Genomic DNA, 111,387 nt, shown 5'->3' on the forward strand with positions numbered 1-111,387 from the left:
GAACAGCTCCTCCGCCTATCTCGATTCCACCGATCAGTTGCTGGAGGCACTGCGCAACAGTCTGATCATCGCCACCTCGACCACCACGATCTCGACGGTGATTGGCACCAGTGCGGCGATTGCGCTGGCGCGGTTCCGGTTTCGGATGCGCGGGTTTTATCGCGGGCTGATGATGATGCCGATGACGATGCCGGACATCGTGCTTGGGATCGGGTTGCTGATCTTTTTTGTCAGCGCGGGCGCAAAGCTCGGGCTCACCACGATCATCATTGGCCACTGCACGTTTCTGACCTCTTATGTCTTTATCATCGTGCAGGCGCGGATGGCGGGGCTTGATCCGGCACTTGAGGAGGCCTCGGCCGATCTGGGGGCAAATGAGTGGCTGACCTTTCGCAAGGTGCTGTTGCCACAGTTGATGCCGGGGATCGCGGGGGGCGCCATGCTCGCCTTCATCATCTCGATGGATGATCTGGTCATCACCTATTTCATCTCGGGCACCGATAGCACCACCTTGCCGGTCTTTATCTTCTCGATGGTGCGGCGTGGGGTGAAGCCTGAGATCAACGCCATCGCAACCCTCATCATACTGGTTTCGATCATTATTGCGGCAGTCGGCCTATGGCTGCGCGCCCGTAGGAAAGACTAATGCAAGACAAGACTTCTGATAAACCACGCGCCCGTGATCTGGGGCTGCCGTTGCCGGGCACGCCGGGGGTTTTTAACGCGATCACCGATGTGCCGGGGGTTGCTGTCGGGTTCAGGACGCTGACCGATCCTGTGCGGCGGATGCGCACCGGGGTGACGGCGATTGTGCCCCGGCAGGATGCGGATGACCCGCAACCGGTCTGGGCCGGGCAGTATGCACTCAATGGGAATGGCGAGATGACCGGGACCCATTGGATCAATGATGCGGGGTATTTCCTCGGGCCGATCTGCATCACCAACACCCATGGTGTGGGCATGGTGCACCATGGCGCGACGCGCTGGATGATCGACCGCTACCCCACCCATTTCAGGCAGGGGCACGCCTGGGCCATGCCGGTGGTGGCCGAGACTTATGATGGCGTGTTGAACGACATCAACGCGCTGCATGTCAGCGCTGCCGATGCTGTCAAAGCACTGGAAACCGCGCGGTTTGGCCCCGTTGCCGAAGGCTCTGTCGGGGGTGGCAATGGGATGATTTGCTACGAATATAAGGGCGGTACAGGCACGTCCTCGCGGCTGGTTCAGATTGGCGACAAGACCTACACTGTGGCAGCACTTGTGCAGGCCAACCACGGGCTGCGTCCTTGGCTTAACATCTGCGGCGAGCCGGTGGGGCAGGCGTGGGACGAGAACCGGCTGCTGGATGCGGAAACCGGCTCGATCATCGTGATCCTTGCAACCGATGCGCCGCTTGGCCCCCTTGCGCTGCGGCATCTGGCCAAACGCGCGGCGATCGGGATTGGCCGGGGTGGCACGCCGGGGGGGAATAATTCGGGCGATATCTTCCTTGCGTTCTCGGTCGCCAATCCGCAGCCGATGCCGCAATCTGCGGGCCCCGAGACCACGAGGGTGGAACTCAACGGGGAATACATCGACCCGCTCTATCTGGCGGCGGTGGAGGCGGTGGAGGAATCCGTCCTGAACGCCATGGTGGCGGGGGAGGATGTCCCGACCGTAAAGCCCCCGAACAAGACCTGCAGCGCGCTCCCTGTGGAGCGGTTGCGCGCGCATTTCTCCCCGAGGCAGGACGCAGCGCAATAGAGTTGCGATAGATACAGGCAAGAGAAAAGGCGGCGCATTCCCTGCGCCGCCTTTTGATTGTGTATCAATGCCTTACTGCGGATCAGGCGTCGCGCTCCATGATCCATTCGACCTCTGGCGCGGCGACAAAGCGCCATTTGCGCAAGGGGCCTGCCATGACGTTGAGGTAATACATCTCAAACCCGTAGGGCGCGCCGCAGGGGTGGTGGCCGCGCGGCACCAAGACCACATCGCCATCCGCGACCGCCATGGTTTCATCCAGCTGCCCGTCATCGGTATAGACGCGCTGGATGCCAAAGCCGCTGGCCGGGTTCAGGCGGTGATAATAGGTCTCCTCCAGATAGGTGATCCGGGGGAAGTCATCCTCGTCGTGGCGGTGGCTGGGGAAGGACGACCAATGGCCGGCAGGGGTGAAGACCTCGGTGACCAGCAGGCTGTCGCAATAATCCTCGTTTTCCATCGCGATATTGTTGATGTAGCGGGTGTTGGTGCCCTTGCCGCGCTCTGTGAGGGTGATGCCCTCGGGGCCGATCCGGCGCGCCGCATGGCCGCCCTTGCCCGGTGCGGAGCAGACCGCGATGGTGCAATCGGTGGTGGCCTCGGCCTGCCAGTCGCTGCCATTGGGCATATAAAGACAATGGGGCGGGGTTTTCTCAAACACCGACATGCGCGCGCCCAACTCGCCCCAGTCCTGGCCTGCGCCGGTCAGGTTGGCTTTGCCTTCCACCATCACGAGGATCACCTCGCGGTCGCCGGTGACGTCCGCCACCCTCTCGCCCGCGCGCAGACGGTGCAGGGCGAAGCCCACGTAGCGCCAGCCTGCACTTTCGGGGGTGATGCGGTGCACCTCGCCATGGGTGCCAAAGGGTTTTCGCAGCAGATCGCTCATGGGTCTTGCCTCCTGTTGTTGGGGTGCGGGGATTAACCCGCAACCTCTAGCCCATAGCGCGCGCAGAGGTCGCGAATGGTCTGATAGCCCAGTTTTGAGGCCGCATAGGGCGCAACCTTGGCGGGGTCTTGCTCGGCCTCGACCACGATCCAGCCCTGATAGCCCATCTTGGCCAGACGTTCGGTCACGGCCGCAAAATCGATGGACCCTTCGGCATCCCCCGGCACGGTAAAGGCCCCGGCGATCACCGCATCCAGAAAGGACCAGCTCTCAGTGCGGGCTTGCGCGGCGATATTGGCGCGCAGATCCTTATAGTGGACGTGGTGGATGCGGTCGCCCCATTTGTCGAGCGTGCCCAGCAGATCGCCGCCGCCAAAGACCAGATGGCCGGTGTCATAAAGCAACGTCACCTCGGGGCTGCTGGCCTCCATTAGCCAGTCGATATCCTCCTGATCCTCGATGAAGGCGCCCATGTGGTGGTGATAGGCGAGAGGCAGGCCCTTGTCGGTCATCCACTTGGCCAGTTCAGAGAGCTTGGCCGCATAGGCGCGCACCTCGTCCCGCGCAAGCTTGGGGCGGTTGTTCACCGGGGTCGTGCGGTCGCCCTGCACGGTGTTGGAGCATTCCGCATAGACCAGACAGGGCGCGCCCAAAGCGGCGAATTGTGCGACCTGCTCTGCGATGGCGGCCTTTTCGGTCTCGACGTCATTCACCAACAGGTTGCCCGAGCACCAGCCTCCACAAAGCGAAATATCGTATTCGTTCAGATACTTGCGCAGACCTTCGGTGTCCTGGGGCATGCGGCGGCCACGTTCGACCCCGGTATAGCCGATCTCGCGCGCTTCGCTCAGGGCCTGTTCCATCGTGTAGGCGGCGGTGAGGTCGGGCAGGTCGTCGTTCTGCCATGCGATGGGGGAGATGCCGATCTTGACGCTCATGGGCGGTGTCTTTCGTTGAGGGCGCATGTCCGCGCCTGATCCAAAATTGGGGCCTTTCCGGCGCGCGGGAGGACGCACCCCGGAAAGGCAGGCCACGGGCGTCAGTTGAGCGCGCGGGCCTTGATCTGTTTTTCATATTCGGCGCGTTTGGCGCGCACCTCGGCCCGCTCGGACACTTCGGGCACCGCCACGTCCCACCAATGGCCGCCATCGGGCGTCGAGGGGTAGGGGTCGGTGTCGATCACCACCACAAACGGCCCTTTGGCGGATTTGGCGCGGCTCAGGGCCTCTTCCAGTTCCGCGATGCTGCTGACATGAACGGCCGCCGCCCCCATGGACGCGGCATGGGCGGCAAAGTCGATGTTGGACGGCGTCACGTGATGGGCATGGTCGAGGAGGTTGTTAAACTCTGCCCCGCCGGTGCCCATTTGCAGCCGGTTGATGCAGCCGTAGCCGCGATTGTCGGTGATCACCACGGTCATGTCGATGCCCAGCATCGCCGCCGTCGCCAGTTCCGAGTTGGCCATCATATAGCTGCCGTCGCCGATCATGCAGATCACATCGCGGTCTGGCTGCGCCATCTTGATGCCCATGGCGCCGGCGATCTCATACCCCATGCAGGAATAGCCGTATTCCATGTGATAGGCACCGGGGCGCGGGGCTTTCCACAGCTTATGCAGCTCACCCGGCATGGTGCCCGCCGCGCACATCACCACCGTGTCGGGACCAGAGGCCCGTTGCACCGCGCCGATCACCTGCTGGTCAGTCGGCAGTTGGATGTCCTCGCGCGGGGCGGCGGTGAGCGGGTCAACGGCGCTGAACCACGCCTCCTTGAGGGTGGCGGAGGGGGCGGCGAATTGCAGATCGCCAAGCGCCGCGTCCAGCAGCTCCAGCCCGACGCGGGCATCGCAGCAGAGCGGCTCAGCGCCATGTTTCATTGCGTCATAGGCAGCAACATTGAGGGAAACGAGCGTGCGAGCCGGGTTCTGGAACAGGTTCCACGAGCCGGTGGTGAAATCCTGAAATCTTGTGCCAACACCGAGAACCAGATCGGCCCCGGCGCAGATCTCATTGGCAGAGCCCGCACCGGTCACGCCTACGGGGCCGAGGTTCAGCGGGTGATCCCATGCAAGGGCGGATTTGCCCGCCTGGCTTTCGACAACCGGGATCTGATGCGCCTCGGCAAAACTTTGCAGCGCGGCGCAGGCGTCCGCGTAATGCACGCCCCCCCCGGCCACGATCACTGGAGATTTTGCGGCTTTCAGCAGGTCGGCCACCCGCGCCAGCTCGCCCTCATCGGGGCGGGGACGGCGGGTTTGCCAGACGCGCGGCGCAAAGAAGGCCTCGGGCCAGTCATAGGCCTCGGCCTGCACGTCCTGACAGAAGGACAGGCAGACCGGACCGCAGTCTGCCGGATCGGTCATGGTGCGAAAGGCGCGCGGCAGGGCGGTCAGCAGCTGTTCAGGGCGCGTGATGCGGTCGAAATAGCGCGTGACCGGTTTGAAGCAATCATTGGCGCTGGTGGTGCCATCGCCGAAATCCTCGATCTGCTGCAACACCGGGTCGGGGCCCCGGTTGGCAAAGACATCGCCGGGGATCAGCAACAGCGGCAGCCGGTTCACATGCGCCAGCGCCGCCGCCGTCACCATATTGGTGGCACCGGGGCCGATGGAGGAGGTGACCGCCATCGCTCGTTTGCGCGCGGACTGCTTGGCATAGGCAATCGCTGCATGGGCCATGGTTTGCTCGTTATGGCCGCGATAGGTGCGAAATTCGTCGCGCGCGCCATGTAACGCCTCGCCCAGACCGGCCACATTGCCATGGCCAAAGATCGCCCAGATCCCGGCTAGGAAGGGTTCGCCCTCCTCGTTCAGTTGTGCGGCGATATATTTCACCATCGCCTGCGCTGCAGTTAGCCGGATCGTGCTCATTGTGCCGCCTCCATCGTGCGTGCGCGTGCCTGCGCCCAGATATCGCAAAGCCGGGCGTAATTTTCTGTCATGCGCGCCACGGCGCTGTCGTCGTCAATGCGGCCTGCAAACCAGTCGCGGGCCACATCGCCAAAGATCGTCCGCCCCACGGCAAACCCCTTGACCAGCGGGAAGCGCACGGCGAGGGCAAAGCTCTCGCGCAGCTGGTCCTCCGGGGCGTCCAGACCGAGCACCACGATACCACGGGTGCGTTTGTCGTTGCGCTCGATCGCATCGCAGCTTGCGGCCCATGCGGCCTCGGAGCGGAAGGGTTCAAGCTTCCACCAATCAGGGTAGATGCCCGCATCGTAAACGCGCTGGATGACATCTGGCGTGGTTTTATCGTCAAAGGGGCCGACCTTGGAGGGGATCACCTCCAGCAGGAATTCAAGCCCGTTGCGGCGGCAGGACTGGAACACGCGCGTAATGGTGGCGATCTGGTCGGCCCACATCGCGTCATCATCGTCGGGATGCGGGAAGCACAGGCATTTGACCACATGTTCGCCGGGCCATTCCTTCAGCCCGCCCGCATCCTCGCCCACCTGCGGTTCCAGCCGCAAGGGGCGCGAGCCGGGCCATTCCACCGGGCGGCCGATCCACAGACCCTGACCCGCTGCCGCATAGAGCGCGCGCGCGCCAAGGCGACCGTCGCAGAGGATGCCGTGACCGGGGCGGCCAGCGGCCTGTGTAACAGCGGCCCTGAGGCAGAGCTCCTTGAACGCGCCGATGCGCTCGGGCGTGGCGCCGTCCATCTCTTCCATCTGCATGCGGTGATCAAAGGCAAAGACCCGCAGATCGTCCCAGTCACGCTTGCGGGTGGTGGACCAGTGGATCTGCTCCAGTGCTGTGTCGTTGCGCAGGGCTTTCTCCACCACGCCGCGCTGGAGGAAGAATTGCAACTCTTCCCAGCTGGGGTAGGCGGGGGTGCAGCCATGACGGCTGACGGCAAAGGCCCCGCAGGCATTGGCGTATTTGAGCGAGGTGGGCCAGTCTTCACCGTCGAGCCAGCCCTTTAAAAGACCGGACATGAAGCCATCGCCCGCGCCAAGCACATTAAAGACCTCGATGGGAAAGCCGGGGCCGCTTTGGCCCGCGTCCAGCCTGTCCGGGATCGCGCCGGTGAAGGCCACCGCGCCATCGGCACCGCGCTTGCACACCAGCGTCGCCCCCGAGACCGCGCGCACGGCGCGCAGCGCTGCGACCGTGTCGGTGGTGCCGCCTGCGATGTGGAATTCCTCTTCAGTGCCGACGATCAGGTCAAACAGATGCAGGGTGGATTGCAGTTTTTCCGTCACCGCTGCTGAGGCAATAAAGCGGTTTTCGCCGTCGCCGTGACCGGAGAGCCCCCAGAGGTTGGGGCGGAAATCAATGTCCAGCGCGGTCTGCGCGCCGTGTTTGCGCGCGAAGTCCAGCGCTTTCAGCACCGCCGCCTCGGTCCGCGGGTTCGACAGGTGGGTGCCGGTGGCGACCACGGCGCGGGCGCGGGCAATGAAGCCTTCGTCCACGTCCTGCGCGCTCAGCGCCATATCGGCGCAATTCTCGCGGTAGAAAATCAGCGGGAACTGGTCCTCATCGCGAATGCCGAGCAGCACAAGGGCCGTCAGTCGTTCCGGGTCGGTGAGGACGCCGGTGACGTCGACGCCCTCCTTCACCAGTTCCTCGCGCAGGAAACGGCCCATATGCTCGTCCCCGACCTTGGTCATCAGCGCCGAACGCAAGCCCAGACGCGCGGTGCCCGTCGCCATATTGGTCGGGGAGCCACCGACGTATTTCTCGAAACTGCGCATGTCCTCCAGACGGCCACCGACCTGCGCGCCATAAAGGTCAACGGACGCGCGCCCGATGGTGATGAGGTCCAGATCCTTGGTCATTACACAGTGCCCCCAAGCGAGCCTTCGAGCTGGGCCATTTCCTGACCACCCGCCATGAGATCCTGCAGCTCTTCCGGTGTGATCTGGCCGCGCTGTGCGGTGCCCAGCGTCTTGCCGCGATTGAGCACGGTGAACCGGTCGCCCACGGCCAGCGCGTGGCGCACGTTGTGACTGATGAACACCACGCCGACGCCTTGTTTGCGCACCCGGTCGATGGTGGCGAGCACATTCGAGGTCTGCCGCACGCCAAGCGCCGAGGTGGGCTCATCCAGGATCAGCACCCGCGCGCCGAAATAGACCGCGCGCGCAATGGCAACTGTCTGGCGTTCACCACCTGAGAGCGTGCCGACCGCCTGATCGGGGCCGCGCAGGTTGATGCCCATCTTGCGCATCTCCTCCACGGTGGTCTGGTTCATCATCTCGATGTCCATGCGGCGGAAGGGCTTGGAACCCTTGAGCGGCTCGCGCCCCATGAAGAAATTGCGCGTCACACTCATCAGCGGGATCATGGCAAGATCCTGAAACACCGTGGCAATCCCGGCCTCCATCGCATCACGCGGGCTGTCGAAATTCATCGGTTGCCCGTCGATGGTGATTGCGCCCTTGGTGGGTTTGTGCACGCCCGACATGGTCTTGATAAAGGTCGATTTGCCCGCGCCATTGTCGCCAAGCAGACAGTGGCATTCGCCCGGTTTCACATCAAAGCTGACACCGGCAAGCGCGATGATATTGCCGAAATGCTTCTCGATGTTCTGCATTTCGATGATCGGCTTGGCCGCGTCCTGCGGGCTGCCGTGGTGAAAGGTCGTGTCTTCGGTCATCTGCTGGGTCATCTCAGCGTTCCCCCGTCACGCGCTTGCGGATGTAGTTGTTGAACAGAACCGCGATCAACAGCATGCCGCCAAGGAAGATCTGGAACCAGTCCTGATCGAAGTCTGTATAAGTGAGGCCGATGGTGACCATGCCAAAGATGATCGCGCCAAAGAATGCGCCGATGGCGGAGCCGTAGCCGCCTGTCAGCAGGCAGCCGCCGATCACTGCGGCGATGATGGCCTCGAACTCTTTCATGAAGCCGCGGCGGGCGTCGGTCGAGCCTGCATCCATCACGGTGATGATCGCAACCAGCGCGCCGCAGAGCGCCGTCACCATAAAGAGCGAGATCTTCACCTTGCGCACCGGCACACCGGAATTGGAGGCCGCGTTGCGATCGCCGCCCGAGGCAAAGATCCAATTGCCCTGCGGGGTGCGCAGCAGCACATAGGTCGCCACCAGCGCCAGCGCGATGAACCAGAGGATTTCAACCGGGACGCCGGGCACTTTTGGGGTGCCGTTCTTGAAGGTGTCGATCAGGCCGATCTGGGCAAGCCAGGCAAAGATCGGGCCGAATGCGTCGCCAGAAAACATAGGCGCAAGCCAGTCGCCCTCGATCGCATCGCGCACGCCGCGCAGCTGGGTGGAGCCGCCAGAGGCCAGTTTCAGCCCCACCAGCGACGCGCCGCGCAGGATGAACAGGAAGGCCAGTGTCACAATAAAGGAGGGCAGGCCGGTTTTCAGAACGATCACGCCATTGACCGCGCCAAGCCCAGCCGCCACCGCCAATGTCAGCGGGATCGCGAGGATCAGGGGCAGGCCAAGGGTGACGACGCAGGCGCCAAAGATCAGACCCGCAAAGGCCACCATAGAGCCGATGGAGAGGTCGAATTCACCGCCGATCATCAGCATCGCCGCACCGATGGCGAGGATGCCGAGCTGCGCCGCAGGGGTCATGAAGTTCATGATGCCCGAGAGCGTGAACATGGTGCTGTCGGCAGTGATCAAAAAGAATGTGGTGACAAGAATGACACCGGCGATGGCCCCAAGCTCCGGGCGCTTCATCAGCCGCGCGCCAAAGCCTTCTTGTTTCAGGCGTTCGTCGGTGACGGTTTGGGCCGTGTCGGCCATGGCGTGATCCTCCCTTGGGGACAAAGAAGGGCCGTGGCGCGGCGTTTGCACCACGGCCCCAAATGCGATTTAGCGTTTTAAGTGCGTGACTTAGCGGATGCCTTCAGCACTCAGCTCGACCACCTGGGCAGCTTTGTCCTGGGTGATCAGGTTGGGGCCGGAGGGAACGTTGCCGCCGGGGATCAGGCCGTAGTTGGCATTGAGCGCCAGGAACGAGACCGGCAGATAGCCTTGCAGGAATTGCTGCTGGTCGATGGCAAAGGCCGCTTCGCCTTTTGATACACTCTCAAGGAAGCTTGCCGACAGGTCAAAGGTCGCCACATTCACCTCGCCGGTGCGGCCAACGGCTGCGACGGCGCGCACGGAGGGCTCACCCACCAAGGAGGCACCAAGGCCCATCACGGTGTCGATGTCAGGGTTGGATTCCAGCGCCGCTTTGACCTTGGCTTCGACTTCGGCAGGGTCGTTCTGGGTCGGGATCACCTCGACAGAGCCGCCGAACCCGTCAGAAAAGCCCTGACAGCGCAGGTCGAGCGCCACGTTGCCCACTTCTTGGTTGACGCAGATGCCGACCGTGCCACCCATGGAGGCGAGCTTTTCACCGGCGGCCTTGCCTGCGGTGTATTCGTCCTGGCCTACGTGCAGCAGTGCGCCGAGATCCTTGGAGACGTCAGAGCCGGAGTTCATCGAGATGACTGGAATGCCAGCCTCGACCGCGCGGCGGATCGAGGGCGACAGCGCGTCGGCGTCGGGGATGGAGACCACCAGCCCGTCGGGTTCCTGATTGACGGCGGCGTCGATCAGCTGGCTCATCTGCACCATGTCAAAGGTCTCGGGCGAGCGGAAATCGACATTCGCGCCTGTGTCCTTGGCGGCCTTTTCCACGCCGTTTTTCACCACGGACCAGAATGGATCGTTGGCCTGACCATGGGCGACCACGATGATGTCCTGCGCCATGGCGGGGGCTGCGACGGCCATCCCGGCGACAACAGCTGCGGTTTTCAAGAAGTTTTTCAATTTGTCCTCCCTTAGACAAAGCCCGGTATCCCGGATTGTAGGCGCCTCGGCTCGCTGAAGGCTGAGGTGCTCCTTATGACCGGCCTCCCACCGGTCAGCGCGAAACGGTGTCGAATCGTGCTATGGAACATTTATTCCGTTTTGACGCGAGCCTGTCAAGATTCGCGTCGTTGCGAGCCGACCAGCACTGAAAGGGCGGTGGTGAGCGTGATGGAGGCGTTGAGTGCGCGAAAGCCTGCGACCTCATGTTCGTGTACGATGAGCTCCTCGCGGGCGAATTCAAACAGCGGGCATTTTTCGGAATCGCTCAGCCCGTAGACCGGAACGCCACGCTCGGCGGCCTCTCTGGCCTGCTGGATCACGTCCTCGGAGAAGGGCGCGAAGGTCACTGCAAACAGCGCATCATCGGGCGTCATCAGGGGAGGGCTGTCAAGGTGGCCAACGTCGGTATGCAAGAGAGCGGGTACATCCATCTTGCCAAGGAGATAGGACATATTGCTGACCACGGCAAAGGCGCGGCGCATACCCAATAGATGCAGAATGCGCGCCTGCGCCAAGCCGCTTGCGACACTGTTAAGTCCCTCATTTGCAACAGAATTTCCCAAGGATAGCAGTGATTTATGGCCCGCCTCGGCAAATTCTCCCAACAGCTGACCACTGCCCTGCGCCACATCGGGGCGCACCTGGGCAAGGCGCTGTTCATAGTCGGGGCGAAAGGACGTGTACTGCACCCGAAACAGCCCCTGCATTTCGGAATAGCCGCTAAAGCCAATGGCCTGACAGAACCGGATGTAGACCGAAGGCGCAACGCCCGATGCCTTGGCCATATCAGAGACCGTAGAGACCGCCACAAGATGCAGGTGACGACGGGTGAAGGATGCACATTGCTTCAGCCGCTTGGGCAGCTCATCCTGCATCTGGTCCAGCCGCTCGATGGTCTGGGTGATGTTGGTCGGGGGTGTGGCGATACCCTCGTTCTCACTCATTCAACGTCCTCTCTCTTGACAGGTTCACTGTAATCGCTCATCACCGAAAATGGAATGAAAATTCCATATGGGAGGTTTTTGTGACTCTGGGTCTTGGTTTGATCGGAACCGGCTTCATGGGCAAGGCGCATGCGCTGGCCTATGGCTCTGCCGCGGCGGTATTTGGGGATCTGGCGCCGGTGCGTCTGGCGCAATTGTGCGACACGCCCGTACAGAAGGCGCGCGATCTGGGGGCTCAGTTCGGGTTTGCCGCCGCCACCGATGACTGGCGCGCCCTGATCGCCAACCCGGAGGTCGATATTGTCTCCATCACCACACCCAATGCGTTGCATAAGGAGATGGCGCTGGCGGCGATTGCGGCCGGGAAACATGTGCATTGCGAAAAGCCACTGGCGCTGACGCTGGAGGATGCGCAGGAGATGGAAGCCGCGGCGCGTGCCGCCGGGGTGCGCACAAAGGTAGGGTATAACTACATTCATAATCCCGCAGTCAGCCATGCCCGCGCATTGATTGCCGAAGGGATGATCGGAAAGCCCGTGCATTTCCGGGGCTGGGTGGATGAGGATTATCAGGCCGACCCGGACCTGCCGTGGACATGGCGCGCCACCCGTGCGGATGCGGGGCTTGGTACGCTGGGCGATCTGGGCTGTCATCTGGTGTCGATGTCGCATGTGCTGATGGGCGAGATCGAGAGCCTGATTGCCGATACGCAGATCATCCATGAAACCCGCCCCCTGCCCGATGGAAGCGGCCGCGCAGCGGTGGAGAACGAAGACACCGCCTCGGCCATCATCCGCTATCGCAACGGGGCGCAGGGCACGCTTTGCACCTCGCGTTCGGCCTGGGGACGTAAGAACAAGCTCGACTGGGAGGTGCATGGCACCAAGGGTATGATTACCTTCAGTCAGGAGCGGCTGAATGAACTGAAGCTCTACGTCAACGAAGGCCCGCGCGCGCAGCAGGGGTTCCGCACCATTCTGACGGGGCCGGAGCATGCACCCTATGGGGCGTTCTGCCCGGCACCGGGGCATCAACTGGGCTTTGGCGATCTGAAAACCGTCGAGGTCGCGGGGTTTCTGCGTGCCATTGCGGCTGGCGAGGAGAGCTTTCCCAATTTCACCGACGCGCTGGAGTTTGAGCGCGTCATCCACGCTATCGACACTTCGGCCCGTGAGGGCCGCCGCGTCACCCTGTGACGCCAGCACAAAAGGAATACGCCTATGAAAGTCGCATTGTTTGGCGCGGGCCGCATCGGCAAGGTCCATGCCGCCTCCATCAAGATGGATCCGCGCTCGGAGCTGGTTGCAGTTACTGACGTTATGGCCGAGGTCGCCGAGGCGCTTGCGCAGGAGCATGGCATCGCGGTGCGCACACCGGAAGAGATCTTTGCCGATGCGAGCATTGACGCGATCCTGATTGCCTCCTCGACCAACACGCATTCCGACCTGATCGAGGCGGGCGTGAAGGCGGGCAAAGCGATCTTTTGCGAAAAGCCCATTGATCTGTCGCTGGAGCGCGCGCTTCAGGTTCGCCAGATTGCCGCCAGCCACGACAAGCCGATGATGATGGGCTTCAACCGCCGCTTTGACCCGAACTTTGCCGCCGTCAAGGCCGCGCTGGACGCGGGCGAGGTCGGCAAGGGCGAGATGCTGGCGGTGACCTCCTATGACCCTGCGCCGCCGCCGGTGAGCTATATCAAGGTTTCTGGCGGTCTGTACCGGGACATGATGATCCATGATTTCGACATGTGTTCGTTCCTGTTTGGGATGCCGGTGAGCGTGATGGCGCATGGGTCGTGCCTTGTCGATCCGGAGATCGGCGCGGCGGGCGATGTCGACACCGCCGTTGTGGTGCTGACCTATGCGGACGGGCGCATCGCCACCATCCGCAATTCGCGCCGCGCGCCCTACGGCTATGACCAGCGGGTGGAGGTTCTGGGCTCCGAGGGTACGCTGGCCGCCGAGAATGAGGTTGAAAACACCGTGGTGAAATCGACCACCGCCGGGGTGCAGTCGGCCAAGCCCGTCTATTTCTTCCTTGAACGCTACATGCGCGCCTATGCGATCGAGTGGTCTGCCTTTGTCGATGCGGTGGTTGCGGGCGCGCCGGTGCCCGCATCGATACAGGACGGCGTCAATGCGCTGGCGCTGGCCGAGGCGGCGAACCGTTCGCTGGCCGAGGGGCGTCCGGTGGCGATTACTTCCGATCTGATCGGAGGCTGATCCATGGCGTTTACCCTTGCCGCCTGCGCCGAGATGCTCTGGCAGGACAAACCGATCGAGTGGCGCTGCGCGCAGCTGCACGAGATGGGGTTTCAGGTTGGGCTGTGGAACTGGCCCGACCATGATCTGAAGAAGCTGGAGGCCTCTGGCGCGGTGTTCTCGATCATGAATGGCTACCTTGAGGGGCGGCTGTCGGATGATGCGGGCGCAGATATGCTGCTGGCCTCGGCACGGGAAACGGCGCTGGTGGGCAAGCGGCTGGGCGTAGCGCGGCTGAACCTGCATGGCACCGGGCTGGGTGAAGGCGGACGGCCAAAGCTGGCCGAAGTGGCGACGCCGCTGAAATGGGTCAAGGCCATCGACACGCTGCACCGGATCTGTGATCTGGCCGAAGAGCTGGACGTGCAGTTCACGTTGGAGAACCTGAACCTGCCGGTGGACCACGCGGGCGTGCCTTTCGCACGGGCCGAAGAGACGCTGGCCTTGGTCTCGGCGGTGAACCGGCCTCAGTTGCGCCTGAACCTCGACCTCTATCATGCGCAGATTGGCGAGGGGAACCTGATCGAGCTGTGTCAGGCCTGCCTGCCGTGGATCGGAGAGATTCAGGTCGCCGATGTGCCGGGGCGGTGCGAGCCGGGCACGGGCGAGATCAACTACGCCGGGGTTGCGCGCGCCTTGCAGAACATGGGCTATGACGGCCCGGTGGCGATGGAGGCCTTTGCGGCGGGCGATGAACTGGCGGCGCTGGATGCGTTTCGCGCGGCCTTTACACTAGCTTAGCGCATCAATCCTGCGGGAACAAAAAACGCGCCCTCTTGGGGCGCGTTTTCGTATTCAGCCATGATGAGGCGGATCAGACGCCAGCGTCGACGATTGCCTTGGCGAGGATCGGCACGGTCTGTGCGTTGAGGCCTGCGATATTGAGGCGGCTGTCACCGACCATGTAGATGCCTGCATCCACACGCATTTTCTCCACCAGCTCCGGCGTGGTGCCAAGCAGAGAGAACATGCCGCGGTGCTCTGCGATAAAGCCGAAACGGTCAGATCCGGTCAGGCGCTGCAACTCGTCCGCGAGCTGCTGACGCAGGGCGAGCATGCCCAAACGGGTTTCTTCCAGTTCCTTCTGCCAGTCCGCGCGCAATTCAGGATCGTTCAGGATCGTGGTCACAACGCGCGCGCCGTGATCGGGCGGGAAGGAGTAGTTCTGACGGTTCAGATAGGCGAGTGTCTTTTGGTTCAGACCTTCTGCATCGCCCTGCTGGCTGATCGCCATCAACAGGCCGGTGCGTTCGCGGTAGATGCCGAAGTTCTTGGAGCAGCTTGCCGCAATCAGGCATTCCGGCACCGAGGAGGCCACGAGGCGCACGCCAGCGGCGTCTTCTTCCAGACCGTCGCCAAAGCCCTGATAGGCGATGTCGATCATCGGGATCAGGCCGCGCTCGTTGAGCAATTCAACCACGGCTTTCCACTGGGTGAGGTTCAGGTTGGCACCCGTCGGGTTGTGGCAGCAGCCGTGCAGCAGCACCACGTCGCCTTCTTTTGCGCCTTTGAGATCCTCGATCATACCGTCGAAGTTCACGGCACGAGTCTCTGCGTCAAAGTAGCGGTAAACCACGGTCTCGATGCCGACGTATTTCAGGATCGACACGTGGTTCGGCCATGTGGGATCGGACACAAAGACGCGCGCATTGGGGTTGGCCATCTTGATGAGTTCAAAGGCCTGACGCACCGCGCCGGTGCCGCCGGGGGTGGCGACGGCGGCGATTTTGCTGCGCTCGACTGCTGTATCGAGGATCAGACCGATCATTGCGTCGGCATAGGCGGGATCGCCTGCGAGGCCGGTGTAGGCCTTGGTGGCTTGCTCGTCGATGATGCGCTGTTCTGCGGCCTTTACGGCGCGCATCACCGGGGTCACACCCTCGGCGTTCTTGTAGACACCTACACCCAGATCGACCTTCTGGTCCCGCGGATCATCGCGGTACATCTGCATCAGCGCCAGAATCTTGTCGGCAGGCTGGGGTTTCAGGTTCTCGAACATGTCTTAGTTGTCTCCGGTTGCAACGGGAAGAGTGGGGAAGGCGCCCCATTCGCTCCATGAGCCGTCATAGAGCGCGTGATCGTGCTTGCCCATGCGCTCCATGGCGAGGCTGAGCACGGCGGCGGTGACGCCCGATCCGCAAGAGGTAATGGCAGGCTTCGTGAGGTCAACACCAGCGCTTTCAAAGATGGAGCGCAAGGTGTCCGGGTCTTTCATGGTGCCGTCGTCATTGAGCAATGTGGTGAAGGGCACATTCTTAGAGCCGGGAATATGGCCTGCGCGCATACCGGGCCGGGGTTCGGGGGCTTCGCCGCGGAACCGGTCCGCCGCGCGGGCGTCGATAATTTCGTGATCGCCGAGTTTGGCGGCAGAGGACACTTGTGTCACATCGCGCACCAGCTGGTTTTGTACCCGCACCGTCATGTGGCGGTCGCGGATCACCGGCGGCAGATCCTCCAGCGGGCGGCCCTCTGCGGTCCATTTTGGCAGACCGCCATCCAGTACGGCCACATTGACCTGACCCATCAGGCGGAAGAGCCACCAGACACGGGCGGCGGAAAACAGGCCCGCGCCATCATAGACCACCACCTGATGCCCGTCGCCGACGCCCATGGCGCGCAGGCGGGACATGAATTTTTCAACCGGGGGGGCCATATGCGGCAGATCGGAGCGATGATCAGAGATATCGTCGATATCAAAGAAGCGCGCGCCGGGGATGTGCCCCGCGTCATACTCTGCCTTAGCATCGCGTTCCATCTGCGGCAGATACCAAGACGCATCGAGAATCCGCAAATCGGGGTCCTTTAGATGCGCGGCCAGCCAGTCGGTGGAAACCAGGGTTTTCGGATCGTCCATACTCAACGCCTCCCGGGACTTGCGTTGGCAAAATGCCTACTACCCGCGCCCCGGTCGTGCAAGGCCGCTTGCCATGCTTTCACGCAGGCGGCCCCGGTTGTGCGATGAAATACCGGTTTTGCGCCGTGTTTACCCCACAACGCGCAGGGCAGGTGCGCCGCGCAGCCGTTGCCGCGCGCCCGAAGGAAAGCGATCTGCAAATGACAGACCGGCGCGGATGAGGTCGGGGTCCATTTGCCCGTGGGTCAGGGCCTCGACCGCGTCGCGCGCCTTGGCGGTATTGTCGCGGCGCATGTGGTGCAGCATGGCGATAAACTGCGCTTCATCGGCGCTGAGCAAGTCGCGGGTATCCAGATCAAGCGGATCATTGGAGCTGAAATCGCCGCTTCTGAGTTCAAGCACCTCGCGCACCACGGGCCACAAGGTATGGGCAACCGCCAGACCATGTGCCTCGCCCCAGTTTTCAGCCGCAATGATAAAGGCGCGGTGCCACGCTTGACTGCCCGGCGCGTTGGCCGCCGTAACAAAGTGGCGCATGATCGACACCAGCCGGGTCTCAAACGGATCAAAGCCAAAAGCCACCAGCGGGGCCTGCGCCAGTTCGGGAGTGAGAGGAACCTGAAGTGTCATAATCTGCGCCTTTTACCTGTCCGCCCGCAGCGGTCGCATCAGGGATGCGGTCGGGCTGTTCACATTCTGACCGGGCAAAAAAGGCTGGGCGCTATTTCCTTAGTTATTTTGTCGGATATTGGCAAGAGGCAAAAAAAACACCGCAGGGCAAGAGGCTCTGCGGTGCATCTTCGGCGTCAGACGGTGCTGAGGCGAGCGGGGTGCCCTCTCAGTAGCGCGGATCGTCGCTGTCGTCGTCTTCGTCCTCATCGCTGCTGGCGGGGAGGTTGAAGAAGCTGTCGGCGTCGACGATTTCGTCTTCTTTTTTGTCCTCGTCATCGGAGGAGCCAAGCGTAAAGGTCTCAAGCCCCTCAATGGCGGTAGGGATCTTGGGCTCTGCGTCCATTTCCAGCGATTGTTCGGTGGAGACCAGTTTGCGGCGCTCGTCGTCGCTCATCACGCCACCTTCGGCAGCGCGTTTCTTGGCGGCTTTTTGCACGGCGGCATCCAGTTCGGACTGTTTACACAGGCCAAGGGCCACCGGGTCAATCGGCTCCATGTTGGCGATGTTCCAGTGGGTGCGCTCGCGGATCGACTGAATGGTCGGCTTGGTGGTGCCCACCAGCTTGGCGATTTGGGCATCGGCCAGCTCGGGGTGGAATTTCACCAGCCAGAGAATCGAGTTCGGGCGGTCCTGGCGTTTGGACAGCGGGGTGTAGCGCGGGCCACGGCGCTTTTCTTCGCCTGCGGCTGCGGCGTTGAACTTCAGCTTCAGCTTATGCAGCGGGTTGTTTTCCGCTGTGTTGATCTCGTCCTGCGTCAGCTGGTTGTTGGCAATCGGGTCAAAGCCCTTCACGCCAGCAGCCACATCGCCATCTGCGATGCCCTGAATTTCAAGCTCGTGCATGCCAACGAAATCGGCGATCTGCTTGAAGCTGATCGTGGTATTGTCCACCAGCCACACGGCGGTCGCCTTGGCCATCAACGGTTTTGCCATGTGCTTTACTCCTTCGAAACACGTCTGCCCCCGACGGTGTGACCGGACAACCTGCGGATAAACCTCTCCCGTCGCCTTAGATCGGCTTCCCCGGAGCTTCGGGGCGGGTTTCCGTTGTCGGGGAACTTCAGGTCTATATAGTCGCCTCGAAACCATAAGGAAAGAGGCGAATGCGGGGAGTTTTGTTCACAATATTAGCGGCTGCGGGGCTCTTGGGTGGTGTGGCGCAGGCCGAAGGTGAGCGAGCGGGTGAGTTTGACTATTACGTGCTGGCGTTGAGTTGGTCGCCCAATTGGTGCGCGATTGAGGGCGACGCCAAGAGATCAGAGCAATGCGATGAGCGGTATGATTACGGCTGGACGTTGCACGGGCTGTGGCCGCAGTTTCATCGCGGCTGGCCCAGCTATTGCCGCACCAAAGAGGCGCCGCCGCGCCGGCGTCAGACCAGCGAGATGAGCGATATCATGGGCACATCGGGGCTGGCGTGGCATCAGTGGAAGAAACACGGAACCTGCAGCGGTCTGTCGGCGCAGGGCTATTTCGACCTATCGCGTGAAGCCTACGCAAAAATCACCCGCCCTGAGGTGTTCCGCCGTCTCGACAAGGCGGTGAAACTGCCTGCCTCCGTTGTGGAAGAGGCGTTCCTGAAGGCCAATCCAACACTTACGGCCGACAGTCTTACGATCACCTGTCGCGATGGGTTCATACAAGAAGCGCGGGTCTGTCTGTCGCGTGATCTGGAGCCGGTGCCCTGCGGACGGGATGTTATCAAGGACTGCACCTTGCCCAACGCGGTGTTCGAGCCGGTGCGCTAACACGCTGAAGACAATGAAAAACGCGGCCCCGAAGAGCCGCGTTTTTTGGTCTTTATCGGGCTGAGGGTCAGCTGGCTTTGAACTCCGGGTAGGCGTCCATGCCAAGCTCCGCCATGTCGAGGCCGTTGATCTCGTCTTCTTCGGTCACGCGGATGCCCATGGTGGATTTCAGGATCATCCAGACCACGCCGGAGACCACGAAGGTAAAGGCACCGATGGCTGCAAAGCCGATGATCTGGGTCACAAAGGACGTGTCGGCGGTATAGAAGGGAACCGCAAAGGTGCCCCAGAAACCGGCCAGAAGGTGAACCGGGATCGCACCCACCACATCGTCGATCTGCATCTTGTCGAGCATCGGCACGGCGAAGACCACGATCACACCACCCACGGCACCAATCCACAGCGCGCCAAACAGCGTCGGATCAAGCGGACCTGCGGTGATGGAGACCAGACCGGCCAGCGCGCCGTTCAGGATCATGGTCAGGTCAGGCTTTTTGAACAGCAGTTGCGTCAGCAGCAGCGCGGTGACGGCCCCCGCCGCAGCGGCCATATTGGTGTTGGCAAAGATACGGGACACATCAGTCACATCGCCTACGGTGCCCATCGCCAGTTGCGAGCCACCGTTAAAGCCGAACCAGCCGAGCCACAGGATGAATGTCCCCAACGTGGCCAGAGCAAGGTTGGAACCGGGCATCGGAACGGTGCGGCCATCTTTGTATTTGCCAATCCGCGGACCGAGGATCAGGGCACCGGCGAGGGCGGCAAAACCACCAGCGGCATGCACCAGAGTAGAGCCTGCAAAGTCAGAAAAGCCCATCTCGGAGAGGAAGCCGCCGCCCCACTGCCAAGACGCCTCGATCGGATAGATCACACCGGTGAGGATCGCGACAAAGATCAGGAAGGGCCAGAGCTTGATCCGCTCGGCCAATGTGCCAGACACAATAGATGCGGTGGTTGCGCAGAACATCAGCTGAAAGAAGAAGTCAGACCCGGCGGAGGCATAATCAAGCGCTGCAGCATCCGCGCCAAGGCCCACAGGCTCCAGCGAGGTGACCGCAAAGAGCGGGCCGAGTACGCCCGGAACAATCCAGCCTTCGCCCGGATACATCAGGTTAAAGCCGATCAGCCAGTACATGATTGCGGCAATGGAGAAGAGCGCCACGTTCTTGGTGAGCTGCATGGTCACGTTTTTGGAGCGCACGAGGCCTGCTTCGAGCATGGCAAAGCCTGCGGCCATCCAGAAGACCAGAAATCCGCCGATCAGGAACAGGAGCGTGGTGAAGATATAGGGGGTGATGTCTGGTGTCTCTGCTGCGGCGTCCTGCGCGAAGGCCAGACCCGGCAGGGTCGCCAGCGCCGTGGCGGCGAGTGTCACTGTCAGTTTCTTCATTTTATTTGGCTTTCCTTTGCGAAAGGCGCGTTAGAGCGCGTCTTGATTGGTTTCGCCGGTGCGCACACGCACGGCTTGGCCGACATCCAGAACGAAGATCTTGCCATCGCCGATCTTGCCGGTGCGGGCGGTCTGGGTGATGGTCTCGACGACCTGATCTGCGAGGTCGGAGGGCACCACGATTTCGAGCTTCACCTTGGGGACGAAGTTCACCTCGTATTCGGCCCCGCGGTAGATCTCGGTGTGACCCGCCTGCGCGCCAAAGCCCTTGATTTCGGTTACCATCAAACCTGACACCCCAAGAGCGGTCAGCGCCTCGCGGACCTCTTCGAGTTTGAAGGGTTTGATGGCTGCAATGATCAATTTCATCTCGTCACCCTTTCCCGGGCCCTGCGCCCGCTGTTTGCAGGTGCAGAAGATCGCTCCTCTCGAGTCGTGGGAACGCGGGACTGGGGTCAAGACGCCTGCTTTATGGGCTTCGGCTGAATAATTTCGCTGAAAAAAGGAGCTTTGCTTGTTATTTAGGCGCGATTTAGATGGGGTTTGGCGGAAAACCGCCTCTCTACATCCTGAGCCAGAGCCGCTATTCTGTGCAAAACAGGCAGGGCGTAAGTCCGCCAAGACCTAAGAGACGAGCAGTCAGAACAGGATTTTCAGTATGACGCAGGGGCGCAATTCCGGGCGCGGAACTTCTGGTCGCGGGCGTGGCCCGCTGGTTGCGGAAAAACGCAACGTGGGCGGGGCAACACGCAAACCGGCAAAAAAGGCAACAAAGACGCGCACACCGCGCAAGGCCAAGCGCGGCTGGAGCCTGTTTGGACGCCGCAAGACAAAGCGTGCCGCGCCCCGCAAGCGCGGCCTCATTGGCTGGCTCTTGATGCCGTTTCAGATCGTGTTGCGCGTTGTCTGGGCGGTGAGCTGGCGTATGGGGGTTGTTGGCGGCATCTTCTTGGCGGGCGCGGTGGCCTATCATTATTCCAAGCTGCCCGAGTATCAGGCGCTGCTGGATGGCCGTCATCAAGGCTCGGTGACGCTTTTGGACCGCGAGGGCAAAACATTTGCGTGGCGCGGCGATCAGTTCGGCGGCGTGGTGACGGCGGATACGGTCTCTCCCCATCTGAAAAACGCGATTGTCGCCACCGAGGATAAACGGTTCTACCGCCACTTTGGGATCTCGCCACGCGGTATTGCCAGTGCGGTGCGTATCAACCTGAGCGAAGGTCGCGGGCCCTTGTCGGGTCACGGCGGGTCAACGATCACCCAGCAGACTGCCAAGCTGATGTGTCTGGGTGTGCAATATGACCCCACCGTCTGGGAGAGCGAAGCCGCTTATGAGAGCGATTGCCGCCAGTCTTCGCTGTGGCGCAAGGCCAAGGAAGCCATCTTTGCGATGGCAATGGAGGCCAAATACACCAAGAACGAGGTCCTCTCGATCTATATGAACCGCGCCTATATGGGCGGCGGGGCCCATGGTGTAGAGGCCGCGTCTCAGCGCTATTTCGGCAAATCCGCAAATCAGGTGAACCCGCCTGAGGCCGCGATGCTGGCGGGTCTGCTGACCGCACCTTCGACGCTGGCACCGACCAATAACATCGAGCGGTCGCGCAATCGCGCCGCCACGGTGCTGCGCCTGATGGAAGAACAGGGCTATCTGAGCGAACAAGAGCGCCAGATGGCGGCGGCCAACCCAGCAGAACTCAGCGAGGCGGCAGCAGCGCGGGCCGGTGGTTATTTCGCGGATTGGATCATGGACACGGTGCCAAGCTACCTTGGCGATCAAACCACAGAGGATGTGGTGATCCGCACCACGCTTGATCAGCGCCTGCAGCAGGCGGCTGAAGATGCGGTGACCTTTGTGTTTGAAAACAAGGTGCGTGAGGGCTCCAAGGCACAGGCGGCCGTGGTTGTAATGAGCGCCGATGGCGCGGTGCGGGCCATGGTGGGGGGGCGCAAAGTGCGGGCCTCTGGGGTGTTCAACCGCGCGACACAGGCGAAACGTCAGACCGGATCGGCGTTTAAACCCTTTGTCTATGCGGCTGCGCTGGAGCTTGGCTATTCGCCATATGACCGGGTTTTGGACGCAGAATACTGCATCGATATTCCGGGATCTGGCCCGTGGTGCCCGCAAAACTACACCCGCAAGCACTATGGCGAGATCACACTGGCCCGTGCGTTGCGCGATTCTCTCAACATTCCGGCGGTCAAAGTCTCTGAGGCCGTGGGGCGCGACAAGGTGCGTCTGGTTGCTGGAGAGTTCGGCATCGACAGCGATCTGGCCGATGGGCCGTCGCTGGCGCTGGGGGCGTCCGAGAGCACCCTGTTGGAAATGACGGGCGCCTATGCGGGCATTCTGAACGGTGGCTCATCGGTGACGCCTTACGGTGTGGATGCGCTGACCTTGGTGGGCGATTCAGAGCCTTTGATGGGTGCTTCTGGCGGGATGGGAGAACGGGTGATCCGCCCCGTCGCCGCACAAGAGCTGATCTGGATGATGGAAAAAGTTATCTCAGAAGGCACTGGACGCCGCGCGCAGATTCCCGGCTGGCAGGCGGCTGGTAAATCCGGCACCACATCGGCAGCGAAAGATGCATGGTTCATTGGCTTCACTGCCGATTACGTCGCCGGGGTCTGGATGGGCTATGATGACAACACGCCGCTGACCGGTGTGACCGGTGGTGGTCTGCCCGCAGAGATCTGGCGCGAAACCATGGTGCGTGTCCACAAAGGGTTGGAGCCGCAACCGCTTCCGATGAAAGCACCAGAGCCAATCGCTGTGCCAGAGCCGCAACCCCAGCCGCAACGCCGCAATGGTGGCGGCGGTCTTGGCCGCGAGATTGAACGCACACTCAATGGCGTGTTGCAGGATATTTTTGGCAACTGATGCTCAGGTTTGTGTCGCCCGGTGCGTCTCTGCGCATCGGGCGTCATGTTTTGTGCCTAGATAGCCCCGGATGATCAGCTCTCCACTCAGGCCAGTGAGATCAGCAACTCACAAATCGCATCGGGGTTATAGCGGTCGGTATGGTCCCTGCGGGCGAGGGGCAGCGCAAGACAGGGGATGCCGTGATCCTGTGTGACGCGGTCGCGCTCCGATGCAGCGACACTCGCGTCGCAGATCACATGGGTCAAAAACGCGCTATTGGGCACATCACAAGCGTCTCTGTGCAACGGCTCCAGCAAGGCTGCGACCTGATCGCTGAGGCTCATGGCGTGACATTCTGGGTCAGTGCCAAGGCTTGGAATATAGACCTTTGGCACGGTGCGCGCGGCAATGGCCCGGCCCACGCCTTGGGGTAGAAGATTGCATATGACGCTGGAATAGAGACTACCGGGGGGATAGCAGATCAGCTCTGAGCTGGCGATCAGCTTCTGGTTCCGGTCGGGCAGCTGCACAGCATCGGCGGGCAATTCCGCCGTGCCGTCCGAGAGGAAGAGGCGCGCGATACGGGTGCCGAGCGGCGCGCTCTCCTTGCCTGTCATCTGGCGCTGACCGAAGACGCGCCGCCCGTCCTGAAGCTCCGCGCCGATCTGCAGGTTTACATCCGCAATCGGGCGCACGGTGCCGCGCACATCCACCATCTTGGACATCAAAAACAGCACCGGCTCCAGCACTCGGTCGTGATCCAGATAGCCCCCGGCGAGGATCAGGTTGCCGATGCTGGCGTTGCGATAGTCCAGATCCTCGGGTGCGGCTCTTTCAAAATGGCGCAGATTGCCGACGATCAACTGCCGCATCGGTTTCGACAGCGCCTTGAGCAGCGGGTGAGATCCCTCAAACAGGCTGGCGACCTCTTGCATCAGATCCTTCTGGCTGCCGTCTTTTGGTAAGCGGTGTGAAAACAGCCGGTAAATATCGGGCTGTCCCAGTTCCGTCTCATCCGCCAGCGCCATCAGGCGGCTGCGCAAATCGCCCACCGCGGGCATACCAAAGGCCTCGCGCAGCACCTGCGAGGAGCCGCCACTGTCAAAGGGCGTGATCAGATGCACCGAGTTATGGGTGTATTGTTTGAGTTTGCGCGAAATCTCATTCAGGGCGCTGCCACCGGAAAAGAACAGCAAGCGCGGCCCCAGATTGGGGGCGGCACGAGACCGGGCAATGCGCAGCGTATCGGGAAGGGTGGCGTGGCGTAGAATCGCGATGTCGGACATGGTCATCCATTGATGCAGCTCTTCTGGACCATGCCACCCCTTTATCCAAAACGCCACCGTGCGCGGCGGATGATGGGTCGTTAGCCCGGCTGATGCTGGTCCGGATGCGCAGCGGCAAAGGCTGGATGATCCGCGCAGGTGGCCTCGATCCGTTCTAGGCGAGGGAAGGGGCTGAGGTCGACCTCCCAGCGCCGCGCATTATAAAGTTGCGGCATCAGGCAGATGTCAGCCAGCCCGGGGCGATCACCGGTGCAATAGGGGGCCTCATCCCAGCGAGTGAGCAGCGCATCAAATGCCGCAAGCCCGGGACCAATAAACTGGCGCATCCAGTCGCCCATCTGCAAACTGCCGCCGCTTTGCGCAACGCCGAAACGGGCAACAGAGAGGTTGCAGACCGGATGCAGATCAACCGCGATAGACTGTGCCAGAGCCTCGACATGGGCGCGCTCGGATGGGGCGCTGGGCAACAAGCCAAGGTCGCGGGTTGTGTTCAGGTAGGTGAGACAGGCCAGAGACTGCGTAAACCGATGCCCGTCGATTTCCAGCACCGGCACAAACCCCTGAGGATTAAGCGCCAGATGATCCGGCGACCGCTGATCGCCCGCCACCAGATCAACGACGCGGCTCTCGTAAGCGATCCCTGCAAGGTTCAGCGCGATGCGCAGACGGTAGCTGGCCGAGGAGCGCCAGTAATCATAAAGCACCGCCTCAGTCATCGCGCAGCCCTCGTTTTGCCTCTGTTAGAGCCTGTTTCAAAACCTGTGAGTCGCCAATGTGGTTGGCCAGAAGCAGGATCAACCGGGCATTCAGCGCATCGCTTTGGGCCTTGGTCAGCCCCTCATGCGCAGCCAGCAGCAGGGCGTAACTGTCATCAGGTTTCGCAAGGTTCGGGGTCAGGGTCAGGGCATCGGTCATATGGGTCACTCCTTACCGATGGCGCGGCGCAGGGCGGCGCGGAAATGGGGCGCGTCAAAGCGGTCCATCCGGGTGGCGACATGCTGATCCGGTCGGATCAGATAAACGGCGCAAGTGGCGTCACCTAGGTAACGCTCGGCTAATGCCGTGTGGGTTTCAGTGGTGAGCGCCAAAGACGAGACGGTCACGCCGGCCTCCTCGAACCCGTCGGGCACCTCTGCATTGATTGACAGCAAGGTGAACCCGCCGCCGAGCTGCGCCAACAGATAGCCCGCGTCCAGCGGCACATCGGGGCAGGGTGCACCGGGACGGGTGCGGGCAGGGCCACCGGGCAGCTGATCGGCAGAATTGAGCCGGGAGCCGTCATAGACAGAGGGCACCGAGAGGCGGCCCGAGTTCACCAGCGGGCGGGCAAAGCCGTGATGTTCAGAGAGATCCAGCACCGCATCGCGGAAGATGCGCGACATCTCTGATTTGGGCGTAATGAAGTCGGTCGAGCGGGAGGAGTTGAGGATATTCTCATCCGCCGCCGCCAGCCGCTCGGTATCGTAGGTATCCAGAAGGCTCTGATCCGCGTCTCCGTCCAGCACCAGTTTCAGTTTCCAGATCAGATTGTCAGTGTCTTGCAGGCCGGAATTTGCCCCGCGTGCGCCAAAGGGCGAAACCTGATGCGCGCTATCCCCGGCAAAGATCACCCGCCCGTGGCGAAATTTTTCCATCCGGCGGCACTGGAACGTGTAGATGGAGACCCACTCCAGCTCGAACTGAACGTCGTCGCCCAGCATCGCCTTGAGGCGCGGGATCACGTTCTCGGGCTTTTTCTCGGCCTCTTTGTCGATGTCCCAGCCCAGTTGCAAGTCGATGCGCCAGACGCCATCGGGCTGTTTGTGCAGCAGCGCCGACTGACCTTTGTTGAAGGGCGGATCGAACCAGAACCAGCGTTCGGTCGGGAAATCCGCATCCATGACCACATCGGCAATGAGGAAGTTGTCCTCAAACACCCGACCCACAAAATCGAGCCCCATCTGCGCGCGAATGGGCGACCCCGCTCCGTCACAGGCAATGAGCCACTCGGTTTCCAGTGTGTAGGCCCCGTCCGGGGTCTCCACCGTCAGCGCGGCATAATCGCCGTGGTCCGAGACATTCGTGACGCGGTTCTTGCCGCGCATTTCAATCGGCGCGCCCTCAGCCTGCAGGGCGCGGACGCGGTCAACGAGATATTCCTCGATGTAGTATTGTTGCAGGTTCACAAAGGCCGGAAACTGGTGGCCATCTTCGGGCAGAAGGTTGAAGTCATAGACCTTGCGATCGCCAAAAAACACCTTGCCGACGTTCCATTCCTCTCCCTTGTTCGCCATCGCATGGCCAACGCCAAGGCGGTCCGCGATTTCCAGCGTGCGCTTGGCAAAACAGATCGCACGAGAGCCAAAGCTCACTTTGTCATTGTCGTCCAGTACCACGACCGGAACGCCGGATTGTGCAAGGTCGATGGCGGCGGCAAGGCCCACGGGACCTGCGCCCACCACAACCACCTTGTGGCGCGCAGGCGGATGCGCGTCCTGATCCGCATGACGCGCATAGGGGTATAGCGGCACCTCGAAAATCTTGTTCATCCGGTTTCCTCCCTCCGGGCAAGCAGGCACGGGTCCGGTCCCGCGACTTGGGGACCGGTGCAGGGGCGGACGAAGCCGCCGATGCGTTCAAAATAGGCTCTAAATCAGGTGTTAGAGCCGAAAATCAGGACTGCAGCGCCTCCCACATCTCCAGATCGCGCTGGGCGGTCCAGATGCGGGGGGTGTCGATGCCACGGGCCTCGTCATAGGCGCGGGCGACGTTGAACGGCAGGCAGTGTTCGTAGATCGCGTAGTCTTTGAACTTGGGATCACAGGCCTCGCGCACCGCGTCCCATGCTTCCTTGAGGGAACCACCACGGGCGGCAACCTTGGCTGCGGGGCGATAGGTGCTCTCGACAAAATCGCGGGTGTTTTCAATGGCGGCGTTGACCATGTCCTTGCCGACCAGCGCGTCGCCACGACCGGGGGCGATGGCGTCCACATCATAGGCTTTGATATTGTCGAGCGTGTTGCCCCAGTCGCCAAAATGCCCGTCGCCGCAGTAGCAGGCGGAGTGGTATTCGACGATGTCGCCGGTGAACATGACGTTCTGATCCGGCACATGGATCACCGCATCCCCTGCGGTATGGGCGCGGCCCAGATGTTTGATGTCGATGCGGCGATTGCCGAGGTAGACGGTCATACTGTCCGAGAATGTTGTGGTCGGCCATGTGAGGCCGGGGATGCTCTCATGGCCCTCGAACAGGCGTGGGAAGCGCTGGAATTCGCTGTCCCAGTCCTCCTGGCCGCGTTCCACGACCATGGCGCGCGCGGTGTCGGACATGATGATGTTCTGGGCACCAAAGGCCGAGGCCCCGAGCACACGCACCGCGTGGTAGTGGGTGAGCACCACATGGCTGATCGGTTTGTCGGTGACAGAGCGCACACATTCTATCACCTTGTTGGCCAGACGCGGGGTTGCCTGCGCCTCAACAATCATCACCGAGTCATCCCCGATGATGACGCCCGAATTCGGGTCACCCTCGGCGGTGAAGGCATAAAGGCCCTCGCCCACTTCGGTGAAGGAGATCTTCTTTTCGCTCATGTCGCCTTGGGATGCGAATGCCTTGGCCATGGTTGCGTATCCTTTTTGTCTGTTCCGCCGGAGGTCAGGTTGGGATGCCTCCGGCGGAGGTATTTATGAAAAGATGAAGGCGTCAGCGTGCGAAAGGATCGCTAAGCGCGGGGAGGACCGTGCCAGTGCAGTCGCCAAACCCGATGGTGTAGCCATCGCCTTTGGCTGCGCCCTTCAGCGTGAGCATGTCGCCGTCTTCGATAAAGCTGCGGGTGTCGCCCGAGGGCAGCGTGAGTGGCTCCTTGCCGCCCCAGCTGAGCTCAAGGAGCGAGCCACGTTCGTCCTTGTTAGGACCTGATATGGTGCCGGATCCCAGCAGATCGCCCGCGTTCATCGGACAGCCCGAGGTGGTGTGATGCGCCAATTGCTGCGCGGCGGAATAATACATTTCCTTGTAGTTGGTGCGTGCGATGGTGGCCTCTTCGCCACCCTCAGGACGCAGGCTCACGGCAAGGTCGATGTCATAGAGCATCGGGCCGTAGTCCTTCAGGTGATCCAGAAGCTCTACTTCGCGTGCAGGTGTGTCGCAGCGGAAAGGCTCTAATGCGGCTTTGGTGACGATCCACGGGCTGATGGTGGTGGCAGTCGCTTTGGCCTGAAAAGGGCCGAGCGGCTGGTATTCCCAAGCCTGGATATCGCGGGCGGACCAGTCGTTCAGCAGCACATAGCCAAAGATGTGATCATCCGCTTCCTGCACCGTGATCGGCCCATCCGATGGCGTGCCAACAATAGCGCCCATTTCCAGCTCGATATCAAATCGTGCGCAAGGTGCCCAACGGGGCGCGTCATCATTTGGCCCCTTGAGCTGGCCCCAAGGGCGCCGCACATCGGTGCCGGACACCACGACAGAGGACGCACGACCGTTGTATCCGATCGGGATGTGCAGCCAGTTTGGCGGCAGCGCGTTCTCCGCGCCGCGGAACATGGTGCCGACATTGGTGGCGTGGTGACGCCCGGCATAGAAATCGGTGTATTCCGACACCATAAAGGGCATGTGCATCTCGGCATCCGCCATCGGCACAAGGCAGGCTTCGACTTTCTTTTGCTCTTCTGCGCCCTCTTGCAAAAGCGCGATCAGGCGATTGCGAAGCGTGGCCCAGACCGCAGGACCTTCTTCCATAAACTCGTTCCAGAAGGACAACTCGAACAGCGCTTCCTCGCCCATATCAACCAGTCCAGCCGCTTCTGCCGCCTGCAGGTCGAGGATCATGTCACCAATCGCCACGCCACAGCGCGGATCGCTGTCGGTGGTCGAAAACACACCATAGGGAAGGTTATTCAGCGGAAAAGGGTGGTCAGCGGAATTGGCCGACGTCACCCAGGATTTTTTCAAAGGCATGCGCGTTCCTTTTTGGTGGTGAGGGCCCTGTCGGCCCTCCTTCAGCTTTTCATAAATATCTCGGGGGGTGAATGCGGCCCCGATTGGGGGCCGCAGAGGGGGCAGCGCCCCCGCCCCTTACTTCTTACCGGGTGTTCCGTCGAATTTCTTTTCCAGATCGCTCCAGCAGTCGATGTATTCATCCTGAAGCGGGGCCTCATTGGCGGCGAACTCCGTCAGATGCTGAGGAAAGCGGGTTTCAAACATGAAGGACATAGTGTTCTCCAGCTTCTCCGGCCCGAGGTTGGAATTCGACGCGCCCTCAAAGGCCTCCCGGTCGGGACCATGCGGCAGCATCATGTTGTGAAGGCTCACGCCACCGGGGACAAAGCCCTGGGGCTTGGCATCATACTGGCCGTAGATGTTGCCCATCAGCTCCGACATGATGTTCTTATGATACCACGGCGGGCGGAAGGTGTTCTCGGCCACCATCCAGCGTTCGCGGAACAGCACAAAATCGATATTGGCGGTTCCCGGCTGGCCCGAGGGCGCGGTCAGCACGGTAAAGATCGACGGGTCAGGATGGTCGAACAAGATCGCGCCCACCGGGCAATAGGTGCGCAGATCGTATTTATAGGGCGCGTAGTTGCCGTGCCAGGCCACCACATCCAGCGGGCTCTGGCCGATCTTGGTCTCATGGAACTGGCCACACCATTTCACGGTCAGTGTCGAGGGCACCTCGCGATCTTCGTAGGCCGCCACGGGGGCCTTGAAATCCCGCGGGTTGGCCATGCAGTTTGCACCGATCGGACCACGGCCGGGCAGATCGAATTTCTGACCGTAGTTTTCGCAGACAAAGCCGCGCGCCGGGCCATCCAGCACTTCGACACGGTACACCAGACCACGCGGGAGGATGGCGATCTCCTTGGGCTCAATGTCGATGATGCCGAGTTCGGTGGCAAAGCGCAGGCGGCCTTCTTGCGGGACCACCAGAAGCTCCGAGTCGGCGGAGAAGAAATATTCATTCTTCATCGACTCGGTCACAAGGTAGATATGGGTCGCCATGCCGACCTGGGTGTTCACATCCCCCGCCGTCGTCATGGTGCGCATCCCCGTGAGCCAGGTCAGCCCCTGATCCGAATGCGGCACCGGGTCCCAGCGGTATTGGCCGAGCGAAATCACATCCTCTGGAATATGCGGCGCGCTCTTCCAGTAAGGCAGGTCGATTTTCTCGTAGCGGTGTGAATGTTTGACGCTGGGGCGAATGCGATAGCACCAGGTACGTTCGGGGCGTTCTGCGGTAAAGGCGGTGCCGGAAAGCTGTTCGCCATAGAGCCCATATTCGCATTTCTGCGGGCTGTTCATGCCTTGGGGCAGGGCGCCGGGCAGGGCTTCGGTTTCAAAATCATTCCCAAATCCGGGCATGTAACCCTCATGGGTGCCCTGATTGGACGGGGCTTGAATCATCTGGTCAGGCAAAGCGTGACGGGTCATTTTAGCCAACCTCCTCTTGCATTTCCCTCTCGGTAATAGTTGATTTTGTAACTAACAAGAGATGCGGAGCGCGCGTATGGACAAAAATGATGATTTTATAGTGCAGGATTTCCTGCCGTTTCTCCTGAATCGGGCGGCAGAGGATTCCTCGCTGGAGTTTCAAAAGCTCTACAAGGGGCGCTACGGCATGCTGCGAACCGAATGGCGGGTGTTGTTCCATCTCGGCATGTACAATCGCATGACCGCGCGGGACATCAGTCAGCGGGCTAAGATCCACAAGACTAAGATCAGCCGCGCTGTCGCAAAATTGGCGGAACGCCGCTGGGTCAGTCGCAGCCGGGATGAGTCTGATCGCAGGGCAGAGCACCTTGAGTTGACGGCGGCGGGGCGCGGCGTCTACGACGATCTGCGCAAGCAGGCGCGGGCGTATGACCAGAAACTGACCAAGGGGTTTTCGGCTGGCGATGTGGCGCTCTTGCGCCGTATGTTACGGCAGTTGGCCAGCATGGAATGCCCGGTCGATCTTGAGATATGACCCGCCATGAGGAGGATGGGGCAATTCACGCCGCCACCGAAGATCTAAAGAACTGGCTCACCCGTCAGGGGCTGAAGTCCCGCGGACGTGAAGAACTGTTGCGCGCTTTTTGCGAACGATTGGTCAACCACGGGGTGCCTCTGCTGCGGATGCAGCTGGCGCAGCGCGCGCTGCACCCTGAGTTTGGGGGCATTGGTTTTACCTGGACCCGCAAGGATGGGATGAACGCCGAATACTTTGGCCGCGTCGATCACAAAGAATCGCATCATGAGTGGCTGCAAAGCCCGTTTCATGCGCTTCTCACCTCGGGCGAGGCTGAGATGCACAGTGTGTTCAGCGCGCAGGATGTGTCGCGTTTTCCGATATTCGCCCGCCTCAAGGCGATGGGCGCAACGAGTTACTTTGCCCATTGGCAGCCGTTGGGACCTGCAAGCGATACCGCCTATGAGCCTGAACGCCCTGATGCCGAGGGCCTTGTGGTGTCCTGGAGTTTTGACGGCGCGCCCGAAGATGCCGCGCCCTATCTGGACATCATTCGGGGGGTATTTGACACGCTGGCGCTTGTGCTTGCAGGCGCGGGGAACCGCGAAATGGGGCGCGCGCTGTTGCAAGTCTATCTGGGCCGGGATGCCGGCGCGCGCGTGCTGTCCGGCGAAATCGCGCGCGGATCGTCTCAACATATCGATGCGGTGATCTGCCTGTTCGACCTGCGCGGCTTTACGGCACTCTCTGAGGCTCTGCCGGGCGAGGCGATGGTCGATTTGCTGAACGACTATTTCGGCCATGTGGTGGAGCTGATCCAGTCGCATGGCGGCAATATCCTGAAGTTCATGGGCGATGCGGTCATGGCGATGTTCAACCTTGGCACGCTGCAGGAGGATGCGCAGGCCGCATTGCGCGCCGTCGCGGAACTGGGGCCTCGGATGAAAGCGGTCAATGCCGCCCGCGCCGCAGAAGGCCTGCCGCTGGCCGAATATACCATGGCCCTACATGCGGGCGAGATTCTCTATGGCAATATCGGTGCGCCCAACCGGCTGGATTTCACCGTGATCGGCCCGGCCGTGAACCTGACCGCGCGGATTGCGGACATGCATCGCACGGTGGAGCGCTCGATCATCCTCTCGGAAGACGTGCGCAATGCGGCAGGACCTGACGGAGAGGGTCTGATTTCAGTCGGGCGTTACATGTTGCGTGGGGTAGTAGAGCCGGTGGAGCTTTTTACGCTGTATCAACCGGAGGTGTGAGGCGCCAACCAAGCCCCGCACATCTTTGCAGGATTTCACAAACGCTGTCGGTCGAAGAGGGTTCCACCCGTAACCGGGTGGACCCGCGCGCCGGGCCAAAGGCCCGGCGCGCGCCCTTCGCCGATCCCGATCTGGCACACCGAAGGTGGGTCAGGGCAGGGAGCGGAACCCCTTGGCGCCCTTACGCTGACCGTTAGATCAGATGTCGATCTCGACTTCGGGCAAGTCCAGCGCCTTCATCATATCGCGCAGCTCCTGACGTGCGGCGATATTCGAGATGTTGAGTTGTTTGACGCCCACATCCTTCAGATCCAGCAAGGTCAGGCCGCGCGGGAAGAGTTCGCGGAAGATCACGCGCTCAGAAAAGCCTGGTGCGACGCGAAAGCCGATCCGCTTGGAGAGCATATTGATCGCGCGCTCCATCTTTTCCTTGTTGACCATGCGCTGAGTGCCGACCCGGTTGCGGATCACGATCCAGTCGATGGGGGGCAAACCCGCCTGCGCGCGCAACTGGCGCGCGTTCCAGACCATTTCGGAGTAAACCGAGGGGCCTTTGATTTTCTCGCCCTTCTCATCCGTATGCGCCAGCAGGTCAAAATCCACGAAACTGTCATTGAGCGGCGTGATCAATGTGTCGGCCAGCGAATGCGCCACTTGGCTCAGCCGGGTATGCGAGCCGGGACAGTCGATCAGGATGAAGTCGTATTCCGGCTCCAGTTCGGAGATTGCCGCAGAGAGACGCAAATCATAGATGTTCTCGCCGGGCTGCAACGTGTCTGCGTCGATCTCCGGAAGCTCGTGCAGCGACACCATCGGTAGGTCGAGGTTAGATGCTGCAATAAATCCGAGCCGGTTTTCCAAGTAGCGACCAAGCGAGCGTTGCCGCAAATCCAGATCCAGACCTGCCACCTTGTAACCCATACGTGCCAATGTTGTGGCCACATGCATGGAGACGGTGGATTTCCCTGCGCCGCCCTTTTCGTTTCCGACGACAATGATATGCGCCATCTTACGGATCCCTTTAAACCTGCGCTGCTTTTGCTGCCGCGCCTTGTGCTTTGGGTGGACTATAAGCGCCAGTCGAATCAATGGGAAGCGGCCAAAAGGCCCAAGTTAGAGCCTATTTTCCGTGAGGCCGTGGCGGAATGGCCATTCAGGAGTTTATTGTGTTCAAATGAAGAACGCCGCCCGAAAAGGGGCGGCGTTCGACAGGAAATCCGATGTGGATAAGTCCGTGGAAGGATTGGATTAGAAACCCAGACCTTCGTATTTTTTCTTGAACTTGGACACGCGGCCGCCGGTGTCCATCAGGCGGGAGGAGCCGCCGGTCCACGCGGGGTGCGCGGAGGGGTCGATGTCCAGTGCCAGCTGGTCGCCTTCGCTGCCCCAGGTGGAGCGCATTTTGACGATGGTGCCGTCGGTCATTTTGACGTCGATGAAGTGGTAGTCGGGATGGATGTCTTTTTTCATGAGACCACTCCTTACGCTTTGGCTTTGTAGTTTGCGTCTTCAGCGATACGGGCGGATTTGCCGCGACGCGAACGCAGATAGTAGAGTTTCGCACGACGTACACGACCGCGACGAACAACTTCGATAGAGTCGATGTTGGTGGAGTGCAGCGGGAACACACGCTCCACGCCTTCGCCGAAGGAAATCTTGCGAACGGTGAAGGAACCAGCGATGCCGGAGCCGTTCTTACGGCTGATGCAGACGCCCTCATAGGCCTGCACACGGGTGCGGGTGCCTTCGGTCACTTTGTAGCCGACGCGGATGGTGTCACCGGCTTTGAAATCGGGGATCTCTTTCCCCAGCGCAGCAACCTGCTCCGCTTCGAGTTGTGCGATCAGATCCATGATCGTCTCCTATGTTGCTCGTGGTTATATCCACGAAGGTCTTGTGATCCCCCAGAGCTCTTGGTCTTCACCGGGTCCGCGATTGCGCCCGCCAGAGATGTGGTGTCGTTACTTGTCGTATTCGCGTTGGGCTGCAGGGCTGCCGAAGAAGACAGCGCAGACACGCACAGCGAGCCCGGACGACTCATGATGAGCCCCGGACGCGCGGTATCTAGGCCAGATGAGGCCAGTTTGCAAGCCTGTTACGTGATGCCAAAAGGTGCTGATGTCCCCTCAGACCTCGCGTGTTTGTGGCTTTTGCATGCTGTGGAAGATAAGGGCAGTGAGTGCCGCCAAAACAAGGACCGTAGCCAGTGTTGCAAAGGTGCCGGAATAGCCAGTGCTGCGCACCAAGGGCAGGGTCAAAAAGGGCGAGATGATCTGCCCCAAGAAGACCGAAGTGGTCATCACACCTGCGGCCTGCCCGCGGCGGCTGGCAGGCGCAGAGCGCAGGGCGATTTCGTTGAAATTCGGCGAGACAGTCGCAAAGCCCAACCCAACGAGCGTTGCGCCGACAAAGATTACCGTAAGCCCCGGCGCAAGGGCCAGCGTTGCCATGCCTGCGCCCATGAGACCATAGCCCAGCATGAACAGTCGGGCATGCCCAAGGCGTGGCTTTAATGCGCCATAGCGGGTGGCGGCGAGAGTCCCGGCCAGTGTCAGCGCCCCCATGACCGCGCCGATGATGGCTGTGTTCTCAATCCCATGGCTTGCCACAAAGAACGGCACCTGCGTTGGCATTGTGAAGAAGCAGATCGTGGTGAGCATCTGCAAAGCCGCCATTGCCCAGAGCCCCACGCCCAGCCCTTGCGTGCTCTCATGATCCTCTGTTGATGTGGTCTGTGCCACATGCGGACGCTTGGGTTCGGTAATTGCCGTCCAAAGAATGGGCAAGATCAGCAAGGCGACGCCGTGAATTGCAAAGGCGTGCATCGGTGACATCAAGGCCAGAACACCAGCCAGCGTGATCGAGACCAGCCCGCCGAGGTTGCGCGCCGAGATCTGCAACCCCAAGAGACGACTGCGCGCGGCCCCGTCAAAGTAATCCGCGATGAGCGCGGTTTGAGCCGTCATAATGAGCGCTACGGCAACCCCCAACGCAAGGCGGCTTGCAAGGATCGCCTCAAGGCTGTTCAGCACCATGCCAAGGCTTCCTGCCAATGCAAACAACAGCACGCCTGCCAACAGGAGTGCGCGCTTGCCAAGCCGGTCAGCCAGCAATCCGGCCCAGCCTGCGATCAGCACAACGGCGACGGAAGGGGCAGGCACGAGGAAGCGGGTCAATAATGCCGCGTGCGGATGCTCGGCAAAGCGTGCCTCCAACCCCGGCAGCGCCGGGCTGATGGCGGCATTGGCCATGGTTGTCAAAGTGGCGGCCAGCAAGAGGGCCACCGCGCGGCGATCCAGCGCGGGGAGGGGAGAGGGGGAGGCAATCATCGAGTTCTCCTTGCCAAATTCAAATTCGATGGGCAGGCTACGAATTCAAGTTAGCTTGAGGTCAATAATGAAATTGCTCGATATTGGTGAGGTCGCAAAGCTGAGCGGCGTGAAGCCGTCAACACTGCGCTACTACGAGGAAAAAGGCCTGATTCAATCGCTGTCGCGCAATGGGCTGCGGCGCCAATATGGCCCCGGCGTGCTGGAACAGCTGTCGCTCATCGCGCTTGGCAAGCAGGGAGGTTTTGCGCTGGATGACATTGCCGCTATGTTTGGTCCCGGCGGCCGTCCGGAGATCCTGCGTGAGGATGTGCAGGCGCGCGCTGAAGATATGCGCAGACAAGCCCAGCGGTTGGAGGCGCTTTCGGAAATGATGCACCATGTCGCGGTGTGCCCTGCGGAAAATCACATGGAATGCGAGAAGTTTCAGCAACTCTTGCGGTTGGCAACGCGGGTGCAACGGCGGGGTGCAGCCTCCAAGGCAAAAAGCTGAACCCCGACATTTGCCGGGGTTCGCATCAAAGGGATCTGTGTGATGGGATCAGGTCAGATCTTCGACGCGCGCGTCCGGCGCGTTTGATTTGACGGATTCGATGCCGCCATCGCGCCCGGATGCGCTGGCGTAGCTTTGCGAGGTGCCGATGACCTGACCGTTTGTGGCCTTGAGGTTGAACATATGCTTGCCCGCAGCGGTTTCCTTGCGCTCATAGCGGGCATCTTCGCTGGCGTTATTCTTGACCGACTCGATGCCATTCTCGGCGCTGGATTTTTGCTTGTAGCCTTCGCTGGCCAGAATGTTCTCGCCATTGCCAGCTTTGAGGCGAAAGCGGTACTCGCCCGCATTGTCGGTGTAGAGTTCGAACTTACCTGCCATCGGAGGTCTCCAGTTATTACGTTCACTTACCGCGAGGACTAAAGCACGACATGAGCCACCCGGCAACGGGGGCATGCCAAGCGACAGGGTGGCGATCCAACCATAGTGTCACGCCGATGTCGCCGAAGGTCAGAGCGGGGTTGCACCGGATTGACCCCAGGGCGCGCTCAGGCCACTATGACGACAAATCGCAGGAGACATTTAAATGGTTTTAAAGCACTGTTTTGCATTGGGATTTTCGGCGCTAATGATTGCCGGGTGCGAGTATGCCGGACCCGCCTCTGATGCGGCGGCACAGAAGCGGGCACAGAATGAGGCGCTTTGGGCCGAGCGTACGACCGTGCGCGATGGCAGCAAGGCCTATGCGTTTAGTGCGGATACAACGCGCGGATTGGCGTTGATGGCCCCGGCTGCGGATGGGTTTGCCTATACCGCATCGGATCTGGAACGCATCGCCAGCGCCAAAACCGGCTGCACCGCAGTGTTTCAGGATGGTATCCTTGAGCTCTTGGACGGCTACACGGAGAAAACGAACCTGCGCAGCATGCAAGAGCAACTGGACAGTTTCCGGAGGTGGCAGCTTAAACTGACGTGCTGATCACGTGTCAGTCTTGCGGGCCTGATGCGCGGCCCAAAGATCCGGGCGGCGCTCTTGAGTGATCTTTTCGCTCATGTCCTGCCGCCATTGCGCGATTTTGCCGTGGTGGCCGGACATCAGCACCTCGGGGATCGCGCGTCCTTTCCACTCTGCCGGACGGGTGTACTGAGGATGTTCAAGAAGGCCAGAGGAGAAGCTCTCTTCCTCGGTTGAGGCCTGATTTCCCAGCACACCGGGGATCAGCCGGACGGTCGCGTCAATGAGCGCCTGCGCGGCCAACTCGCCGCCCGTCATCACAAAATCCCCAAGCGAGACTTCTTGGATGCCGTAGTGTTCAAGCACACGTTCGTCGACGCCCTCAAAACGGCCACAGAGCAGCGTCATCCCATCGCAACGGGCGAAGTTCTGCATCATCTGCTGGTCCATCCGGCGACCACGTGGCGACAGGTAAATGAGCGGCCAGTTGCCGCGTGTGCCTTGCATGGCGTGTTCAATCGCCTCGCCCAGCACATCGGCGCGCAGCACCATGCCCGCGCCACCACCGGCAGGTGTGTCGTCGACATTCTTGTGCTTGCCGATCCCAAAGGGGCGCAGATCCACGGTTTCCAACTGCCAAAGCCCCTGCTGAAGCGCTTTGCCGGTCAGGCTCTCGCCCAAGACACCGGGAAAGGCCTCTGGAAACAGGGTCAGGATCTTGGCCTTCCACACGCCCGCAAGGTCCGGCGTATCGCTCATCAACTCGCGGGGACGCAGGCTGGCACCGATTGAGATGCGCCCATGGGATTTTGTTGGTTTGCTCATGGCAAAAGTGCATGCCGCCCTTCAGATTGGTTTGCAATAGGGATTTGGCGGTTGTTATGCATATGAATGCACAGTCTCGGGGCCTCAATGAGCAATAGCACCAGAAAAACCGAGCCGGGGCTGGATCGAGATGCAGTCGTGAGGGCATTGGGACTGAACCCCGATCAAGCTACGTGGCGACTGATCAAGTCAGTTTCGACGGAGCGCGAGCAACGCGAGGTACTTCTACTCGATCATACCGACCGCAGCTCGCTTGTGGTGAAACATGAGCCGCGCGGGTCCGAGGAGCATTTTGCGCAGTTGCTTGAATGTTACCGCGCGCTTGAACGTGCCACGAAAGGAAGCCGGGCGTTTCACATGGCGCCGCTGGTTTGGGCAGATTCTGAGCGCCAGATCCTCGTGCTGGACTATGTGCCGGGATTGACCGCCTATGCACGGTTGCAGGCGTCTGAAATTGAACTGGACACCCGGGCAGATGTGCTTCGTCAGTGTGGTGCGTGGCTAAGGTATCTGCACAGCGAAACATCTGTTGTGCAGTTTGACGGAAACGGCATGTTACGGCGTGTGCGCCGCTTTGCTCAGAGAACCCGCAACGGAGAACATGAAGCGGCCTATCCGAAAAAGTTTCTGGGGATTTGCGCCTTCATGCACCAATTGATGCGCGCGGCGGACGGGGCTGCGTGCAAATATGGTTTGCGCCATGGTGATGCACACAGTCGCAATTTTATCTTCGGGCGCGATGGGCTCTATAGTATCGATCCGCTCCCACGCGGCGACGGTCCGGTGGCATTGGATGTGGCGCGTTTCATGACCCGGCTGGGCTATTCATTTGGGGTAGAGCGCGCAGGTGAGCGCGGCTTGGCCGGGCTTAATGCCGCTGACTGGGTCGCTTTTGGTTCCGGGTATGGTCAACCCTGTCAGGATGACCCGGTATTGCATGTGTTCTTTTGCCATCAGCTCTTTAATGACTGGCTACAGATCCCGGCCAAGAAAGAGCTGCGCACACAATCAGAGCAGCGTCGGATCGAGCGAATACTGATGATGTTCCAAACGCTACGTGACCAATTGGGTCGCGATTAAAACATCCCTTCTGGTGGGTCTGCGATGATGCGGCCCTGTGTCAGGTCGACCGTGGGCACCGCCGCCTTGGTAAAGGGCAAGAGCACCGTTGTCGAAAGCCCCGGCCCGTGGAGTTCCAGCAGGTCATCGGCGCCGTAGTTCTGTACCGCCTTAACGCGCCCTAAGAGCGTACCGCCGGTGTCAAACACCTCCAGCCCGATCAGGTCGGCGTGATAAAACTCGTCATCAGGCAGCGAGGGAAGGTCGTCTCGCAGTGCATAAAGCTGCACACCCTTGAGGGCATCCGCCTGTTCTTTGGTGTCGACATCCACGATACGCGCGGCGAAACCGTTCTTGACCGCGCGGGTGATCGCCAGCGTGTAGCGGGTCTGGCCATCTTCTCCGAACAGGGGGGAGTAGTCCTCGATCTCTTCGGGATTGGCACAGAAGCTTTTTAGGCGGACCTCGCCACGTACTCCAAAAGAGCCCGCCAGCGCGCCGACACAAATCAGATCTTCACTTACATTGCTCATGTCACATCCGGCAAATCATGCCGGTCCCCGTTTGCGTTCTTGCCCAGTCTCCACCAGCGGTGGCGCAGCGCTCGCGGGCACCGCTGCGTTCATAAAGGACCCCGGCGCCAAAGGCGACAAGGGTGAAGATCAACATGCGGATCAGCCCCATAACGGCTCCTTACGCCTAGCGGGTCTCAATCGGAAGCGCGGCAAAGCGTTGCTCCCAACCTTCCTGCTCCAATTCCGGTGTGTCTGACAGACGCTCCGGGTGGCCGATGCAGAAATAGCCGATGAGGCTCCAGCTTTGGGGCACGTTCAGATCGCGCGCCATCTGGTCGGGGTCGAGCACCGACACCCAGCCAAGGCCAAGGCCCTCAGCGCGCAATGACAGCCAAAAGAGCGTGATGGCCGTGACCACCGAATAGCGGCGCATTTCCGGCATGGTGCGCGCGCCGAGGCCGTGGCCTTTTTCGGTCTCGTCATCGCAGAAAAACGCGATCTGAACCGGGGCTTCGCGCATGCCGGAGAGTTTGAGGCGCGCATAGGTGGCAGCGCGGTCCTCGCTGTAATCCGCCAGCGCCTCGGCATTGGCGGCTTCGAAATTCTTTAGCGCCGCTGCACGTGCGGCATCAGAGTCGACGCGAATAATGCGCCATGGCTCGCTCAGCCCCACAGAAGGGGCCAGCGAAACAGCAGAGAGGCAGCGCGTGAGCACTGCCTCGTCTACCGGATCGGTACGGAAGCGCCGGACGTCCCGGCGCAACTTCATCAACAGATCGAGCTCGGCGCGGAACGCCTGCGGGAAACATCCCTTTGCATCCTGCACCGGGCCCGTCATGTGATTATTCCGCGTCTGCTGCGGCTTCGGCTGCTTCAGCTGCCTTGGCGGCTTTTTCTTCAGCGCGCTCCTGAGCTTTTTTGCCCGGGGTGCCTTTGTTGGGGTTGTTGCGCGTGGCTTTCTCGCGAACGCCTGCTGCTTCGAGCATACGTGCAACACGGTCGGTCGGCTGTGCGCCTTTGTCGAGCCATGCCTGGATTTTCTCGATGTCCATTTTCACGCGCTCTTCGCTGTCTTTCGGCAGGAGCGGGTTGTAGGTGCCCAGCTTCTCGATGAAGCGGCCGTCGCGCGGCATGCGGGAATCCGCTGCAACGATACGGTAGAAGGGGCGTTTCTTGGAGCCGCCGCGGGCCAGACGGATTTTCATTGCCATGGTTTCATTCTCCTTTGATGGCGTTGAACGAGGTGTCCTGATTTCAGGTCAAACCCCGCTTATTCCTGGTGCTTCTTGTGGTGGCGGATGACCTCATCAATGATGAAGTTCAAGAACGCCTTGGCGAATTTTGGGTCCAGATCGGCCTCTTTCGCCAATTCTTCGAGTCGTGCGATCTGCTTCGCTTCGCGCGAGGGATCGGACGGGGGAAGGTCGTGTGTGGCCTTGAGCTGGCCAACAGCCTGAGTGCGTTTAAAACGCTCTCCCAGCGTGTAGACAATGATCGCGTCCAGACGATCAATGCTTTCGCGGTGCTCTTTCAAAAGCTCGGCTGCGCGCGCGGCAGGATCGGTCGTGGTCTCAGTCAATGGCCCATCCTTTCGGTTTGAACAACGGGTCGGCGTAGTGACCGATTTCCATCTCAATGCCATGTGTCAGCTGGCTGTCGCGCAGCTGTGCTGGTGTCGGGTGCCGATAGACCGCGTCGTTGCCGTCGATGGTCTGGGCATCGTGATCTTTTTTCGCACCAAGGCGTTCGGCAAGGCGGATGGAATCGAGGTTCTTTGGGTCGATGTAGCTGACCGCGCCGTCCCAGCCTGCCATGTTGTAGAAATGCTTGCGCGCTGCGTGGGTCGCCTCAAGCGCATAGCCCTTGCCTGCCTTCTCTGGCCAGATGATCCATGCGATCTCGCGCTCCGGCCAGCCTGCAGGCTGCCAGCCCCCGGCCATGCCGTAGGTTTCATCGGTGATCTTGTCGTGGATCATCCACATGCCAAAACCGCGCACCTGCCAGTGGCCGATCTCGGCAGCATAGAGCATCCATGCCTCATAAGTGTTGAGCGGCCCGCCCATGAAGCGCGCACGATAAGACGTGAACGTCGCCTTGAAGTTCGGATAGTCTTCAGCCTCTGGTCCGCGCAGGATCAGACGTTTGGTTTCAATCACCGGAATGGAGGGCGTGCTCATGCGTAGGCCTCCAGTCCGGGGCCCGTGCTGTCGGGGGCATGGCGATAGACCAGATCGACCGTGTCGTATGTCGCAGCATCCGGGTCCAGCACCGCGCCCATACGTTCCGCGAGCAGAACCGAGCGGCGGTTGTCACGGTCGATGTAGCTTACCAGCGTCGGTACTTCGAGAATTTCAAAGGCGAAGTCGCGCATTGCAGAGGCGGCCTCGAAGGCATAGCCAAAGCCTTCAAATCCTTCAAAAACGATCCAGCCCAGTTCCAATTCGGGAAAGTGCGGCGGTTGGCTGATGCAGACCTGCCCGGCCAATTGACCGTCCTTGGTTTCAATCGCCAGACCACCCCAGCCAAAGATCTCCCAAGAACCGACCTCAGCAAGCAACCCGGCCCAGAGCTGCGACTGGCTGCTGGGCACGTCCATATAACGCGACCGGTCGCTCTGGTAGAACGACCAGAACGCCTCCAGATCACCCGCTTCATGCGGGCGCAGGACCAAGCGGTCGGTTTCTATGGTGGGTGCCGAGGTCATCTGTCGGGGTTACTTCTTTTTGCCAAAACCAGAGAGGCCGCCGGGCAGCCCCATGCCGCCGCCAAGACCACCCAGTCCGCCGAGGCCACCGGGCAATCCGCCCTTGCCGCCCATCGCTTTGGCGGCCGCTTCCAGTGCTTTTGGGTCCATCTGCGAGGGGTCCATACCGCCGGGCATACCACCCGGCATCTCGGGCATGCCGCCTTTGCCAAACATGCCTTTCATGGCTTGTTTCAGCATCTTGCCCTTGCCCATTTTGCCCATCTTTTTCATGACATCCGCCATCTGGCGGTGCATCTTCAGCAGCTTGTTAAGGTCGGCTACTTCCATGCCGGAACCTGCGGCAATGCGCTTTTTACGGCTGGCCTGCAGAAGCGCGGGATTGGCGCGTTCCTTTTTGGTCATCGACTGGATCATGGCGATCTGGCGCGTGACCATCTTGTCGTCAAAGCCCGACTCTTCGACCTGTTTGGCCATTTTGTTCATGCCTGGCATCATCTGCATCATGCCCTGCATGCCGCCCATCTGCTGCATCTGTTCCAGCTGCATGCGCAGGTCGTTCATGTTGAACTGACCCTTCATCATGCGCTTCATCATGCGCTCGGCCTGTTCGGCCTCGATGGTTTCCTGTGCCTTCTCAACAAGGGCGACGATATCGCCCATGCCAAGGATGCGGCCTGCGATCCGGTCCGGCTCGAAGGTCTCGATGGCGTCCATCTTTTCGCCCAGGCCGACAAAGCGGATCGGCTTGCCGGTCACTGCGCGCATCGAGAGCGCCGCGCCGCCGCGACCGTCACCATCCATCCGGGTGAGGACCACGCCGGAGATGCTGATCTTGTTGTCGAACTCCTCGGCCACCTCAACGGCGACCTGACCCGTCAGACCATCGACGACCAGCAGGGTCTCGCGCGGGGAGACCACGTCGCGGACGTCTTCGACCTCTTTCATCAGGACTTCGTCGATCTGCAAACGACCGGCGGTGTCGAGCATATAGACGTCATAGCCGCCCAGCGCCGCCTGCTGTTTGGCGCGTTTGGCGATATCTACAGGCGTCTGACCTTTGACGATCGGCAGGGTGTCGACGCCGATCTGGGTGCCGAGCACCGCCAGTTGATCCATCGCTGCCGGGCGATAGACGTCGAGCGAAGCAAGGAGGACTTTCTTGCCCTCTTTTTCCTTGAGCCGCTTGGCGAGTTTACCGGTGGTGGTGGTCTTACCGGAGCCTTGCAAACCAACCATCAGGATCGGTGCGGGCGGGCTGTCGATCTTCAGCGCGCCGGGGTCGTCTTCGCCGCGCAGCGTATCGACAAGCGCGTCATGGACGATCTTCACAACCTGCTGGCCCGGTGTCACCGATTTGGTAACGGCCTGACCCGTGGCCTGTTCCTGCACCTTCTTGACGAAATCACGGGCGACGGGCAGCGAAACGTCGGCTTCGAGCAGAGCCACGCGCACTTCGCGCAGAGCGGTTTTTACGTCGTCCTCAGAGAGGGCGCCCTGTTTCGTCAGCCGGTCAAAGACACCAGACAGGCGTTCGGATAGATTTTCAAACATGCCTTCGGCCTCCATTGCCGGTTACGATGTGTGCTCCTGATGTAAGGAGCGGTGGAACGAACCTCAATCACCTGCCACCAGATCGCAACCACAGGCACAAACCAACAAGGTTTGCCCCCGCCGTGCAAGAAATGTGGGTGCAAACCAACAAGGTTTGCCCCCACGGGCGCAACGCGCTGGTGGAGGGCGATCCCCGACCCATGCCGAGGACCGGAAGACACGACGACTCCCGGAATTGGCTCTGCCTTACTCTGGGGGCACCTGAGAGTCAAGAAGAAGGGCGCAAGTGCAAAAGAGGGCACTCCCGGCGGCATCGGCAGTTTTCCACCTGTACCCGCCATTTCTGGCGGATCGTCACCAATAGGTGCATTTGATATTCAGTTTTTTCGAGCGGTCCCGTTGACCTTCCCCCGTTGCATTTGCTCAAAGCCGGGTTCGGCAAGGAGTTGTAAAGAAATTATGACAAAAGTCCTCATACTTGGCAGTGCTCCCTATGCGATCGAGGCCGCAGGCTGGCCGGTCGGACTGTTTGATCATGTGGTTGCAATCCATGATGCGTGGAGCATCCGTGAAGATTGGACCCATATGATCCACAGAAGGGACTTTTCCGTGGACAGGAGGCCGGTGCTGCTGGAGGGCGACCAGAAGGTTGTCACCGAGGCAGAGTTTTCACCGGTTCAGACCCTTTATGGCGGCGCGCCATACACCGGCGAGGGCATGGCATTTGTGGCGGGATATTGGGCGCTTGCTGCGTTGATGCCGTCGCAGATTTACTACTTCGGTTGTGATATGATCGACCTTGGCGCGGGGCGAACTCAGGGACATGAGGACCAGCTGGGCGAGGCCGGTCGTCCCCACGGCATGGGCGAAAACACCGCTGCCAAGGCGCGGCGGTTGGAGTATTTTGCGGCTCAGGAAACATGCGGCATCGGCAATCTCAGCCCGTATCGCAGTGCGCTTCCCTACCAGCGTGTGACGCTTGAAGGTTTGGACCGCCTGCGCCCTGCATCTGTGTCTCCACGGGATGCAGAGCCGGCGCGGCTGCATGAACAGCGTTGTGGCTATCCGGCGGCCCTCGGGTGCGGCCCGAGTGGAGCAGGCCGCGAGATGGCCGACATTGATGCCGCTTGGCTCAGGTGCTTTGAGCCACGGGTTGCCGCAGTCGCCTAGAGTTCGGTCGCAACAGCGTTGCACAGATACCGGGCAATCTGTCAGAACGGCGGGTGTATAACTGTTACTGCCCGAACTGCCTGATCTGAAGGAGTCATTATGGACGCGCCGACTGCTGCTCAGGAGAGCTTGCCCCTGTCTTCTGACGCGTTGCTGGCCCAGCTGGACGCATGGGGGCTGTCTTATATTTTGCACCAGCACGTGCCATTGCGCACGGTCGAAGAGTCCAAAGCGGTGGAGGACGATTTGCTGGTGCCCGGTGAAACGGCGCTCCGCCTCAAGAACCTCTATCTGCGGGATCGTAAAAAGCGAAATTACCTTGTCTCCCTGCAGCAGGATCGTGAGATCGACCTGAAGGCGCTTGGCGCGCAATTGGGGGTGGGAGGGCTGTCATTTGGGTCCGAAGAGCGCTTGATGGAACATCTCGGCATTCGCCCCGGTGCGGTCACTCCGCTGGCGATGATCAATGGCGCGCCAAAGGGCGTCAGGTTCTTTATGGACGCTGAGGCTCAAACGGCGGACCGCATATATATGCATCCGCTGGTGAATGACCGCACCGTTGCAATACCGCGCGCGGATTTTATGACGTTTTGTGAGAAAATCGGCATCACGCCCGAGTGGATCTGAACTGTTTCAAACCTGTGGTTTGAGGTGTTGCGCTCCGCGTTGCGGATCGCCGGGGGGCAGGCCGCGCCGCAGGCGCGGCCTGCCGGGCCCAACGGGACGCGAGCAGCCTGTGGCTGATCGGCGGACGGGCGGGAGCGCCCCTCCTCCACGTTCTTGTCACCTATGCGGCCAGTTGTGCGATGGCGTCCTTGGCCTTTTGTACGGACCCTTCGGCGTCAATGGCTTGCTGATCCGCTGCGACGATTTCAATGTCGGTAATTCCGATAAAACCCAGCATATGCCGCAGGTAGCGACTGGCGTAGTCGATGTCTGATCCGGCTTCGGTGCCGCCTGATGCAACCGCCAAAATAGCACGTTTGCCCTTCAGCAGACCTTCGGGCCCAGTCTCGGTGTATTGGAAGGTCACGCCAACGCGGGCGACCAGATCGATCCAGGCCTTGAGGGTCGTGGGGATGGTGAAATTGTAGATCGGTACACCGATCACCACGGTGTCCGCCTCTTTGAGCTCGTCAATCAAGCTGTCCGACAAGGCCAGCGTTGCCTTTTGCTCATCGCTGCGTTGATCGGCAGGGATGAAGTTCGCACCAATCCATGCCTCATCCAGCAGCGGCAGTGGCGTCGACAGATCGCGTCGAATAACGGTCTCGGCATTCAGCCGTTCCACTACCTGCGCGGTCAACACGCGGGAGGTGGAGCCGGATTGGCGGGCGGAGCTGTCGATATGGAGTACGGTGTGAGCCATCGTCTTGGTCCTTGTGAGGAGGAAAATTTGTCTGAGGCTCAGAATGGATATTTGCACACCCGAACACAATTTGTGATATTGAACAAAGTCTGTGCGCATCCGCGCAAATACTTACAGACATCTTCGCGACGGGGGATCAGGTGGAGAATTGGGACGAAGTGCGCACCGCGTATCAGGTTGCGCGGCTTGGCACGGTGAGCGGCGCGGCAGAAGTGCTGGGCGTGCATCATGCGACGGTCATCCGGCATATTGATGCGATCGAAGCGCGTCTTGGTGTGAAATTGTTCCAGCGCCATGCGCGGGGGTACACGCCGACTGAGGCCGGGTTGGATCTGTTGCGTGTCGCGCAGGCGACAGACGATCAGTTCAGCCAGTTGGTGGGGCGGCTCAAGGGGCAGGGCGACGAGGTGTCCGGCGAGTTGGTGGTGACATCCCTGTCCTCCATGGCGCCTATGCTGGCGCCTGCGCTGACGGAGTTCCAGCAGATGCACCCGGATCTGGTGATCCGCTATCTGACCGGTGATCGGTTGTTCCGGCTGGAATATGGCGAGGCGCATGTGGCCTTGCGCGCGGGGGCGGCACCGGAACAGCCGGACAACGTGGTTCAACCCTTCGTGGGGCAGCGCCTCGCGCTTTATGCCTCGGAAGAATACGTCGCGCGCCACGGCATGCTCAAAGGGCAAGACGATATGGTGAACCATCGGTTCGTTGCCAGTGACAATGAAAACACCCGCGCCCCGTTCGAACGCTGGCTGCGCGCGACCATCCCGGCTGAGAACATTGTGTTTCGCTGTTCGGATGCGGTGGCCGGACATAAGGCCATCCGGGCTGGGGCGGGCATCGGGTTTATCTCCTTGTGGGAGGCGGCAAGTTGCCCGGATCTGGTGATGATGATGGACCCTCGAGACGAATGGTCCGGCAAGATCTGGCTGGTGACCCATGTGGACCTGCATCGCACCAATAAAGTGCAGAGCTTCGTGCGCTTTTTGAAAGAGCACGCAAAAACCTGGCCACAGTGATGAGCGATCTGGATCTGGCACCCATGCGGGGCGGTCTGCGCGACAGCCACAAGGGGCATCTTGCGATGCTGGCGTTTTCGGCGCTGGTGGCGGGGTCGTTTTCGCTCGGCGCGCTGATCGCGAATGAGGTCACGCCTGCGGCTTTGAATGCCGTGCGCTTTGTGCTGGCAGGGATCTTGATCGGCGCGGCGGCGGCCATCGGGCCGGGCCTGAAGTCGCAACATTTCAGCGCACCTTGGCGCTATGCGCTATTGGGCGGGGTGTTCGCGACTTATTTCGTACTGATGTTCTACGGGTTGAAAACCGCAGATCCGGTGAGCGCGGCGGCGGTCTTTACGCTGACGCCCGCCATGAGCGGCGTCTTTGGCTGGCTCTTGCTGCGCCAGATCACCACGCCGCGCATGGCGCTGGCCTTGATGATCGGCGGGGCGGGGGCGCTTTGGGTGATCTTTCGCGCAGATCTTGAGGCTGCGGTTCGCTTTGAGATCGGCCAGGGTGAGGTGATCTATTTCGTCGGCTGTGTGGCCCACGCGCTCTATACGCCGATGGTGCGCAAGCTGAACCGGGGCGAGCCTGCGCTGGTCTTCACCTTTGGGGTGCTGGTCGCCGGGGCGGTGGCGCTGATCGCGCTGGCGTGGCGCGATCTGATCGCCACGGATTGGGCGGGGCTAAAGCCCATCGTCTGGATCGGACTTATTTATGTGTCGGTCTGTGCCTCGGCCTGTACCTTTGTCCTGCTGCAATTTGCAACGCTGCGGCTGCCGTCGGCAAAGGTCATGGCCTATACCTATCTGGTGCCGTCGTGGGTGATCCTGTGGGAGATCGCGCTGGGCAAAGGTTGGCCTCCGGCACTGATCTTTGTGGGGATCGCGCTGACGATCGTGGCGCTCTGGCTGCTGTTGAAGGATGAACACGGTTAAAGACGCCAAGTATCACTTGCTCCGCGCCGGGCGTGTGCCTCACTCGCCGTCGCGGAGCTCTTCTTCGAGAAACCGTTCAAAGGCATCCAGATTCACCGGCTCAAACTGACCAAAGCCCTGCATCCAGACCGAGGCGGCGCGCAGAGCATCCGGTTGCAGCTTGCACCATTTCACCCGCCCGCGCTTTTCCTGCTGGATCAGACCAGCGCGGGTGAGGATGGTGAGATGTTTGGAAATCGCCGCCAGCGACATCTCAAACGGCTCTGCCACATCGGTGACGGCCATATCGTCTTCGAGCAGCATAGACAGAATCGCCCGACGGGTCGGGTCTGCGAGGGCTGCAAAGACAGTATCAAGAGTATCGCTCATGGGGATATCTCCTAAAGCGCAGGAAGCGGGTCGACAATCCCGAAGCGTATGCGCAAAACGGCGCGGGCGCTATTGAGGGAGAGCACCATGGCATTGCGGTATTGGGCCATCATCGTGATCCTCGGCATTGGCTGGGGGATGTCCTTTATGTTCAACGCGGTGCTGCTGCGCGAGTTGGCACCCTTATGGATCTCGGTCGGGCGTGTCGGGCTTGGGGCTTTGGGGTGCTGGGTTTTCCTGCTGGCGCGCGGGCGCAATTGGCGCATATCGCCATCGCGCGCGCTGGCTCTGGCGGGGTTTGGAGCCCTGAGTTATGCGATCCCGTTTTCCTGTTATGCGCTCGGGCAGCAGCATATCGCCAGCGGTGTTGCGGGGATCGTCAATGCCTGTACCCCGGCGCTTGCAGTGGTGGTGACCCATTTCTGGCCGGGTGGCGAACGCGCCAATTGGCGCAAGAGTTTGGGTGTCGCTTCTGGGCTGGCGGGGATCGTTCTGCTGTCTCTGCCGATCCTGCAGGGCGGGGAGAGCTCTGCCATCTGGGCGATCCTCGTCACGTTGGGCGCGCCGCTGTGTTATGCCTTTTCGGTCAATGTCGCGCGCCAGTTTCGCGATATGGAGCCGGTGGTGCTGGTGGCCTGGGCCTTGACCGGGGCAACTGCCTTTATCCTGCCACTGGCCCTCTGGTCCGATGGGGTGCCGGGCGCACTGTCTACACAGGCATGGGGGGCGTTGCTGATCATCGGGTTTGCGCTGACCTCTGCCGCCTTCATCGCCATGTACTGGGTGCTTCCCAAGATTGGTCCGACCAATGTCACCCTTCCGACGCTGATCGCGCCAGCCTCGGCGCTGTCATTGGGGGTCTTGGTTCTGGGAGAGCCGCTTGAGGTCAGCCATCTGTCGGGGCTGCTTGCGATCCTTTTTGGTCTTTTGCTGATCGACGGACGACTGTTCCGACGCCGGGTTCCTGCCGTGTGATTTCAAGATCAACCATTTGGTTGAATATGCCTCGGGCGATGTCGAAAGGCTTATCCTCAGGCGAAGGACGCCGCGCGCAAACACGTGATTTGGCTTAGTGATCTGAAAATATTGATATTTTGCCCAGAGCAGATCGGCGTAATGCGCAATTGACTCTGAGCGGAGGACCGCTTAGCAAACCCTCAGATTTCGCGAGAGGATGCGTCACCTTGATCGACGACGACCAAAAGCAGCGCATGGCGCAGCTGGAGGAGAAACTGGCAGCCGCCAAGAAGGCGCATGAAGAGCCAGAACCTCGCGCGGATGAACACTATTCCATGGCCAATCAGGCCTGGCGGATGGTGACGGAATTGGTGGCCGGTCTCGTGATCGGCCTCGGCATCGGATACGGGTTGGATGTTCTCTTGGGAACGACCCCCATTTTCATGGTGCTGTTCATATTGCTGGGTCTGGCCGCCGGGGTGAACGTGATGCTCCGCAGCGCACGCGAGATTCAGGACAAACAAATGGCTGAGGCGGAAAAATCCGCCGACGCTGATAAAGATGCATGAATGCTGGGCGACGGCCTAAGCGACAGGAGAAGCGGAACGATGGGCAAACTGTTCTTTTACGTAGCTTTGGCTTTGGTGCTCGTATCGGGCCTGGTGTTCGCACCGGAAACGGCGGGTCTTGCCATTCACCCGATGGAACAGTTCACCGTGACGCCGCTGTTTGGTGGTGACCATATCGCTTGGTACACGCCCACCAACGTGACGCTTTGGATGTTCCTTGCCGTGGTTGCGATCATCGGCCTCTTGGTGTTTGGCTCCTCAAACCGGGGCATCGTTCCTTCCCGCGCTCAGTCGGTTGCGGAACTGGCCTATGGCTTCATCTACAAGATGGTCGAAGACGTGACCGGCAAAGATGCCGTGAAGTTCTTCCCATACATCATGACGCTCTTCATGTTCATCGTGACGGCCAACTTCCTTGGTCTGATCCCGATGTCCTTCACCACCACCTCTCATTTCGCCGTGACCGCGATCCTCGCGATGCTGGTCTTCGTGACCGTGACCATCACCGGCTTTGTGCTGCATGGTGCGAAATTCCTCGGCCTGTTCTGGGTCAGCTCCGCTCCGCTGGCGCTGCGTCCGATCCTGGCCATCATCGAACTGATTTCTTACTTCGTGCGCCCCGTCAGCCACTGCATCCGTCTTGCAGGCAACGTGATGGCGGGCCACGCGGTTCTGAAGGTGTTCGCAGGTTTTGCTGGCGCGCTGGGTGCCGGGGCGTTCCTGCCGATCTTTGCCATCACCGCGGTCTACGCACTCGAAGTTCTCGTGGCCTTCATTCAGGCTTACGTGTTCACCATTCTGACCTGCGTCTATCTGAAAGACGCGCTGCATCCGTCCCACTAAGGGCAGGCTGCTGGTCTGAACTACTACCTCAACTTCCAATCGTAAGGAGATATCAAATGGAAGGCGATCTCGCATACATCGGCGCTGGCCTGGCTGGCATGGGTACTGGTATTGCTGCTCTGGGTGTTGGCAACGTTGCTGCTAACTTCCTGGCGGGCGCTCTGCGCAACCCCTCCGCGGCTGCTTCCCAGACCGCAACCCTCTTCATCGGCATCGCATTTGCAGAAGCTCTGGGCATCTTCTCGTTCCTGGTCGCTCTGCTCTTGATGTTCGCCGTCTAAGACTCCGGAACACTTTTTCCTTACGGCCGGGCGGAGTGCCAACCGCGCCCCGCCCGGTGTAACGGCAAGTTCCATAGGAGGACGACATGGCATCTAATACGGCCGATACAGGTCATGGAGCTGCCGACGCGGTGCACGGGTCTTCCGGCATGCCGCAGCTGGACTTCTCGACCTACGGAAACCAGATCTTCTGGCTTCTGGTCACGCTTGTCGTGATCTACCTGATCCTGTCGCGCGTCGCGCTGCCCCGTATCGCAGCCATTCTGAACGAGCGTCAGGGGACTATCACAAACGACCTCGCTGCGGCTGAAGATCTCAAAGCCAAAGCTGTCGAGGCCGAAAACGCTTATAACAAGGCACTGGCTGATGCTCGCGCGGAAGCGCAGCGCATTGCCGCCGAAACCCGCGCCGAAATTCAGGCAGGGGTCGACGAGGCAATCGCAAAGGCGGATGAGGAAATCTCTGCGAAAGCAGCGGAATCCGAGAAAGCCATTGCTGAAATCCGCGCTGGTGCGCTGGAAAGCGTCAAAGTCGTTGCAACCGACACCGCATCCGCACTGGTCGCGGCTCTGGGTGGCAAGGACGACGCTGATGCTGTGGCGGCTGCTGTCGCCAAACGGACGGAGGGCTAAGACCATGCGCGCAACTTTTGCAATTGCTCTGACCCTCGCAACCGCATCTCCTGCCTTCGCTGCTGGCGGTGGCTGGAACCTCGGCAACACCGACTTTGTTGTTGTTCTCGCATTCCTGCTGTTCATTGGCATCCTGCTCGCTGCCAAAGTGCCGTCTTTGATCGGCAAGCAGCTCGACAATCGCGCGGACAGCATCAAGTCGGAACTGGAAGAAGCCCGCGCGCTGCGCGAAGAGGCCCAGACCCTTCTGGCCTCCTACGAGCGCAAGCAGCAGGACGTCCAGGCCCAAGCCGAGCGCATCGTCGCCAACGCCCGTGACGAGGCCGCTGCTGCGGCTGAGCAGGCGAAGGCAGATCTCGCGGCTTCCATCGCGCGCCGTCTGGCCGCTGCGGAAGAGCAGATTTCCTCTGCAGAAGCCTCTGCAGTGAAAGAGGTCCGTGACCGCGCCATCACCATTGCTGTCGAAGTTGCCGATCAGGTGATTTCCAAGCAAATGTCCGCAGCCGATGCAAACAAGCTGATCGACGCGGCCATTCAGGACGTGGACGCCAAGCTGCACTAAGCAGATCTTGCATGCGACGACTATTGCGAAAGCCCCGGCCTAACGGCTGGGGCTTTTGCATTTGGGAATAAACGGAGGGCTTGTTTTGCACCTCTCATGCTGCTGCGGTCGCTTCATGAATTTTTCATGACAACTGCAATCGGTGGGATGATCCGTTAACCCTGTCGTGCGAAGAGCGAGGGCATCCCGATAAGAACAGGGTCCTGATGTTTCATTCATTGCCGCTCCATCACAAGACATCTCAGCTGACAAAAGATCAGGTGACGCTTCCTGCGGCGATCAGCGTGCGAGAGTTTGGTCTTAAGGTTGGCGGCCGGGATGTGCTTTGCGATGTCACACTAGATATTCGCAAGGGAGAGGTTCTGGGGCTGATTGGACGCACAGGAGCGGGTAAGTCCGTCTTGATGCGGGCCATGTGCCGGCTGTTGCAACACGAGCGTCAGCTGGCGACGACTGGCAGCCTGACATATGGCGACACAGAGGTGTTCTCACCCCAGTGTGATCTGCCTGCGCTGCGGCGCAAGGTGGCCTATATCCCTGAGACACCAAACCCGTTCCCGCTGTCCGTTTGGGATAATATCTCCTATGGTCTCAAACTGAACCAGATCGCGACCAGCCGCCATGAGGTGGCTGAGGCCGTAGAGACGGCATTGCGGCGATGTATGCTCTGGGATCATGTGAAGGATGTCCTGCACAAACGACGCGGCGTGGATCTGCCGCGCCACCAGCAACGCCTGCTGTGCATCGCGCGCAGCATCTCGGTGCAACCCGAGGTCCTGTTGCTGGATCGCTCTACCGGGTCGATTGATCAGGGCGAAGGCGAGGCCCTTTGTGCGCTCTCAGTGGATCTGAAAAAAGATCATGCGGTTGTGGCTGTGTCTGCAACCTTGGCGGAAACCGCGCAAATTGCTGATCGTGTGGCGTATTTTGAACAGGGCCGCCTCGTTGAGGTGGACAGCGCCGAGATGATCTTTACCGCCGCACTCAAGGCTGAAACCCGTGGGTTTATCGACAGCACATCCGGCTAGCGATTGCGTTCATGTTCCAGTCGCTGCGCTGCAATCCGGGCATTTCGATCTGCCCGTATTTGTTCGTCGAGCGCCTGTTTCACATAGTCCATGTGGGTTTCGACAGCCGTTCGCGCAGCATGGGCGTCGCGGGCCTGCAATGCGGCGTTGATGGCGCGGTGTTGTTCCAGCAGCGCCTCATAAGTGGTGTGCTGGCCGAACATGATACGGCGGTTGTAGAACACGCCTTTGCGCAGCATGTCGAACATGGAGCGCATCATATGCAAGAGTACGACATTATGGCTGGCTTCCAGAATGGCGGAATGGAATTGCGCGTCTAGCTCCGCAGCGGCCTCTGAAATACTGGGATCTCCCGCTTCTTCCATGCGGTCAAAAATCTCCTGAATGACGCCGAGGTCTGCGTCAGAGCCAAATTTTGCCGCGCGTTCAGCGGCCATACCTTCGAGGTCACGGCGAAACGACAGGTAGTCAAAGACCGCCTCATCGTCGCTGGCGAAAAGCTGGATCAGCGCAGGCGAGAAGGCGGACCCAAGGACATCGGCCACAAACACACCGGACCCCGCGCGGCTGGAGAGCAATCCACGATCCTGCAATTCTGCCAGCGCATCGCGCAAGGAGGGGCGGGAGACCCCCAGTCGCTCGGCCAGTTCGCGTTCGGAGGGCAAGCGTTCCCCGGGGCGTAGAATGCCGCGCAGGATGAGTTTTTCGATTTGGCGTACCACTGCGGTGGAGAGCTTTTCCGGCTGCACTTTCTGGAACGGCATCGAAGACCTCGAAAAACAAAGATTGGTCAAATCATATGACCACCAACATGAGGGGCCTGCAAGATCACGAAAGCTGAAATAATAGGTCAGAAATATTGACTTGTTTTGCGCTTTCCTGTCGATTTCGCGAAGGTGACGAAAGGAAGTGATCAAAATGACCCTCGCAGCGCAATATGCAACACGTATTGGCCGCATGAAGGCTTCGGAAATTCGCGAGCTGCTCAAATTGCTTGATCAGCCGGGGTTGCTTTCTTTTGCCGGTGGGATACCTGATCCGGCGTTGTTTCCGGCGCAGGCGTTTGCTGATGCGTTTCAGGCGGCGCTCTCGCCAGAGCATCAGGCGCAATCCCTGCAATACTCTGTCTCTGAAGGTTATCTGCCCCTGCGTCAGTGGATTGCCGCGCATATGGCGAAGATTGGTGTGCAGTGCGGGCCTGAGAATATTCTGATCACATCGGGATCGCAGCAGGCGATTGATTATCTGGGTAAACTGTTCCTCAGTCCCAAGGATACGGCGCTGGTGGGCTGGCCCACTTATCTGGGCGCGCTTGCGGCCTTTAACGCATATGAGCCACGCTACGACCGGCTTCGGTCTGGTGAAAACCAACCGCCCGAGCGTTACGCGCAAGCCGCCGAAGCGGCAGGAGGTCGGGTTAAGTTTGCCTACCTCAGCCCGGATTTTGCCAATCCAACGGGTGTGACGATGACCCACGCAGAACGTCTGCAGATGCTGGATTTGGCCGAAACGCTTGATACGGCGGTCATTGAGGATGCCGCCTATCAGGACCTGCGGTTTGACGGGGAGCCGGTGCCGCCGATGCTGGCGCTGGAGCAAGACCGGAAGGGCGGCGATATCGAGGCCTGCCGGACGATCTATTGCGGCACATTTTCCAAAACCCTGTCGCCGGGTTTGCGCGTGGGATGGGTGGTTGCGGCGTCGCCGATAATCCAGCAGTTGGTGCTGATGAAGCAGGCTTCTGACCTGCACTCTCCTACGATCAACCAGATCGTGACATATCAGGTGGCGGAGCAGTTGTTCGACACTCATGTTGCGGAATTGCGTTCAGTTTATATGAGGCGACGTGATGCGATGCTGGCTGCCCTCAAGGAACATATGCCCGCAGGCGTCACTTGGACCAAGCCCGAGGGTGGCATGTTCATCTGGGTCACGTTGCCTGAAGGCATAAGTGGTGCGCAGTTATTGGAGCGTGCCTTGGAGCAGGAAAAAGTCGCTTTTGTGCCGGGACAAGCCTTCCATGCGGATGGGTCGGGCGAAAACACCCTTCGACTGAGTTTCTCAAACAGTAATGAACCCGCAATCGCCGAGGGGATTGCGCGGCTGGGACATGTGCTGAAAACCGCAATGTGAAATGGGGTTATCCACAAGATATGGTGTGAGCGCAGGTGGGAAACTGCCGATTTTGCGGCATGTACCGTTGACTCGGGGGGCGCAAGGCTGCTGTGATTTGCTGCAACGGAATCACCAGAAGGGGCGAACTTGCGCTTTTCCAAACTCAGGCTCAACGGCTTCAAAAGCTTTGTGGACCCCACTGACCTGCTCATCGCCGATGGGTTGACAGGTGTTGTGGGGCCGAATGGCTGTGGCAAGTCGAACCTCTTGGAGGCGCTGCGTTGGGTGATGGGGGAAACCCGTGCCAAGGCGATGCGGGGCGGTGGCATGGAAGACGTGATCTTTGCCGGCACCGCCACCCGGTCTGCGCGCAACTTTGCCGAAGTCAGTCTGCAGATCGACAACTCCGAACGATTGGCGCCTTCTGGGTTCAATGACTCCGACCAACTCGACATTGTGCGCCGGATCACCCGTGACGTCGGCTCGGCGTATAAGGCCAACGCGAAGGATGTGCGGGCCAAGGACGTGCAGATGCTCTTTGCCGATGCCTCAACCGGTGCGCATTCGCCCGCGTTGGTGCGGCAAGGTCAGATTTCTGAGCTGATCAACGCCAAACCCAAAGCGCGCCGTCGGGTGCTTGAAGAGGCGGCCGGGATCTCCGGGCTGTATCAGCGCCGTCATGAGGCGGAACTGAAGCTCAAGAATACGGAACAGAATCTGCTGCGCATCGATGATGTGATCGAGCAGCTTGCGACGCAGTTGGGGCAGCTTGGACGACAGGCCAAACAGGCGCAGCGTTACCGCGAGATTGGCGAAAAACTGCGGCTGGCCGAGGGTATGCTGCTCTATCGTCGCTGGCGTGAGGCGGATGAGGCGCGTCTGGCGGCGGAAGAAGAACTCCGCACGCGTGTGACACAAGCTGCCAAAGCGGAGGCGCTGGCGCGTGTTGCGGGCGAAAAACGGGCTGAGGCTGAGGACGGATTGCCACCGCTGCGCGAAGAAGAGGCGATCGCCGCGGCTGTGCTGCAGCGTTTGGTGGTACAGCGCGATGCGCTCTCCGATCAAGAAGCGCAGGCCCGGCAGAATATTGAACGTCTGAACAGCCGCATCCAGCAGCTTGGCAATGATATCGAACGTGAGGCCGGGCTGAACCGGGATGCGGGCGAGACGATTGAACGTCTGGAGTGGGAAAAGCGGGAACTGGCCAAGGCGGGTGAGGGGCACGATGACCGCATGGCGGAGGCCGCAGAAGTTGCGCAAGAGTCCACATCCATCCTCCACAATGGTGAGGAACATCTTTCGCAGGTGACAGAGGATGTTGCGCGGCTCGCCGCGCGCCATCAGTCTGCGCAGCGCCTCGTCGAGGATTGCCGCCGCGCCTTGGAACGCGCCGAAGGTGAGGGTGCCAAGTCCCGCGCCGCTCAGGACACTGCGCGAGAGGCTTTGGCTGCGTCCGAGGCGGCCTATGAGGCGGCTTTGGAGGCGGAGGAAGAGGCCCGCGAAGCCGCCGAGACGGCAGAAGAAGCGCTGGCCGAGGCGGATGAGCTGCGCACTGAAACGCAGGCACATGAAACCGAAGCGCGTGCGAAACGCTCTGAGGCGGAGGGGGAGCTGGGCGCGCTCAGGGCCGAGGTCACGGCGCTGGCAAAGCTGGTTGAGCGTGACACCGCCGAGGGCGGTCAGGTCATGGATGATCTGCGGGTGACACCGGGCTACGAGAAGGCTCTTGGTGCTGCATTGGCGGATGATCTGCGCGCGCCGCTTGCAGATAGCGATGGGCCGACGGGCTGGCTGACCTTGCCGTCCTATGAACGTGATGCGCCACTGCCGGATGGGGTGGAGCCGCTCGGCAAATATGTCGATGGTCCTGATGCGCTCTGGCGGCGGATTGCACAGATCGGCGTGGTCGACCCGGATGAGGCGGCGCGTTTGCAGCCTTTGTTGCAGCCCGGCCAGCGTTTGGTGACGCTGGAGGGCGATCTGTGGCGCTGGGACGGGTTCCGCTCTTGGGCAGAAGACGCGCCCTCGGCGGCGGCGATGCGACTGGAGCAGATGAACCGGCTGGAGGCGCTGAAACAGGATCTGGCGCATGCCACGGCCCGCACCGAAGGAGCGCAGGCCGCACATGAGACCTTGGTGCGCAAGCTCGAAGAAGTGACCCTTGCGGATCAGGCCGCCCGTCAGGCCCGCCGCACCGCCGATCAGCGCGTCGCGGATAGTGCCCGTGCCCTGAGCCGCGCTGAGGCGGAAAAGAACCTCGCCGAAGGCAAGCTCGAAAACTTTGGCATTGCTGTCGCGCGCCATGATGAGGATGCGCTGACTGCATCTTTGCAACTGAAAGACGCCGAAACGGCGCAGGCGGCTCTTGGGGATCTCGCTGAGGCGCGCGCCAAGGTTGAGGAGATCAAACACGGGGTCGAGGCGGCGCGGATCACCATGCTCACGCACCGCTCCGCGCTGGATGAGTTGCGCCGCGAAGGCGAGGCGCGCACCAAACGCGCGCAGACCGTGACCAAGGAAATCTCTGGCTGGCGGTTGCGTCTGGACTCGGCCGGTAAGCGGATTTCCGAGCTCGAAGAGCGTCGTGAGACCAGCCAAGAAGAACTGGAAGACGCGATGGCGGTGCCCGGCGAGATTGCCGAGACCCGCGAAGAGCTTAATGAACAGATCACCGACGCCGAGGCGCGTAAGGCTGAGGCGACGGATGCGCTGGTTGCTGCCGAAGCTGTGCTGCGTGAGGCGGTCCACAATGAGCGCGAATGCGAGCGCCTGGCCTCCGAGGCGCGCGAAGCACGGGCGCGGTCCGAAGCCCGCACAGAGGCTGCCCGCGAAACCGTCGAGGCCACGGCTGAGCGCATCGATGAGGTGATGCAGCTGGAGCCTGCCGAGCTGTTGGAGCAACTAAACGTTACCCCTGAGGATATGCCCAACGCCGAAGCGCTGGAGGTCGAGGTCGCCCGTCACAAACGCCAGCGCGATGCGCTTGGTGCGGTGAACCTGCGTGCGGAGGAAGACGCCCGCGAAGTTCAAAGTGAGTATGACACGCTGGTGGCAGAGAAGCTGGATCTGGAAGAGGCGGTGAAGACCCTGCGCTCAGGGATTGCCTCTCTCAACCGCGAGGGGCGGGAGCGCCTGCTGACCGCCTTTGAGCAAGTGAACAGCTCTTTTGCGATGCTGTTTACCCATCTGTTTGGGGGTGGCGAGGCAAACCTGCTGATGGTTGAAAGCGATGATCCCTTGGATGCGGGGCTTGAGATCATGTGCCAGCCACCAGGCAAAAAACTCTCTACCCTGTCGCTTTTGTCCGGAGGGGAACAGACCCTGACGGCGATGGCGCTGATCTTTGCTGTGTTCCTGTCAAACCCTGCGCCCATCTGCGTGCTCGACGAGGTCGACGCGCCGCTTGATGACGCCAATGTCACGCGTTTCTGCGATCTGCTGGACGAGATGTGCCGCCAGACCGACACGCGCTTTTTGATCATCACCCACCATGCGGTGACGATGGCGCGTATGGACCGGCTGTTTGGCGTGACCATGCAGGAAAAAGGTGTGAGTCAACTGGTGTCAGTAGATCTGAAAAAGGCAGAGGCGCTGGTCGCTTAGACCGCCCCTCGTCTCAGACTTGGGTCAGAGCGCGTTCAGCAGATCCGGCGTGGGCCAGGCATCTGCGGGGAACCCCAGACGCTTTTGCTCTTTCTGCACCGCCAGTCGGGTGTTCGCGCCGAGTATGCCATCAACATCACCTACGTCGTGACCGCGGGCTTGCAGACGGCGCTGCAACTCTTTCATTTGATCGCCAGACAATCCCTGCTCAGAACTTCCGGCATCGTAAACAGGCGCGCCTTCCAGTCGGGTCGCAAAATAGGCTGCGGTCAGAACATAGGTAAAGCTCTGATTCCACTCAAAATAAATGTCGAAGTTAGGGTAGGCAAGAAAGGCAGGGCCCTTGTGACCCTGCGGGAGCAACAGCGAGGCCTCTGCATCCTTCATCGCAAAGCTGGTCGTTCGGGGTGCGACACCCATCGCCTCCCAGTCGGCAAGGGATTTCTTATAAGCGGGGCCGGAGGCGGAGACATCCATGTCTGCCGGGATCGTGACCTCTTGCAACCATGGCTCATTTGCGCGCCAGCCGAGGTGCGAGAGCATGCGCGCCGCAGACATCAGCGCATCCGCTGCCGATGTCTTGAGCGTCACGTGGCCATCGCCGTCCGCGTCCACTCCGTGCTCAAGGATATCGCTGGGCAGCATCTGCACCATGCCTATTTCACCGGCCCAAGCACCCGTGGTGCGCGCCGGGTCAAAGTCCCCTTTGCGATAAAGCTCCAGCGCCGAGAAAATTTGCGGCCTGAACAGGTCCGGGCGGCGGCAATCATGCGCGAGCGTCACCAGTGCATTTCGAGTGTTGAAATCGCCCTGCACTGCGCCATAGTCGGTCTCAAACGCCCAGAACGCCAGCAGGACACCCCGGTTGATGCCATAGGTCGTCTCGATCCGGTCAAAGATTTTGTCGAATTCCTCGCCCTTGCTACGGCCACGGTTCAAACGGCTCTGCGAGATCAGGCGGCGGGAAAATTCGACAAACGGTTTCTGGAACACGCCCTGAGAGCGGTCAGCTCGGAGCACGCTCTGGTCTTGCGAGACGCCATTAAAGAATTCGTTGACGGTACTGATCGCATAGCCTGCCGAAACGGCCTCGTCTTTCAGACCGCGTACGAAGTTTTGAAAACTCCCACCGCATTGCGCTGCGGCAAGGGTCGGGGCACTCAGTAGGGCAATCAAGGCGGTGCGGTGCAAGACCGCTTTGGCGCTGGGCAGCACACGCATGGCTCTTTGTCCTCTGGTCGGATCGGTTCGCGCTAACGATATCTAGAAGAGCAGACCCAATGCAACCACCAGAACAAGTGTCAGACCCCAAGATTTCCAAAGAACGTCGCAGCACCGTGTGATTGCATGGGCATTGGCGCTTTTTGACCCCGCCTCATTTACCCAAGCAAAATCCCGCATCTCGCCGTCATAGGATCGGGGACCGGCCAGCGCGACACCCAGTGCGCGTGCCATAGCGGCTTCGGGCCAGCCCGCGTTGGGGGAACGGTGCTTGCGCGCATCGGCACTGATTTCGCCCCACTCGCTCGTGCGCCATGTGACCACTGCCAGCAGCAGCGCACTCAGACGGGCGGGAATGATATTGAGCACATCGTCAAACCGCGCCGCCGCCCAGCCGAATTCTTCGTAAGCCTCGGTGCGGTAGCCGATCATACTGTCGGCGGTGTTGATGAGTTTGTAGATGAACAGGCCCGGCAGGCCGGCGACCAGAAACCAGAATGCTGGCGCGATGACACCATCCGAGAAATTCTCTGCGCCGCTTTCAATTGCCGAGCGCGCAACCTGCGGGCCGGTCATATTGGCTGTATCGCGACTGACAATTTGCGCAACGGCTTCGCGCCCCTCAAGGAGGCCATGGCGCAAACCGGTGGCTACCGCGCGTACATGATCAACCAAAGAGCGTTGAGCGATGAGGATGGCAGCGATCAATACGCTGACCACATCTCCTAACCACGACACTGCCCAGCCCAGACACAGGCCAGTGACAACAAGGACGAGGACGGCCACAACGCCCTTGCTACGTCGTCCGTCACCGTCATTCAGCCCATCATCGAGCGCCTGTACAAGCTTGCCCATCAGAACCGCCGGATGCGGCACGCGGGACCAGAGCCATTTGGGTTCTCCAAAAATGGCGTCGAGGATCATTGCCGGGATCAATAGCGCAGCGGTGCTCATAAAAGTGCGGTCTCCAGTTGGCTCCAGCGATCTGCGGGCGGCAGGCCGAGGCGCAGGAAACGGCTGGAATAGGGGAATATACGGCTCCAGATATGAGCGCGGGCAAGGCGGTCTTGCCAGGCACTTGCGTCCTCAACGTCGTAGAGCCGGAACAGATCGGTGCCGCCGACAGTTTGCGCACCGGCCTGCTGCATCAGTTGATCCAGTCGAGAGGCTGCGTCAGCCAGTTCAAGCCGTGTGGTGGTCGCCCAGTCGTGATTGTTCAAAGCATGCGCGCCAATGCGCAGTGCAGGCCCAGAGACAGCCCACGGCCCCATTGCTGCGCGCAACCCTGCGATCAGATCCGGATCACCAATGGCAAAACCCAATCGCAGGCCAGCCAGCCCCCAGAATTTGCCAAAACTCTTGAGAATAATGGTGCCCGAGGCAGATGCGCGGGCGATCAGGCTCTGTTCCGGGCAAATGTCGCAGAAACTCTCATCAATCACGCAGAAGGGGGCGTTGATTTCGTCTGGCTGCCACAGGTGGCCATCGGGGTTGTTGGGGTGGACCACAACCTGCGCCTCGGCTGGGCCATGATCCAGAATTTGCCAGCCGCAATGATCAAACGCTGCGGCGTGTTCATTGTAAGTGGGCGTGGTGATCTGAACCGTTCGCGCAGGGCGCAGTGCGGGGAGGCGTGCAATCAGGGCAGAGGCACCGGGAGCGGCGAGGATGTCTGCCCCCTCCGGCACGCGCCAAAAGCTGCGCGCGGCATCGATGAGCGCCTGTTGGGCATCGCGGTCGGGCAATGCGGTCCAGTCCTCAGCCATGAGCGGCGGCAACGGGTAGGGCGCTGGATTGATCCCTGTCGAGAGGTCAATCCAGTCTTCTCGCAGACCTCCAAATCGGGCGATTGCCGCAGCGAGGTTGCCACCGTGGTCACGTGCTCCCCCGGCAGAGGCCGTGGCCTGCGCCGGGTCTTGCACAGCGGCAAACTGAGAGGGTTCTGCCATCGCGGGGCGGCCTTTTATCAGATCAGCGTCTAGGCACGATATGCCTCTGCAATGGCCATAAAGCAAGCGCGGCAACCCGTAGCCCGCCTCACGAGCGCGGGACTTACGCGCGCCCGTGCGGTGCCTGCCAGTCAAGTACCGGATTGATCGGCAAGATCCGGTTGGGGTTTATAGTGTCGTGACTGTAGTGATAGTGGCGCACGATATGTGGCATGACCACCGTTTCTGCCACGCCGCTCATTTGGTAGAGTTCACGTGTGTAGCCCCAGAGGTTGGGGTAATCGATAATGCGACGTTGATTGCATTTGAAATGCAGGTGATAGACCGGATCAAAGCGCACCAATGTGGTGAACAGGCGCCAGTCGGCTTCTGTGAGTTTGTCGCCCATCAGGTAGCGGTGTTGGCTCAGGATATCTTCCAGCCAGTCAAGGCTCTCAAACAGCGGCACAACGGCGGCGTCATATGCCTCTTGCGAGGTCGCAAAACCTGACTTGTAAACGCCGTTGTTCACCGTGTCGTAGACACGTTTGTTCACGGCCTCGATGGGTTCGCGCAGCTCCTCGGGCCAGAAATCAAGGGTGTTTCCCGTGATGTCGTCAAAGGCGGAGTTTAGCATGCGGATGATGTCCGCGCTCTCGTTAGAGACGATGGTGTTTTCTTGCTTGTCCCACAGAACAGGGACCGTCACCCGGCCTGAGTACTTTGGGTCCGCCTTGGTGTAGACCTGATGCATATAGTCAAAGCCAAAGAGCGTATCGCCAGTTGCGCCATCCTCGTCGGTTTTAAACTCCCACCCTTTGTCCAGCATATCCGGGTGAACGACCGAAACACTGATGTGGTCTTCCAGACCCTTGAGTTTGCGGAAAATCAACGTGCGATGGGCCCATGGGCATGCATACGACACGTAGAGATGGTAGCGCCCGCTTTCAGCCTTAAATCCCTGTTGTCCGTCCGGGCCGGGGCTGCCATCCGCCGTCAGCCAGTTGCGGAACTGCGATTCCGAACGCTTGAACGCGCCGCCGTTTGATTTCGTGTCGTACCAGACATCTTGCCATTCGCCGTCTACCAGCAGTCCCATAATCGGTCCTTCCTTGTTCGCTTGTAAACAAGGATAGGGTCGGGAAGGGGATGCGGCCACCTGTGCCACTGCGCAGGGTCCCTGCATGCGCGCACAGGTAAGTGGCACTGCGACAGGCGAAGCCTCATCACCACAATTACCCTTCTCGAAGGAAATTCACCGTTTCTTCACTTGATTTTAGCCAATTTGACGTCACCCTAAGACTCGGTCTGCTAAAGCCGGAGGTTGAGACCATGACCACATATGTTCCCAAATCTGTTCAGGACGCCCTTGATAAGGCGCGTATTGAGGGCATGAAGAAAAAGAACCGCCTGCGGGTGCATGTGGGCGATGAAATCTACCCGGTATTGCGCCTGTGGGATCGCGGATTTTCTGTCGAAGAGGAAACCGTGCCGCAACTACGTGGCCTCGTGGACCTCTATGATGGCGCGCGTCATCTGTCACAGTGTCTCATCGTTGCCTCCGAGGCAGAAGCGGGTGAGATGTGCTACGATTTCAAACGCGCCACGGCTGCTGCGGAGACTGCGCCGCTTGATTTCTATCGCGCGCCAGATGCGGCAGTCGGCCTCTTGGGGCATGAGCAGCAACTGGGCGAGGGCTGAGACGCCCCCTAAGCCACTATGGGCTGAGATTTGACAAACCTCTGTCGCCAGTGATGATCCCGGCGACAGAGACTTCACAAACCCGCGTTACTGCAAATCAGCGAACGCCTTTGATAGCCGCTCGCAGGCTTCTTCGACCCGCGCGCGCTGCGTGCCGAGGTTGAAGCGTAGGAAACTCTCGCCACCAGTGCCAAAGGTCGTGCCATGGTTGGCGGCGATCTTCGCACCCTGCTCGACGCGACGGGTAAATTCTTCGCGCTCCATGCCAGTGCCAGAGAAATCAACCCAAGCCAGATAAGTGGATTGCAATTCCATCGATTGCAGGCCCGGAATGGCGTTTACCGCTTCATCAAACAGTTTCTTGTTGCCCTCTAGGTAGGGAACCAGTTCCTCTATATAGGCGACGCCATCGGGAGAATAGGCGGCGATCGTGGCAAACTCTCCGGCCGTATTGCCTTGCAGGTAGATTGCCATCATGCGGCGGCGGAACTGTTCACGCAGTGTTTCATCGGGGATGATCACTTGCCCGGTGTGAAGGCCTGCAAAGTTAAAGGTTTTCGACGGTGCTGTCAGCATGATCAAACGCGTGCTGACCTCTGGCACAGCGACGGCCATCGGGATATGCTTGCGCCCGCCAAAGACCAGATCATGGTGGATTTCATCAGAGATCAGCATCAGATCATGGCGCTCGCAGAAATCGGCGACCTGCTGCAGTTCGTCCTGTGTCCAGACGCGACCGCCTGGGTTATGCGGCGAGCAGAGGATGACCATCTTCTCCTTACCGGTCATCTGCGCGTCATAGGCTGCAAAATCCATCTTGTAGGCGCCATCTTCCTGCACCATCTGGCATTCCACCACCTCGCGTCCGGCAAGGCGGATCACCTTGGCAAAGGCATGATAGACCGGAGTAAACAGCACAATGCCATCGCCGGGCTGGGTGAAGGTATCAAGGCACATGCCGACGCCGTTCACCAGACCGGTTGTGGTAAAGATCGCATCCGCGTCGACGCTCCAGCCGTGGCGGTTTTCCATCCACCATTGAATGGCGTTCTTGTATTGGGATTCGCAGTTCACATAGCCGTAGACACCATGATCAGCCATCTCGCGCATCTTGGCTGAGACCGCTTCTGGTACGGCAAAATCCGTATCGGCGACCCACATGGCCAAGCCATCCTCAGGGGTGACGCCATAGAGCGGTTCCATCATATCCCATTTGGCGCAATGGGTGCCGCGTCGGTCGATGATCTTGTCGAAATCCATTAATCTGTCTCCGTGGTGTTTGTTGCAAAAGCTAGGGGATTGCGCGCGCGCTGCAAAGCCTTGCCAATGTGCTGGTACAAACACGCCCTGCGGCGTGTCGGTGTCTAACGATGATGAGACATTGCGGCCTTGCGGGGATTGGCCTAAAGCCTTTGCCCATGAAACGCTCCATTCTGATCCACCCCGACCCGCGTCTGAAGAAGATCGCCGCCGATGTGCCGGACCTCTCTGATGAGTTGCGTGCGCTTGCCGATGACATGCTTGAAACCATGTATGCCGCGCCCGGCATCGGCCTTGCTGCGCCACAGATCGGTATTCTGGACCGCCTGATCGTACTGGATTGCGTGAAGGAAGGCGAAGGCGAGGCGCGCCCGCTGGTGATGTTCAACCCCCGCGTCATTGCCGCCTCGGATGAGACGAACGTCTATGAGGAAGGCTGCCTCTCCATTCCCGAACAATATGCCGAGGTGACCCGGCCCAAAGTGGTGGATGTCGAGTGGTTGGACCGTGATGGCAACCTCCAGACCGAGACGTTTGACGGGCTCTGGGCCACATGTGTCCAGCATGAGATCGACCACCTCGATGGCAAGCTTTTCATCGACTATCTGAAGCCGTTGAAGCGTCAGATGATCACGCGCAAGATGCAAAAGCTCAAGCGCGAACGCGCACGCGGCAACGTATGAGCCTCTTACCCATCGTCAAATGGCCCGATCCGCGCCTGACGGCGATCTGCGCTCCGGTAGCAGAGGGGGAAGACCTCTCAGGCCTGATCGCGAATATGCTGGAAACCATGTATGATGCGCCGGGACGGGGCTTGGCCGCGCCGCAGGTGGGCGTTCTAAAACGGTTATTCGTGATGGACGTCGATTGGAAAGATGGGGCACGAAATCCCATTGTGATGGTAAACCCGGACATCCTGTGGCGTGCGACTGAGACCGCCGAGGGCGAAGAGGGCTGCCTGTCTATTCCTGGCGTCACCACACCAGTCACTCGCCCAACAGAGATCCGAGTGCGCTGGTATGATGCCGAAAACGCAGTGAACGAACAGTGTTTTGACGGGTTCGCGGCCCGTTGCATTCAACATGAATACGACCATCTCGACGGGCGCGTAACATTCGATCACTTGTCGCCAGAGATGCGCCACACGGCTCAACAGCACTATCTTTCCCAAAAGGAGGCCAATGCATGACCACCCGAACCTGTCTGCCATGGCCCGATAAACGCCTGCGCACTGCAGCGACTGAGGTCAGCGAGATCACTGATGAGATCCGTGCGATCTGGGATGATATGATCGACACGATGGAGGCAATGCCGGGTGTGGGCCTGGCGGCCCCTCAGATTGGGGTCATGCTGCGCCTCGCAGTAGTAGATGGCTCGACCGAGCGTGGCCGCGCTGTGCGTCTCGCCAACCCCGAAATTCTGCACGCTTCAATCGAGCTGCGTGAACACGAAGAAGCCAGCCCGAACCTCCCAGGTGTTTCGGCAAAAATCAAACGCCCCCGCGCGGTCACAGTGCGGTTCCTCAATGAGGATGGCGTGATCGACCGACGTGATTTTGTCGGTATTGAGGCCACGTCAGTGCAGCATCAGATCGATCACCTGAACGGAAAGATGTACTTTGACAATCTCTCCAAGGTGAAGCGCGACATGCTGATTAAGAAAGCGCGCAAATTCGCGCGCTGAGCGGTTTCATCTTCTCCCAAATACCTCCACCGGAGGCACTGGCCTGACCCAGAGGGGCAGGCTTGACCCGTCGCGCGTCAGCGCGTCTGCTCTGGCCCTGACTGTCATCCTGCGCTAAGCCTTCGTGCACAGACGGTTGCGGCAAGAAGGGGCTGGAATATGCGGGTTATCTTTATGGGAACACCGGAGTTTTCTGTCCCGGTACTGGATGCCTTGGTGCAGGCGGGACACGAGATTGCTGCCGTATATTGCCAGCCCCCCCGTCCAGCCGGGCGCGGCAAGAAAGACCGTCCGACACCCGTTCATGCAAGGGCCGAGGCACTAGGGCTTGAGGTGCGCCATCCGGTGTCGCTGAAAACCGCAGAAGCGCAGTCGGAGTTCACTGCGCTTGAGGCCGATATCGCTGTGGTGGTGGCCTATGGGTTGATCCTGCCACAAGCAATTCTGGATGCGCCGAATAAGGGCTGCCTCAACATTCACGCAAGCCTTTTGCCGCGCTGGCGGGGGGCGGCTCCGATCCACCGGGCGATTATGGCGGGGGATGCAGAAACCGGTGTTTGCATCATGCAAATGGAAGCGGGGCTGGACACTGGTCCGGTGCTTTTGCGCAAGAAAACGGCCATTGGAGCCGAGGAAATCACATCTGAACTACAAGATCGCCTCTCGATGATGGGCGCGACACTCATTATCGAGGCACTTGAAGCCCTGCCGGATCTCGCGCCCGAGCCTCAGCCCGACACAGGCGTCACCTATGCCAGCAAGATCGACAAAGCCGAGGCGCAGATCGATTGGTCGCAGCCCGCTGAGGATGTGGACCGCAAGATCCGGGGCTTGTCTCCCTTTCCCGGGGCCTGGTGTGAAGTGCAGGGGCAGCGGATCAAGGTGCTTGCATCGCGACTGGCTGAGGGTAAGGGGCTGGCAGGAACGGTGTTGGATGAAAATCTGACGGTGGCCTGCGGCAAGGGGGCGGTAGAGTTATTGCGCCTGCAACGCGCAGGCAAAGGCGCGCAGGATCGGGAGACTTTCTTGCGCGGGTTCCAGATGCCTAAAGGTATGCAGCTGTCGGCAGCGGAGGATACGCAATGATGCTGGCCCTTTTTGGCACCGTGGTGATTGCGGGTATTGTCGGTTACGCGTCCGAACGCAGTGGCTTTACGCAAAATGGTGTGGTGCAATCCATTATTATCTGTGTTGGCGGAGCATTCCTGTTTTTCTTTTTGCGGCTGATGTTTGGGATCGGCTTCAACGCTCCGGGCTGGAATGCTGTGGCGTCATCAATTGGGGCGCTTATCATCGTGCCGTTTCATTGGCGCCGCTAAAGTCATCCCGTGGTGCAGGCGCGGTTGTGATCGGGGCCTGAGTGAATGTGAAAACGAATGGCTCTGAGGTGAGCCGGAAAGTGAGACAGAATGCCAGTTGTTTTCCTGATCATTGTCGGCGCTGCAGCCGGATTCATCGCAACGCGCATCATGCGAATTGAGACGGACGTGATCACGACCATTGTGATTGGCATCGCTGGCGCTTTGATTGGCGGGCTGGTGTTGCGAACTCTGCTGGCGGTCATGGGGATGTTCGCAGGGCTTGTGGGAGCCATATTGGGAGCGGTGGTGCTGATCCTGCTGTGGCAGAAAATTCAAAATAGATAGCTATGTGTTGAGGTGTTTCGCTTCGGGCTTTGCCCGAAGCGACCAGCCCGGCAGCGCGCCCTATGGGCGCGCTGCCGGGCGTGAAATAGGCTGGTGTCTGAAGATCCAGAAGACCAGCGCATTGCTAGCGGTCGCAGTTATTGAGTTATTGCCGGGGTGGGCGGGGTTTATAGACGGGCAAGTGCCAGCCAAATGCCAGCGAACCCGCCCGCGTAACCCAAGTGACACCAGCGCAGGCCAACAATGCGGTGGCCGCAGGAAGGTTCAGCCACACCAATGCGACGGCAGTGATCGCCCCGGCCATTGCACAGGATATGTACAGCTCCCCCTGTTTCAAAACCAATGGCACCTCATTGCAGACAACGTCTCGCATCAAACCACCAAGACTGCCGGTCGCCATGCCCATCAGCACAACAATCACGGGGCCGTGCCCCAGCTCCAGCGCGGCACCTGTCCCGGCAGGAACCGCAATGGCAAGCGCAAAGGTATCGAGCCAGATCACCCAGCGCAGGCGGCTTTCGACGAGATGAGCCGTAAAAAACACCAAAATGGCCACACCGGAGGCAAGGAGGATCGGCATGGGATCGCCAACCCAGAACACAGGATGCCGGTCGAGCAGCACATCCCGCACAGTGCCGCCGCCAACCGCTGTCAGACAGGCGATGAACGCAAAACCTACAATGTCCAATTGCGCGCGGCTGGCGACCATCGCACCCGATGCTGCAAATACGATGGCTGCGGCGTAGTCCAGAAGGGTCAGAATGGTCATGCTGGAACCTCTGCGCCGAGTACGATCCTACCCGCAGTCAGACGCTGTTCACCGTCTGCATGCGCAAAGGTCGGCCATTCTTCGCGATGAAGTACGACCGAACAGGCATTGCGCGGGAGTGATGCCATGTTTAACCCGCAGAAGCCTTGCCAGCGGGTTTGCCAGAAGATTTGAAAGGGGCCATGCCCGCGCGTGCCAACTCATCCGCACGTTCGTTTTCTGGGTGGCCTGCGTGCCCTTTGACCCATTCCCATGTGACATCGTGGCGGGCCTGCGCTGCATCGAGTCGCTGCCATAGCTCTACGTTTTTCACAGGCTTTTTGGCAGCGGTTTTCCAGCCGTTCTTTTTCCAGCCGAAGATCCAACCGGTGACCCCGTTTTTCACATAGGCCGAGTCGGTGACGACGGTGATTTTTGAAGGCCGCGCAAGACTTTCGAGCGCGTGGATCGCAGCCAGAAGCTCCATCCGGTTGTTGGTGGTCTCTTGCTCGCCACCTTTGAGTTCGCGTTCTTTCACGACGGTCTCGCCGTCCATGGCACGTAAGAGGGCACCCCAGCCACCGGGGCCGGGATTTCCGGAGCAGGCTCCGTCGGTATAGGCAAATAAATCAGGCATGTGCGGTCAGTACGATAAAGGTCTCTTCTGCGCCAGCCAATCCTTTGCCATTGCCGCGTCTTGCGCCAAGGGGGGTGAAGCCAGCCTCGGATAGGAGTGTGCGCAGTTCGTCCTCGCTGTAGTAGGCATAGAAACGGCCCAGCTCGTCACGTCCTTCCGCTGTGCCAAGCTTCATGCCCAGTGCCAACATGCCGCGTGGTTTGAGCGCGTTGTGCAGGCGCAACAGGTGGCCCGGGAACTCTGAGCGCGGAGCATGCAGCAGGCTGAAGAACGCCCAGATCCCATCATAGCTTGCCTCAGACGTGACGTTCTCGAACCGGCCAACGGTTACTTCAAGGTCATAGGCGTCTTGTGCATATGAGGCCATTTCGGGCGATGCGTCCATTGCAGTGACAGTGTAGCCGTCATCGCGAAACCGCGCGGCCCAATGTCCCGGCCCGCAGCCCAGATCCAGCACTGAGCCGCCAGACGGGAGCCCTGCGGTGAAGGCCTCGTAATCGGGTTCGTGAAAGGTATCTTTGGAGCGGGCAAAACCCTTGGCGTAATCCGCTGCGGCCTTGGCGTAGACGGCCATGGTTTCTTTGTCGCTCATAAGAACACCCCGACGCTGAGGCACAAGACAACAATACTGGTGAGTAGCAGGCGTAGCTTGACCCACCACGATGGCGTGAGACGCCACAGGCTAAACATCATATCGAGCAGTAACAGGCCTAAGAACCCCCAGATAAGGTTCATGCCGGCGCTGACAGGCCCGCCTCCTGTCATGAAGAACGCCCAGAGGGCCGGGATCACCGAGAGGGCGTAGCAGGCCGCTGATTGTAGTCGACCAGAGGCGCGGGTGGCATAGCCCCAGAGGACGCCAGACATGAAGCTGAGGATCACCGAGCCGTAAAAAAGCTGCACATAGGGGCCAACGAAACGCGGACCTAGATTGTTGATTCCCCAGCCCTGCAGGGAAGGCAGCAAAAGCGTTAGCGCCCCCCACACGAAAGGTATGAGTCCCGCAAGCCCCAGAGCGAGCGGGGCCGTCGGGATGCCACGCAGCATCAGGCGCGCTCCATCGCGAGGCGTAGAGCGAGTGCCGCAAAGATCGCCGCAAAGCTGCGGTTGAGCCATTTTACAACCGCTTCTGAACCAAGGATCAGACTGCGGGCCTGGGCGGCAAAGAGGCCGTACAGCGCAAAGACGGCAAAGGTCATACCCATGAAGACCGTGCCGAGGATCATCATTTCCTGTGTCGCCGTGGCGGCGCTGCCGGATAGGAACGGCGGCATCAGGGCAAGAAAGAAAATCGAGAGTTTCGGGTTCAAAATGTTAATCAGTGCACCACGTTTGGCGATGGTAATACCCGGCTGCGGGTCAGGTTTTGCCGCCGAAACAGAGAGTGCGCCGTCTGATTTCAGCATCTGCCACGCGAGATAGAGCAGATATAGAACGCCTGCGATTTTTACGCCTTGGAACAGCAGTGCCGAGGAATGCAGGACCGCTGCGAGACCGAGCGTTGCGGCAATCAGGTGCGGCAGAATTCCAATAGTGCAGCCGAAAGCCGCCCAGATTGCGGCACGCCGACCGCGCCCAAGGCCAAGCGCGAGTGTGTAGATCACACCGGTTCCCGGCGCGAGGACGACGACAAATGCGGTGAGGAGAAATTGCAGAGAGATCAAAGCACCCGTTCCTTATAACTCAATAGACGACACCCGAGCGGCGCAACGCCCAAGGTAGCTGCGCTTTGTGAAGTTGCAAGCGAAGTTCAGTACCTTGAGGGGAGCCTGTTTCGGTGAGACATGCCGCTACGGGTTACGTTTCGTCGGTGTCAGGCCGTGCGCAGGACGCGGGGTACTTTAAATTCGACGCGTTCCACTGCGGTTTCGACCAGTTCCACGGTCACATCATAGCGCTCGCGAAAGGCGTCGATCACTTCGTTCACCAAGAGTTCTGGTGCTGACGCGCCGGCGGTAATCGCGATGGAGCGAATGCCGTCGAGCGCACGCCAGTCAATGTTCTCAGCGCGTTGAACCAGTTGCGCATAGCTGCAACCGTTTTTGGCACCGACCTCAACCAAGCGACGGGAGTTCGAAGAATTTGGCGCTCCCACCACAAGAAGCGCATCAGATTTGGGTGCAACCTCTTTGACGGCTTCCTGACGGTTGGTGGTCGCGTAGCAGATGTCTTCTTTGTGCGGGCCGATAATCGCAGGGAAGCGCGTTTGCAGCGCGGCTACGATGTCTTTGGTGTCGTCGACGGAGAGCGTGGTTTGGGTCACGAATGCGAGGCGCTCAGGATCGCGCACGTCAACATGTTCCACATCCTCGACGGTCTCGACCAAGAGGACTTCTCCTTCAGGCAACTGACCCATGGTGCCAATGGTCTCCGGGTGCCCCTTGTGACCGATCATGATCATCTGCAGGCCAGCCTCGGCGTGGCGCTGGGCCTCGATATGTACCTTCGAGACCAGCGGACAGGTGGCGTCGACAAACACCATCTCGCGCGCCTGCGCGGCGGCGGGGACGGATTTCGGCACACCATGCGCAGAGAAAATGACCGGGCGATCATCGGGGCATTCTTCGAGTTCTTCGACGAAAACCGCCCCCTTGTCGCGCAGACCATCGACCACGAATTTATTGTGCACGATTTCATGGCGCACATAGACCGGTGCGCCCCATTTCTCCAGCGCCATTTCCACGATTTTAATCGCGCGATCCACCCCGGCGCAAAAACCGCGCGGGGCTGCAAGGTAGAGCATGAGAGGAGGTTTGGCGGTCATTGGCGCGGGTCTCCGCAGGTCTGAAAGGAGGGCATTGGCCAAGAGGTAAGGCTTGCACCGCCCGAGGTCCAGAGCTGGGCAAGGCCAGTGCGCAAAAGAAAACACCCGACGATGTGATTGCGCCGGGTGTATATCAGAGCTTGAAGGTCGGTAAGCGACGACAGCGGGCGCTTTAGTCTTCGACTGTTGCGGCGCGCGGTTCGCTGGGGATGTCGCGCGGAGGACGGCCAATCACATCGCGCAACTCTTCGAGTTCGATGAAATTGTCGGCCTGACGGCGCAATTCGTCCGAGATCATCGGCGGCTGGCTGCGAATCGTAGAGACGACCGAAACGCGGACGCCCTGACGTTGCAGGCTGGCGATCAGAGGGCGGAAATCTCCGTCACCTGAAAACAGCACGATATGATCAACGCGTGGCGCAAGCTCCATGGCATCGACAGTCAGTTCGATATCCATGTTGCCCTTCACCTTACGGCGGCCCATGCTGTCAGTGTATTCTTTGGCGGGTTTGGTCACCATGGAGAAACCATTGTAGTGCAACCAATCCACCAAAGGCCGGATGGGAGAATATTCGTCGTTTTCCAGCAGCGCAGTATAATAGAAAGCCCGTACAAGTTTGCCGCGACGCATGAATTCTTGGCGCAGAAGCTTGTAATCGATGTCAAATCCCAATGCCTTTGCCGAGGCATACAAATTCGAGCCATCTATGAACAGCGCGAGCCGTTCGTCTTTGTAAAACATTAAATGTGTCCTTCTGGTGTCGCGGGCCAAAGTTCCGTGAGTGAGTTAAATAAATCTCCGGCTCCGCGGGTGGACTTAATTTAGGTTATTTGGCACTCCCCGCAAGAGTTAGGTCTTATGGAATTGGGGTCAATAATGGCCGAAAACCGGTCAAACTATCTTGTCGCTTTGGGGAGCAACCTCGAAGATGAGGGTACTACACCGCTCGAAATTCTGCAAACCTGCCTTGCAGAGTTTCACGCAGAGGGCCTTGATCTTTCGGCTGTTTCACGCTTCTTCGCGACACCTTGCTTCCCTGCGGGAGCAGGGCCTGACTATGTGAATGCGGCAGTGCTGCTGGAAGGTAACTTTCCAGCAGCGGAAACGTTACGTCGCCTTCACAAAATCGAAACTAAGTTCCATCGCACCCGAACGCAGCGCTGGGGAATGCGAACACTGGATCTGGATCTTCTTGCGGTGGGTCGAGAAATTATCCCAAACATTCAATTGTTTAGATATTGGCGTGACCTGCCATCGGCGGAGCAACGTGTCAGCGCCCCGGATCAACTGATTCTTCCACACCCTAGATTGCAGGATCGCGCGTTTGTGCTCGTTCCACTTGCGGACATTGCTGGTGATTGGGTCCATCCGGACTTGGGGAGGTCTGTGCGTCAGATGCTATTGTCGTGCCCTGCGAATGATGTTGAGCAGGTGAGACCACTATAACGACGGCTTTTACAGCATTCGTGCAATTGTGAACGCCTCCGCCTTGTCAAGCCCCGTGATTCATCATAGAAGCACGTCTTCTGGACCCAGAACTGTATTGGAGAGTCGCCCATGGCCCGCGTGACGGTCGAAGACTGCGTTGACAAGGTTCCCAACCGATTTGAGCTGGTGATGCTGGCCGCACATCGTGCGCGTGAGATCTCCGCCGGTGCTGAACTCACTGTGGACCGCGACAACGACAAGAACCCGGTCGTCTCCCTGCGCGAGATTGCCGAGGAAACTCAAAGTGCCGACGCCCTGCGTGAGCGCCTGATCGAGAGCAACCAATCTCAGATCGAGGTCGACGAACCGGAAGAAGATTCCATGGCTCTGCTCATGGGTGGCGAAGCGGACAAACCTCAGGAAGACGACATGAGCGAAGAAAAGCTCCTGCGCGCCCTGATGGAGGCTCAGGGTCAAGGCTGATCCGGGCTGTTTGACATGAGAGAGGTTGCGGACCGGCGATGACTTCTGCTGACGACCTGATTTCCCTGGTCCGCGACTATAACCCGAAGACGAATGAACAGCGCCTGCGTGATGCCTTTGCTTTTGGCGAGGAAATGCACGAAGGGCAGTTCCGTCATTCGGGTGAACCCTATTTTACGCATCCCGTAGCGGTGGCCGCGATCCTGACGGAGCAACGGCTGGACGATGCCACGATTATCACCGCGCTCCTTCATGACACCATCGAAGACACGAAGGCCAATTTTGAGGAGGTCTCTTCCCGCTTTGGCGAGGAAGTTGCGATGCTGGTCGACGGGGTCACCAAGCTGACCAACCTGCAGCTTTCGTCGCGCGAAACCAAGCAGGCGGAAAACTTCCGCAAACTGTTTATGGCAATGTCCAAGGACCTTCGGGTCATTTTGGTCAAGCTCGCGGACCGGCTTCATAATATGCGGACCATCCGCGCCATGCGTCCTGAAAAACAGGCTCAAAAGGCGCGGGAGACCATGGACATCTATGCGCCGCTGGCAGGCCGCATGGGGATGCAATGGATGCGCGAGGAGCTGGAAGACCTCGCGTTTAAGGTGCTGAACCCTGAAGGGCGCCAGTCGATCATCCGTCGTTTTGTCACCCTGCAACGGGAAACCGGCGATGTGATCCATCGGATCACCGGCGACATGCGGCTGGAGCTGGAAAAGGCGGGCATTGAGGCCGAAGTCTTTGGTCGCGCGAAGAAACCCTATTCGATCTGGCGCAAGATGCAGGAGAAGGATCAAGGCTTTTCCCGCCTCTCCGACATTTATGGGTTCCGCGTCATCACCCGCTCAGAGGAAGACTGCTATCGCACCCTTGGCACCATCCACCAGCGTTGGCGCGCGGTGCCGGGGCGGTTCAAGGATTATATCAGCCAGCCAAAATCCAACGGCTATCGCTCGATCCACACCACGGTGTCGGGGCGCGATGGCAAGCGGGTCGAGGTACAGATTCGCACCCGCCAGATGCATGACGTGGCCGAGTCGGGCGTGGCGGCGCATTGGTCCTATCGCGACGGCGTGCGTACCGAAAACCCCTTTGCCGTTGACCCGGCCAAGTGGATTGCCTCGCTGACGGAACAGTTTGATGGCGAGGACGATCACGACGAATTTCTCGAAGCGGTCAAGCTGGAGATGTATTCGGATCAGGTGTTCTGCTTCACTCCCAAAGGGGACGTGATCAAGCTGCCTAAGGGCGCGACACCGATTGATTTTGCGTATGCGATCCACACCCGCATCGGTCATGCCTGCGTCGGCGCAAAGGTTGATGGCATCCGCGTGCCGCTCTGGACCCGTCTCAGAAATGGCCAGTCGGTGGAGGTGATCACCGCCGAAGGGCAAACTCCGCAAGTCAGCTGGTTGGAAATCGCCACCACGGGGAAGGCGCGCACAGCCATCCGCCGGGCCCTGCGCGAAGCAGACCGCGAGAGATTTGTGAAGCTCGGTCACGAGCTTGCTCGGTCTGCCTTTGAGCATGTGAACAAGAAGGCCACCGACAAGGCATTGGAAACCGCAGCGCGCGCCTTGCGGGTCAGTGATGTCACCGAACTGCTCGCACGTCTGGGTGCTGCAGTGATTACCGCGCATGATGTGGTGCAGGCAGTTTATCCTGAACTGACCGACAAAGAAGGCGATGAGGTCTCGCCACGCCGCGCGGTGATCGGTCTGGAGCCCGGACAAAAATTCGAACGCGCCTCCTGTTGTGAGCCGCTTCCGGGTGAGCGGATCATCGGCATCACCTCACGCGGGCAGGGGGTTGTGGTACACTCTGCTGATTGCGACCGTCTGGGCGAATTTGAAGATCAAATGGATCGCTGGGTGGATGTGCATTGGCATTCCGGCACCCATCCGGCCGTCTATGGTGTCACGCTGGAGTTGACCATTGGCAACGACGCGGGCGTTCTGGGGCGGATCTGTACGTTAATTGGTGAAAAAAAGGCCAATATTTCTAACCTTGAATTCAAGGATCGGAAACCTGACTTTTACCGCTTGATGATCAATGTGGAATTGCGTGATGTGGAACAGCTGCATTCGCTGATACTTATGTTGGAAGCTGAAAGCGACGTCGCCGCGGTCGCGCGCCACCGGGAAACGCCTGGAACGCAACTCCGTACGATCTAGCCTCTTCAGTACGAAGAATAGGGACGATCTTTTGGTATTCAGGCGCCGAGACAGACGCCCGCCGCATAGGGCGGTTGCGGAGTTTCTCTGGCCTCGTGGAGGTTGGGGAAGGGCGTTTTTGTATGTCAAACATCGGGTGCGCCGTCTGCCGGACAACCCGGAGCGCATCGCGCGTGGCATCTGGGCCGGGCTCTTCACCACCTTTACCCCGTTTTATGGTCTGCATTTTCTTGTTGCCGCAACCATTGCGCGGGTCATGAACGGCAATATCCTTGCAGCGCTTTCAGCGACATTTTTTGGAAACCCGCTGACGTATGTGCCAATCGGTGTGATTTCTTTGCAGACCGGGCACTGGTTGCTGGGCAGTCAGCCGGTGGCGGAGGTTGATGCGACATTGGCGGACAAGTTCCTCGCGGCAGGGTGGGACCTTTGGTACAACATCTACGCCTATGCGACTGGGACACCCGTTGATTGGACGGGGCTGAAGATCTTTTATGACGAGGTTTTCTACCCCTATATGATTGGCGGCATCATCCCGGGCCTCATTGTCGCAACTGTCGGCTATATGCTTTCTGTTCCATTGATCCGCACCTACCAGCAGCGGCGTCGCCGCAAGATCAAGGCGAAGTTCGAAGCGATCAAGAAACGTGCAGAACTTGAACCCGTCAACAGCCCACATGCACCGAGCGGAACCACCCCGCCGAGCCGCTCGCCCAAGATTGGCCGCACAGACTAAACGCGCTTGGCGGCGGGAGAATTGTATCACTCTGGTTCTTGTGCCTTGCCTCTTTGGCCTTGCCCGCTAGGCTCTGCCGCAAAAGACATCCCTGACAAAGAGACGTTCTCATGTCCAAAAACTCCCTGCGCCTTGGCGTCAATATCGACCATGTGGCCACAGTGCGAAATGCCCGTGGCGGAGCTTATCCAGACCCGATCCGTGCGGCGAAACTGGCAGAAGAGGCAGGTGCCGACGGCATCACCGCTCACCTGCGCGAAGACCGCCGCCACATCACAGATGCGGACATTGACGGGCTGATGGAGGCGCTGTCGGTGCCACTGAATTTTGAGATGGCCGCAACCGATGAGATGCAGAAGATAGCGCTTCGGCACAAGCCGCATGCGGTCTGTATCGTGCCAGAAAAGCGTGAAGAGCGAACCACGGAGGGCGGTCTTGAAGTGGCGCGTGAAGAAAATCGTCTGGCCCATTTTATCGCGCCATTGCGTGATGCGGGGTGTCGGGTGTCGATTTTTATCGCCGCAGACCAAAAGCAGATCGAAGCCGCGCATCGCATCGGTGCCGAAGTCATCGAACTTCACACAGGGGCCTATTGCGACCACCACGCCGAAGGAAACTTTGCTGCGCGGGACAGGGAACTGGACGCGCTGCAGGACATGGCGACGTTTGCGCATTCACTGGGGTTAGAAGTACATGCAGGGCATGGGCTTACCTATGAAACGGTCGCGCCCGTTGCGGCTTTTCCAGAGGTGATGGAGCTAAACATCGGTCATTTTCTGATTGGCGAGGCCATCTTTCGCGGTCTCACCCCGGCAGTGCAGGAAATGCGCCGCCTGATGGATGAGGCGCGCTTAGGAGACAGCACATGAAGCTTGGGCGCTTTGCCGTTATTTATCTCGCCATCATGGTCGCGTTGATGGTTCTGATTCTGCTGGTTCAGGCGATTTTCCGGTTCGACATCTCCAATGCAGGCATGGCGATTATCCCTGCGATGGGGGCTGCGATGGCGGAGGGACAGGCCTTTGCCAAGGCAGAGGATCGCGCGCCTGAGACCTCTGAAATGTGGGCGTTTGCGCGGCGTGCAGGGCTGGTTGTTCTTGGTCTGACGCTTTTGTCGACCGCGGCGTTCAGCATCGCGGTTCCAGAGATCAAATTTGTGCTCAGCCAGCCCGGAGGCGCATTGGTGCTTCTGGCCGCGATCCTGTTCCAGACCTTGATTTCATTCGTGCTGGTGCGGTTCTTCTTGGCGACAGGTGCGAAATCCATATTGCGTGCTCAGAAGCGTGGCTGAGTATCAAGAACCTGATGAGAGGCCCAAGTGATCTTAGGAATCGGCACTGATCTGGCGAACATAGAGCGCATTCAAGGCGTGCTTGATCGTTTTGGTGACCGGTTTCGAAACAGGGTTTTCACTGAGGTGGAGCAGGCAAAGTCTGAACGTCGCCTTGACGTAGCAGGCACCTATGCCAAGCGCTGGGCTGCAAAAGAAGCCTGCTCCAAGGCGCTCGGTACAGGATTGCGCATGGGGATCGCGTGGAAGGATATGTCCGTGTCCAATCTGCGCAGCGGCCAGCCGGTCATGCATGTGACGGGTTGGGCGAAGGAGCGGCTCGACCAGATGACCCCGGCTGGGCATGAGGCTGTGATCCATGTGACACTCACCGATGATCACCCCTGGGCACATGCGATGGTCTTAATCGAGGCGCTGCCAGTGTCCCGGCCCGGTCCAGAGACCTAGATGATTTGTTTGGTGCGCATCGAAAGTGCGGCAGAGTTGCTCACTTCTGCGCCACATCCCATATGTCTTGCCTCCACCGCTTGACTTGCGCCGGACAGCCCCGCATGTACGCGCCTGACCCGTCCACAAATGACCGGAGAGCCTGATGGCGTCGAAAACCACGACCGGGAACTCAATCGTCGAGACGATCAAGACAATCGTCTACGCACTTTTGATTGCCGGTGTCTTCCGCACCCTGTTTTTTCAACCCTTCTGGATTCCTTCCGGCTCGATGAAAGAGACGTTGCTGATCGGCGATTTCCTCTTCGTCAATAAGATGGCCTATGGCTATTCCTATGCGTCCTGTCCAACCATCCGCATCGGTGCTGTTGGCCTCAATATCGATGCCAAAGACATCTGTGGCTTTATCGATGGTGACAACACGCGCATCCTCGGCAGTGAGCCAGAGCGCGGCGATGTGGTGGTGTTCCGCCATCCGGTGAATGGCACGGACTACATCAAGCGTCTTGTGGGGCTGCCTGGCGATAAGCTGCAGATGAAGGACGGCGTACTCTACATCAACGGCACCGCGGTGGGGCTGATGGATGATGGCGAGTTCGAAGAAGAAATGGAACGTCAGGGGCCGCAGGGCAACTTCCCGCGCTGTGAAAACGACCCTGTCGGGCAGGGCGGAATCTGCAAGAAATCCCGCCAGATCGAAACTTTGCCTGGTGGAACCTCTCACGCTGTCATCAATATTGGCAACCAGTCGAGCGATCATACCAAGGTCTATCATGTCCCCGAGGGTCACTTCTTCTTTATGGGGGATAACCGCGACAACTCCACCGACAGCCGCGTGCCACAGGCCGTGGGCGGCGTGGGATATGTACCGTTTGAAAACCTGATCGGGCGCGCAGATCGCATCATGTTCTCGTCTGCTGGCCGCTCCATGCTGTTCTTCTGGACATGGCGCAGTGATCGGTTCTTTAAGGGCATCACATAATTAGTGTCGCTTTGTGACGTTGAAAAAGGCCGTTGGCAGCCCCTGCCTGCGGCCTTTTTACTGTGGTGGGCGAGGCGAAGTGCTATCTTAGCGCATGCGACACGCAGAGTGCTTTCCTCTGGCGCTTTGCTGGGATAAGGAACGAACCCACCGGGGCCGAAACGCCCCAATGATGCTCAAAGGACCACATGTGAAGCTATCTCGGGATATCCTCGCCTTTCAGGCAAGGCTGGGGCATGAATTTTCCAGCCCGGAGCTGTTGATCCGTGCGCTGACTCATCCTTCGGTCTCCTCGCCAAACCGTCAGGACAATCAGCGGCTGGAATTTCTCGGCGACCGCGTGCTGGGGCTGGTGATGGCGACGGCGCTCCTTGAGCATGACAAACACGCCACAGAGGGCCAATTGGCACCGCGGTTCAATGCGCTGGTGCGCAAGGAAGCCTGCGCGGATGTCGCGCGCCAGATTGATCTTGGTGCGGTGCTGAAACTTGGCCGATCTGAAATGCTATCCGGTGGGCGGCGCAAGCAGGCGCTTCTGGGCGATGCGATGGAGGCTGTGATTGCCGCCGTCTACAAGGACGCAGGTTTTGAGGCTGCCCAGAACGTGATCCTGCGCCTGTGGGGTAAGCGCGTTGGCACGGTTGAAGATGATGCCCGTGACCCCAAAACAGCGCTGCAGGAATTTGTGCAGGCGCGCCGTCAACCGCCACCCGCATATGTATTGATCGCCCGTACAGGCCCCGATCACGAACCCGTCTTCACCATCGCTGCCCGTCTTGAAGATGGAACCGAAGAACAGGCCACCGCAGGTTCAAAACGCCTCGCAGAGCAGGCCGCCGCCAAGGCCCTTTTGGCCAAACTGGAGCAAGAGACATGACCACACGCGCAGGCTTTATCGCCCTCATCGGCGAGCCAAACGCCGGGAAATCCACGCTTCTCAATCGCATGGTGGGGGCAAAAGTCTCCATCGTGACCCACAAGGTGCAAACCACCCGCGCGCGCATTCGTGGCGTGGCGATGGAAGGCGAGAGCCAGCTTGTGTTCGTCGACACCCCGGGCCTGTTCCAGCCGCGCCGCCGCTTGGATCGCGCTATGGTTGCGGCTGCATGGGGCGGTGCTGCGGATGCTGATGTGATCGTTCTGCTCATCGAGGCGCATCGCGGCATCACAGAAGGCGTTGAACGGATCATTGAAAACCTTGGCGAAGTTGCTCAGGGCCGCCGTGTCGCACTGGCGATCAACAAGATCGACAAGGTGCAATCCGATGTGCTGCTCGGCCTGACCAAGGATCTGAACGACCGTTTCTCCTTCGCCGAGACTTTTATGATTTCCGCAGAAAAAGGCTATGGCACCGACGATCTGCGCAAGTGGCTCGCGGCCGAGGTGCCCGAAAGCCCGTGGCTCTACCCCGAGGATCAGATCGCGGATCTTCCACTCCGAATGATTGCCGCCGAGATGACGCGCGAGAAACTCACCCTGCGCCTGCACCAGGAACTGCCTTACCAGCTCACAGTTGAGACTGAGAAATGGGAGGAACGCAAGGACGGCTCTGCGCGCATTGATCAGGTGGTCTATGTGGTTCGCGATGGCCACAAGGGCATCGTGCTGGGTAAACGCGGCGAGACAATCAAAGCCGTGGGACAAGCGGCCCGCGCAGAACTTGAGGAATTCCTGGATCGCAAAATCCACCTGTTCTTACAGGTCAAGGTCCGCCCGAACTGGCTAGAGGAATCCGAACGCTACTCGGAAATGGGACTCGATTTTAAGGACGGGAACTAAACGCCCGCTCCTTCATCTTTTTACAAATACCTCCGCCGGAGGCACATTAAGGGTGTCGCGCAGGTCGCAAGGAGCACTTATGTCCCGTCTCACTGCCCGGTTTTGGGTCGACGCCTATCTGGCCCGCTTGCGTTTTCAGGATATCCCCGCCTTTGTCACCGCACATGGCGATGACACCGCCGGCGCGGTGCTGGTGAAGCTCAATACACTGGACGGTGAGGCCCGCGCGTATCACCGAAGTTTCGATCTGATGACAGGAGATCGCAAATGGGTCGAGCTGGTTGCGGGTTCGGACGAAGATGTGGAGGCATCAATCGCCAAGCAACGCCAGTTTGACAGCGACCTCTGGGTGATTGAGGTAGAAGATCGGCAGGGTAGACATCTGCTGGATGAGCCGGGGCTGGATTAGGAAATGGACTGGCGTGATCAGGGCATTTTGCTGACGGTACGTCGCCACGGCGAATCTTCGGCCCTGATCGAAGTATTCACTCAAGCACATGGTCGGCACGCGGGCCTCGTGCGCGGTGGCGCCAGTCGCAAGATGGCACCACATTTACAGCCGGGGGCGCAATTGGATCTGACGTGGTCCGCCCGTCTCGAAGATCACTTGGGCACCTATAAGGCAGAACCGCTGCGCAGCCGTGCTGCTTTGGCGCTGTCGGGGCGGCTGGCTTTGTCAGGGTTGAATGCGGTCTGCGCGCTTCTGGCTTTTGCTCTGCCGGATCGCGAAGCATATCCGGAGCTTTACCACCGCAGCGAAGCTTTGCTGGATTTGCTCGACAACGAAGATCTCTGGCCGCTGGGGTATCTGCGCTGGGAACTCTCGCTGCTTGAGGATCTGGGGTACGGTCTAGATCTGTCTTGCTGCGCGGTGACCGGTGCCACTGAGGGGCTCATGTATGTTTCACCCAAAACGGGCCGCGCGGTCTCTGAGGCGGGCGCGGGGGGATGGGCTGATCGCTTGTTGCCCCTGCCACCGGTGATGCGAGGCGAGGGCGATGGCAAGGACATAGAAATCCTGACTGCGCTGAGAACCACGGGGTTTTTCCTCGAATCAAAGCTGGCGCCAGCTTTGGGCAATCGGCCTGTGCCCGAGGCGCGCGGGCGCTTTCTGGATGCGCTGTCGCGTCGTCTATAGGCGGGTTCGGCGAAATATCGCATCCACCCCTGGCAATCACTGCCGGAGCGGGGTGGCGTCACACGCATGATACATCGCCCGGAGAAGAACGCTGTCGCGGTTGGGCCCACGCATTTCGGGTCGCATCCCAGCCTTTATGACAGCTAGGAGCACAGTAAAATGGTTGAAAAGAGCCTTATCGATCTCTCATGGGACGACTTTGATGAACATCGCGATCCCCGCCCGAATGAGAATCAGTTTGATGCCGTGGTTGAGCGTGCCGTCTCTCGCCGGGGCTTTCTCGGTGGTGCGCTGGCCTTTGGCTCTGGTGCGGCGGTCTTTGGCACTGGCTTGATGTCCTCCACCACGGCGTCACGCGCGGAAGGGCACACAAGATTTGCATTCAAGCCCATCGATATTGCCACCGATCACGCGGTTCATGTCCCTGAGGGCTATACCTCACAGGTTTTGGTGCGTTGGGGGGATGCGCTTTGGTCCGAGGTCGAAGGGGCCTATTCTCCCGAAACCGGTGTGCCGGCAGAGATGTCCGACAAGGTCTTTGGCGAGAACACGGACGGTATGGAGCTCTTTGAGGTCGACGGCCGCGAGATCATTGCTGTGAACTCGGAATATGTGAACCCGAAGATCAACTTGCCTGCAGCCTCCGAGGGTGTGCCGCAATCTTCCGAGGAGGTGATGCTGTTGAAGAACCTTCAGGGCGTCACTGTCATGGAAATCGCGCGGGGTGACAACGGCTATCAGGTGGTCAAAGACAGCCCCTATAATCGCCGGATCACCCATGAGACGGAAATGGTTCTGGCGGGTCCGCTGGCCGGTCATCCACTGGTTCAAACCAATGCCGACCCAGAGGGACGCCGGGTGAAGGGCACCATGAACAACTGTGGAGCAGGAAAGACCCTTTGGGGCACCTATCTGACCTGTGAAGAGAACTTTAACGGTTACTTCGGTGCCACCGGTGCAATGCCCGAAGGCGAAGGTTACATTCGCTATGGCATCGGCGGAGAAGGTCGCTACGCCTATGAAAAGTTCGACGAGCGGTATGATTTGTCGAAAGAACCCAACGAGCCACACCGCCATGGGTTTGTGACCGAAATCAACCCGGCGGATGCATCGTCGACACCGGTGAAACGCACGGCACTCGGCCGTTTCAAACACGAAAACGCCGAGATGGTGCAGGCTTCTGATGGTCGGATTGTCGTCTACCTGGGCGATGATGAGCGCGGCGAATATCTATATAAATACGTCTCGACCAACACTTGGGCCGAAGGTGAGCCAACCGAGGGTCTGTTGGATGATGGCCAGCTCTATGTGGCAAAGTTCAACGACGACCAGACCGGTGAATGGCTGGCATTGACGCCGGAGACGACGGGCATGGAGCAGGCAGAGATCCTCTGTTTCACGCGCATGGCGGCCTCTGCTGTTGGTGGAACCACCATGGACCGTCCGGAATGGGTGGCCTGCAACCCGCTCAAGGCGGAGGGCTATTGCGCGCTGACCAACAACAAGAACCGTGGCGTGAAGCCTAATGCGGGTGGGGATGATACCTCTGTCAACGGACCCAACCCCCGCGAGACCAACAACTTCGGGCAGATCGTGCGCTGGGCACCGGCCGATGAGAATCACGCCGCAGAGGCCTTTACTTGGGATCTCTATGTGATGGCGGGCAATCCGAAGGTTTACAACAATGCCTACGCCGGGTCTGCCAACATCAACGAGGGCAACATGTTCAACTCGCCCGATGGCATGGCCTTTTCCTCGGACGGTATGCTCTGGATTCAGACCGATGGTGACGATGACAACGAGGGCGAATTTGAGGGACAGGGGAACAATCAGATGCTGGTTGGCGACCCAGAATCTGGCGAGATCGCCCGGTTTATGACGGTGCCGAACGGTGCCGAGGTCACTGGCTTGTGCTGGTCGCTGGACAAAAAAGTGGCCTTTGTCGGCGTACAACATCCCGGCGGTGCATGGCCGGATGGCGCGGGCAAGCCGCGCTCTTCTATCGTTGCAGTCTGGCGCGAGGACGGTGCGCTGATCGGCTGAGGCGCGTACCACCCCTTTGGATTGGCCCTCATCGCGGGGCCAATCTCAGGGTATCAGCGTTTGCGGTCTGCTGGGTAGACGCCCAGAATTTCCACATCGGTTGTGAAATAGTTCAGTTCGTCCATGGCGAGGCGTACGTTTTCGTCCTCGGGGTGGCCGTCGATGTCGGCGTAAAACTGAGTCGCTGTGAAAGAGCCGTTGACCATGTAGCTCTCCAGCTTGGTCATGTTGACCCCATTGGTCGCAAATCCGCCCATCGCCTTATAAAGCGCAGCGGGGATGTTGCGCACTTGAAAGACAAAACTGGTGATCATGCCGTTTTCGCCCCGGCGGCTGGTGTCTGCCTCACGCGCCATCGTCAAAAAGCGGGTAGTGTTGTTGCCTTGATCCTCGATGTGGCGGGCCAGCACGTTCAGACCGTAAATTTCTCCGGCCAGTTCAGAGGCCAGTGCTGCGTGGGTTACGTCGCCGCGTTCGGCCACTTCGCGCGCCGCACGCGCATTGTCGGGGCTCACCCGGCCCTGAATGTTGTGTTCACGCAGGAAGCTTGCGCATTGCGGCAGCAAGACCAAATGCGAATGCGCTTCGCGGATGTCTTCGAGTTTTGCACCCGGAACACCAAGCAGATTGATGTGAACGCGCACGAAGGCCTCGTCAATGATCTTGAGACCAGAATGCGGCAGCAAGCGGTGAATATCGGCCACCCGCCCATAGGTGGTATTCTCCACCGGTAGCATCGCCAACTCCGCCTCGCCCGAGCGCACAGCGTTGATTGCATCCTCAAAACCACGGCAAGGCAGCACCTCCATATCGGGCCGCTTGTTGCGGCAGGCCTCATGGCTGTAAGAGCCGAGTTCGCCCTGTATCGCGATTTTTTGGGTCATAGCTGCGTCATCTTTGCAAAAACTTGGGGATTTAGTCGTTTAGTCGCGGTGTCTATACCTTGCCAGTTGATAGGGGAAGCCTTAGACACCGAGGAAGACAGCTGAAATGGACACGCTATCATGTTTGACACAATGACACTCACCAAAGCGACTGCAGGTTTCTGTGGCGCGTTCCTTGTGTTCCTCTTGGGCAAATGGGTTGCCGAGGAGCTTTATCTGGTCGAAGCACACGGCGAGGCGTCTTACGTCATCGAAGTGGCTGATGCCGGTGGCGCAAGTGACGAGCCTGAAGTGGACTTTGCGACGCTGATGGCGGAGGCTGATGTCGACAAAGGTGCCAAGGTCTTCCGCAAGTGTTCTGCTTGTCACAAGGTTGACGGCACAGATTCGACAGGTCCGCACCTCGATGGCGTCGTCGGTCGCGATATCGCTTCTGTAGCGGGCTTTGGTTATTCCGGCGCTCTCACCGGCCTCGAAGGCAACTGGACCCCTGAGCATCTGAGCGAGTTCCTCACCAAGCCGTCGGCATATGCGTCGGGCACCACCATGTCCTTTGCTGGCCTGAAAAAGGTCGAGGACCGGGTGAACCTGATTGCCTATCTGGAAAGCCTGGCAAACTGATCCTCCGATCACAGAATTCCCGAGAAAAGGCCGCAGCCCCCGCTGCGGCCTTTCTTCTTGTGGCGACCTGTACTGCAGACAATTGCGGTGCATTCGCGCTGATCGGCGAGGATTGGCTTTCAAATCACTGCGAGGCGGCATTCTCGGCTTGAAAACAAGGCGCTCTGGCCTTTAGCTTTGTCAGAAGCAGATAAAACGTCAGATCCGGTGAAACACGGACAATGGCGCCACATAAGAAGGGTTAGGCAGATGACGATCAGACACGCGCGTGGAATGGCAAAAGTGGCTGCGAAGTCCCGCACCCGATCGTGGATCAAGCCCTTCACCACTGCTGCGCTACTGTCCGCAGCGGCGCTGATGACATCTGTTCTTGCGGCGAGCAGTGCCGAAGACGGGGCCATCACCAAAAGCCACGGATATTCCTTCTACGGGGATCTCGATTATCCGGCGGATTTTGAGCACTTCGATTACGTGAACCCGGATGCGCCCAAAGGGGGGGAACTGGCAGTTCCCTTTATCGGCACACTGGACAGTATGAATCCCTACTCCGGAAAGGGGCGGGCGCATGCCTTTTCTGTCTACCCATATGAAAGCCTGCTTGCGGATGCAGCGCCTGCGGATAAATACGGCCAATCCTACTGCTTGCTGTGCGAAAGCGTAGAATATCCCGAAGACAAAAGCTGGGTCATCTTCCGCATGCGGCCTGAGGCGCGGTTCTCTGATGGCACTCCGGTGACAGCCCATGACATTGCCTTCAGCCATAACCTGCTGCTCGATCAGGGGTTGCAGTCCTACGCCGATTTTGTTCGCAAGCTGATCCCCAAGGTCGAAGTCATCGATGACTATACCATTAAATTCTATTTTGCTGACGGTGTATCCCGCCGTAGCTTGGTCGAACAGGTGGGCGGGGTGCCTGCATGGTCGAAGAAATGGTTCGAAGAGACCGGTCAGAAGCTCAATGAGAACTGGATTGAAGGGCCTCCGGGCTCTGGTCCCTATGTGATCGATGAAATTGATCTTTCACGGCGCATCGTACTCAAACGCAATCCCGATTATTGGGGCAAGGATCTGCCGGTCAATCAGGGGCGGCATAACTTTGATGCGCTTCGGGTTGAGATCTTTGCCGATGACACCGCCGCTTTTGAGGCGTTCAAGGCGGGCGAGTACACATTCCGTGCCGAGGGCGACAGCAAGAAATGGGCCAGCGGCTATGACTTCCCCAAGGTTGATAGCGGCGCGGTAAAGCTCGAAGAACTGCCCAATGGCGCACCGCCCGCGGCCTCCGGTATTGTGTTCAATCTGGCATCACCCAAGCTTCAAGACCGCCGTGTCCGTGAGGCGCTGGCCTTGGCGTTCAATTTTGAGTGGTCCAATGAAAGCCTGCTCTATGGGTTGTTCGAACGTCGCGCGTCCTTCACCCAGAACTCGCCCTTGATGGCGACGGGCACTCCCGAAGGTGCGGAGCGTGAATTCCTCGAAAGTCTCGGTGATCTGGTTCCGCCAGAGATGCTGAGCGAAGAGGTCTATATTCCGGCAACATCTGATCCTGCCCGACTGTTTGATCGCCGCAACGCGCGCAAAGCTGCCGCAATGCTAGAGGACGCAGGCTATGTTGTTGGCGACAACGGCAAGCGGGTGACGCCCGAGGGCGCACCGTTTGAACTGAATTTCCTGTTCTCCTCGTCGTCGTCACCTACCACGCGTGGCGTGATGGAGAATTTCGTTGATAATCTCGAAAATCTCGGCATTGCGGTTAATTTTGAGGTGGTCGACACTGCGCAATACACCAGCCGCGAGCGAGAGCGGGACTATGATCTGGTCGTGGACAGCTACACGACCTTCCTTGGGACGGGTACGGGGCTGGAGCAGCGGTTCGGGTCTGAGGCGTCGGCCTATTCGCTGTTTAACCCCGCTGGTCTGGCCTCGCCGCTGATTGATGCGATCATCACAAAATCGCTGCGCGCGGAAACACGAGAGGAAGAAACGGCGATCATGACCGCGCTTGATCGCGCATTGCGGCATGAGTTCATCATGATCCCGCTGTGGTACAACCCGAACCATTGGGCGGCTTATTACGACCAATACGAACACCCGGCGGAAATCCCACCCTACAGCCTCGGGTATCTGGACTTCTGGTGGTATAACGAGGACAAGGCCAAAGCGCTGCGAGATGTTGGCGCGCTGAGGTAAATCCCCGATGCTAAACTATATTCTGCGGCGCCTCTTGCTGGTGATCCCGACCTTGATCGGGATCATGGTGGTGAATTTCGCGCTGGTGCAATTCGTTCCCGGTGGTCCGGTTGAACAGATGATCGCCCGTCTTGAGGGCGGCGGCGACGTCTTTGGGGGCTTTGCCGGTGCCGCAAACGATGGCGGCGCTGAAACCGTGGGTCAGGCTGAGAGCCAGTATGCCGGTGGGCGCGGTCTGCCGCCTGAGTTCATTGAGGAGCTGGAGCGCGAGTTCGGTTTTGACAAGCCGCCGCTGGAACGTTTCCTCAATATGATGTGGAACTACGTCCGGCTCGACTTTGGTGAGAGTTATTTCCGCAATGTCGGGGTGATTGATCTGGTGATGGAGAAAATGCCGGTGTCAATCTCGCTCGGCCTGTGGTCGACGCTGATCGCCTATATGATTTCCATTCCATTAGGGGTGAAAAAGGCGCTGCGTGATGGCAGCAAATTTGACAGCTGGACAAGCGGCGTGATTATCGCAGCCTACGCCATACCGGGCTTTTTGTTTGCGATCCTGCTGCTGGTGCTCTTGGCGGGCGGGTCGTATTGGCAGATCTTCCCGCTGCGGGGACTGACATCGGAAAACTGGGAAAGCATGAGCCTTTTGGGCAAGATTGGCGACTATTTCTGGCATATCACTTTGCCGGTTGTGGCCTCCACCATATCCGCCTTTGCAACGCTTACACTGCTGACCAAGAACTCCTTTCTGGATGAGATCAAGAAACAGTATGTCATGACCGCGCGCGCCAAGGGGCTCACCGAGAACCGGGTGCTCTATGGGCATGTGTTCCGCAATGCGATGCTGATCGTGATCGCAGGGTTTCCGGGTGTGTTTATCTCGATCTTCTTCACCGGCAGCCTGATCATTGAGACGATCTTCTCGCTGGACGGACTGGGGCGGCTCGGGTTTGAGGCCGCAGTGGCACGCGACTACCCTATTGTTTTTGGAACGCTTTTCATCTTTGGGCTGATGGGCCTAGTGGTGGGGATCTTGTCTGACATCATGTATGTGCTGGTCGATCCGCGCATCGATTTTGAAAAGCGGGAGGGGTGATCCGATGGCACTGTCTCCGCTGAATCAACGCCGCTGGAACAACTTCAAGCGCAACCGCCGGGCCCTCTGGTCGCTCAGGATCTTTTTGGTTCTGTTTGGCCTGTCGCTGTTTGCGGATGTGCTGGCCAACGACAAACCGATCCTCGTGAACTATCGCGGTGAGTATTTCACCCCGGTGTGGAATTTCTATCCGGAAACCACCTTCGGTGGCGATTTCCAGACCGAAGCCGTCTATCGCGACCCAGAAGTAAAATGCCTGATCGCTTCCGGCGGCAGTCTCGACTGTTTTGATGATCCCGATGGCATCATTGCCGAGATTGATGCTGGCACCTACGCGGGAGAGGATTTTGTCGAAGGCTGGTCGCTCTGGCCGCCGATCCCTTACCGTTTTGACACGCCAGTGGATCGCTCCGGAGCCGCACCGCTACCGCCTAACGGGCAGAATTGGCTGGGCACCGATGACACCAAACGCGACGTGTTGGCGCGGGTCATCTATGGTTTTCGGCTCTCGATCGTCTTCACCCTCGTGGTTACGATCGCCGCAAGCCTGATCGGGATTGTGGCGGGCGCTGTGCAGGGGTTCTTTGGCGGCTGGGTGGATCTGATCTTCCAGCGCGTGATCGAGATCTGGTCCGCAACGCCATCGCTGTATGTCATCATCATCATGTTTGCCATCTTGGGGCGCAGTTTCTGGCTCCTGGTGTTTTTGATGATCCTGTTTAGCTGGACGGCGCTTGTGGGCGTGGTGCGCGCGGAGTTTCTACGGGCGCGCAACCTCGAATATGTACGCGCGGCCAAGGCGCTTGGCGTGGGGAACGTCACCATCATGTTCCGCCATATGCTGCCCAATGCGATGGTTGCGACACTCACCATGCTGCCGTTCATCGTGACTGGCACCATCGGCACCTTGGCGAGCCTTGATTTCCTCGGCTTTGGCCTGCCCTCTTCAGCGCCATCGCTGGGTGAGATGACCCTACAAGCCAAACAGAACCTGCAAGCGCCTTGGCTTGCCTTCACCGCCTTCTTTACCTTTGCAATCATGCTCTCGCTTCTGGTCTTCATCTTTGAAGGCGTGCGGGACGCGTTCGACCCGAGAAAGACCTTTTCATGAGCCATGCAGACATGAGGATTGAAAAACGTGCGACCTCTCGCCAGAGCGGGCAGCCGCAATGACGCAATCTCCCATTCTTCAGGTCAAGGACCTTCGCGTTGCCTTTCGCCAAGACGGTCAGCTCACCGAGGCGGTGAAGGGCGTGTCCTTCACGGTGTCGCGTGGCGAAACGGTTGCTCTGGTGGGCGAGTCGGGGTCCGGCAAATCGGTCTCCGCATTGTCCACGGTTCAATTGCTGGGCGACAGCGCACAGGTTTCCGGCTCCGTCACCTATGATGGGCAGGAAATGATCGGCGCAGATGAACGCACCCTGCGACGGGTGCGCGGCAATGATATCTCCTTCATCTTCCAAGAGCCGATGACCTCGCTCAACCCGTTGCACAGCATTGAAAAACAGCTGGGTGAGGCGCTTGCCCTGCATCAGGGCGTAATGGGCGAAGATGCACGCGGGCGCATTCTGGACCTGTTGAACAAGGTCGGTATCCGCGACGCCGAAACCCGGCTTGGTGCCTACCCACATCAACTCTCGGGCGGGCAACGTCAGCGGGTGATGATCGCGATGGCGCTTGCCAATAAACCAGACGTGCTGATTGCGGACGAACCCACCACGGCGCTTGATGTGACCATTCAGGCGCAGATCCTCGACCTTCTGGCGGATCTGAAAACAAGTGAAGGCATGGGGCTTTTGTTCATCACCCATGATCTGTCGATTGTGCGCCGCATCGCTGATCGGGTCTGCGTGATGAAATCCGGCGAGATCGTCGAAGAGGGCCCCACCGCAGAACTGTTTGCTGATCCCAAACACCCCTACACGCAGAAACTGCTGGCGGCTGAGCCCTCCGGCAGGCCGGGGCCGGTTCCTGAGAATGCGGAGGGGCTTGTCGCGGCAAACGACCTCAAGGTCTGGTTCCCGATCCAGCGCGGTCTGCTCAAACGTACGGTTGGCCATGTGAAGGCCGTGAACCCGATGTCGCTTTCGGTGCGCGCCGGTGAAACCCTCGGCATCGTGGGGGAATCCGGTTCTGGCAAAACCACGATGGCGCTGGCGATCATGCGTCTGATCGCCTCCGAGGGCGAAGTGCGTTTTCAAGATCAGGACCTGCGCAAGTGGTCGACGCGTGAGTTGCGCCGCCTGCGCAAGGATATGCAGATCGTATTTCAGGACCCCTTTGGCTCGCTGTCACCGCGGATGACTTGTCAGCAGATCATTGCCGAAGGCCTGGCCATCCACGAGGTCGACCAGCACCGCAAACCACGCGAACTGGTGGCGGAGGTGATGGAGGAGGTCGGCCTCGATTCCGCCGCCATGGATCGCTACCCGCATGAATTTTCCGGCGGACAACGCCAGCGTATTGCGATTGCCCGCGCCATGGTACTGCGCCCGAAACTGGTGGTGCTGGACGAGCCAACATCGGCGCTTGATATGACGGTTCAGGTTCAGATCGTTGATTTGCTGCGCGACCTGCAGGCCCGCTACGGGTTGGCCTATCTCTTTATCAGCCATGATCTCAACGTGGTGCGCGCCATGTCGCATGAGATTTTGGTGATGAAAGCTGGCGATGTGGTGGAGCAGGGCGCTGCAGAAGAGGTCTTTGCCAATCCCAAGGAGGAATACACAAGGCATCTGCTTTCAGCCGTGACAGGCGTTTAACCCAAAGCACCTGTCGTATTTCTTCTAACTGAAAATATCCCGGGAGCGCGAGGGCAGCGCCCTCGCTTCCTTCGCCTTCCCAAAACGATGTCACCGGATATTATGTGGCCGCCTAGATGGCGGAACTGTGCCCGGCTTTGCTGAGATCATAAGCGTCAAAGTGGCGTGCAATCATGCGGGTCAGAGGTTTACCCTCCGGGCGAATGCGGATCCCACCTGCATGTAGATCAAGCATGTCGGGAAACGCAGCCGACACGTCACGATACATCCTGTCCAGCGCGGCAGGCGCAATGTCAAACGTCGTCAGTATTTCCTCTGAGGAAATCGCAAAGTCGCACATCAATCCCTCGATCATGCGCCCACGCAACAGGTCTTCACCTGCAAAAACATGTCCGCGTGCGGTCGAGAACTGCCCATCACGGATCGCCTTGGTATAGGCAGATGTGGAAGGTGCGTTTTGTGCGTAGCCTTGTGGGAAGCGCGAAATCGACGAGGCTCCCAATCCGATCAGCACCTCTGCACGATCGTCGGTATAGCCTTGGAAGTTCCGGCGCAGCTTGCCAGTTCGTTCCGCCACAGCAAGTCCATCATGGGGCGTGGCAAAGTGGTCGATGCCAATTTCGCGATATCCGTCCCACATGAACAAACGCTGAGCCGTTTCAAACAGTTGCAATCGTGCCTTTGGCGAGGGCAGGCTGTCGGTGGGGATCATATTCTGCCGTCGTGCCATCCACGGCACATGTGCATACCCATAGAGCGCAACCCGGTCAGGCGACAGCGACAGGAGCTTCTGCACGCTCTCGGTCATGCGCATCCTTGTCTGATGTGGTAAGCCAAACAGGATATCAGCATTAAGGCTGGCAATCCCACGTGCGCGGATCATGTCAACCGCGTCACGGGTGAGATCAAACGGCTGGATGCGACCGATTGTTTCCTGAATTTCAGGGTCGAAATCTTGCACACCGATCGACGCGCGGTTCATCCCTGCTGCGGAGAGCGCATCTAGGCGAGGTTCGTCAATCTCATTGGGGTCGATCTCCACTGAGAACTCGCCGCCCTTCGCCATCGGGGTGATGGCGAATATCGCCTCTGCCAGTTCCGCCATCATTTCTGCAGACAGTAGCGTCGGTGTTCCTCCGCCCCAATGCAGCCGGGCCAGTCGCACGCCCTCCGGCAGGTGACGCGCCAGAAGTGCGATTTCCTGCTTTAAAACGTCCAGATAAGCACGCACCGGAGAATCCGATTGCGTGCCTTGAGTGCGACAAGCGCAAAACCAACATAGCCTGCGACAGAACGGCACATGCACGTATAAGGAGATCTCCGCACCGGGTTTAATGGCCTTGATCCAATCAGCGAATCCTTTTGCGCTTACATCATTTTTGAAATGAGGCGCAGTGGGATAGCTCGTATATCTGGGCACCTTTGCGTCGAATAGTCCGAGCCGTGCCAATTGAGATTCCTGTGTCATAGGATTACGATAGGGATGGTCGGCATTGTCGGCTTTGACTCAGATCAACCAGAGGCGCGTATGTCCCTTGCCCAATTCCAGTCGATCGAGTGTGCGGATTGCCCAATTCGCCACCGCGCCGTGTGCGCCCGTTGTGATTCGGACGAGCTCGAGGCACTCGACGCAATTAAATTCTATCGCAGCTATGAGGCTGGGCAGACCGTGATCTGGTCTGGAGATCAGATGAACTTTGTCGGTTCGGTGGTGTCTGGGATCGCGACGTTAACCCAGACGATGGAGGATGGGCGCACTCAGATGGTTGGGCTGTTGCTGCCGAGCGATTTTGTAGGCCGGCCCGGGCGCGATGGATCTGCGTATGATGTCGTTGCGACGACAGACGTTGTAATGTGTTGTTTTCGAAAAAAACCTTTTGAAGATTTGATGACGCGAACACCTCATATCGCGCATCGATTGCTGGAAATGACACTGGATGAGCTTGATGCAGCGCGTGAGTGGATGTTGGTGCTCGGGCGTAAAACCGCGCGTGAGAAGATCGCCAGTCTCTTGTCGATTATCGCACGGCGCGATGCGTCGCTCAGTGTGGATGCCGCCAGTGGTGCTGTCAGCTTTGATCTGAAGCTGACGCGTGAGGCGATGGCGGATTACCTGGGCTTGACCCTGGAAACCGTGAGCCGTCAAATCTCTGCACTTAGGAAGTCGGGTGTGATCGAACTGGAAGGAAAGCGGCACGTTACGGTGCCCGATATGCGGCGCCTGATCGAAGAGGCCGGAGATGATAGCGACGGCGGTGTGCTTGGTTAGAGAATTTCCAGTGTCGCGTTGATTCGGCGTTTGTGAACGGGAATGGGCTAGAATTTGAATTTGGTCGGCCTGAGGCGAAATTTTCTCAAACCGGGTTTCTCAACCACCATCACTGGTTGAATTTATAAATTCGAATAGTAAGCTCACGTCGCTTCCCGGAGCCATGATGTGAAGCACCACTCCAATTTCCTGACAAGATGAGGCCGGTCCCGATTTAGACCGGCCAATTGCCCAAAAACGCGCGACTTCGCGTGATGCCGTCAATGCGCCATCAGCACCGGGACTTTTGCATGTTCGAGCATGTTGCGCGTTGCGCCGCCAAGGATCGACTCACGGAAGCGCGAATGCCCATAAGCGCCCATCACAATAAGCTCTGCATCCGTATCTGTTGCGTGACGACACAGCACATCAGAGATGCGCGGCAGCGTTTTGCTGAGGACGTCAATCTCGCAGGCGACGCCGTGGCGTGCCAGCATCTGACACAACATGCCACCGGGATCTGAGCGTTCGATCCCGTGTTTTGGCGGATCAATTACAGTGATCCGAACCAGATCTGCAGACTGAAGGAGGGGCAGGGCTTTTCGCACGGCCGTGAGGGCTTCGATGCTTTCATCCCATGCGACGAGGACAGTTTTGGGTGATGCGGCAAGTGTTGTCCCCTCTGGCATCACGAGAACAGGGGTGCGCGTGTCAAAGAGGGCAGCCTCGACGATTGGCTCGACTTCCGGCCCCTGACCTTCGCCATAGGGCAGATCCATCACCACCAGATCACTGAAACGCGCATGATGCGAGGTGACCCGAGAGATATCACCAAATGGGGCAATTGCGGTGGAGAGACTGCGCGGCACATCGCTACCAGAGAGATATTGCTTGGTGCTTTCTTCGGTTGCCTGCACTTCTTCACGGGCGCGATCTAGCATTGTGTTGATGGCAATCGCATTCGCACCGCCGTCGTAGTACCCCACGCGAGTGCGATCTACTCCAAGGCACAGAACATCCAGATGCCCATCAGCGCGGCGCACCATGGTCTCGGCTTGGTCCAATGCAGTTGTCGATCCGTCTGGAGTGGATCGCACTGTCAGAATTGTCTTGTACGTCATGAGCTTACCTTTTCCCAAATCCCGTGATTCCGGTTGAAGGTAACGGGGCCTTGGTTCTCAGGTTACCCGTATCCCGTGAGGTGACATGACACATCCCAAACGCCAGCATCTTGATGCAGATCAATGTTTGCAAAACCTCGCTCTGGCATCAGGGACGGGGAAAACGACGCCCGAGGTGTATCTGCGAGGGGTACGATTCGGGTGAATCATTCAAAGGGGCATGAAATGTCTAATTATCTCAAGCTGATAGTGCTTGGCGTATTGACGGTCTTCTTCATGATCGCCGCCGGCTATGCCAGGGATCTGGCCTATCAGGTACATGCGGTGATCTTGATGCTCGTCGCAGGTGGCCTGTTTTTGTCAACGCTACGCAGTACCGACGAGCCGGTCGCGGCTCCCGTCACCGGGGAATACCTCGATGGCGTCGTGCGCGCGGGCGTCATTGCAACCGCGTTCTGGGGTGTTGCGGGGTTCCTCGTGGGAACGTTCATCGCGTTCCAGCTGGCGTTTCCGGTTCTGAACTTCGACTGGTCCGAAGGATTTGCGAACTTTGGCCGGTTGCGTCCGCTGCACACTTCTGCAGTGATTTTTGCGTTTGGGGGCAACGCGCTGATCGCAACCTCTTTCTACATCGTGCAGCGGACGTCTGCGGCGCGGTTGTGGGGCGGTAACCTCGCGTGGTTCGTGTTCTGGGGCTATCAACTCTTTATCGTTCTGGCCGCGACCGGTTATCTTCTGGGCGGCACGCAGTCCAAAGAATATGCTGAACCCGAATGGTATGTTGATCTGTGGCTGACCGTCGTCTGGGTCGCCTATCTGGCCGTTTTCCTGGGCACCATCATTCGCCGCAAAGAGCGCCACATCTATGTGGCAAACTGGTTCTTCCTCGCCTTCATCGTGACCGTTGCCATGCTGCATGTGGTCAACAATCTGACCATTCCGGTGTCGATCTGGGGCTCCAAGTCGGTGATCGTCTGGCCGGGGGTGCAGGATGCCATGGTGCAATGGTGGTATGGCCACAACGCTGTGGGCTTCTTCCTGACCGCAGGTTTCCTCGGCATGATGTACTATTTCATCCCAAAACAAGCAGATCGTCCGGTCTACAGCTACAAACTGTCGATCATCCACTTCTGGGCGCTGATCTTCATCTACATCTGGGCAGGTCCGCACCACCTGCATTACACCGCGCTGCCCGACTGGGCTTCGACCCTCGGCATGGTGTTCTCGGTCGTGCTGTGGATGCCGTCCTGGGGTGGTATGATCAACGGTCTGATGACGCTTTCAGGCGCTTGGGACAAGCTGCGCACCGACCCTGTACTGCGGATGCTGGTGATCTCGGTTGGTTTCTACGGCATGTCCACGTTTGAGGGCCCGATGATGTCGATCCGCGCTGTGAACTCGCTGTCGCACTACACGGACTGGACCATTGGTCACGTGCATTCCGGTGCGCTCGGCTGGAACGGTATGATCACCTTCGGTGCGCTCTATTACCTGACGCCGGTTCTGTGGAAGCGCGAACGGCTCTATTCGCTGAGCCTCGTCAGCTGGCACTTCTGGCTCGCCACCATCGGCATCGTGCTCTACGCGGCGTCCATGTGGGTGACTGGTATCATGGAAGGTCTGATGTGGCGTGAAGTGGACGCAAACGGCTTCCTCGTGTGGTCCTTTGCCGACACCGTGGCTGCGAAGCTTCCGATGTATGTGATGCGTGGTTTGGGCGGGGTTCTGTTCCTCTCCGGGTCGCTGGTCATGTGCTACAACCTCTGGATGACCGTTCGTCGGGCGCCGGCCAAAGAGGCCAGCCTGTCCGTCGCGGTCCCGGCTGAATAAGGAGGGCCGGAGAGATGGCAATTCTCGACAAGCATAAAATCCTCGAGACGAACGCAACGCTTCTGCTGATCTGTTCCTTTCTCGTCGTCACCATCGGTGGCTTGGTGCAGATCACCCCGCTGTTCTACCTAGAGAACACCATCGAGGAGGTGGAGGGCATGCGTCCCTACACCCCGCTCGAGCTGGCAGGGCGCGACATCTACATCCGCGAAGGCTGCTACGTCTGCCATAGCCAGATGATCCGTCCCATGCGCGATGAGGTCGAACGCTACGGCCACTACTCACTGGCGGCGGAGTCGATGTACGACCACCCGTTCCAGTGGGGCTCCAAACGCACAGGGCCGGACCTGGCCCGTGTGGGGGGGCGTTACTCTGACGAGTGGCACGTAGACCACCTGCGCGATCCGCAAGCAGTGGTGCCGGAATCGGTGATGCCGAAGTATGACTTCCTCGAGCGCACCCGCATCGACGGCAAGTATATCGGCGATCTGATGGCCACCAATGCCATTGTCGGCGTGCCCTACTCGGACGAGATGATCGAAGAAGCGCGCCGCGATTTCCGCGCTCAGGCTGATCCCGACAGTGACTATGACGGGCTGCTGGAGCGGTACGGCGAGAACGTCAACGTGCGGAACTTCGACGGTCAACCGGGTGTCTCTGAAGCGGACGCATTGATCGCTTATCTGCAGATGTTGGGCACGTTGGTCGATTTCTCGACCTTCACACCTGACGCAAGCCGGTAAGGGAGGATTGAGCCATGGAAACCTATTCCTTGCTGCGACAGTTCGCTGACAGCTGGATGCTTCTCTTTCTGTTCCTCTTTTTCATTGGTGTTGTGTTCTGGGCGTTTCGCCCCGGCTCCACCAAAACTTATGAGGACACAGCCAATATCCCCTTCCGCAACGCGGATAAGCCGGCGTCAGAGAGCGCCGCTCAACCGGAGGCCCAGAAATGAGTGAGACGGGCAACAAAAACACCGTAAAGATCCAAGAAGGTGATCCAAACACCACCGGCCATGAGTGGGATGGGATCATGGAGTTCGACAACCCGATGCCGCGCTGGTGGCTTTGGGTGTTCTACGCCACCATCGTCTGGGGGATCGGCTATAGCATCGCCTATCCGGCCTGGCCGCTGGTGAGTGAGGCAACCTCTGGCATGTTGGGCTGGTCCTCGCGTGCCAAGGTTGAAGCTGAAATCGCTGCGGTCGAAACGGCAAATGCGCCGATCAACGCACAGTTGGAGGCTCTGGAACTTGCGGCCATTCCGGGTCACCCGGAACTTGAGGATTATGCGGTGTCTGCGGGTGCTGCGGTGTTCAAGACCTGGTGTGCGCAGTGTCACGGCTCCGGTGCGGCGGGTGCCAAAGGGTATCCGAACCTCTTGGACGATGACTGGCTTTGGGGTGGTACAATGGAAGACATCCATACCACCGTGTCCTACGGTATCCGCAATGAGGAAAGCGACGATGCGCGCTTCTCTGCGATGCCTGCCTTTGGGCGTGATGGGCTGCTGGAAAAAGAGCAGGTCAGTCAGGTGGTCAACTATGTGATGTCCCTGTCGGATACGCCACAAGATGCAAGCCAAGTGGCGGCTGGTGCCGCTGTGTTTGAGGCGAACTGTGCCTCCTGTCATGGCGAAGACGCCTCGGGAGATATCTATCAGGGCGCTCCGAACCTCAAAGATGCCATCTGGCTCTATGGTGGCGATTACGAGACCGTCTATGAAACCGTTTGGAACTCTCGCTACGGGGTCATGCCGAACTGGGATACCCGCCTGAGTGAGGCCGAAATCCGCGCAGTGAGTGCTTATGTGCACCAGTTGGGTGGTGGCGAGTAAATCGCGATCTGGCACCGAAAAAGCAGGCCGCTCCAAACGGGGCGGCCTTTTTAGTTGGGGACAGTCAATTGGATGTGCAAGCGCGCCGGACCTGCGCAAAACAGCGGCGTTTTTTGGTGTGAACTTTGGTCGAGTTGATCTGCATCAAGGCTGCGCGAGCATGCAGATGACAAAATGGTATCGAGACGAAATTCAGGGCCATGGTTGGGAAGGCTATCGTGTCAGGCCTCGGATTTCGCCGTGCCCCGCTGGGTTGACTAGCGGGTCTTTACGACGCCGGTTCCCTGCTTGTTCGCGCGTTTCCTGGGGAGCCGGCGTCTTTTCCTTCTGATCACGAACAAGGCTATTTGCAGGTCGCGATGCGCGGTTGACACGGAGATTGGCCATCGCGTGTCTCTTTCCGCGCCTTGATCAGGGCGGTCACGATGCGACGCCATATACCGGGGCGGACCTTGGGGCTGCGGTAGGCCACTGGCAATGGCCGCTGGGGAAGATCGCTGTGGCGGGTCGCGTTCAACAGGGTGCGGGCATAAATATCAACTAACATGTTCACTCTCCTCGGCATGTGATCCACACGCTGGATCTGTGCTCATGCTTGCCTGAATTCGTGTTTTATGCGAGTCAGGAAGAAATCTAACATGTAAGGTTAGCTTACATATGAACTGGCGTGATATGCCCTCAATGGCGGCCCTTCGGGCTTTTTCGGTTTTTTCTGAAACCGGGAACCTGCAACAAGCGGGCGCGCAGCTGAACGTCAGTCACGCAGCAATCAGTCAGCAATTGCGCCAGCTTGAGGCCCATATGGGAGTGCCGCTCTTGGACCGGTCAGGTCGCGCATTGCAACTGACGCCGGAAGGCGAGCAGCTTGCGCAGGCCTTGACGCTGGGGTTTGGTGCAATTCGCATGGCGGTACAGGATTTGACGACGCGCGGCGCAGGGCAGCCGCTCCATGTAACCTGTACGCCGATGTTTGCCACCCACTGGCTGATGCCGCGTCTGGCCGGGTTTCGGCAGGCCTATCCTGAGGTGGATCTGGTGATTGATCCCACCGGGGAAGTGGTACAGCTGACGCCTGGTGGCATCGACGTTGCGCTGCGGTACGGAAGCGGCGCTTGGCCCGGTCTTGAGGCCGAGATGCTGCTGGCGTCGCCTATGGTGGTGGTGGCAGCCCCTGGCCTTTTGGACCAGCGAGCGGTGAAACAGCCGGAGGACCTGCTTGACTTGCCGTGGCTGGAGGAAATCGGCACCAATGAAGCCTCTGTCTGGCTCCGCTCCCGCGGGGTGGAAGACAGCCTTAAAGCAGGGCGAGTCGTTTTGCCCGGCAACCTCTTGATGGAGGCCTTGCGGGCGGGGCAGGGGGTTGCGGTCTCGGTGCGCGAATTCGTCGCGCCGGATGTTGCCGCAGGGCGTCTGACCGAGCTTTTTTGTGAAGAACAAGGGCGTGGATACCATATTGTCCATCGTCCCGGTGTGCTGCGCCCCGGTGCGCGGCATTTCGTCAACTGGCTGCGCCGAGAGCGCGGATCTACCCCCTTGATCTGACCGCACAGTTTGTGTGCGGCGCTCCCGCAGGGCTGCGACATTTGTGCAAAATGCACATATGGGATGCGAATTTTGATCCACGTCAAAGTCTCGATCCCCGGTCTCTGGGAGAACACCATCAGACCTGTCACAGGATCGGAGCCAGAAGTTGAGCGATTCGAGCCAAGCCCCCAGCCTTTACGCCGCAAGGGAGCCCATCTTTCCCCGCCGAGTCTCGGGAAAGTTCCGCACTCTCAAATGGGTGATCATGGCGGTTACCTTGGGCATCTACTACCTGCTGCCTTGGATCCGTTGGGACCGTGGGCCAGAACTGCCGGATCAGGCGGTGTTGCTCGATCTTGCCGGGCGACGGTTTTATTTCTTCTGGATTGAGATCTGGCCGCATGAATTCTATTTCGTCGCGGGCCTGTTGATCATGGCGGGCCTTGGCCTGTTTCTGTTCACCTCGGCGTTGGGGCGGGTCTGGTGCGGCTATGCTTGCCCGCAGACTGTCTGGACTGATCTTTTCATTCTGGTTGAGCGCTGGATCGAGGGGGACCGCAACGCGCGCCTGCGCCTGCACCGTCAGAAAAAATGGGATTTCAAAAAAGCGCGCCTGCGGATGACCAAATGGGTGGCCTGGCTTTTGATTGGCCTGGCAACCGGTGGGGCATGGGTGTTCTACTTTGCCGATGCACCAACCCTGCTGCATGATCTGGTGACAGGTCAGGCACACCCGGTGGCGTACACCACAATGGCGATCCTGACCTTCACGACCTTCTTCTTCGGCGGCTTTGCCCGCGAACAGATCTGTATCTATGCTTGCCCGTGGCCGCGTATTCAGGCGGCGATGATGGATGAGGATACGCTGACCGTCGGGTATCGCGATTGGCGCGGCGAGCCGCGTGGCAAGCACCGGAAATCGGCCGATGCGGATCAAAAGGGCGATTGTATCGACTGCATGGCCTGTGTGAACGTCTGTCCCATGGGGATCGATATTCGCAAGGGCCAACAGATGGAGTGCATCACCTGTGCGCTTTGTATTGATGCCTGCGATGACATCATGGCCAAAGTGGGCAAGCCACGCGGGCTCATTGATTATATGGCGCTGTCGGATGAAACCAATGAGCGTGCGGGCAAACCACCGCGCCCGGTCTGGAAGCACATCCTGCGCCCGCGCACGATTATGTACACGACGCTTTGGGGTGGTGTGGGGCTGGCGCTTGTGTTCGCACTCTTCATCCGTGCAGACATCAATATGACTGTAGCGCCGGTGCGGAACCCGACCTATGTCACGCTCTCGGACGGAACCATTCGCAACACCTATGATGTGCGACTGTCAAACAAACACGGTGAGCCGCGACTGTTTGAGCTGTCGATTGTCGGTGATCCGGCGCTCTCTGTCTCGCTCGAGGGGGAAGAAAGTGTTACGGTTCAAGTCCCTGCTGACAGCGCAAGCCTGCAACGGGTCTATATCGCCGCGCCGCGTGGGAGTGCTCCCGCGGAAGCCGAGAACACCGGGCTGCGGATTTGGGTCGAAGATCTCACATCGGGCGAGCGTGCTTACCGCGACACCACCTTCAACGGACGGGGGAATTGATCCATGACGGGAGAGACCACACGAAAACCTCGCGAGTTCACAGGCAAGCATATGCTGGCGCTGTGTGTGGGGTTTTTCGGGATCATCATCACGGTGAATGTCTACATGGCCTATAGCGCTGTGAGCACGTTTCCCGGCCTTGAAGTGAAGAACTCTTATGTCGCGAGCCAACAGTTTGATACACGCCGCGCCGCGCAGGAGGCGCTGGGGTGGTCGGTATATGCCTCCGCGGTTGGGGAAGAGGTGAAGCTGGAGATCACCGATCGTGACGGTCAGCCGGTAGAAGTCGCCTCGCTGACCGCGACACTTGGTCGGGCCACGCATGTGAAGGACGATCAGAACCCGCAGTTTGTATTCGATGGCTCCGCATATGTCGCACCTGCGGAACTGGCACCGGGAAACTGGAACATTCGAATGATCGCGCGTGCCAAGGATGGCACTGAGTTCACTCAGCGCGTGATTCTGCACGTCAAAAAGTAGCACTGACGCCTGACTCCACCGTGCGAGATACGCGCGTTTGCACGCAGTATCTGTGATCAGCGTCCCTCAGAGGTAGAACCATGACTGCTCCGATGCGTCATCAAACGGCTGTGTGCCCCGGTTGTGTGGCTGCCCCGACAGAGGCGGCGGAGGATGCACCCACCGAGGCGCGCCTTGCGATATCCTTGCCGACAATCCACTGTCAGGCCTGTATTTCCAAGGTCGAGCGCGGGTTGTCGCAAGTGCCGGGCGTGCGAACTGCGCGCGTCAATCTGACCCTGAAACGGGCCCTCATTGAGGCTGACCCGGACATGCGGGCGGCGGATCTGGTTCCGGTTTGCGAGGGGCTTGGTTACGAGGCGCATGAGTTGGATCTTGCGGCTTTGGCTGCGACTGAAACAGATCGCGCAGGGCGTGAATTGTTGCTGCGGCTTGCGGTGGCAGGCTTTGCGTCCATGAATGTGATGCTGCTGTCGATCTCAGTCTGGTCCGGCGCGTCTGACGCGACCCGTGACATGTTCCACTGGATTTCCGCTGCGATCACCTTTCCAGCCATCATCTATTCCGGGCAACCGTTTTTCCGAAACGCATGGCATGCGCTGCGGGCACGTCGTCTCAATATGGATGTGCCCATCGTGTTGGCGTTGTTGCTCGCGTTGGTGACTTCGCTATGGGAGACATCGCTTTCGGGGGAGCATGCCTATTTCGATGCGGCGCTGACGTTGACGTTCTTCTTGCTGGCGGGGCGGTATCTTGACCACCGGACTCGTGCTGCGGCCCGATCCGCCGCGGAGGAGCTTGCAGCGCTCGAGGTTCCGCGTGCCTGGCGTCTGGATGAGCAGGGACAGGAGGTCGAGGTCTCCGTTGCTGATCTGGCGATTGGTGATCTGATCCGCGTGCGCCCCGGCGGACGTATGCCGGTAGATGGCGAGATCATTGAGGGGCGTTCAGAGCTGGATCGTTCATTGCTGACCGGGGAGACATTGCCGGTCCTCGCAGAACCGGGCACCGAGGTTTCCGCAGGTGAGGTCAATTTGACCGGACCGCTGACCATCCGCGCCACAGCAGTTGGCGCTGAGACCTCACTACATCGTATGGCGGATTTGGTGGCAATCGCAGAGTCGGGGCGGTCTCGTTACACCTCGCTCGCGGATAGCGCGGCGAAACTCTATGCGCCCGGGGTACATATCCTGTCGGCGCTCGCCTTCGCTGGGTGGTATCTATACACCTTTGATCTGCGCACGGCCCTGAATATTGCGGCTGCGGTGCTGATTATCACATGCCCCTGTGCATTGGGCCTTGCGGTCCCTGCGGTGACCACGGCTGCCTCGGGTCGATTGTTTCGGGCGGGTCTGCTGGTCAAACATGCCACTGCGCTGGAGCGGCTCGCCGAGGTGGACACGGTGGTGTTTGACAAGACCGGAACATTGACAGCGGGAGCGCCGGAGGTTGTGAACCTTGATGAGTTGACCCCCCAACAGCTGTCCGTCGCTTTGGCCTTGGCCGAAGGGTCGAGCCACCCGCTGGCCATCGCGCTGACCCGTGCGGCAAAGGCGGCAGGGGTTGAGGCTGTGGTGTTGGAAGATCTGCAAGAAGTGCCCGGCTACGGCACGCAGGCGTGCCTTTCCGGGCAGGTCGTGCGGCTGGGGCGTGCCGCTTGGGTCGGGGCGCGTGGGTCGTTGGAGCAGACAGCCACTTGGCTGGATCTGGGCGATGGCCTGCCAGTTGCAATCCGTTTTACGGATGCCTTGCGCCCCGGTGCGCAGGAAGCGGTTTCAGCGCTTCAAGATGCAGGTATGGACGTGATGCTTATCTCCGGCGATACGGTGGCGGCAGTCCGCGATCTGGCAGAACGATTGGGTATTCAGAGTTGGGTGGCCGAAGCGCTACCAGATGAAAAGGCTGCGCGCGTGTCACAACTGACCGAGGCAGGCCATAAGGTGCTGATGGTCGGGGATGGTCTCAACGACACGGCGGCGTTGGCGGGTGCGCATGTCTCGATCTCGCCCGCTTCGGCGCTCGATGCTGCGCGGGTGGCGTCTGATATTGTTTTGCTGGGTAAAGATCTGTCTCCGATTTCGGAGGCATGCGGTGTGGCCAAGCGTGCCACTAAGCGTATTCGCGAGAACTTCCAGATTGCAACACTGTACAATGTGATAGCTGTGCCTCTGGCGATTGCCGGTCTGGCCACGCCCTTGATTGCGGCGCTGGCGATGTCTACGTCGTCGATTACCGTATCACTCAACGCACTGCGCCTGCGTTAGGCGCGCTGGGGAGCGACATGACCGTTTTGTCTTATCTTATTCCTATCTCCCTGATCCTTGGCGGGGCGGGGTTGATCGGGTTCATCTATACCGTGCGTTCAGAACAATACGACGACCCAGAGGGGGATGCGCGTCGGATCTTGAGCGATGAATGGGACGACCACCCCAAGCCCTGAAGGCTGGTGGGGGCACTGCCCCCTCTTGCCCGTGCCGGGCAATTCACCCCCGGGATATTTGGGGTTAGAAGAATGAAATAGCCGCTGCCCCGGGTGATGGTGCAGCGGCTATTATTTTTTAGATGCTGTCGGCAGGCCTTGGCTCTGTCGCTTGGGGGTTAGGACGCCGGCCCCAGTGTTTCACAGGTTACATTGCGAGAGTTGAGGCGGCGGCAGGCAAGTTCCGCGCTTTCCTTGGTCATACCGAGGAAGTTTGCATCAAAGCCGCGCGGGCTCTGTACCACTTTGCGGAGTGAGCCATCGAGTGTTTCCATTTCAGCCAAAGCGGTGCGCAACAGGACTTTCTCGGCCTGAAAACGGTTCGTGTAGCGACCGACATTGATACCCCAGTAGCGCCCGCCTGAGGTCGACAGGCGTGTCACAACTACAGGTTCCTCGACCGAAGCAACCTGTGTTTCCAGCCCCGTCGGGCGCACCTGTGGGCGCGGTCCCGTGTAGCGACGCTGGGTTGGGGCCTCGACCGCGCGGGCAACGGCGGTTCGAATTTCGGCTTTCAGAGCTTCTTCGCCCTCTACATCTGCTTGACGTTGAGCAGGACGTGCGAGGGGCTGAATTGCCGACACTTCAGAAACTTCGGTGACCTCCAGAAGCGCGCTGTTGATGCCGGATTGAAGCGCGTCTGTGTCCAACGCGGCGATCTGCACCTCTTCTTCTGCGGTTTCGGGCGCAACCTCTGCTTCGGCCACCAGCAAGGCCGGATCGACCTCGGGTGCGGGGCGGGCACGCGGGCGCATGGTTTCGGAGATCACACCGCTTACGCGAATGGTCTTGCCAGCAAGCCCATGAGTGTCATCCTCTGCCAGGCGCACGCCGCTGTTGCCCACATAAGGTGGCATCGGGGGTTTTTGCAATTTGGCGTAGGCGGGCGCGCGTCGGAACCCAAGGTCCAGAAGTTCGGCAACCTTGGCGTTGCGTGCCGCCGTAGATTGGCCGCCGAACACGGTCGCGATGATGCGCTCATCTCCGCGTTTGGCTGAAGACACAAGGTTAAAGCCAGCCGCACGGGTGTAGCCGGTCTTAATGCCGTCCGCGCCGCGATAGGCTGCGAGAAACCGTCGGTTGGTGTTGTACACCACTTTGGTTCCTGCGTTGGTCGATTTGCGCGAGAACAGGTTATAATACTCAGGGTAATCATAAAGCATATGACGCCCGAGGATGGTCATGTCGCGCGCCGTAGACATATGCCCATTGGCGGTCAGACCGTGCGCGTTTTTAAATGTGGTCCGGGTCATACCCAGCGCTTTGGCCGTGCGGTTCATGCGCCGGGCAAAGGCGGCTTCGGAGCCGGAGATTGCCTCGCCGATGGCAGTTGCGGCGTCATTGGCAGATTTCACCGCAGCTGCACGGATCAAATAGCGCAGGGCGATTTTCTGGCCACGCCGCAAGCCCAGTTCTGAGGGCGGCTCTGCTTCGGCGTTACGGGAAACCGTGATTTCTGTATCGAGGCTTATTTCTCCGTTCCGCACCGCCTCAAAGGCGATGTAGAGCGTCATCATTTTAGTGAGGGAGGCCGGGTGCAATCGTGTGTCGGCGTTACGGGAGTGCAAGACCTCCCCCGTGCGCGCATCCATCACCATTGCAGCATAAGGTGCCGCTGCCGCCTGTTCTGGAGCGACCGCAACCAGCCCGACTGCGAGCGCCAGACCCTGTATGGTGCGTTTGCACAGCCCTACCGCGCCTTGGAGAATTGCTTGCCCTGAATTGCGACGTTGCCCACGGCCACACTTCCCCCAACGGGAGAAGAGACGACCGCCGTCGACCTGAGAAATCACTGCCATGTTTGCCTCGTGTCGCCGGTTTTCCGGCTGACGTTTTGTCTGCTTATGCAAGCGTATCATAGCCGGTCTGACGAATAAACCAGTTGTGAAGGAACATCTTGTTGTGCTGGACGGGCGAAACCTAAGGGTTGTCGACATCTAGTAGTCGCATGCCTTTTCCTCGCTAAATAAAGCGATAGCGGCGGCAAAAATGTCAGCAATTTTCTGTCTGCTTGGCAGTGCTGCAACCGGTATCACGCCTTATTTCACAGGTGAAATGAAGCGTTGAGGTCACAGTAGTGAATGATTGGTTAACATAACCCGGTTTTCCGGCGGGTTTTAGCCGAGTCGCTCGATGAGAGCGGGCAGGGCGCTCAGATCGGAAATCTCGTGGTAGCGCGGGCTGTGTTCGGGGGCGTCGGCGTGCTCGACTTCCCACACGAGTCCATGGGGAACATAGACGCCATGCCCACCTGCCTCCACCACGGGGACGACATCGGAACGCATGGAATTTCCGGCCATCAAGGCGCGCGCGACTCCGTCGCCATGGCGATTGAAGATATCGATATACACCTGAGGCGTCTTTTCAGAGACCACCTCGACCGCGTCGAATAACTCGCCAAGGCCGGATTGCGCCAGTTTGCGTTCCTGATCCAATAGATCGCCCTTGGTAATCAGGACAACGCGATAGTCGTCTGCCACGGCCTCGACTGCTGTTCTTGCGTGTGGCAACAGCTCGATCGGAAAGGAGAGCATCATTTGTCCCGCTTCCAGTAACTCTTTGATAACAGAAGATGGAACCCGGCCTTCGGTGACGTCGATAGCGGTTTCGATCATCGAGAGGGTGAAGCCCTTGACGCCGTAGCCATAGGCCCCAAGATTGCGCTTTTCAGCATCCAGCAGTTTGCGCTCCAGGGCCTCTGGTCCCATATCTTCTGGAGTGTGGTCCATCAGCAGTTCAGCAAAGCGATCCTGCGTCACCCGAAAGAAACGCTCGTTGTGCCAGAGCGTGTCATCTGCGTCAAAACCGATGGTCGTGAGCGTTCTAGGCATTATCCCGGCCTCAATCTCTTTTCCTTATGGGGTCTTCCCCTATATAAGCCGTTGACGAACGCAGATGCACGACTGGAAAATTTTGATCCCATGCTAAAGCACCCCGTAATGATGTCGGACAATCCGGATGACGAGAGCGACCTTGGTGTTCTGACCAAAACCCGCCCGCGTACGCAACGGCCGCCGCGCTACAAGGTGCTGCTGTTAAACGATGACTACACACCGATGGAGTTTGTGGTCATCGTCCTGGAGCGGTTCTTTGGGCTCAACCATGCGCAAGCCTTTGAAATCATGCTGACAGTGCATAAAAAAGGTCTCGCCGTTGTTGGTGTTTTCAGCCATGAAGTTGCTGAAACCAAAGTGGCGCAGGTGATGGATTACGCGCGTCGCCATCAGCATCCTCTGCAATGCACCATGGAAAAAGACGACTGACCCGATCATAGCGGGTTGGTTCTGGAAAGGTCTCTCAAGATGTCTCAACGCCTGAGCCTCGCGGTTCATTCAGGCGATTTCGCCGTTCCTGAAACGGGGCGAATCGCTGTTTTTCTTCCGCGTGAGGGCCATGACCTCTCGGCTCTGCCTCAGGGGCAGCTAGAGGTGATCCAGCCGCTGAAGCCGGAAAATGACTATTGGACCGCGCGTGGTTTGACCTGTGTAGCTGAGGCTGAGGCAGGGGCGACCTATGCTGCGGCGGTTGTGTTCATCCCGCGTGCCAAACCGCTTGCGAGGCAGCTTGTGGCGCAGGCGGTTGCTGCAACCCAAGGTCCGGTACTGATTGATGGTGCCAAAACCGACGGCATCGATTCCCTCCTGAAAGAGTTGAAAAAGCGAACCACGCCCTCTGCAGCCACGTCAAAGGCACATGGCAAGGCTTTTTGCATCGAGGGTGGTTTGGGTCTGTCTGATTGGATCTTGGGGGCGCAGGAAGTTTCTGGCGGCTTTGTCACCGCGCCGGGTGTATTTTCTGCAGATGGGATTGATCCTGCATCGGCGCTATTGGCTCAGGCGCTTCCGGCAAAGCTCGGTAAAGAGGTTGCGGATCTAGGAGCCGGTTGGGGCTATCTTTCTGCGCAGATTCTTGGTCGCGACACCGTGGAGACGCTGCGTCTGGTGGAAGCCGATCATATCGCACTGACCTGCGCACGTCGCAATGTGGACGATGCACGCGCGCAGTTTCACTGGGCGGATGCACGCCAGTGGGGAGTGAAAGGCAGTTTGGATGCGGTCGTCATGAACCCGCCGTTTCACACCGGTCGCGCCGCCGAGCCTGCGTTGGGACAGGCGTTTATCGCCAATGCGGCGCGGTTGCTGAAACCGGCAGGCCAGCTTTGGTTAGTGGCCAATCGGCATCTTCCGTATGAGACGCCACTGAACGAGGCCTTTGCGTCGCTCACTGAGGTTGCAGGAGACAATCGTTTCAAGATCCTGCATGCCGCTCGTCCACGCCGCAGCCGCTAGGATCTGCCCTTACGGCAAGGCCGCAAAACCTGTTCAAATCTCAAATCCTTCGGGCTATCGTCGCGACAACACGCGCACCAACTTGGGTGCTTTTTGTTCTGAAACCTGGCCCAAGGAACAGGCGCATCGCCTGACGCAAGCAAGGATCTTTATCCCATGAGTTTTTCCATCTCTGGCAAGACGGCCATCGTAACTGGTGCCGCAAATGGCATTGGTCTGGCGATTGGTCGACAGTTCGCGCGCGAAGGCGCGAATGTTATGTTCGTGGACCATGATGAGGCCGCACTCCTGCAGGAACTGGGCAGCGACGTCGAAGATGGCAATATCCGCCATTTCGCCGGGGATCTACGAGAGCGCCTGACCATTGCCAACCTTTTATCGGCCACCATTGATGCCTTCGATCAGATCGACATTCTGGTCAATGGGGCGCGCAAGGTTGTGCCCAGTGATCCACTCAACCCGGATGATGAGAGTGTCGAATTTCTGTTGCACCAGAACCTGATGTCGACATTGCGCCTGTCGCAGCATGTGGCCAAGCGGATGATCCGCCAGGGCGAGGAGCGCGACGACGAGGGCGCAAATGGTGCCATCATCAACCTGTCGTCAATTGCCGCCCGGCGCACCCACCCGGATCTGATGGGCTACTCCGTGACCTCGGCTGCGCTGGACCAGATGACACGCTCGCTGGCGGTGTCGCTGGCGCCGCATAAGATCCGGGTGAATTCCATCGCTTTCGGCTCTGTGATGAGTGCATCGATGCAGGCCACGCTCAAGGACAACCGCTCCCTGCGGCAGGACATCGAGGAGCACACGCCCCTCAACCGGATCGCGCCGCCCACCGAACT

Annotated in this window: 119 protein-coding genes (2 of these 119 running past the window's edge); 63 read left to right on the forward strand and 56 right to left on the reverse strand. The window is 59.5% G+C overall.

Annotated features, from left to right (window positions below; translation table 11 throughout):
* Nucleotides 1–646: the 3' portion of an ABC transporter permease gene (locus UB90_RS15750; protein ID WP_009177829.1), read on the forward strand. 206 nt of this gene lie to the left of the window's left edge; 646 of the gene's 852 nt are visible here — the last part of the coding sequence; its start codon lies beyond the left edge, outside the window; it ends in the stop codon at nt 644–646.
* Complete coding sequence (locus UB90_RS15755) at nt 646–1,746, forward strand: DmpA family aminopeptidase (RefSeq protein WP_065326323.1); 1,101 nt, start codon at nt 646–648, stop codon at nt 1,744–1,746. Before UB90_RS15750 ends, UB90_RS15755 begins: the two co-directional genes overlap by 1 nt.
* A gap of 82 nt (nt 1,747–1,828) precedes the next feature.
* Here UB90_RS15755 and iolB read toward each other — a convergent pair whose 3' ends face one another.
* The 8 genes from iolB to UB90_RS15795 form a co-directional block, all read right to left on the reverse strand.
* A complete protein-coding gene (iolB, locus tag UB90_RS15760; RefSeq protein WP_065326322.1) occupies nt 1,829–2,635 on the reverse strand; it encodes a 5-deoxy-glucuronate isomerase in 807 nt (268 codons plus the stop codon).
* Between the two features lie 32 nt (nt 2,636–2,667).
* A complete protein-coding gene (iolE, locus tag UB90_RS15765) occupies nt 2,668–3,573 on the reverse strand; it encodes a myo-inosose-2 dehydratase (protein WP_065326321.1) in 906 nt (301 codons plus the stop codon).
* Nucleotides 3,574–3,674: 101 nt separating this feature from the next.
* On the reverse strand, nt 3,675–5,504 hold the full coding sequence (iolD, locus tag UB90_RS15770; RefSeq protein ID WP_065326320.1) for a 3D-(3,5/4)-trihydroxycyclohexane-1,2-dione acylhydrolase (decyclizing): 1,830 nt from the start codon (nt 5,502–5,504) through the stop codon (nt 3,675–3,677).
* A complete protein-coding gene (locus tag UB90_RS15775) occupies nt 5,501–7,414 on the reverse strand; it encodes a bifunctional 5-dehydro-2-deoxygluconokinase/5-dehydro-2-deoxyphosphogluconate aldolase (RefSeq protein WP_065326319.1) in 1,914 nt (637 codons plus the stop codon). Before UB90_RS15775 ends, iolD begins: the two co-directional genes overlap by 4 nt.
* Nucleotides 7,414–8,235: an ATP-binding cassette domain-containing protein gene (locus UB90_RS15780; protein ID WP_050774619.1), complete on the reverse strand. Its 822-nt coding sequence runs from the start codon at nt 8,233–8,235 to the stop codon at nt 7,414–7,416. The genes UB90_RS15775 and UB90_RS15780 overlap by 1 nt, the downstream gene beginning before the upstream one ends.
* Before the next feature lie 13 nt (nt 8,236–8,248).
* Complete coding sequence (locus UB90_RS15785) at nt 8,249–9,355, reverse strand: ABC transporter permease (protein ID WP_065326318.1); 1,107 nt, start codon at nt 9,353–9,355, stop codon at nt 8,249–8,251.
* Between the two features lie 90 nt (nt 9,356–9,445).
* Nucleotides 9,446–10,372, reverse strand: coding sequence for a sugar ABC transporter substrate-binding protein (locus tag UB90_RS15790; protein ID WP_204161379.1), 927 nt, complete (start codon nt 10,370–10,372; stop codon nt 9,446–9,448).
* A gap of 155 nt (nt 10,373–10,527) precedes the next feature.
* Nucleotides 10,528–11,358 carry a MurR/RpiR family transcriptional regulator gene (locus UB90_RS15795; protein WP_065326317.1) on the reverse strand — a complete coding sequence of 277 codons (831 nt, stop codon included), beginning with the start codon at nt 11,356–11,358 and terminating at the stop codon, nt 10,528–10,530.
* A gap of 80 nt (nt 11,359–11,438) precedes the next feature.
* On the opposite strand from UB90_RS15795, the gene UB90_RS15800 reads away from it, so the two are divergent.
* Genes UB90_RS15800 through UB90_RS15810 form a run of 3 tightly spaced genes read left to right on the forward strand, consistent with a single transcriptional unit; the run spans nt 11,439 to nt 14,360 of the window.
* Complete coding sequence (locus UB90_RS15800) at nt 11,439–12,554, forward strand: Gfo/Idh/MocA family protein (RefSeq protein WP_074712515.1); 1,116 nt, start codon at nt 11,439–11,441, stop codon at nt 12,552–12,554.
* Nucleotides 12,555–12,578: 24 nt separating this feature from the next.
* Nucleotides 12,579–13,580: an inositol 2-dehydrogenase gene (gene iolG / locus UB90_RS15805; RefSeq protein ID WP_065326316.1), complete on the forward strand. Its 1,002-nt coding sequence runs from the start codon at nt 12,579–12,581 to the stop codon at nt 13,578–13,580.
* Between the two features lie 3 nt (nt 13,581–13,583).
* The gene (locus tag UB90_RS15810) at nt 13,584–14,360 is read left to right on the forward strand and encodes a TIM barrel protein (RefSeq protein WP_065326315.1); all 777 of its coding nucleotides are present in this window, start codon (nt 13,584–13,586) and stop codon (nt 14,358–14,360) included.
* A gap of 73 nt (nt 14,361–14,433) precedes the next feature.
* Here the strand turns inward: UB90_RS15810 and UB90_RS15815 are convergent, their stop codons facing one another.
* The 4 genes from UB90_RS15815 to UB90_RS15830 form a co-directional block, all read right to left on the reverse strand.
* A complete protein-coding gene (locus UB90_RS15815; RefSeq protein WP_065326314.1) occupies nt 14,434–15,618 on the reverse strand; it encodes an amino acid aminotransferase in 1,185 nt (394 codons plus the stop codon).
* Between the two features lie 3 nt (nt 15,619–15,621).
* Nucleotides 15,622–16,473: a 3-mercaptopyruvate sulfurtransferase gene (gene sseA / locus UB90_RS15820; protein WP_065326313.1), complete on the reverse strand. Its 852-nt coding sequence runs from the start codon at nt 16,471–16,473 to the stop codon at nt 15,622–15,624.
* 129 nt (nt 16,474–16,602) lie between these two features.
* Entirely contained in the window at nt 16,603–17,103 is a 501-nt protein-coding gene (locus UB90_RS15825; RefSeq protein WP_009177816.1) for a hypothetical protein, read from the reverse strand.
* Nucleotides 17,104–17,311: 208 nt separating this feature from the next.
* Nucleotides 17,312–18,079, reverse strand: a complete 768-nt coding sequence (locus UB90_RS15830) for a DUF1013 domain-containing protein (RefSeq protein ID WP_009177891.1) — start codon at nt 18,077–18,079, stop codon at nt 17,312–17,314.
* 170 nt (nt 18,080–18,249) lie between these two features.
* Here UB90_RS15830 and UB90_RS15835 point away from each other — a divergent pair, with 170 nt between their 5' ends.
* On the forward strand, nt 18,250–18,894 hold the full coding sequence (locus tag UB90_RS15835; protein ID WP_065326312.1) for a ribonuclease T2 family protein: 645 nt from the start codon (nt 18,250–18,252) through the stop codon (nt 18,892–18,894).
* Between the two features lie 67 nt (nt 18,895–18,961).
* On the opposite strand, the gene UB90_RS15840 is transcribed toward UB90_RS15835, so the two are convergent.
* Nucleotides 18,962–20,284 (reverse strand): ammonium transporter, encoded by a 1,323-nt coding sequence (locus UB90_RS15840; protein WP_005631751.1) that lies wholly within the window; start codon nt 20,282–20,284, stop codon nt 18,962–18,964.
* A 30-nt stretch (nt 20,285–20,314) separates the two neighbouring features.
* A complete protein-coding gene (locus UB90_RS15845) occupies nt 20,315–20,653 on the reverse strand; it encodes a P-II family nitrogen regulator (protein ID WP_065321123.1) in 339 nt (112 codons plus the stop codon).
* A 289-nt stretch (nt 20,654–20,942) separates the two neighbouring features.
* Between UB90_RS15845 and UB90_RS15850 the strand changes: the two genes are divergently transcribed.
* Nucleotides 20,943–23,165, forward strand: a complete 2,223-nt coding sequence (locus tag UB90_RS15850) for a transglycosylase domain-containing protein (protein ID WP_065326311.1) — start codon at nt 20,943–20,945, stop codon at nt 23,163–23,165.
* 86 nt (nt 23,166–23,251) lie between these two features.
* Here the strand turns inward: UB90_RS15850 and UB90_RS15855 are convergent, their stop codons facing one another.
* From UB90_RS15855 to hmgA, 7 genes are all read right to left on the reverse strand, one after another.
* Nucleotides 23,252–24,433: a GAK system CofD-like protein gene (locus UB90_RS15855; protein WP_227512043.1), complete on the reverse strand. Its 1,182-nt coding sequence runs from the start codon at nt 24,431–24,433 to the stop codon at nt 23,252–23,254.
* A gap of 80 nt (nt 24,434–24,513) precedes the next feature.
* Complete coding sequence (gene maiA, locus UB90_RS15860) at nt 24,514–25,149, reverse strand: maleylacetoacetate isomerase (protein ID WP_065326309.1); 636 nt, start codon at nt 25,147–25,149, stop codon at nt 24,514–24,516.
* Nucleotides 25,142–25,348, reverse strand: a complete 207-nt coding sequence (locus tag UB90_RS15865) for a DUF2783 domain-containing protein (protein ID WP_065326308.1) — start codon at nt 25,346–25,348, stop codon at nt 25,142–25,144. The genes maiA and UB90_RS15865 overlap by 8 nt, the downstream gene beginning before the upstream one ends.
* 5 nt (nt 25,349–25,353) lie before the next feature.
* Complete coding sequence (locus UB90_RS15870) at nt 25,354–26,961, reverse strand: FAD-dependent oxidoreductase (RefSeq protein ID WP_065326307.1); 1,608 nt, start codon at nt 26,959–26,961, stop codon at nt 25,354–25,356.
* A 124-nt stretch (nt 26,962–27,085) separates the two neighbouring features.
* Nucleotides 27,086–28,036, reverse strand: a complete 951-nt coding sequence (locus tag UB90_RS15875) for an MBL fold metallo-hydrolase (protein ID WP_065326306.1) — start codon at nt 28,034–28,036, stop codon at nt 27,086–27,088.
* A gap of 82 nt (nt 28,037–28,118) precedes the next feature.
* Nucleotides 28,119–29,375 carry a fumarylacetoacetase gene (fahA, locus tag UB90_RS15880; protein WP_065326363.1) on the reverse strand — a complete coding sequence of 419 codons (1,257 nt, stop codon included), beginning with the start codon at nt 29,373–29,375 and terminating at the stop codon, nt 28,119–28,121.
* A 117-nt stretch (nt 29,376–29,492) separates the two neighbouring features.
* Nucleotides 29,493–30,848 (reverse strand): homogentisate 1,2-dioxygenase, encoded by a 1,356-nt coding sequence (hmgA, locus tag UB90_RS15885; protein WP_065324132.1) that lies wholly within the window; start codon nt 30,846–30,848, stop codon nt 29,493–29,495.
* Nucleotides 30,849–30,924: 76 nt separating this feature from the next.
* On the opposite strand from hmgA, the gene UB90_RS15890 reads away from it, so the two are divergent.
* The gene (locus UB90_RS15890; RefSeq protein ID WP_065324133.1) at nt 30,925–31,383 is read left to right on the forward strand and encodes a MarR family winged helix-turn-helix transcriptional regulator; all 459 of its coding nucleotides are present in this window, start codon (nt 30,925–30,927) and stop codon (nt 31,381–31,383) included.
* A complete protein-coding gene (locus UB90_RS15895) occupies nt 31,380–32,627 on the forward strand; it encodes an adenylate/guanylate cyclase domain-containing protein (protein ID WP_065324134.1) in 1,248 nt (415 codons plus the stop codon). The genes UB90_RS15890 and UB90_RS15895 overlap by 4 nt, the downstream gene beginning before the upstream one ends.
* A gap of 198 nt (nt 32,628–32,825) precedes the next feature.
* On the opposite strand, the gene UB90_RS15900 is transcribed toward UB90_RS15895, so the two are convergent.
* The 4 genes from UB90_RS15900 to UB90_RS15915 form a co-directional block, all read right to left on the reverse strand.
* Nucleotides 32,826–33,635, reverse strand: a complete 810-nt coding sequence (locus UB90_RS15900; protein ID WP_009177432.1) for a division plane positioning ATPase MipZ — start codon at nt 33,633–33,635, stop codon at nt 32,826–32,828.
* Nucleotides 33,636–33,875: 240 nt separating this feature from the next.
* Nucleotides 33,876–34,097 carry a 50S ribosomal protein L31 gene (gene rpmE / locus UB90_RS15905; RefSeq protein WP_005618243.1) on the reverse strand — a complete coding sequence of 74 codons (222 nt, stop codon included), beginning with the start codon at nt 34,095–34,097 and terminating at the stop codon, nt 33,876–33,878.
* An 11-nt stretch (nt 34,098–34,108) separates the two neighbouring features.
* Nucleotides 34,109–34,480: a 50S ribosomal protein L19 gene (gene rplS, locus UB90_RS15910; protein ID WP_005618242.1), complete on the reverse strand. Its 372-nt coding sequence runs from the start codon at nt 34,478–34,480 to the stop codon at nt 34,109–34,111.
* Nucleotides 34,481–34,753: 273 nt separating this feature from the next.
* On the reverse strand, nt 34,754–35,956 hold the full coding sequence (locus UB90_RS15915; RefSeq protein WP_065324135.1) for an MFS transporter: 1,203 nt from the start codon (nt 35,954–35,956) through the stop codon (nt 34,754–34,756).
* A gap of 67 nt (nt 35,957–36,023) precedes the next feature.
* Between UB90_RS15915 and UB90_RS15920 the strand changes: the two genes are divergently transcribed.
* Nucleotides 36,024–36,449 (forward strand): helix-turn-helix domain-containing protein, encoded by a 426-nt coding sequence (locus UB90_RS15920; protein WP_009178136.1) that lies wholly within the window; start codon nt 36,024–36,026, stop codon nt 36,447–36,449.
* Nucleotides 36,450–36,497: 48 nt separating this feature from the next.
* On the opposite strand, the gene UB90_RS15925 is transcribed toward UB90_RS15920, so the two are convergent.
* Nucleotides 36,498–36,830, reverse strand: coding sequence for a YegP family protein (locus UB90_RS15925; RefSeq protein WP_065324136.1), 333 nt, complete (start codon nt 36,828–36,830; stop codon nt 36,498–36,500).
* 205 nt (nt 36,831–37,035) lie between these two features.
* Here UB90_RS15925 and UB90_RS15930 point away from each other — a divergent pair, with 205 nt between their 5' ends.
* Nucleotides 37,036–37,428, forward strand: a complete 393-nt coding sequence (locus UB90_RS15930) for a hypothetical protein (RefSeq protein WP_009178113.1) — start codon at nt 37,036–37,038, stop codon at nt 37,426–37,428.
* Here the strand turns inward: UB90_RS15930 and trmD are convergent, their stop codons facing one another.
* A complete protein-coding gene (gene trmD, locus UB90_RS15935; RefSeq protein ID WP_065324137.1) occupies nt 37,429–38,229 on the reverse strand; it encodes a tRNA (guanosine(37)-N1)-methyltransferase TrmD in 801 nt (266 codons plus the stop codon). It abuts the gene before it with no gap.
* Nucleotides 38,230–38,316: 87 nt separating this feature from the next.
* Between trmD and UB90_RS15940 the strand changes: the two genes are divergently transcribed.
* A complete protein-coding gene (locus UB90_RS15940; RefSeq protein ID WP_227512044.1) occupies nt 38,317–39,309 on the forward strand; it encodes a phosphotransferase in 993 nt (330 codons plus the stop codon).
* On the opposite strand, the gene rimM is transcribed toward UB90_RS15940, so the two are convergent.
* The 8 genes from rimM to ffh are packed head-to-tail and all read right to left on the reverse strand — an operon-like array spanning nt 39,306 to nt 44,061.
* On the reverse strand, nt 39,306–39,821 hold the full coding sequence (gene rimM / locus UB90_RS15945) for a ribosome maturation factor RimM (protein ID WP_065324138.1): 516 nt from the start codon (nt 39,819–39,821) through the stop codon (nt 39,306–39,308). The two genes, UB90_RS15940 and rimM, sit on opposite strands and share 4 nt — an antisense overlap.
* A gap of 1 nt (nt 39,822) precedes the next feature.
* Complete coding sequence (locus UB90_RS22945; RefSeq protein ID WP_009177466.1) at nt 39,823–39,972, reverse strand: hypothetical protein; 150 nt, start codon at nt 39,970–39,972, stop codon at nt 39,823–39,825.
* 15 nt (nt 39,973–39,987) lie between these two features.
* Entirely contained in the window at nt 39,988–40,641 is a 654-nt protein-coding gene (gene bluB / locus UB90_RS15950) for a 5,6-dimethylbenzimidazole synthase (protein WP_065324139.1), read from the reverse strand.
* A 4-nt stretch (nt 40,642–40,645) separates the two neighbouring features.
* The gene (gene rpsP / locus UB90_RS15955) at nt 40,646–41,014 is read right to left on the reverse strand and encodes a 30S ribosomal protein S16 (protein ID WP_065321110.1); all 369 of its coding nucleotides are present in this window, start codon (nt 41,012–41,014) and stop codon (nt 40,646–40,648) included.
* A gap of 59 nt (nt 41,015–41,073) precedes the next feature.
* Nucleotides 41,074–41,382 (reverse strand): chorismate mutase, encoded by a 309-nt coding sequence (locus UB90_RS15960; protein WP_005618214.1) that lies wholly within the window; start codon nt 41,380–41,382, stop codon nt 41,074–41,076.
* A complete protein-coding gene (locus UB90_RS15965) occupies nt 41,375–41,980 on the reverse strand; it encodes a GNAT family N-acetyltransferase (protein WP_065324140.1) in 606 nt (201 codons plus the stop codon). The genes UB90_RS15960 and UB90_RS15965 overlap by 8 nt, the downstream gene beginning before the upstream one ends.
* Nucleotides 41,977–42,507, reverse strand: a complete 531-nt coding sequence (locus tag UB90_RS15970; protein WP_009177784.1) for a GNAT family N-acetyltransferase — start codon at nt 42,505–42,507, stop codon at nt 41,977–41,979. The genes UB90_RS15965 and UB90_RS15970 overlap by 4 nt, the downstream gene beginning before the upstream one ends.
* Nucleotides 42,508–42,516: 9 nt before the next feature.
* Nucleotides 42,517–44,061, reverse strand: a complete 1,545-nt coding sequence (ffh, locus tag UB90_RS15975; protein ID WP_065324486.1) for a signal recognition particle protein — start codon at nt 44,059–44,061, stop codon at nt 42,517–42,519.
* A 459-nt stretch (nt 44,062–44,520) separates the two neighbouring features.
* Between ffh and UB90_RS15980 the strand changes: the two genes are divergently transcribed.
* Complete coding sequence (locus tag UB90_RS15980; RefSeq protein WP_065324141.1) at nt 44,521–45,231, forward strand: hypothetical protein; 711 nt, start codon at nt 44,521–44,523, stop codon at nt 45,229–45,231.
* Between the two features lie 99 nt (nt 45,232–45,330).
* Nucleotides 45,331–45,858 carry a prolyl-tRNA synthetase associated domain-containing protein gene (locus UB90_RS15985; protein ID WP_065324142.1) on the forward strand — a complete coding sequence of 176 codons (528 nt, stop codon included), beginning with the start codon at nt 45,331–45,333 and terminating at the stop codon, nt 45,856–45,858.
* A gap of 160 nt (nt 45,859–46,018) precedes the next feature.
* On the opposite strand, the gene UB90_RS15990 is transcribed toward UB90_RS15985, so the two are convergent.
* Nucleotides 46,019–46,600, reverse strand: coding sequence for an FMN-dependent NADH-azoreductase (locus UB90_RS15990; protein WP_065324143.1), 582 nt, complete (start codon nt 46,598–46,600; stop codon nt 46,019–46,021).
* A 140-nt stretch (nt 46,601–46,740) separates the two neighbouring features.
* Between UB90_RS15990 and UB90_RS15995 the strand changes: the two genes are divergently transcribed.
* Together UB90_RS15995 and UB90_RS16000 are read left to right on the forward strand one after the other, a co-directional pair.
* Nucleotides 46,741–47,619, forward strand: coding sequence for a LysR family transcriptional regulator (locus UB90_RS15995; protein ID WP_065324144.1), 879 nt, complete (start codon nt 46,741–46,743; stop codon nt 47,617–47,619).
* Entirely contained in the window at nt 47,619–48,539 is a 921-nt protein-coding gene (locus UB90_RS16000) for a DMT family transporter (protein WP_005636421.1), read from the forward strand. The genes UB90_RS15995 and UB90_RS16000 overlap by 1 nt, the downstream gene beginning before the upstream one ends.
* A gap of 39 nt (nt 48,540–48,578) precedes the next feature.
* Here UB90_RS16000 and UB90_RS16005 read toward each other — a convergent pair whose 3' ends face one another.
* Nucleotides 48,579–48,908 (reverse strand): ArsR/SmtB family transcription factor, encoded by a 330-nt coding sequence (locus UB90_RS16005; RefSeq protein WP_005636424.1) that lies wholly within the window; start codon nt 48,906–48,908, stop codon nt 48,579–48,581.
* Nucleotides 48,909–48,995: 87 nt separating this feature from the next.
* Here UB90_RS16005 and UB90_RS16010 point away from each other — a divergent pair, with 87 nt between their 5' ends.
* The 7 genes from UB90_RS16010 to UB90_RS16040 all read left to right on the forward strand — a co-directional run bounded on the left by UB90_RS16010 (nt 48,996) and on the right by UB90_RS16040 (nt 53,780).
* Nucleotides 48,996–49,883 (forward strand): DMT family transporter, encoded by an 888-nt coding sequence (locus UB90_RS16010; protein ID WP_009177448.1) that lies wholly within the window; start codon nt 48,996–48,998, stop codon nt 49,881–49,883.
* A 209-nt stretch (nt 49,884–50,092) separates the two neighbouring features.
* On the forward strand, nt 50,093–50,434 hold the full coding sequence (locus UB90_RS16015) for an AtpZ/AtpI family protein (RefSeq protein WP_005636428.1): 342 nt from the start codon (nt 50,093–50,095) through the stop codon (nt 50,432–50,434).
* Nucleotides 50,435–50,473: 39 nt separating this feature from the next.
* Nucleotides 50,474–51,277 carry a F0F1 ATP synthase subunit A gene (locus UB90_RS16020; protein ID WP_005636431.1) on the forward strand — a complete coding sequence of 268 codons (804 nt, stop codon included), beginning with the start codon at nt 50,474–50,476 and terminating at the stop codon, nt 51,275–51,277.
* Between the two features lie 56 nt (nt 51,278–51,333).
* Nucleotides 51,334–51,558: a F0F1 ATP synthase subunit C gene (locus UB90_RS16025; protein ID WP_005636439.1), complete on the forward strand. Its 225-nt coding sequence runs from the start codon at nt 51,334–51,336 to the stop codon at nt 51,556–51,558.
* 86 nt (nt 51,559–51,644) lie between these two features.
* Complete coding sequence (locus UB90_RS16030) at nt 51,645–52,190, forward strand: F0F1 ATP synthase subunit B' (RefSeq protein WP_009178147.1); 546 nt, start codon at nt 51,645–51,647, stop codon at nt 52,188–52,190.
* A gap of 4 nt (nt 52,191–52,194) precedes the next feature.
* Nucleotides 52,195–52,752: a F0F1 ATP synthase subunit B gene (locus tag UB90_RS16035; protein WP_065324145.1), complete on the forward strand. Its 558-nt coding sequence runs from the start codon at nt 52,195–52,197 to the stop codon at nt 52,750–52,752.
* Between the two features lie 206 nt (nt 52,753–52,958).
* Nucleotides 52,959–53,780, forward strand: a complete 822-nt coding sequence (locus UB90_RS16040; protein WP_065324146.1) for a phosphate ABC transporter ATP-binding protein — start codon at nt 52,959–52,961, stop codon at nt 53,778–53,780.
* On the opposite strand, the gene UB90_RS16045 is transcribed toward UB90_RS16040, so the two are convergent.
* The gene (locus UB90_RS16045; RefSeq protein WP_005636449.1) at nt 53,777–54,544 is read right to left on the reverse strand and encodes a FadR/GntR family transcriptional regulator; all 768 of its coding nucleotides are present in this window, start codon (nt 54,542–54,544) and stop codon (nt 53,777–53,779) included. The genes UB90_RS16040 and UB90_RS16045 overlap by 4 nt on opposite strands.
* A gap of 154 nt (nt 54,545–54,698) precedes the next feature.
* On the opposite strand from UB90_RS16045, the gene UB90_RS16050 reads away from it, so the two are divergent.
* Together UB90_RS16050 and UB90_RS16055 are read left to right on the forward strand one after the other, a co-directional pair.
* Nucleotides 54,699–55,913 (forward strand): aminotransferase-like domain-containing protein, encoded by a 1,215-nt coding sequence (locus UB90_RS16050; RefSeq protein WP_065324147.1) that lies wholly within the window; start codon nt 54,699–54,701, stop codon nt 55,911–55,913.
* A 129-nt stretch (nt 55,914–56,042) separates the two neighbouring features.
* Complete coding sequence (locus UB90_RS16055) at nt 56,043–59,498, forward strand: chromosome segregation SMC family protein (protein WP_065324148.1); 3,456 nt, start codon at nt 56,043–56,045, stop codon at nt 59,496–59,498.
* 24 nt (nt 59,499–59,522) lie between these two features.
* Here UB90_RS16055 and UB90_RS16060 read toward each other — a convergent pair whose 3' ends face one another.
* The 4 genes from UB90_RS16060 to UB90_RS16075 all read right to left on the reverse strand — a co-directional run bounded on the left by UB90_RS16060 (nt 59,523) and on the right by UB90_RS16075 (nt 63,746).
* A complete protein-coding gene (locus UB90_RS16060) occupies nt 59,523–60,719 on the reverse strand; it encodes a lytic murein transglycosylase (RefSeq protein WP_065324149.1) in 1,197 nt (398 codons plus the stop codon).
* Nucleotides 60,720–60,761: 42 nt separating this feature from the next.
* Nucleotides 60,762–61,673 carry an adenosylcobinamide-phosphate synthase CbiB gene (gene cbiB, locus UB90_RS16065; protein ID WP_065324150.1) on the reverse strand — a complete coding sequence of 304 codons (912 nt, stop codon included), beginning with the start codon at nt 61,671–61,673 and terminating at the stop codon, nt 60,762–60,764.
* On the reverse strand, nt 61,670–62,668 hold the full coding sequence (locus UB90_RS16070; RefSeq protein WP_065324151.1) for a threonine-phosphate decarboxylase: 999 nt from the start codon (nt 62,666–62,668) through the stop codon (nt 61,670–61,672). The genes cbiB and UB90_RS16070 overlap by 4 nt, the downstream gene beginning before the upstream one ends.
* Nucleotides 62,669–62,771: 103 nt before the next feature.
* A complete protein-coding gene (locus tag UB90_RS16075; RefSeq protein ID WP_065324152.1) occupies nt 62,772–63,746 on the reverse strand; it encodes a glutathione S-transferase family protein in 975 nt (324 codons plus the stop codon).
* Between the two features lie 233 nt (nt 63,747–63,979).
* Between UB90_RS16075 and UB90_RS16080 the strand changes: the two genes are divergently transcribed.
* Complete coding sequence (locus UB90_RS16080; protein WP_065324153.1) at nt 63,980–64,348, forward strand: hypothetical protein; 369 nt, start codon at nt 63,980–63,982, stop codon at nt 64,346–64,348.
* An 87-nt stretch (nt 64,349–64,435) separates the two neighbouring features.
* Here the strand turns inward: UB90_RS16080 and UB90_RS16085 are convergent, their stop codons facing one another.
* The gene (locus UB90_RS16085; protein WP_065324154.1) at nt 64,436–65,608 is read right to left on the reverse strand and encodes a MalY/PatB family protein; all 1,173 of its coding nucleotides are present in this window, start codon (nt 65,606–65,608) and stop codon (nt 64,436–64,438) included.
* 158 nt (nt 65,609–65,766) lie between these two features.
* Between UB90_RS16085 and def (UB90_RS16090) the strand changes: the two genes are divergently transcribed.
* From def (UB90_RS16090) to UB90_RS16115, 6 genes are all read left to right on the forward strand, one after another.
* Complete coding sequence (gene def / locus UB90_RS16090; protein ID WP_009177735.1) at nt 65,767–66,291, forward strand: peptide deformylase; 525 nt, start codon at nt 65,767–65,769, stop codon at nt 66,289–66,291.
* A complete protein-coding gene (def, locus tag UB90_RS16095; RefSeq protein WP_065324155.1) occupies nt 66,288–66,797 on the forward strand; it encodes a peptide deformylase in 510 nt (169 codons plus the stop codon). The genes def (UB90_RS16090) and def (UB90_RS16095) overlap by 4 nt, the downstream gene beginning before the upstream one ends.
* Nucleotides 66,794–67,291 carry a peptide deformylase gene (gene def / locus UB90_RS16100; RefSeq protein WP_009177549.1) on the forward strand — a complete coding sequence of 166 codons (498 nt, stop codon included), beginning with the start codon at nt 66,794–66,796 and terminating at the stop codon, nt 67,289–67,291. Before def (UB90_RS16095) ends, def (UB90_RS16100) begins: the two co-directional genes overlap by 4 nt.
* A 159-nt stretch (nt 67,292–67,450) precedes the next feature.
* Nucleotides 67,451–68,377, forward strand: coding sequence for a methionyl-tRNA formyltransferase (gene fmt / locus UB90_RS16105; protein WP_065324156.1), 927 nt, complete (start codon nt 67,451–67,453; stop codon nt 68,375–68,377).
* Nucleotides 68,374–68,610, forward strand: a complete 237-nt coding sequence (locus UB90_RS16110; protein ID WP_005615068.1) for a hypothetical protein — start codon at nt 68,374–68,376, stop codon at nt 68,608–68,610. Before fmt ends, UB90_RS16110 begins: the two co-directional genes overlap by 4 nt.
* 90 nt (nt 68,611–68,700) lie before the next feature.
* Nucleotides 68,701–68,937, forward strand: a complete 237-nt coding sequence (locus UB90_RS16115) for a GlsB/YeaQ/YmgE family stress response membrane protein (RefSeq protein ID WP_065324157.1) — start codon at nt 68,701–68,703, stop codon at nt 68,935–68,937.
* Nucleotides 68,938–69,082: 145 nt separating this feature from the next.
* Here UB90_RS16115 and UB90_RS16120 read toward each other — a convergent pair whose 3' ends face one another.
* From UB90_RS16120 to UB90_RS16150, 7 genes are all read right to left on the reverse strand, one after another.
* Nucleotides 69,083–69,706: a trimeric intracellular cation channel family protein gene (locus UB90_RS16120; RefSeq protein ID WP_005615062.1), complete on the reverse strand. Its 624-nt coding sequence runs from the start codon at nt 69,704–69,706 to the stop codon at nt 69,083–69,085.
* Between the two features lie 130 nt (nt 69,707–69,836).
* On the reverse strand, nt 69,837–70,322 hold the full coding sequence (rnhA, locus tag UB90_RS16125) for a ribonuclease HI (RefSeq protein WP_065324158.1): 486 nt from the start codon (nt 70,320–70,322) through the stop codon (nt 69,837–69,839).
* Entirely contained in the window at nt 70,315–70,914 is a 600-nt protein-coding gene (locus UB90_RS16130; protein ID WP_065324159.1) for a class I SAM-dependent methyltransferase, read from the reverse strand. The genes rnhA and UB90_RS16130 overlap by 8 nt, the downstream gene beginning before the upstream one ends.
* Nucleotides 70,911–71,369 (reverse strand): DUF3429 domain-containing protein, encoded by a 459-nt coding sequence (locus tag UB90_RS16135; RefSeq protein WP_065324160.1) that lies wholly within the window; start codon nt 71,367–71,369, stop codon nt 70,911–70,913. The genes UB90_RS16130 and UB90_RS16135 overlap by 4 nt, the downstream gene beginning before the upstream one ends.
* Nucleotides 71,369–71,986 carry a LysE family translocator gene (locus tag UB90_RS16140; protein WP_065324161.1) on the reverse strand — a complete coding sequence of 206 codons (618 nt, stop codon included), beginning with the start codon at nt 71,984–71,986 and terminating at the stop codon, nt 71,369–71,371. The genes UB90_RS16135 and UB90_RS16140 overlap by 1 nt, the downstream gene beginning before the upstream one ends.
* Nucleotides 71,987–72,135: 149 nt before the next feature.
* Nucleotides 72,136–73,086 carry a 4-hydroxy-3-methylbut-2-enyl diphosphate reductase gene (gene ispH / locus UB90_RS16145; RefSeq protein WP_065324162.1) on the reverse strand — a complete coding sequence of 317 codons (951 nt, stop codon included), beginning with the start codon at nt 73,084–73,086 and terminating at the stop codon, nt 72,136–72,138.
* A gap of 172 nt (nt 73,087–73,258) precedes the next feature.
* Nucleotides 73,259–73,828, reverse strand: coding sequence for a LabA-like NYN domain-containing protein (locus UB90_RS16150; RefSeq protein WP_005615043.1), 570 nt, complete (start codon nt 73,826–73,828; stop codon nt 73,259–73,261).
* A 117-nt stretch (nt 73,829–73,945) separates the two neighbouring features.
* Here UB90_RS16150 and folK point away from each other — a divergent pair, with 117 nt between their 5' ends.
* From folK to UB90_RS16215, 13 genes are all read left to right on the forward strand, one after another.
* Entirely contained in the window at nt 73,946–74,533 is a 588-nt protein-coding gene (gene folK, locus UB90_RS16155; protein ID WP_065324163.1) for a 2-amino-4-hydroxy-6-hydroxymethyldihydropteridine diphosphokinase, read from the forward strand.
* A gap of 111 nt (nt 74,534–74,644) precedes the next feature.
* The gene (gene rpoZ, locus UB90_RS16160) at nt 74,645–74,998 is read left to right on the forward strand and encodes a DNA-directed RNA polymerase subunit omega (RefSeq protein WP_005615037.1); all 354 of its coding nucleotides are present in this window, start codon (nt 74,645–74,647) and stop codon (nt 74,996–74,998) included.
* A 38-nt stretch (nt 74,999–75,036) separates the two neighbouring features.
* Nucleotides 75,037–77,169: a RelA/SpoT family protein gene (locus UB90_RS16165; RefSeq protein WP_005615032.1), complete on the forward strand. Its 2,133-nt coding sequence runs from the start codon at nt 75,037–75,039 to the stop codon at nt 77,167–77,169.
* A gap of 31 nt (nt 77,170–77,200) precedes the next feature.
* On the forward strand, nt 77,201–77,905 hold the full coding sequence (locus UB90_RS16170; RefSeq protein ID WP_009177439.1) for a DUF2062 domain-containing protein: 705 nt from the start codon (nt 77,201–77,203) through the stop codon (nt 77,903–77,905).
* A 110-nt stretch (nt 77,906–78,015) separates the two neighbouring features.
* Nucleotides 78,016–78,774, forward strand: a complete 759-nt coding sequence (locus UB90_RS16175) for a pyridoxine 5'-phosphate synthase (RefSeq protein WP_065324164.1) — start codon at nt 78,016–78,018, stop codon at nt 78,772–78,774.
* A complete protein-coding gene (locus tag UB90_RS16180; protein WP_009177952.1) occupies nt 78,771–79,196 on the forward strand; it encodes an ABZJ_00895 family protein in 426 nt (141 codons plus the stop codon). The genes UB90_RS16175 and UB90_RS16180 overlap by 4 nt, the downstream gene beginning before the upstream one ends.
* Before the next feature lie 27 nt (nt 79,197–79,223).
* Nucleotides 79,224–79,643 (forward strand): holo-ACP synthase, encoded by a 420-nt coding sequence (acpS, locus tag UB90_RS16185; RefSeq protein WP_009177539.1) that lies wholly within the window; start codon nt 79,224–79,226, stop codon nt 79,641–79,643.
* A gap of 145 nt (nt 79,644–79,788) precedes the next feature.
* Nucleotides 79,789–80,625 carry a signal peptidase I gene (gene lepB, locus UB90_RS16190; RefSeq protein ID WP_005615019.1) on the forward strand — a complete coding sequence of 279 codons (837 nt, stop codon included), beginning with the start codon at nt 79,789–79,791 and terminating at the stop codon, nt 80,623–80,625.
* 190 nt (nt 80,626–80,815) lie between these two features.
* Nucleotides 80,816–81,502 (forward strand): ribonuclease III, encoded by a 687-nt coding sequence (gene rnc / locus UB90_RS16195; protein WP_009178078.1) that lies wholly within the window; start codon nt 80,816–80,818, stop codon nt 81,500–81,502.
* On the forward strand, nt 81,499–82,404 hold the full coding sequence (era, locus tag UB90_RS16200) for a GTPase Era (RefSeq protein WP_009177896.1): 906 nt from the start codon (nt 81,499–81,501) through the stop codon (nt 82,402–82,404). The genes rnc and era overlap by 4 nt, the downstream gene beginning before the upstream one ends.
* Nucleotides 82,405–82,483: 79 nt before the next feature.
* Nucleotides 82,484–82,813 carry a DUF1491 family protein gene (locus UB90_RS16205; RefSeq protein ID WP_005615011.1) on the forward strand — a complete coding sequence of 110 codons (330 nt, stop codon included), beginning with the start codon at nt 82,484–82,486 and terminating at the stop codon, nt 82,811–82,813.
* Between the two features lie 3 nt (nt 82,814–82,816).
* Nucleotides 82,817–83,542: a DNA repair protein RecO gene (gene recO / locus UB90_RS16210; RefSeq protein WP_065324165.1), complete on the forward strand. Its 726-nt coding sequence runs from the start codon at nt 82,817–82,819 to the stop codon at nt 83,540–83,542.
* A 159-nt stretch (nt 83,543–83,701) separates the two neighbouring features.
* Complete coding sequence (locus UB90_RS16215) at nt 83,702–85,585, forward strand: PhoX family protein (RefSeq protein ID WP_065324166.1); 1,884 nt, start codon at nt 83,702–83,704, stop codon at nt 85,583–85,585.
* 53 nt (nt 85,586–85,638) lie between these two features.
* Here the strand turns inward: UB90_RS16215 and UB90_RS16220 are convergent, their stop codons facing one another.
* The gene (locus tag UB90_RS16220) at nt 85,639–86,469 is read right to left on the reverse strand and encodes a prephenate dehydratase (protein WP_009177817.1); all 831 of its coding nucleotides are present in this window, start codon (nt 86,467–86,469) and stop codon (nt 85,639–85,641) included.
* Nucleotides 86,470–86,589: 120 nt separating this feature from the next.
* On the opposite strand from UB90_RS16220, the gene UB90_RS16225 reads away from it, so the two are divergent.
* From UB90_RS16225 to UB90_RS16245, 5 genes are all read left to right on the forward strand, one after another.
* Complete coding sequence (locus tag UB90_RS16225; RefSeq protein ID WP_005615002.1) at nt 86,590–87,090, forward strand: c-type cytochrome; 501 nt, start codon at nt 86,590–86,592, stop codon at nt 87,088–87,090.
* A 249-nt stretch (nt 87,091–87,339) separates the two neighbouring features.
* Nucleotides 87,340–89,280, forward strand: coding sequence for an extracellular solute-binding protein (locus UB90_RS16230; protein WP_065324167.1), 1,941 nt, complete (start codon nt 87,340–87,342; stop codon nt 89,278–89,280).
* A gap of 7 nt (nt 89,281–89,287) precedes the next feature.
* Entirely contained in the window at nt 89,288–90,376 is a 1,089-nt protein-coding gene (locus tag UB90_RS16235; protein WP_005614998.1) for a microcin C ABC transporter permease YejB, read from the forward strand.
* 4 nt (nt 90,377–90,380) lie between these two features.
* The gene (locus UB90_RS16240; RefSeq protein WP_009177688.1) at nt 90,381–91,487 is read left to right on the forward strand and encodes an ABC transporter permease; all 1,107 of its coding nucleotides are present in this window, start codon (nt 90,381–90,383) and stop codon (nt 91,485–91,487) included.
* Nucleotides 91,488–91,545: 58 nt separating this feature from the next.
* Nucleotides 91,546–93,138, forward strand: a complete 1,593-nt coding sequence (locus tag UB90_RS16245) for an ABC transporter ATP-binding protein (protein ID WP_065324168.1) — start codon at nt 91,546–91,548, stop codon at nt 93,136–93,138.
* Between the two features lie 112 nt (nt 93,139–93,250).
* On the opposite strand, the gene hemN is transcribed toward UB90_RS16245, so the two are convergent.
* Nucleotides 93,251–94,606 carry an oxygen-independent coproporphyrinogen III oxidase gene (gene hemN / locus UB90_RS16250; protein ID WP_065324169.1) on the reverse strand — a complete coding sequence of 452 codons (1,356 nt, stop codon included), beginning with the start codon at nt 94,604–94,606 and terminating at the stop codon, nt 93,251–93,253.
* Nucleotides 94,607–94,666: 60 nt separating this feature from the next.
* On the opposite strand from hemN, the gene fnrL reads away from it, so the two are divergent.
* Nucleotides 94,667–95,407: a transcriptional regulator FnrL gene (gene fnrL / locus UB90_RS16255; protein WP_039983362.1), complete on the forward strand. Its 741-nt coding sequence runs from the start codon at nt 94,667–94,669 to the stop codon at nt 95,405–95,407.
* A gap of 260 nt (nt 95,408–95,667) precedes the next feature.
* Here the strand turns inward: fnrL and UB90_RS16260 are convergent, their stop codons facing one another.
* The gene (locus UB90_RS16260) at nt 95,668–96,507 is read right to left on the reverse strand and encodes a universal stress protein (RefSeq protein ID WP_009177427.1); all 840 of its coding nucleotides are present in this window, start codon (nt 96,505–96,507) and stop codon (nt 95,668–95,670) included.
* 225 nt (nt 96,508–96,732) lie between these two features.
* On the opposite strand from UB90_RS16260, the gene ccoN reads away from it, so the two are divergent.
* The 4 genes from ccoN to ccoP are packed head-to-tail and all read left to right on the forward strand — an operon-like array spanning nt 96,733 to nt 100,173.
* A complete protein-coding gene (ccoN, locus tag UB90_RS16265; protein WP_005629923.1) occupies nt 96,733–98,337 on the forward strand; it encodes a cytochrome-c oxidase, cbb3-type subunit I in 1,605 nt (534 codons plus the stop codon).
* Nucleotides 98,338–98,351: 14 nt separating this feature from the next.
* The gene (gene ccoO / locus UB90_RS16270) at nt 98,352–99,080 is read left to right on the forward strand and encodes a cytochrome-c oxidase, cbb3-type subunit II (RefSeq protein ID WP_005629926.1); all 729 of its coding nucleotides are present in this window, start codon (nt 98,352–98,354) and stop codon (nt 99,078–99,080) included.
* A 14-nt stretch (nt 99,081–99,094) separates the two neighbouring features.
* Nucleotides 99,095–99,292 (forward strand): CcoQ/FixQ family Cbb3-type cytochrome c oxidase assembly chaperone, encoded by a 198-nt coding sequence (locus UB90_RS16275; RefSeq protein ID WP_005629929.1) that lies wholly within the window; start codon nt 99,095–99,097, stop codon nt 99,290–99,292.
* The gene (gene ccoP / locus UB90_RS16280) at nt 99,289–100,173 is read left to right on the forward strand and encodes a cytochrome-c oxidase, cbb3-type subunit III (protein ID WP_065324170.1); all 885 of its coding nucleotides are present in this window, start codon (nt 99,289–99,291) and stop codon (nt 100,171–100,173) included. The genes UB90_RS16275 and ccoP overlap by 4 nt, the downstream gene beginning before the upstream one ends.
* 343 nt (nt 100,174–100,516) lie before the next feature.
* Here ccoP and UB90_RS16285 read toward each other — a convergent pair whose 3' ends face one another.
* Nucleotides 100,517–100,720, reverse strand: a complete 204-nt coding sequence (locus UB90_RS16285; protein WP_065324171.1) for a hypothetical protein — start codon at nt 100,718–100,720, stop codon at nt 100,517–100,519.
* A gap of 110 nt (nt 100,721–100,830) precedes the next feature.
* Between UB90_RS16285 and UB90_RS16290 the strand changes: the two genes are divergently transcribed.
* From UB90_RS16290 to ccoS, 5 genes are all read left to right on the forward strand, one after another.
* Nucleotides 100,831–101,715, forward strand: coding sequence for a LysR substrate-binding domain-containing protein (locus UB90_RS16290; RefSeq protein ID WP_065324172.1), 885 nt, complete (start codon nt 100,831–100,833; stop codon nt 101,713–101,715).
* A 148-nt stretch (nt 101,716–101,863) separates the two neighbouring features.
* Complete coding sequence (ccoG, locus tag UB90_RS16295; protein WP_065324173.1) at nt 101,864–103,294, forward strand: cytochrome c oxidase accessory protein CcoG; 1,431 nt, start codon at nt 101,864–101,866, stop codon at nt 103,292–103,294.
* Between the two features lie 3 nt (nt 103,295–103,297).
* Complete coding sequence (locus UB90_RS16300) at nt 103,298–103,774, forward strand: FixH family protein (protein ID WP_005629945.1); 477 nt, start codon at nt 103,298–103,300, stop codon at nt 103,772–103,774.
* 80 nt (nt 103,775–103,854) lie between these two features.
* Nucleotides 103,855–106,038 (forward strand): heavy metal translocating P-type ATPase, encoded by a 2,184-nt coding sequence (locus UB90_RS16305; protein WP_065324174.1) that lies wholly within the window; start codon nt 103,855–103,857, stop codon nt 106,036–106,038.
* Between the two features lie 17 nt (nt 106,039–106,055).
* A complete protein-coding gene (ccoS, locus tag UB90_RS16310) occupies nt 106,056–106,214 on the forward strand; it encodes a cbb3-type cytochrome oxidase assembly protein CcoS (RefSeq protein ID WP_005629952.1) in 159 nt (52 codons plus the stop codon).
* A 158-nt stretch (nt 106,215–106,372) separates the two neighbouring features.
* Here ccoS and UB90_RS16315 read toward each other — a convergent pair whose 3' ends face one another.
* Both UB90_RS16315 and UB90_RS16320 read right to left on the reverse strand, forming a co-directional pair.
* Nucleotides 106,373–108,052, reverse strand: a complete 1,680-nt coding sequence (locus UB90_RS16315; protein WP_065324487.1) for a D-alanyl-D-alanine carboxypeptidase family protein — start codon at nt 108,050–108,052, stop codon at nt 106,373–106,375.
* Nucleotides 108,053–108,370: 318 nt separating this feature from the next.
* Nucleotides 108,371–109,084 (reverse strand): HAD family hydrolase, encoded by a 714-nt coding sequence (locus tag UB90_RS16320; RefSeq protein ID WP_065324175.1) that lies wholly within the window; start codon nt 109,082–109,084, stop codon nt 108,371–108,373.
* 90 nt (nt 109,085–109,174) lie between these two features.
* Here UB90_RS16320 and clpS point away from each other — a divergent pair, with 90 nt between their 5' ends.
* The 3 genes from clpS to UB90_RS16340 form a co-directional block, all read left to right on the forward strand.
* The gene (clpS, locus tag UB90_RS16325; RefSeq protein WP_172599694.1) at nt 109,175–109,516 is read left to right on the forward strand and encodes an ATP-dependent Clp protease adapter ClpS; all 342 of its coding nucleotides are present in this window, start codon (nt 109,175–109,177) and stop codon (nt 109,514–109,516) included.
* A 39-nt stretch (nt 109,517–109,555) separates the two neighbouring features.
* Nucleotides 109,556–110,542, forward strand: coding sequence for a class I SAM-dependent methyltransferase (locus UB90_RS16330; protein WP_065324176.1), 987 nt, complete (start codon nt 109,556–109,558; stop codon nt 110,540–110,542).
* A 156-nt stretch (nt 110,543–110,698) separates the two neighbouring features.
* A protein-coding gene (locus UB90_RS16340) for an SDR family NAD(P)-dependent oxidoreductase (protein ID WP_065324178.1) crosses the window boundary here: on the forward strand, nt 110,699–111,387 show its 5' portion. The gene runs 115 nt beyond the window's last position; 689 of the gene's 804 nt are visible here — the first part of the coding sequence; the start codon lies at nt 110,699–110,701; the stop codon falls past the right edge of the window.

The organism is Tritonibacter mobilis (genome assembly GCF_001681715.1).
Classification (GTDB): Bacteria; Pseudomonadota; Alphaproteobacteria; order Rhodobacterales; family Rhodobacteraceae; genus Epibacterium; species Epibacterium mobile.

Bases quoted from the DNA above. Each gene is read 5' to 3' on its own strand.
- UB90_RS15755 (WP_065326323.1), top strand. From the start codon at position 646: ATGCAAGACAAGACTTCTGATAAACCACGCGCCCGTGATCTGGGGCTG.
- iolB (WP_065326322.1), bottom strand. From the start codon at position 2,635: ATGAGCGATCTGCTGCGAAAACCCTTTGGCACCCATGGCGAGGTGCAC.
- iolE (WP_065326321.1), bottom strand. From the start codon at position 3,573: ATGAGCGTCAAGATCGGCATCTCCCCCATCGCATGGCAGAACGACGAC.
- iolD (WP_065326320.1), bottom strand. From the start codon at position 5,504: ATGAGCACGATCCGGCTAACTGCAGCGCAGGCGATGGTGAAATATATC.
- UB90_RS15775 (WP_065326319.1), bottom strand. From the start codon at position 7,414: ATGACCAAGGATCTGGACCTCATCACCATCGGGCGCGCGTCCGTTGAC.
- UB90_RS15780 (WP_050774619.1), bottom strand. From the start codon at position 8,235: ATGACCGAAGACACGACCTTTCACCACGGCAGCCCGCAGGACGCGGCC.
- UB90_RS15785 (WP_065326318.1), bottom strand. From the start codon at position 9,355: ATGGCCGACACGGCCCAAACCGTCACCGACGAACGCCTGAAACAAGAA.
- UB90_RS15795 (WP_065326317.1), bottom strand. From the start codon at position 11,358: ATGAGTGAGAACGAGGGTATCGCCACACCCCCGACCAACATCACCCAG.
- iolG (WP_065326316.1), top strand. From the start codon at position 12,579: ATGAAAGTCGCATTGTTTGGCGCGGGCCGCATCGGCAAGGTCCATGCC.
- UB90_RS15810 (WP_065326315.1), top strand. From the start codon at position 13,584: ATGGCGTTTACCCTTGCCGCCTGCGCCGAGATGCTCTGGCAGGACAAA.
- UB90_RS15815 (WP_065326314.1), bottom strand. From the start codon at position 15,618: ATGTTCGAGAACCTGAAACCCCAGCCTGCCGACAAGATTCTGGCGCTG.
- sseA (WP_065326313.1), bottom strand. From the start codon at position 16,473: ATGGACGATCCGAAAACCCTGGTTTCCACCGACTGGCTGGCCGCGCAT.
- UB90_RS15825 (WP_009177816.1), bottom strand. From the start codon at position 17,103: ATGACACTTCAGGTTCCTCTCACTCCCGAACTGGCGCAGGCCCCGCTG.
- UB90_RS15830 (WP_009177891.1), bottom strand. From the start codon at position 18,079: ATGGCAAAACCGTTGATGGCCAAGGCGACCGCCGTGTGGCTGGTGGAC.
- UB90_RS15835 (WP_065326312.1), top strand. From the start codon at position 18,250: ATGCGGGGAGTTTTGTTCACAATATTAGCGGCTGCGGGGCTCTTGGGT.
- UB90_RS15840 (WP_005631751.1), bottom strand. From the start codon at position 20,284: ATGAAGAAACTGACAGTGACACTCGCCGCCACGGCGCTGGCGACCCTG.
- UB90_RS15845 (WP_065321123.1), bottom strand. From the start codon at position 20,653: ATGAAATTGATCATTGCAGCCATCAAACCCTTCAAACTCGAAGAGGTC.
- UB90_RS15850 (WP_065326311.1), top strand. From the start codon at position 20,943: ATGACGCAGGGGCGCAATTCCGGGCGCGGAACTTCTGGTCGCGGGCGT.
- UB90_RS15855 (WP_227512043.1), bottom strand. From the start codon at position 24,433: ATGTCCGACATCGCGATTCTACGCCACGCCACCCTTCCCGATACGCTG.
- maiA (WP_065326309.1), bottom strand. From the start codon at position 25,149: ATGACTGAGGCGGTGCTTTATGATTACTGGCGCTCCTCGGCCAGCTAC.
- UB90_RS15865 (WP_065326308.1), bottom strand. From the start codon at position 25,348: ATGACCGATGCCCTGACCCTGACCCCGAACCTTGCGAAACCTGATGAC.
- UB90_RS15870 (WP_065326307.1), bottom strand. From the start codon at position 26,961: ATGAACAAGATTTTCGAGGTGCCGCTATACCCCTATGCGCGTCATGCG.
- UB90_RS15875 (WP_065326306.1), bottom strand. From the start codon at position 28,036: ATGGCCAAGGCATTCGCATCCCAAGGCGACATGAGCGAAAAGAAGATC.
- fahA (WP_065326363.1), bottom strand. From the start codon at position 29,375: ATGCCTTTGAAAAAATCCTGGGTGACGTCGGCCAATTCCGCTGACCAC.
- hmgA (WP_065324132.1), bottom strand. From the start codon at position 30,848: ATGACCCGTCACGCTTTGCCTGACCAGATGATTCAAGCCCCGTCCAAT.
- UB90_RS15890 (WP_065324133.1), top strand. From the start codon at position 30,925: ATGGACAAAAATGATGATTTTATAGTGCAGGATTTCCTGCCGTTTCTC.
- UB90_RS15895 (WP_065324134.1), top strand. From the start codon at position 31,380: ATGACCCGCCATGAGGAGGATGGGGCAATTCACGCCGCCACCGAAGAT.
- UB90_RS15900 (WP_009177432.1), bottom strand. From the start codon at position 33,635: ATGGCGCATATCATTGTCGTCGGAAACGAAAAGGGCGGCGCAGGGAAA.
- rpmE (WP_005618243.1), bottom strand. From the start codon at position 34,097: ATGAAAAAAGACATCCATCCCGACTACCACTTCATCGACGTCAAAATG.
- rplS (WP_005618242.1), bottom strand. From the start codon at position 34,480: ATGGATCTGATCGCACAACTCGAAGCGGAGCAGGTTGCTGCGCTGGGG.
- UB90_RS15915 (WP_065324135.1), bottom strand. From the start codon at position 35,956: ATGATTGCCTCCCCCTCTCCCCTCCCCGCGCTGGATCGCCGCGCGGTG.
- UB90_RS15920 (WP_009178136.1), top strand. From the start codon at position 36,024: ATGAAATTGCTCGATATTGGTGAGGTCGCAAAGCTGAGCGGCGTGAAG.
- UB90_RS15925 (WP_065324136.1), bottom strand. From the start codon at position 36,830: ATGGCAGGTAAGTTCGAACTCTACACCGACAATGCGGGCGAGTACCGC.
- UB90_RS15930 (WP_009178113.1), top strand. From the start codon at position 37,036: ATGGTTTTAAAGCACTGTTTTGCATTGGGATTTTCGGCGCTAATGATT.
- trmD (WP_065324137.1), bottom strand. From the start codon at position 38,229: ATGAGCAAACCAACAAAATCCCATGGGCGCATCTCAATCGGTGCCAGC.
- UB90_RS15940 (WP_227512044.1), top strand. From the start codon at position 38,317: ATGAGCAATAGCACCAGAAAAACCGAGCCGGGGCTGGATCGAGATGCA.
- rimM (WP_065324138.1), bottom strand. From the start codon at position 39,821: ATGAGCAATGTAAGTGAAGATCTGATTTGTGTCGGCGCGCTGGCGGGC.
- UB90_RS22945 (WP_009177466.1), bottom strand. From the start codon at position 39,972: ATGGGGCTGATCCGCATGTTGATCTTCACCCTTGTCGCCTTTGGCGCC.
- bluB (WP_065324139.1), bottom strand. From the start codon at position 40,641: ATGACGGGCCCGGTGCAGGATGCAAAGGGATGTTTCCCGCAGGCGTTC.
- rpsP (WP_065321110.1), bottom strand. From the start codon at position 41,014: ATGGCAATGAAAATCCGTCTGGCCCGCGGCGGCTCCAAGAAACGCCCC.
- UB90_RS15965 (WP_065324140.1), bottom strand. From the start codon at position 41,980: ATGAGCACGCCCTCCATTCCGGTGATTGAAACCAAACGTCTGATCCTG.
- UB90_RS15970 (WP_009177784.1), bottom strand. From the start codon at position 42,507: ATGACCTCGGCACCCACCATAGAAACCGACCGCTTGGTCCTGCGCCCG.
- ffh (WP_065324486.1), bottom strand. From the start codon at position 44,061: ATGTTTGAAAATCTATCCGAACGCCTGTCTGGTGTCTTTGACCGGCTG.
- UB90_RS15980 (WP_065324141.1), top strand. From the start codon at position 44,521: ATGACAAAAGTCCTCATACTTGGCAGTGCTCCCTATGCGATCGAGGCC.
- UB90_RS15985 (WP_065324142.1), top strand. From the start codon at position 45,331: ATGGACGCGCCGACTGCTGCTCAGGAGAGCTTGCCCCTGTCTTCTGAC.
- UB90_RS15990 (WP_065324143.1), bottom strand. From the start codon at position 46,600: ATGGCTCACACCGTACTCCATATCGACAGCTCCGCCCGCCAATCCGGC.
- UB90_RS16000 (WP_005636421.1), top strand. From the start codon at position 47,619: ATGAGCGATCTGGATCTGGCACCCATGCGGGGCGGTCTGCGCGACAGC.
- UB90_RS16005 (WP_005636424.1), bottom strand. From the start codon at position 48,908: ATGAGCGATACTCTTGATACTGTCTTTGCAGCCCTCGCAGACCCGACC.
- UB90_RS16010 (WP_009177448.1), top strand. From the start codon at position 48,996: ATGGCATTGCGGTATTGGGCCATCATCGTGATCCTCGGCATTGGCTGG.
- UB90_RS16020 (WP_005636431.1), top strand. From the start codon at position 50,474: ATGGGCAAACTGTTCTTTTACGTAGCTTTGGCTTTGGTGCTCGTATCG.
- UB90_RS16025 (WP_005636439.1), top strand. From the start codon at position 51,334: ATGGAAGGCGATCTCGCATACATCGGCGCTGGCCTGGCTGGCATGGGT.
- UB90_RS16030 (WP_009178147.1), top strand. From the start codon at position 51,645: ATGGCATCTAATACGGCCGATACAGGTCATGGAGCTGCCGACGCGGTG.
- UB90_RS16035 (WP_065324145.1), top strand. From the start codon at position 52,195: ATGCGCGCAACTTTTGCAATTGCTCTGACCCTCGCAACCGCATCTCCT.
- UB90_RS16040 (WP_065324146.1), top strand. From the start codon at position 52,959: ATGTTTCATTCATTGCCGCTCCATCACAAGACATCTCAGCTGACAAAA.
- UB90_RS16045 (WP_005636449.1), bottom strand. From the start codon at position 54,544: ATGCCGTTCCAGAAAGTGCAGCCGGAAAAGCTCTCCACCGCAGTGGTA.
- UB90_RS16050 (WP_065324147.1), top strand. From the start codon at position 54,699: ATGACCCTCGCAGCGCAATATGCAACACGTATTGGCCGCATGAAGGCT.
- UB90_RS16060 (WP_065324149.1), bottom strand. From the start codon at position 60,719: ATGCGTGTGCTGCCCAGCGCCAAAGCGGTCTTGCACCGCACCGCCTTG.
- cbiB (WP_065324150.1), bottom strand. From the start codon at position 61,673: ATGAGCACCGCTGCGCTATTGATCCCGGCAATGATCCTCGACGCCATT.
- UB90_RS16070 (WP_065324151.1), bottom strand. From the start codon at position 62,668: ATGGCAGAACCCTCTCAGTTTGCCGCTGTGCAAGACCCGGCGCAGGCC.
- UB90_RS16075 (WP_065324152.1), bottom strand. From the start codon at position 63,746: ATGGGACTGCTGGTAGACGGCGAATGGCAAGATGTCTGGTACGACACG.
- UB90_RS16080 (WP_065324153.1), top strand. From the start codon at position 63,980: ATGACCACATATGTTCCCAAATCTGTTCAGGACGCCCTTGATAAGGCG.
- UB90_RS16085 (WP_065324154.1), bottom strand. From the start codon at position 65,608: ATGGATTTCGACAAGATCATCGACCGACGCGGCACCCATTGCGCCAAA.
- def (WP_009177735.1), top strand. From the start codon at position 65,767: ATGAAACGCTCCATTCTGATCCACCCCGACCCGCGTCTGAAGAAGATC.
- def (WP_065324155.1), top strand. From the start codon at position 66,288: ATGAGCCTCTTACCCATCGTCAAATGGCCCGATCCGCGCCTGACGGCG.
- def (WP_009177549.1), top strand. From the start codon at position 66,794: ATGACCACCCGAACCTGTCTGCCATGGCCCGATAAACGCCTGCGCACT.
- fmt (WP_065324156.1), top strand. From the start codon at position 67,451: ATGCGGGTTATCTTTATGGGAACACCGGAGTTTTCTGTCCCGGTACTG.
- UB90_RS16110 (WP_005615068.1), top strand. From the start codon at position 68,374: ATGATGCTGGCCCTTTTTGGCACCGTGGTGATTGCGGGTATTGTCGGT.
- UB90_RS16115 (WP_065324157.1), top strand. From the start codon at position 68,701: ATGCCAGTTGTTTTCCTGATCATTGTCGGCGCTGCAGCCGGATTCATC.
- UB90_RS16120 (WP_005615062.1), bottom strand. From the start codon at position 69,706: ATGACCATTCTGACCCTTCTGGACTACGCCGCAGCCATCGTATTTGCA.
- rnhA (WP_065324158.1), bottom strand. From the start codon at position 70,322: ATGCCTGATTTATTTGCCTATACCGACGGAGCCTGCTCCGGAAATCCC.
- UB90_RS16130 (WP_065324159.1), bottom strand. From the start codon at position 70,914: ATGAGCGACAAAGAAACCATGGCCGTCTACGCCAAGGCCGCAGCGGAT.
- UB90_RS16135 (WP_065324160.1), bottom strand. From the start codon at position 71,369: ATGCTGCGTGGCATCCCGACGGCCCCGCTCGCTCTGGGGCTTGCGGGA.
- ispH (WP_065324162.1), bottom strand. From the start codon at position 73,086: ATGACCGCCAAACCTCCTCTCATGCTCTACCTTGCAGCCCCGCGCGGT.
- UB90_RS16150 (WP_005615043.1), bottom strand. From the start codon at position 73,828: ATGTTTTACAAAGACGAACGGCTCGCGCTGTTCATAGATGGCTCGAAT.
- folK (WP_065324163.1), top strand. From the start codon at position 73,946: ATGGAATTGGGGTCAATAATGGCCGAAAACCGGTCAAACTATCTTGTC.
- rpoZ (WP_005615037.1), top strand. From the start codon at position 74,645: ATGGCCCGCGTGACGGTCGAAGACTGCGTTGACAAGGTTCCCAACCGA.
- UB90_RS16165 (WP_005615032.1), top strand. From the start codon at position 75,037: ATGACTTCTGCTGACGACCTGATTTCCCTGGTCCGCGACTATAACCCG.
- UB90_RS16175 (WP_065324164.1), top strand. From the start codon at position 78,016: ATGTCCAAAAACTCCCTGCGCCTTGGCGTCAATATCGACCATGTGGCC.
- UB90_RS16180 (WP_009177952.1), top strand. From the start codon at position 78,771: ATGAAGCTTGGGCGCTTTGCCGTTATTTATCTCGCCATCATGGTCGCG.
- lepB (WP_005615019.1), top strand. From the start codon at position 79,789: ATGGCGTCGAAAACCACGACCGGGAACTCAATCGTCGAGACGATCAAG.
- era (WP_009177896.1), top strand. From the start codon at position 81,499: ATGACCACACGCGCAGGCTTTATCGCCCTCATCGGCGAGCCAAACGCC.
- UB90_RS16205 (WP_005615011.1), top strand. From the start codon at position 82,484: ATGTCCCGTCTCACTGCCCGGTTTTGGGTCGACGCCTATCTGGCCCGC.
- recO (WP_065324165.1), top strand. From the start codon at position 82,817: ATGGACTGGCGTGATCAGGGCATTTTGCTGACGGTACGTCGCCACGGC.
- UB90_RS16215 (WP_065324166.1), top strand. From the start codon at position 83,702: ATGGTTGAAAAGAGCCTTATCGATCTCTCATGGGACGACTTTGATGAA.
- UB90_RS16220 (WP_009177817.1), bottom strand. From the start codon at position 86,469: ATGACCCAAAAAATCGCGATACAGGGCGAACTCGGCTCTTACAGCCAT.
- UB90_RS16225 (WP_005615002.1), top strand. From the start codon at position 86,590: ATGTTTGACACAATGACACTCACCAAAGCGACTGCAGGTTTCTGTGGC.
- UB90_RS16230 (WP_065324167.1), top strand. From the start codon at position 87,340: ATGACGATCAGACACGCGCGTGGAATGGCAAAAGTGGCTGCGAAGTCC.
- UB90_RS16235 (WP_005614998.1), top strand. From the start codon at position 89,288: ATGCTAAACTATATTCTGCGGCGCCTCTTGCTGGTGATCCCGACCTTG.
- UB90_RS16240 (WP_009177688.1), top strand. From the start codon at position 90,381: ATGGCACTGTCTCCGCTGAATCAACGCCGCTGGAACAACTTCAAGCGC.
- UB90_RS16245 (WP_065324168.1), top strand. From the start codon at position 91,546: ATGACGCAATCTCCCATTCTTCAGGTCAAGGACCTTCGCGTTGCCTTT.
- hemN (WP_065324169.1), bottom strand. From the start codon at position 94,606: ATGACACAGGAATCTCAATTGGCACGGCTCGGACTATTCGACGCAAAG.
- fnrL (WP_039983362.1), top strand. From the start codon at position 94,667: ATGTCCCTTGCCCAATTCCAGTCGATCGAGTGTGCGGATTGCCCAATT.
- UB90_RS16260 (WP_009177427.1), bottom strand. From the start codon at position 96,507: ATGACGTACAAGACAATTCTGACAGTGCGATCCACTCCAGACGGATCG.
- ccoN (WP_005629923.1), top strand. From the start codon at position 96,733: ATGTCTAATTATCTCAAGCTGATAGTGCTTGGCGTATTGACGGTCTTC.
- ccoO (WP_005629926.1), top strand. From the start codon at position 98,352: ATGGCAATTCTCGACAAGCATAAAATCCTCGAGACGAACGCAACGCTT.
- UB90_RS16275 (WP_005629929.1), top strand. From the start codon at position 99,095: ATGGAAACCTATTCCTTGCTGCGACAGTTCGCTGACAGCTGGATGCTT.
- ccoP (WP_065324170.1), top strand. From the start codon at position 99,289: ATGAGTGAGACGGGCAACAAAAACACCGTAAAGATCCAAGAAGGTGAT.
- UB90_RS16285 (WP_065324171.1), bottom strand. From the start codon at position 100,720: ATGTTAGTTGATATTTATGCCCGCACCCTGTTGAACGCGACCCGCCAC.
- UB90_RS16290 (WP_065324172.1), top strand. From the start codon at position 100,831: ATGAACTGGCGTGATATGCCCTCAATGGCGGCCCTTCGGGCTTTTTCG.
- UB90_RS16300 (WP_005629945.1), top strand. From the start codon at position 103,298: ATGACGGGAGAGACCACACGAAAACCTCGCGAGTTCACAGGCAAGCAT.
- UB90_RS16305 (WP_065324174.1), top strand. From the start codon at position 103,855: ATGACTGCTCCGATGCGTCATCAAACGGCTGTGTGCCCCGGTTGTGTG.
- ccoS (WP_005629952.1), top strand. From the start codon at position 106,056: ATGACCGTTTTGTCTTATCTTATTCCTATCTCCCTGATCCTTGGCGGG.
- UB90_RS16315 (WP_065324487.1), bottom strand. From the start codon at position 108,052: ATGGCAGTGATTTCTCAGGTCGACGGCGGTCGTCTCTTCTCCCGTTGG.
- UB90_RS16320 (WP_065324175.1), bottom strand. From the start codon at position 109,084: ATGCCTAGAACGCTCACGACCATCGGTTTTGACGCAGATGACACGCTC.
- clpS (WP_172599694.1), top strand. From the start codon at position 109,175: ATGCTAAAGCACCCCGTAATGATGTCGGACAATCCGGATGACGAGAGC.
- UB90_RS16330 (WP_065324176.1), top strand. From the start codon at position 109,556: ATGTCTCAACGCCTGAGCCTCGCGGTTCATTCAGGCGATTTCGCCGTT.